Source organism: Aquincola sp. J276, assembly GCF_024700035.1.
Lineage (GTDB): Bacteria > Pseudomonadota > Gammaproteobacteria > Burkholderiales > Burkholderiaceae_C > Aquincola > Aquincola tertiaricarbonis.
The window spans coordinates 3,322,934-3,436,286 of sequence record NZ_JAJONC010000001.1 but is presented as its reverse complement, the minus strand read 5'-3'; the positions used below and the strand labels follow the sequence as shown (position 1 = coordinate 3,436,286).

101 protein-coding genes and 5 pseudogenes (2 of these 106 cut by a window edge) are annotated in these 113,353 nt (G+C 70.9%); 52 read left to right on the top strand and 54 right to left on the bottom strand.

The window, feature by feature from the left end; genetic code table 11:
• The 10 genes from LRS14_RS15955 to LRS14_RS15910 all read right to left on the bottom strand — a co-directional run.
• A protein-coding gene (locus LRS14_RS15955; RefSeq protein WP_257800138.1) for an HlyD family type I secretion periplasmic adaptor subunit crosses the window boundary here: on the bottom strand, positions 1-971 show its 5' portion. The gene continues 343 nt to the left of window position 1, outside the view; the window shows 971 of its 1,314 coding nt (coding positions 1-971); its start codon is at positions 969-971; the stop codon falls past the left edge of the window.
• Positions 968-3,145, bottom strand: a complete 2,178-nt coding sequence (locus tag LRS14_RS15950) for a type I secretion system permease/ATPase (RefSeq protein WP_257800137.1) — start codon at positions 3,143-3,145, stop codon at positions 968-970. The genes LRS14_RS15955 and LRS14_RS15950 overlap by 4 nt, the downstream gene beginning before the upstream one ends.
• A gap of 98 nt (positions 3,146-3,243) precedes the next feature.
• On the bottom strand, positions 3,244-8,946 hold the full coding sequence (locus tag LRS14_RS15945) for an SdrD B-like domain-containing protein (RefSeq protein ID WP_257800136.1): 5,703 nt from the start codon (positions 8,944-8,946) through the stop codon (positions 3,244-3,246).
• 252 nt (positions 8,947-9,198) lie between these two features.
• Entirely contained in the window at positions 9,199-10,038 is an 840-nt protein-coding gene (locus LRS14_RS15940; protein ID WP_046111003.1) for a M48 family metallopeptidase, read from the bottom strand.
• The gene (locus tag LRS14_RS15935; protein WP_157039403.1) at positions 10,035-10,787 is read right to left on the bottom strand and encodes a 1-acyl-sn-glycerol-3-phosphate acyltransferase; all 753 of its coding nucleotides are present in this window, start codon (positions 10,785-10,787) and stop codon (positions 10,035-10,037) included. The genes LRS14_RS15940 and LRS14_RS15935 overlap by 4 nt, the downstream gene beginning before the upstream one ends.
• Before the next feature lie 2 nt (positions 10,788-10,789).
• The gene (gene gmhB, locus LRS14_RS15930) at positions 10,790-11,395 is read right to left on the bottom strand and encodes a D-glycero-beta-D-manno-heptose 1,7-bisphosphate 7-phosphatase (protein ID WP_257800135.1); all 606 of its coding nucleotides are present in this window, start codon (positions 11,393-11,395) and stop codon (positions 10,790-10,792) included.
• A 46-nt stretch (positions 11,396-11,441) separates the two neighbouring features.
• Positions 11,442-13,586: a glycine--tRNA ligase subunit beta gene (gene glyS, locus LRS14_RS15925; protein ID WP_257800134.1), complete on the bottom strand. Its 2,145-nt coding sequence runs from the start codon at positions 13,584-13,586 to the stop codon at positions 11,442-11,444.
• Complete coding sequence (gene glyQ / locus LRS14_RS15920; RefSeq protein ID WP_046110999.1) at positions 13,586-14,521, bottom strand: glycine--tRNA ligase subunit alpha; 936 nt, start codon at positions 14,519-14,521, stop codon at positions 13,586-13,588. Before glyQ ends, glyS begins: the two co-directional genes overlap by 1 nt.
• A 32-nt stretch (positions 14,522-14,553) precedes the next feature.
• Positions 14,554-16,116, bottom strand: a complete 1,563-nt coding sequence (gene lnt / locus LRS14_RS15915; protein ID WP_257800133.1) for an apolipoprotein N-acyltransferase — start codon at positions 16,114-16,116, stop codon at positions 14,554-14,556.
• On the bottom strand, positions 16,113-16,964 hold the full coding sequence (locus LRS14_RS15910; protein WP_257800132.1) for a transporter associated domain-containing protein: 852 nt from the start codon (positions 16,962-16,964) through the stop codon (positions 16,113-16,115). Before LRS14_RS15910 ends, lnt begins: the two co-directional genes overlap by 4 nt.
• A gap of 151 nt (positions 16,965-17,115) precedes the next feature.
• On the opposite strand from LRS14_RS15910, the gene LRS14_RS15905 reads away from it, so the two are divergent.
• From LRS14_RS15905 to hslU, 5 genes are all read left to right on the top strand, one after another.
• Positions 17,116-18,159 (top strand): GTP-binding protein, encoded by a 1,044-nt coding sequence (locus tag LRS14_RS15905; protein ID WP_046110997.1) that lies wholly within the window; start codon positions 17,116-17,118, stop codon positions 18,157-18,159.
• A gap of 110 nt (positions 18,160-18,269) precedes the next feature.
• Complete coding sequence (dksA, locus tag LRS14_RS30320; protein WP_232315229.1) at positions 18,270-18,929, top strand: RNA polymerase-binding protein DksA; 660 nt, start codon at positions 18,270-18,272, stop codon at positions 18,927-18,929.
• A gap of 23 nt (positions 18,930-18,952) precedes the next feature.
• A complete protein-coding gene (locus LRS14_RS15895; protein ID WP_257800131.1) occupies positions 18,953-20,755 on the top strand; it encodes an STAS domain-containing protein in 1,803 nt (600 codons plus the stop codon).
• Between the two features lie 73 nt (positions 20,756-20,828).
• The gene (hslV, locus tag LRS14_RS15890; RefSeq protein WP_046110994.1) at positions 20,829-21,377 is read left to right on the top strand and encodes an ATP-dependent protease subunit HslV; all 549 of its coding nucleotides are present in this window, start codon (positions 20,829-20,831) and stop codon (positions 21,375-21,377) included.
• Positions 21,374-22,717 carry an ATP-dependent protease ATPase subunit HslU gene (gene hslU, locus LRS14_RS15885; protein ID WP_257800130.1) on the top strand — a complete coding sequence of 448 codons (1,344 nt, stop codon included), beginning with the start codon at positions 21,374-21,376 and terminating at the stop codon, positions 22,715-22,717. Before hslV ends, hslU begins: the two co-directional genes overlap by 4 nt.
• 15 nt (positions 22,718-22,732) lie before the next feature.
• On the opposite strand, the gene LRS14_RS15880 is transcribed toward hslU, so the two are convergent.
• Complete coding sequence (locus LRS14_RS15880) at positions 22,733-23,500, bottom strand: type III pantothenate kinase (RefSeq protein ID WP_046110992.1); 768 nt, start codon at positions 23,498-23,500, stop codon at positions 22,733-22,735.
• Between the two features lie 70 nt (positions 23,501-23,570).
• Positions 23,571-25,452: pseudogene (locus LRS14_RS15875) on the bottom strand (ABCB family ABC transporter ATP-binding protein/permease).
• 40 nt (positions 25,453-25,492) lie between these two features.
• On the opposite strand from LRS14_RS15875, the gene LRS14_RS15870 reads away from it, so the two are divergent.
• Positions 25,493-25,930, top strand: coding sequence for an acyl-CoA thioesterase (locus tag LRS14_RS15870; protein ID WP_046111219.1), 438 nt, complete (start codon positions 25,493-25,495; stop codon positions 25,928-25,930).
• 17 nt (positions 25,931-25,947) lie between these two features.
• The gene (locus LRS14_RS15865) at positions 25,948-27,024 is read left to right on the top strand and encodes a serine endopeptidase (RefSeq protein ID WP_257800129.1); all 1,077 of its coding nucleotides are present in this window, start codon (positions 25,948-25,950) and stop codon (positions 27,022-27,024) included.
• Here LRS14_RS15865 and otsA read toward each other — a convergent pair whose 3' ends face one another.
• Genes otsA through LRS14_RS15845 form a run of 4 tightly spaced genes read right to left on the bottom strand, consistent with a single transcriptional unit; the run spans position 27,025 to position 32,176 of the window.
• Positions 27,025-28,419: an alpha,alpha-trehalose-phosphate synthase (UDP-forming) gene (gene otsA / locus LRS14_RS15860; RefSeq protein ID WP_257800128.1), complete on the bottom strand. Its 1,395-nt coding sequence runs from the start codon at positions 28,417-28,419 to the stop codon at positions 27,025-27,027.
• A 21-nt stretch (positions 28,420-28,440) separates the two neighbouring features.
• Positions 28,441-30,237, bottom strand: a complete 1,797-nt coding sequence (locus tag LRS14_RS15855) for a glycoside hydrolase family 15 protein (RefSeq protein ID WP_257800127.1) — start codon at positions 30,235-30,237, stop codon at positions 28,441-28,443.
• On the bottom strand, positions 30,234-31,049 hold the full coding sequence (gene otsB / locus LRS14_RS15850; RefSeq protein ID WP_046110987.1) for a trehalose-phosphatase: 816 nt from the start codon (positions 31,047-31,049) through the stop codon (positions 30,234-30,236). Before otsB ends, LRS14_RS15855 begins: the two co-directional genes overlap by 4 nt.
• A complete protein-coding gene (locus LRS14_RS15845; protein WP_257800126.1) occupies positions 31,046-32,176 on the bottom strand; it encodes a mechanosensitive ion channel family protein in 1,131 nt (376 codons plus the stop codon). Before LRS14_RS15845 ends, otsB begins: the two co-directional genes overlap by 4 nt.
• A 143-nt stretch (positions 32,177-32,319) precedes the next feature.
• Between LRS14_RS15845 and LRS14_RS15840 the strand changes: the two genes are divergently transcribed.
• Both LRS14_RS15840 and LRS14_RS15835 read left to right on the top strand, forming a co-directional pair.
• A complete protein-coding gene (locus LRS14_RS15840) occupies positions 32,320-32,568 on the top strand; it encodes a DUF2281 domain-containing protein (RefSeq protein WP_257800125.1) in 249 nt (82 codons plus the stop codon).
• A gap of 45 nt (positions 32,569-32,613) precedes the next feature.
• Positions 32,614-33,003 carry a putative toxin-antitoxin system toxin component, PIN family gene (locus tag LRS14_RS15835; RefSeq protein ID WP_310740852.1) on the top strand — a complete coding sequence of 130 codons (390 nt, stop codon included), beginning with the start codon at positions 32,614-32,616 and terminating at the stop codon, positions 33,001-33,003.
• A gap of 27 nt (positions 33,004-33,030) precedes the next feature.
• Here the strand turns inward: LRS14_RS15835 and LRS14_RS15830 are convergent, their stop codons facing one another.
• The 8 genes and pseudogenes from LRS14_RS15830 to LRS14_RS15795 all read right to left on the bottom strand — a co-directional run bounded on the left by LRS14_RS15830 (position 33,031) and on the right by LRS14_RS15795 (position 42,898).
• Positions 33,031-33,792: an enoyl-CoA hydratase gene (locus tag LRS14_RS15830; RefSeq protein WP_046110985.1), complete on the bottom strand. Its 762-nt coding sequence runs from the start codon at positions 33,790-33,792 to the stop codon at positions 33,031-33,033.
• Positions 33,793-33,803: 11 nt separating this feature from the next.
• A pseudogene (locus LRS14_RS15825) lies at positions 33,804-35,002 on the bottom strand (acetyl-CoA C-acyltransferase).
• Positions 35,003-35,017: 15 nt separating this feature from the next.
• Positions 35,018-37,411: a 3-hydroxyacyl-CoA dehydrogenase NAD-binding domain-containing protein gene (locus tag LRS14_RS15820; protein ID WP_257800124.1), complete on the bottom strand. Its 2,394-nt coding sequence runs from the start codon at positions 37,409-37,411 to the stop codon at positions 35,018-35,020.
• Between the two features lie 15 nt (positions 37,412-37,426).
• Positions 37,427-37,864, bottom strand: coding sequence for a DUF2147 domain-containing protein (locus tag LRS14_RS15815; protein WP_046110982.1), 438 nt, complete (start codon positions 37,862-37,864; stop codon positions 37,427-37,429).
• An 11-nt stretch (positions 37,865-37,875) separates the two neighbouring features.
• Entirely contained in the window at positions 37,876-39,666 is a 1,791-nt protein-coding gene (locus tag LRS14_RS15810) for an acyl-CoA dehydrogenase C-terminal domain-containing protein (protein ID WP_257800123.1), read from the bottom strand.
• 82 nt (positions 39,667-39,748) lie between these two features.
• Positions 39,749-40,420 carry a TetR/AcrR family transcriptional regulator gene (locus tag LRS14_RS15805; RefSeq protein WP_257800491.1) on the bottom strand — a complete coding sequence of 224 codons (672 nt, stop codon included), beginning with the start codon at positions 40,418-40,420 and terminating at the stop codon, positions 39,749-39,751.
• Positions 40,421-40,544: 124 nt separating this feature from the next.
• Positions 40,545-41,561 (bottom strand): FHA domain-containing protein, encoded by a 1,017-nt coding sequence (locus tag LRS14_RS15800; RefSeq protein WP_257800122.1) that lies wholly within the window; start codon positions 41,559-41,561, stop codon positions 40,545-40,547.
• Positions 41,531-42,898 (bottom strand): serine protease, encoded by a 1,368-nt coding sequence (locus LRS14_RS15795; protein ID WP_257800121.1) that lies wholly within the window; start codon positions 42,896-42,898, stop codon positions 41,531-41,533. Before LRS14_RS15795 ends, LRS14_RS15800 begins: the two co-directional genes overlap by 31 nt.
• Before the next feature lie 128 nt (positions 42,899-43,026).
• Between LRS14_RS15795 and LRS14_RS15790 the strand changes: the two genes are divergently transcribed.
• The 4 genes from LRS14_RS15790 (at position 43,027) to LRS14_RS15775 (ending at position 46,385) form a co-directional block, all read left to right on the top strand.
• Positions 43,027-43,584 carry an HNH endonuclease gene (locus tag LRS14_RS15790; RefSeq protein WP_046110978.1) on the top strand — a complete coding sequence of 186 codons (558 nt, stop codon included), beginning with the start codon at positions 43,027-43,029 and terminating at the stop codon, positions 43,582-43,584.
• Positions 43,585-43,687: 103 nt separating this feature from the next.
• Positions 43,688-44,299 (top strand): hypothetical protein, encoded by a 612-nt coding sequence (locus LRS14_RS15785; RefSeq protein WP_232315228.1) that lies wholly within the window; start codon positions 43,688-43,690, stop codon positions 44,297-44,299.
• Between the two features lie 59 nt (positions 44,300-44,358).
• Positions 44,359-45,078: a c-type cytochrome gene (locus LRS14_RS15780; protein WP_257800120.1), complete on the top strand. Its 720-nt coding sequence runs from the start codon at positions 44,359-44,361 to the stop codon at positions 45,076-45,078.
• Entirely contained in the window at positions 45,075-46,385 is a 1,311-nt protein-coding gene (locus tag LRS14_RS15775) for a cytochrome c (RefSeq protein WP_257800119.1), read from the top strand. Before LRS14_RS15780 ends, LRS14_RS15775 begins: the two co-directional genes overlap by 4 nt.
• Positions 46,386-46,395: 10 nt before the next feature.
• Here LRS14_RS15775 and LRS14_RS15770 read toward each other — a convergent pair whose 3' ends face one another.
• Positions 46,396-46,635, bottom strand: coding sequence for a hypothetical protein (locus LRS14_RS15770; protein ID WP_257800118.1), 240 nt, complete (start codon positions 46,633-46,635; stop codon positions 46,396-46,398).
• 152 nt (positions 46,636-46,787) lie between these two features.
• Between LRS14_RS15770 and LRS14_RS15765 the strand changes: the two genes are divergently transcribed.
• From LRS14_RS15765 to LRS14_RS15755, 3 genes are all read left to right on the top strand, one after another.
• Positions 46,788-48,320: a methyl-accepting chemotaxis protein gene (locus LRS14_RS15765; protein ID WP_257800117.1), complete on the top strand. Its 1,533-nt coding sequence runs from the start codon at positions 46,788-46,790 to the stop codon at positions 48,318-48,320.
• Positions 48,321-48,412: 92 nt separating this feature from the next.
• A complete protein-coding gene (locus LRS14_RS15760; RefSeq protein ID WP_257800116.1) occupies positions 48,413-49,945 on the top strand; it encodes a methyl-accepting chemotaxis protein in 1,533 nt (510 codons plus the stop codon).
• Positions 49,946-50,124: 179 nt separating this feature from the next.
• On the top strand, positions 50,125-51,279 hold the full coding sequence (locus LRS14_RS15755) for a hypothetical protein (protein ID WP_257800115.1): 1,155 nt from the start codon (positions 50,125-50,127) through the stop codon (positions 51,277-51,279).
• On the opposite strand, the gene LRS14_RS15750 is transcribed toward LRS14_RS15755, so the two are convergent.
• A complete protein-coding gene (locus tag LRS14_RS15750; protein WP_404977558.1) occupies positions 51,280-51,954 on the bottom strand; it encodes a DUF4197 domain-containing protein in 675 nt (224 codons plus the stop codon).
• Between the two features lie 10 nt (positions 51,955-51,964).
• On the opposite strand from LRS14_RS15750, the gene LRS14_RS15745 reads away from it, so the two are divergent.
• The 10 genes and pseudogenes from LRS14_RS15745 to LRS14_RS15700 all read left to right on the top strand — a co-directional run bounded on the left by LRS14_RS15745 (position 51,965) and on the right by LRS14_RS15700 (position 64,375).
• Positions 51,965-52,477 (top strand): TlpA disulfide reductase family protein, encoded by a 513-nt coding sequence (locus LRS14_RS15745; RefSeq protein ID WP_046110970.1) that lies wholly within the window; start codon positions 51,965-51,967, stop codon positions 52,475-52,477.
• A 119-nt stretch (positions 52,478-52,596) separates the two neighbouring features.
• Positions 52,597-53,781, top strand: a pseudogene (locus LRS14_RS15740) (MdtA/MuxA family multidrug efflux RND transporter periplasmic adaptor subunit); the annotation flags it as partial.
• A gap of 138 nt (positions 53,782-53,919) precedes the next feature.
• A pseudogene (locus tag LRS14_RS15735) lies at positions 53,920-57,122 on the top strand (efflux RND transporter permease subunit).
• Complete coding sequence (locus LRS14_RS15730) at positions 57,119-60,355, top strand: efflux RND transporter permease subunit (RefSeq protein ID WP_257800113.1); 3,237 nt, start codon at positions 57,119-57,121, stop codon at positions 60,353-60,355. Before LRS14_RS15735 ends, LRS14_RS15730 begins: the two are co-directional and overlap by 4 nt.
• The gene (locus LRS14_RS15725; RefSeq protein ID WP_257800112.1) at positions 60,352-61,788 is read left to right on the top strand and encodes an efflux transporter outer membrane subunit; all 1,437 of its coding nucleotides are present in this window, start codon (positions 60,352-60,354) and stop codon (positions 61,786-61,788) included. Before LRS14_RS15730 ends, LRS14_RS15725 begins: the two co-directional genes overlap by 4 nt.
• A gap of 22 nt (positions 61,789-61,810) precedes the next feature.
• A complete protein-coding gene (gene asd / locus LRS14_RS15720; protein WP_257800111.1) occupies positions 61,811-62,659 on the top strand; it encodes an archaetidylserine decarboxylase in 849 nt (282 codons plus the stop codon).
• Complete coding sequence (locus tag LRS14_RS15715; protein WP_257800110.1) at positions 62,656-63,402, top strand: class II aldolase/adducin family protein; 747 nt, start codon at positions 62,656-62,658, stop codon at positions 63,400-63,402. The genes asd and LRS14_RS15715 overlap by 4 nt, the downstream gene beginning before the upstream one ends.
• Before the next feature lie 32 nt (positions 63,403-63,434).
• Positions 63,435-63,665 (top strand): 4-oxalocrotonate tautomerase, encoded by a 231-nt coding sequence (locus tag LRS14_RS15710; RefSeq protein WP_257800109.1) that lies wholly within the window; start codon positions 63,435-63,437, stop codon positions 63,663-63,665.
• A complete protein-coding gene (locus LRS14_RS15705; protein ID WP_257800108.1) occupies positions 63,666-63,947 on the top strand; it encodes a hypothetical protein in 282 nt (93 codons plus the stop codon).
• The gene (locus LRS14_RS15700; protein ID WP_257800107.1) at positions 63,944-64,375 is read left to right on the top strand and encodes a putative toxin-antitoxin system toxin component, PIN family; all 432 of its coding nucleotides are present in this window, start codon (positions 63,944-63,946) and stop codon (positions 64,373-64,375) included. Before LRS14_RS15705 ends, LRS14_RS15700 begins: the two co-directional genes overlap by 4 nt.
• Positions 64,376-64,409: 34 nt before the next feature.
• Here the strand turns inward: LRS14_RS15700 and lipA are convergent, their stop codons facing one another.
• Both lipA and lipB read right to left on the bottom strand, forming a co-directional pair.
• Positions 64,410-65,405 carry a lipoyl synthase gene (lipA, locus tag LRS14_RS15695; RefSeq protein WP_046110961.1) on the bottom strand — a complete coding sequence of 332 codons (996 nt, stop codon included), beginning with the start codon at positions 65,403-65,405 and terminating at the stop codon, positions 64,410-64,412.
• Positions 65,402-66,070, bottom strand: coding sequence for a lipoyl(octanoyl) transferase LipB (gene lipB, locus LRS14_RS15690; protein ID WP_257800106.1), 669 nt, complete (start codon positions 66,068-66,070; stop codon positions 65,402-65,404). The genes lipA and lipB overlap by 4 nt, the downstream gene beginning before the upstream one ends.
• A 38-nt stretch (positions 66,071-66,108) precedes the next feature.
• On the opposite strand from lipB, the gene LRS14_RS15685 reads away from it, so the two are divergent.
• Positions 66,109-66,825 (top strand): tetratricopeptide repeat protein, encoded by a 717-nt coding sequence (locus tag LRS14_RS15685; protein ID WP_257800105.1) that lies wholly within the window; start codon positions 66,109-66,111, stop codon positions 66,823-66,825.
• Here LRS14_RS15685 and LRS14_RS15680 read toward each other — a convergent pair.
• The 5 genes from LRS14_RS15680 to LRS14_RS15660 are packed head-to-tail and all read right to left on the bottom strand — an operon-like array spanning position 66,809 to position 70,159.
• The gene (locus LRS14_RS15680) at positions 66,809-67,084 is read right to left on the bottom strand and encodes a DUF493 family protein (RefSeq protein WP_046111213.1); all 276 of its coding nucleotides are present in this window, start codon (positions 67,082-67,084) and stop codon (positions 66,809-66,811) included. The genes LRS14_RS15685 and LRS14_RS15680 overlap by 17 nt on opposite strands.
• 17 nt (positions 67,085-67,101) lie before the next feature.
• Positions 67,102-67,977: a D-amino acid aminotransferase gene (locus LRS14_RS15675; protein WP_257800104.1), complete on the bottom strand. Its 876-nt coding sequence runs from the start codon at positions 67,975-67,977 to the stop codon at positions 67,102-67,104.
• A 32-nt stretch (positions 67,978-68,009) separates the two neighbouring features.
• On the bottom strand, positions 68,010-69,158 hold the full coding sequence (locus tag LRS14_RS15670) for a D-alanyl-D-alanine carboxypeptidase family protein (RefSeq protein WP_257800103.1): 1,149 nt from the start codon (positions 69,156-69,158) through the stop codon (positions 68,010-68,012).
• Positions 69,159-69,198: 40 nt separating this feature from the next.
• Entirely contained in the window at positions 69,199-69,816 is a 618-nt protein-coding gene (locus LRS14_RS15665; protein ID WP_257800102.1) for an alpha/beta fold hydrolase, read from the bottom strand.
• Positions 69,817-69,832: 16 nt separating this feature from the next.
• Complete coding sequence (locus LRS14_RS15660) at positions 69,833-70,159, bottom strand: ferredoxin (RefSeq protein WP_046110957.1); 327 nt, start codon at positions 70,157-70,159, stop codon at positions 69,833-69,835.
• Between the two features lie 71 nt (positions 70,160-70,230).
• Between LRS14_RS15660 and LRS14_RS15655 the strand changes: the two genes are divergently transcribed.
• The 8 genes from LRS14_RS15655 (at position 70,231) to LRS14_RS15620 (ending at position 76,751) form a co-directional block, all read left to right on the top strand.
• A complete protein-coding gene (locus tag LRS14_RS15655; protein WP_257800100.1) occupies positions 70,231-71,406 on the top strand; it encodes an imelysin family protein in 1,176 nt (391 codons plus the stop codon).
• Positions 71,403-72,842 carry a di-heme oxidoredictase family protein gene (locus LRS14_RS15650; protein WP_404977557.1) on the top strand — a complete coding sequence of 480 codons (1,440 nt, stop codon included), beginning with the start codon at positions 71,403-71,405 and terminating at the stop codon, positions 72,840-72,842. The genes LRS14_RS15655 and LRS14_RS15650 overlap by 4 nt, the downstream gene beginning before the upstream one ends.
• Positions 72,839-73,897, top strand: a complete 1,059-nt coding sequence (locus LRS14_RS15645) for an imelysin family protein (RefSeq protein WP_257800099.1) — start codon at positions 72,839-72,841, stop codon at positions 73,895-73,897. Before LRS14_RS15650 ends, LRS14_RS15645 begins: the two co-directional genes overlap by 4 nt.
• A complete protein-coding gene (locus LRS14_RS15640) occupies positions 73,881-75,014 on the top strand; it encodes a DUF1513 domain-containing protein (protein WP_257800098.1) in 1,134 nt (377 codons plus the stop codon). Before LRS14_RS15645 ends, LRS14_RS15640 begins: the two co-directional genes overlap by 17 nt.
• Positions 75,015-75,087: 73 nt before the next feature.
• Positions 75,088-75,294, top strand: coding sequence for a hemin uptake protein HemP (gene hemP / locus LRS14_RS15635; protein WP_046110953.1), 207 nt, complete (start codon positions 75,088-75,090; stop codon positions 75,292-75,294).
• Positions 75,295-75,369: 75 nt separating this feature from the next.
• Positions 75,370-75,675, top strand: coding sequence for a hypothetical protein (locus LRS14_RS15630; RefSeq protein WP_046110952.1), 306 nt, complete (start codon positions 75,370-75,372; stop codon positions 75,673-75,675).
• A 54-nt stretch (positions 75,676-75,729) separates the two neighbouring features.
• Complete coding sequence (locus LRS14_RS15625; RefSeq protein WP_257800097.1) at positions 75,730-75,897, top strand: hypothetical protein; 168 nt, start codon at positions 75,730-75,732, stop codon at positions 75,895-75,897.
• Positions 75,894-76,751, top strand: coding sequence for a ChaN family lipoprotein (locus tag LRS14_RS15620; protein ID WP_257800096.1), 858 nt, complete (start codon positions 75,894-75,896; stop codon positions 76,749-76,751). The genes LRS14_RS15625 and LRS14_RS15620 overlap by 4 nt, the downstream gene beginning before the upstream one ends.
• A gap of 9 nt (positions 76,752-76,760) precedes the next feature.
• Here the strand turns inward: LRS14_RS15620 and LRS14_RS15615 are convergent, their stop codons facing one another.
• From LRS14_RS15615 to LRS14_RS15595, 5 genes are all read right to left on the bottom strand, one after another.
• Positions 76,761-80,018, bottom strand: a complete 3,258-nt coding sequence (locus LRS14_RS15615) for a response regulator (protein ID WP_257800095.1) — start codon at positions 80,016-80,018, stop codon at positions 76,761-76,763.
• A 202-nt stretch (positions 80,019-80,220) separates the two neighbouring features.
• Positions 80,221-81,597, bottom strand: a complete 1,377-nt coding sequence (locus LRS14_RS15610) for an aspartate ammonia-lyase (protein WP_046110950.1) — start codon at positions 81,595-81,597, stop codon at positions 80,221-80,223.
• Between the two features lie 68 nt (positions 81,598-81,665).
• Positions 81,666-82,049 carry a hypothetical protein gene (locus LRS14_RS15605; RefSeq protein ID WP_257800094.1) on the bottom strand — a complete coding sequence of 128 codons (384 nt, stop codon included), beginning with the start codon at positions 82,047-82,049 and terminating at the stop codon, positions 81,666-81,668.
• Positions 81,976-82,788 (bottom strand): VanZ family protein, encoded by an 813-nt coding sequence (locus LRS14_RS15600; RefSeq protein WP_257800093.1) that lies wholly within the window; start codon positions 82,786-82,788, stop codon positions 81,976-81,978. Before LRS14_RS15600 ends, LRS14_RS15605 begins: the two co-directional genes overlap by 74 nt.
• A 4-nt stretch (positions 82,789-82,792) precedes the next feature.
• The gene (locus LRS14_RS15595) at positions 82,793-83,221 is read right to left on the bottom strand and encodes a CopD family protein (protein WP_046110948.1); all 429 of its coding nucleotides are present in this window, start codon (positions 83,219-83,221) and stop codon (positions 82,793-82,795) included.
• Between the two features lie 295 nt (positions 83,222-83,516).
• On the opposite strand from LRS14_RS15595, the gene hemB reads away from it, so the two are divergent.
• Positions 83,517-84,536 carry a porphobilinogen synthase gene (gene hemB, locus LRS14_RS15590; RefSeq protein WP_375136374.1) on the top strand — a complete coding sequence of 340 codons (1,020 nt, stop codon included), beginning with the start codon at positions 83,517-83,519 and terminating at the stop codon, positions 84,534-84,536.
• 27 nt (positions 84,537-84,563) lie between these two features.
• Here hemB and ybeY read toward each other — a convergent pair whose 3' ends face one another.
• The 4 genes from ybeY to LRS14_RS30310 form a co-directional block, all read right to left on the bottom strand.
• Positions 84,564-85,007, bottom strand: a complete 444-nt coding sequence (gene ybeY, locus LRS14_RS15585) for an rRNA maturation RNase YbeY (protein WP_046111209.1) — start codon at positions 85,005-85,007, stop codon at positions 84,564-84,566.
• A gap of 2 nt (positions 85,008-85,009) precedes the next feature.
• A complete protein-coding gene (locus LRS14_RS15580) occupies positions 85,010-86,029 on the bottom strand; it encodes a PhoH family protein (protein WP_257800092.1) in 1,020 nt (339 codons plus the stop codon).
• 265 nt (positions 86,030-86,294) lie between these two features.
• Positions 86,295-86,819 carry a hypothetical protein gene (locus tag LRS14_RS30315; RefSeq protein ID WP_310740839.1) on the bottom strand — a complete coding sequence of 175 codons (525 nt, stop codon included), beginning with the start codon at positions 86,817-86,819 and terminating at the stop codon, positions 86,295-86,297.
• 152 nt (positions 86,820-86,971) lie between these two features.
• The gene (locus tag LRS14_RS30310) at positions 86,972-87,250 is read right to left on the bottom strand and encodes a hypothetical protein (protein WP_310740838.1); all 279 of its coding nucleotides are present in this window, start codon (positions 87,248-87,250) and stop codon (positions 86,972-86,974) included.
• Between the two features lie 20 nt (positions 87,251-87,270).
• Between LRS14_RS30310 and LRS14_RS30305 the strand changes: the two genes are divergently transcribed.
• From LRS14_RS30305 to ruvA, 3 genes are read left to right on the top strand one after another with little or no spacing between them, the layout of a single operon-like run.
• Entirely contained in the window at positions 87,271-88,029 is a 759-nt protein-coding gene (locus LRS14_RS30305) for an ATP-binding protein (protein WP_310740837.1), read from the top strand.
• Between the two features lie 45 nt (positions 88,030-88,074).
• On the top strand, positions 88,075-88,725 hold the full coding sequence (gene embR / locus LRS14_RS15570; protein WP_046110945.1) for a response regulator transcription factor EmbR: 651 nt from the start codon (positions 88,075-88,077) through the stop codon (positions 88,723-88,725).
• Between the two features lie 24 nt (positions 88,726-88,749).
• The gene (gene ruvA / locus LRS14_RS15565) at positions 88,750-89,322 is read left to right on the top strand and encodes a Holliday junction branch migration protein RuvA (protein WP_257800091.1); all 573 of its coding nucleotides are present in this window, start codon (positions 88,750-88,752) and stop codon (positions 89,320-89,322) included.
• Here ruvA and LRS14_RS15560 read toward each other — a convergent pair.
• Positions 89,294-90,205, bottom strand: coding sequence for a LysR family transcriptional regulator (locus tag LRS14_RS15560; RefSeq protein ID WP_257800090.1), 912 nt, complete (start codon positions 90,203-90,205; stop codon positions 89,294-89,296). The two genes, ruvA and LRS14_RS15560, sit on opposite strands and share 29 nt — an antisense overlap.
• Positions 90,206-90,271: 66 nt before the next feature.
• Between LRS14_RS15560 and LRS14_RS15555 the strand changes: the two genes are divergently transcribed.
• Complete coding sequence (locus LRS14_RS15555; protein ID WP_257800089.1) at positions 90,272-90,718, top strand: PACE efflux transporter; 447 nt, start codon at positions 90,272-90,274, stop codon at positions 90,716-90,718.
• 15 nt (positions 90,719-90,733) lie between these two features.
• Here the strand turns inward: LRS14_RS15555 and LRS14_RS15550 are convergent, their stop codons facing one another.
• From LRS14_RS15550 to LRS14_RS15535, 4 genes are all read right to left on the bottom strand, one after another.
• The gene (locus LRS14_RS15550) at positions 90,734-91,210 is read right to left on the bottom strand and encodes a copper chaperone PCu(A)C (RefSeq protein WP_046110942.1); all 477 of its coding nucleotides are present in this window, start codon (positions 91,208-91,210) and stop codon (positions 90,734-90,736) included.
• 37 nt (positions 91,211-91,247) lie between these two features.
• Entirely contained in the window at positions 91,248-91,778 is a 531-nt protein-coding gene (locus tag LRS14_RS15545; RefSeq protein WP_257800088.1) for a YcnI family protein, read from the bottom strand.
• 10 nt (positions 91,779-91,788) lie between these two features.
• Entirely contained in the window at positions 91,789-94,044 is a 2,256-nt protein-coding gene (locus LRS14_RS15540) for a TonB-dependent receptor (protein WP_257800087.1), read from the bottom strand.
• 115 nt (positions 94,045-94,159) lie between these two features.
• Entirely contained in the window at positions 94,160-94,540 is a 381-nt protein-coding gene (locus LRS14_RS15535; protein ID WP_052736015.1) for a DUF2946 domain-containing protein, read from the bottom strand.
• Between the two features lie 42 nt (positions 94,541-94,582).
• Here LRS14_RS15535 and ruvB point away from each other — a divergent pair, with 42 nt between their 5' ends.
• The 7 genes from ruvB (at position 94,583) to LRS14_RS15495 (ending at position 102,169) form a co-directional block, all read left to right on the top strand.
• The gene (gene ruvB / locus LRS14_RS15530) at positions 94,583-95,653 is read left to right on the top strand and encodes a Holliday junction branch migration DNA helicase RuvB (RefSeq protein ID WP_046110941.1); all 1,071 of its coding nucleotides are present in this window, start codon (positions 94,583-94,585) and stop codon (positions 95,651-95,653) included.
• Between the two features lie 216 nt (positions 95,654-95,869).
• Positions 95,870-96,292, top strand: a complete 423-nt coding sequence (locus LRS14_RS15520; protein WP_046110940.1) for a prepilin-type N-terminal cleavage/methylation domain-containing protein — start codon at positions 95,870-95,872, stop codon at positions 96,290-96,292.
• On the top strand, positions 96,280-96,786 hold the full coding sequence (locus LRS14_RS15515) for a GspH/FimT family pseudopilin (RefSeq protein ID WP_257800086.1): 507 nt from the start codon (positions 96,280-96,282) through the stop codon (positions 96,784-96,786). Before LRS14_RS15520 ends, LRS14_RS15515 begins: the two co-directional genes overlap by 13 nt.
• Positions 96,756-97,241 (top strand): pilus assembly protein PilV, encoded by a 486-nt coding sequence (locus LRS14_RS15510; protein WP_157039395.1) that lies wholly within the window; start codon positions 96,756-96,758, stop codon positions 97,239-97,241. The genes LRS14_RS15515 and LRS14_RS15510 overlap by 31 nt, the downstream gene beginning before the upstream one ends.
• Positions 97,219-98,325, top strand: a complete 1,107-nt coding sequence (locus tag LRS14_RS15505) for a PilW family protein (protein WP_257800085.1) — start codon at positions 97,219-97,221, stop codon at positions 98,323-98,325. Before LRS14_RS15510 ends, LRS14_RS15505 begins: the two co-directional genes overlap by 23 nt.
• Positions 98,322-98,912 carry a PilX N-terminal domain-containing pilus assembly protein gene (locus LRS14_RS15500; RefSeq protein ID WP_257800084.1) on the top strand — a complete coding sequence of 197 codons (591 nt, stop codon included), beginning with the start codon at positions 98,322-98,324 and terminating at the stop codon, positions 98,910-98,912. Before LRS14_RS15505 ends, LRS14_RS15500 begins: the two co-directional genes overlap by 4 nt.
• A gap of 695 nt (positions 98,913-99,607) precedes the next feature.
• Positions 99,608-102,169, top strand: coding sequence for a pilus assembly protein (locus tag LRS14_RS15495; RefSeq protein WP_257800083.1), 2,562 nt, complete (start codon positions 99,608-99,610; stop codon positions 102,167-102,169).
• Here the strand turns inward: LRS14_RS15495 and LRS14_RS15490 are convergent.
• The 7 genes and pseudogenes from LRS14_RS15490 to LRS14_RS15460 all read right to left on the bottom strand — a co-directional run bounded on the left by LRS14_RS15490 (position 102,166) and on the right by LRS14_RS15460 (position 109,032).
• Positions 102,166-102,807, bottom strand: coding sequence for a histidine phosphatase family protein (locus tag LRS14_RS15490; RefSeq protein ID WP_257800082.1), 642 nt, complete (start codon positions 102,805-102,807; stop codon positions 102,166-102,168). The two genes, LRS14_RS15495 and LRS14_RS15490, sit on opposite strands and share 4 nt — an antisense overlap.
• Positions 102,804-103,436: a YbhB/YbcL family Raf kinase inhibitor-like protein gene (locus tag LRS14_RS15485; protein WP_257800081.1), complete on the bottom strand. Its 633-nt coding sequence runs from the start codon at positions 103,434-103,436 to the stop codon at positions 102,804-102,806. The genes LRS14_RS15490 and LRS14_RS15485 overlap by 4 nt, the downstream gene beginning before the upstream one ends.
• 28 nt (positions 103,437-103,464) lie before the next feature.
• Positions 103,465-103,794 (bottom strand): DUF1840 domain-containing protein, encoded by a 330-nt coding sequence (locus LRS14_RS15480; RefSeq protein ID WP_046110933.1) that lies wholly within the window; start codon positions 103,792-103,794, stop codon positions 103,465-103,467.
• On the bottom strand, positions 103,791-105,047 hold the full coding sequence (locus LRS14_RS15475) for a class I SAM-dependent methyltransferase (RefSeq protein WP_257800080.1): 1,257 nt from the start codon (positions 105,045-105,047) through the stop codon (positions 103,791-103,793). Before LRS14_RS15475 ends, LRS14_RS15480 begins: the two co-directional genes overlap by 4 nt.
• 88 nt (positions 105,048-105,135) lie before the next feature.
• A pseudogene (locus LRS14_RS15470) lies at positions 105,136-106,835 on the bottom strand (putative bifunctional diguanylate cyclase/phosphodiesterase).
• Positions 106,836-107,215: 380 nt separating this feature from the next.
• Positions 107,216-108,514 carry an HD-GYP domain-containing protein gene (locus tag LRS14_RS15465; protein ID WP_046110931.1) on the bottom strand — a complete coding sequence of 433 codons (1,299 nt, stop codon included), beginning with the start codon at positions 108,512-108,514 and terminating at the stop codon, positions 107,216-107,218.
• 74 nt (positions 108,515-108,588) lie between these two features.
• Entirely contained in the window at positions 108,589-109,032 is a 444-nt protein-coding gene (locus LRS14_RS15460) for an Lrp/AsnC family transcriptional regulator (protein ID WP_257800079.1), read from the bottom strand.
• 117 nt (positions 109,033-109,149) lie between these two features.
• On the opposite strand from LRS14_RS15460, the gene LRS14_RS15455 reads away from it, so the two are divergent.
• The 5 genes from LRS14_RS15455 to LRS14_RS15435 form a co-directional block, all read left to right on the top strand.
• Entirely contained in the window at positions 109,150-110,262 is a 1,113-nt protein-coding gene (locus LRS14_RS15455; protein WP_257800078.1) for a saccharopine dehydrogenase family protein, read from the top strand.
• A 151-nt stretch (positions 110,263-110,413) separates the two neighbouring features.
• Positions 110,414-111,115, top strand: coding sequence for a 3-oxoacid CoA-transferase subunit A (locus tag LRS14_RS15450; RefSeq protein ID WP_257800077.1), 702 nt, complete (start codon positions 110,414-110,416; stop codon positions 111,113-111,115).
• Positions 111,115-112,107, top strand: a complete 993-nt coding sequence (locus LRS14_RS15445) for a tripartite tricarboxylate transporter substrate binding protein (RefSeq protein ID WP_257800076.1) — start codon at positions 111,115-111,117, stop codon at positions 112,105-112,107. Before LRS14_RS15450 ends, LRS14_RS15445 begins: the two co-directional genes overlap by 1 nt.
• Positions 112,108-112,135: 28 nt before the next feature.
• Complete coding sequence (locus LRS14_RS15440; RefSeq protein WP_257800075.1) at positions 112,136-112,795, top strand: 3-oxoacid CoA-transferase subunit B; 660 nt, start codon at positions 112,136-112,138, stop codon at positions 112,793-112,795.
• A gap of 28 nt (positions 112,796-112,823) precedes the next feature.
• On the top strand, positions 112,824-113,353 hold the 5' portion of the coding sequence (locus LRS14_RS15435; protein WP_046110925.1) for a tripartite tricarboxylate transporter substrate binding protein. 472 nt of this gene lie beyond the right edge of the window; only the first 530 of its 1,002 coding nucleotides appear in the window; the start codon lies at positions 112,824-112,826; its stop codon lies beyond the right edge, outside the window.

Sequence of the window (113,353 nt, the reverse complement as noted above, 5' to 3'; positions counted from 1 at the left end):
AGCGTCTTGTCGCGCGGCACGATTTCCAGGATGGCCGCGCCCGGCGCCGCCACGCCGCCCACGGTGTTGACCAGCACCCGGTTGACCACGCCGTCCATCGGCGAGCTGAGCACCCGACGGGCGAGCTTGTCCTCCCGCCCGCGCACGGTGGCCACCATCGCCTGCAGCTTGCCTTCGATCTCGGTGCGCTGGGCGCCCCACTGCGCACGCAACCGGGCCGACTGCTCGGCCGCCTGCGCACGTGCCTCCGCCAGGCCGGCGGCCAGCCGCGGCAGCGACTGGCGCAGCGCGCTCAGCTCGGCCTGCTGCTGCAGGAAGCGCTGCTGCGCCACCAGCAGGTCGGCCCGGGCGCCGGCGCCCTCGCGGCCCAGCCGCTCCTCGATCTGCAAGGCTTCGCGGGCCGAGGCGACCAGCGGCTCCAGCACCGGAATGCGGCCTTCGGCCTCGGCCAGTTCGGCAGCGCGGCGGCGCACCGCCTCGGCCGCGGCACTGGCATTGGCGTCGAACTCGTGCCGCGCCGATTCCCACAGCCGGCGCTCCTCGCGCACCAGCGCCGGGGCATCGGCTTCCAGCGTGCCGAAGCTGGGCGCGCGGCCATCCAGCAGCGCCTGCACGCGGATGCGGGCGGCCTGCAACGCCCGCAGCGATTCGCGGCTCTCGCCCACCTCCACCTCGGCCTGCACCTCGTCCAGCTCCACCAGCGGCTGGCCCTTGTGCACGCTGTCACCGGCGCGCACGTTCAGCGCCCGCACGATGCCGCCTTCCAGGCTTTGCACCTCCTGCAGCCGGCTGGGCGCCAGCACGGTGCCGCGCGCATTCACCGCCACGTCCACCTGCGCCCAGGTGGCCCAGGCCAGCACCACCAGGCCGAACAGGGCGAGCATCGCCACCATCACCAGCACAAGCCGGCGCGGGCCGGCGTCCAGGTCGGCCGCGGCGGCGTCGGCGGCTCCGAACAGGCCGGCGCTCACGATGCGCCCCCCGTCTGGCTGGCCGGAGCCGGCGGCTGGGCCAGCGCTCGCAGCACCTCGTCGCGCGGGCCGTCGGCAACCACGCGGCCGCGGTCCAGCACCACCAGGCGGTCGACCAGCGGCAGCATCGCCATGCGGTGGGTGACCAGCAGCAGCGTGCAGCCCTGCAGCGCCCGCAGCTCGCGGATCAGCCGCTGCTCGGTGGCCGGGTCCATCATGCTGCTGGGCTCGTCCAGCAGCAGCAGCCGGGGCCCGCCCAGCAACGCACGGGCGATGGCCACCGCCTGGCGCTGCCCGCCGGACAGCAGCTCGCCGCGTTCACCCACGGGCGTGGCCAGGCCGGAAGGCAGCTGCGACAGCGTCTCCTCCAGGCAGGCGCTGCGCGCGGCGGCCAGCAGCGCGGCGTCGCCGCCTTCGGTGCGGCCCAGCTCGATGTTGTCGCGGATGCTGCCGTGGAACAGCGTCACGTCCTGCGGCACGTAGCCCACCTGCCTGCGCAGGCTTTGCGCATCCAGCTGGGTGGTGGCCAGGTCGTCCAGCAGCACGGTGCCGCTGGCCGGCGCATAGAGGTTCATCAGCAGCCGCAGCAGCGTGCTCTTGCCCGAGCCCAGCTTGCCGATGAAGCCGACCCGCTCGCCCGGGCGGATGCGCAGGTTCAAGCCATCCAGCAGCGGCGGCCGGTTGGGATAGGCGAAGGACACGTCGCGGAACTCGATGCGGCCCGACAGCGGCGGCGCCTGCAGCGTGGCCTGCTCGTCGTCGGTGGGCGCATTCATCACCTGCTCCAGCGCCGTCATCGACAGCCGGGTCTGCTGCCAGCGCAGCACCAGCGAGGCGATCTGCGAAGCCGGCGCCATCGCACGGCCGGCCAGCAGCGTGACGCCGATCAGCTGCCCGGTGGTCAGCGCCTGCTCGCCGATGAGCACGGCGCCGATGGCCACCAGCAGCACGTTGCTCAGCGTGAGCATCGACGCCGCGGCATAACCGCCGAAGGCCACCAGCTCACGCGTCTGCAGCCCGTGCTGGGCAATGGCCACGGTGAGCTGCTCCCAGCGGCGGCGGCTCCAGGCGGAGGCGCCCAGGGCCTTCAGGGTGTCGAGTGCATTCATGCTCTCGAACAGGTGCGCGGTGCGCTGCGCGCTCTGCTGCGACGAGGCCGACACGCTGCGCATCAGCGGACGCTGCAGCGCCCAGGCCACCAGCAGCATCAGCGGAATGACCAGTAGCGGCACCGCCACCAGCCAGCCGCCGATGAGCGCGATCATGCCCAGGAACAGCAGCATGAACGGCAGGTCGCCCAGCACGGTGAGCGTGCCGGAGGCGAAGAACTCGCGCACCGATTCGAAGTCGCGCACCACGTTGGCCAGCACGCCGCCCGAGGCCGGCCGCCGCGCCGCCCGCAGCTGCAGGCAGCGCGCGAAGATGGCCGAGGACAGCGCCACGTCCATCCGGCGGGCAGCGCTTTCCAGCAGCGCACCGCGCAGCACCTTCATCGCCAGCTCGAAGCCCACCAGCAGCACCGCCGCCACGGTGAGCACCCACAGGCTGCCCAGCGCATTGTTGGGTACCACGCGGTCGTACACCGCCATGGTGTAGAACGGGATCAGCGCCCCGATGAGGTTGAGGCCGAGCGTGCCCACCAGCGCCCAGCCGAAGATCCAGCGGTTGCGGCCGAACACATCCCAGAACCAGCGCCGGGCCTGCGGCAGCGTGTACAGCAGGCTGCGCTGGTCGAAGAACAGGGCGGCACGCACCGCCTGCCAGCGTGCGCCGGGGCATGCGGCCTCGATCTCGGCCAGTGACATCCAGCGGGTGCCGGCGACGCCGGGCGCATGCACCTCGAAGCGCGCGGCCTCGCCCTGCCCGGTTCCTTGCGCATGCAGCACCACCAGTGCGGCGCCGCCCTCGCCGCACAGCAGCGCCGGCAGCATGGTGGCGCGCACATCGGCGCCTGCCGGCAAGGGCGACAGCACCAGCCCGGCGCGTGCGCACCAGCCGGCCAGTGCCTCGGTGGCATCGGCCTGCAGGTGGCCATCGGCCAGCAGCGCTTCACGCTGCACCGGGGCGCCGAAGAAGCGCGCCAGAAACAGCACGGCGTCCAGCAGCCGGTGGTCTGCCAGCGGCGTACCGGTGGCCGCCGCATCGGGCACGGCGAGGGAAATGTCACTGCTCATGGTCCACGCTCGGTGGTGAGGGGGCAGCGCGGCGCGCTGCCACCCGGGGGCCCGGCCCGGCAACCCGGGCCGGCGGTACGTCGACAACAGCCGGCCGGTCAGCCCACGCTGGCCAGCAAGCCGCTCTCGGCCAGGCGCATCGAGGCGATGAGCTGGCGCGTGGCCTCGCCGGCTTCGGCCCAGGCCTCGCAACCCGCAGCCTCGGCGCCGGCCGCGGCGGCCGGCTCGCCGATGCCGCACAGGGCCGCGTCCAGCAGGGTGTCGTCCGCCGACAGCAGCGTGTCCAGCGCAGGTGCGCCGGCCGCGATGGCCAGGCCTTCGGCCGTGTCCGGTGCCACGTTGAAGTACACGTCCACCATCTCGATGGAAGAGCCATCGGTGCGGGTGGCGGTGCTGGCCTCGCCCAGCAGGTTGCCCCACTGCTCGACGGCCTGGTCCACGTAGGCGGTGTTCAGGCTGGCGATGCCGGCCTCGGCCAGCGTGCGCAGCTCGCGGGCGTCGGTGGCATGGTTGCCGTCCGCGTCCTGCCACAGCAGCAGCTGCGAGAAGGCCGTGTCCTGCGCATCCACCAGGCCGTCGGCATTGCTGTCGAAGCTGGCCAGCTTGGCGAAACCCTGCCCCTTGGTGCCGCCGAACAACTCGCTGATGTCGTCGATGCAGCCGTTGCCGTTGACGTCCACCGCCAGGAAGGCGTCACCCGACGAGATCCAGCCGGAATGCAGCGCACGGCCGGTGCCCAGCAGGTCGAAGGTGCCGGTGGACTCGGCCAGCAGCGTGGTCTGGATGCCGTTGCCGTCCATGTCCAAGACGATGGGGCTGTAGCGGTAATAGCTCGACGTGTCGGTGATGCACACCGACAGCGCCGGCTCGCAGACTTCCACCGCACCGGTGTTCACGCCGGTCAGGTTGAGCTGGAACCACTCGACGGCGGCCTCCTGGTAGTCGGTGCGGCCGACGTTGCACCAGTCGTCGAAGCCGTAGCCGCCGTACAGGAAGTCGCCATCGACGTACACCTTCTCGCGCCAGGCTTCGACGCTGAAGGCGGCCGACATGGTCTGGCCCGCCTTGACCGTCACGTAGAAGCCGCCCGCAACACCGGCGATGGCACCTGCCGGGTTGTACAGGGCGTAGTCCCAGCTCATGTCGGCCGGCCCGGTGGCGGTGCACAGGTTGCCGTATTCGTCGAAATACTGGTTGTGGTAGTACTGCTTGTAGTGGTGGTAGCCGCCCGCGTCGGTGCCACCGCCGGCGGCGATGCGCTGGTCGCCGGCCCAGCCCAGCGTGCGGCCGGCGGTGCCGCCGGCGGCACTGACGTAGTACACCGTGTCGTAGGCCATCGCGGTGTTCAGCTGCACGCGGTAGCTGCCGACCGAGCCTTCGTGGAGCTGGCTGTCGCCCACCAGGCTGGCGCACGGCGGGGGGATCAAGCCGGCGTCGATGTCGGTGCGGACCTGGCCCAGGCCCAGGGTGAACACGGCGGTGTTGCCTTGGGCGTCGATGTCGGAATCGAGCGTGTCGCTGGTGTTGCCGTTGGCATTGGCGACGGTCACCTCGTAGCCCGGGCGGCTGAAGTTCAGCGTGTACTGGCCTGCGGCCAGTTCGGTGAAGGCATAGCTGCCGTCCGCGCCGCTGACCGTGGTGGCCGAGACATCGTCGGCGGTGCCGAAGACGTTGTCGAAGCCCGCGCCACGCAGCACCACGGTCACGCCCTCCTGACCCGCCTCGCCGGCATCCTGCAGGCCGTTGCGGTTGCTGTCCGCCCACACGCGGTCGCCGACCGAGGCGGTCTTGATCTGCTGCAGGCCGATGTCCACGCTGTGGTCGGCCACGCCGGGGCGCAGGGTGAAGGTGGCCACACCGGCGCTGTTGGCGTCGGAGTCGAGGAGGTCGTCACCGGCATTGGCCAGCGTCGCCTTGAAGCCGGCGGCCTGCACCTGCACCCGGTAGCTGCCGGATTCCAGCGTGTCGAAGCGGTAGGCGCCGCTGGCGTCGGTGGTGGTGGTGCGGATCACGTCATCGGCCGTGCCCAGCACGCCGTCGGCGCCGCGGGCGGTCAGCCTGACCTGCAGGCCGGCCAGCCCGACCTCGCCCGCGTCCTGCAGGCCGTTGCCATTGGCATCCAGCCACACCCGGTCGCCGACGCTGCTGCCCGGCACCTCATTGAAGCCGGCGGACACATTGGCCGCCGTGGCCCCGGTGCCTACGGTGAACACGCCGGTGGTGCCGGTGGTGGTGTCCACGTCGGAGTCCCGGTCGTCCTGCGTGTTGCCCAGCGCGTCGCGCTGCGTGTAGACGAAGCTGTTGGGCGCCGCCACGGTGACGGTGTGGGCGCCAGCGGCCAGGCCGGTGAAGCTGTAGCTGCCGTCGGCCCGGGTGGTGGTGCTGCGCAGCACGTCGTCGGCGGTGCCGAACACACCATCCCAGCCGGCGCCCTTCAGCGTGACCTGCACGCCGGCCAATCCGCCTTCGCCGGCATCGCTCAGGCCGTTGCCGTTGCGGTCGCTCCAGGCCTGGCCGGAGACGACCGAGGTCTTGACCTGCTGCAGGCCTGCATCCACGCCGCCCGCCTGGCCCGGCGCCAGGGTGACCGTGGCCGCGCCGGTGGCATCCACGTCCGAGTCGATGGCGTCGTTGCCGGCGTTGACCCTCGTGAACTGCAGCCCGGTGGGCGCGGTGAAGGTGGTGGTGTAGGTGCCGCTCTTGAGCCCGCTGATCAGGTAGGCGCCATCGGCATTGGTGATGGTGGTGCGCACCACGTCGTCGGCCGTGCCGAGCATGCCGTCGGCACCGGCGCCGGTCAGGCGCACCTGCACGCCGGCCACGCCCACCTCGCCAGCATCCTGCAGGCCGTTGCCGTTGGCATCGAGCCAGACACGGTCGCCGACGCTGGCGGCGGCGCGCTCGCTCAGGCCTGCCGCGATGTCGGTGCGGGTGGTGGAGCTGCCCAGGGTGAACACATCGGTGCGGCCGGTCGCGGCATTGACGTCGCTGTCGTCGGTGTCGCGGGTGTTGGACAAGGCATCCTTGACCGTGAACTCGTAGGCCGCAGGCGCTTCCACCCCCAGCACGTAGTTGCCGCCCGCCAGGTTTTCGAAGCTGTAGTTGCCGTAACTGTTCGTGGTGGTGACCTGGCTCACGTCGTCGGCCGTGCCGAAGACGCCATCGAAGCCGGCGCCGCTCAGGCGCACCTGCACACCGGGCATGGAGGCTTCGCTGGCGTCGTACAGGCCGTCGCTGTTGAGGTCGTTCCAGACCCTGCCGAACAGCACCGAATCCTTCACCTGCTGGTAGCCCGCATCCACATCGGCGGCCTGGCCGGTGGCCAGGGTGACGTTGGCCACGCCGTAGCCGCTGATGTCGGAGTCGACGTTGTCCGGGGCGGCGTCGGCGCCGGTGATGCGCAGGCCGGCCGGTGTATCGAAGCGCAGCGTGTAGCTGCCGGCGGCCAATTGGTTGAAGCGGTAGGCGCCGTTCGCATCGCTGACGGTGGTGACGGCCACGTCGTCGGCGGTGCCGCTCATGCCGTCCGCACCGGCGCCGCTCAGCTGGATGCGCACACCGGCCACGCCGGCTTCACCCGCGTCCTGACGGCCATTGCCATTGGCGTCCAGCCACACGCGGTCGCCGATGGAGGCGGTGCGGATGGCGGCCAGGCCCGCGTCGACGCTGGTGAGCTTCTGGCCGGCGTTCAGTGAGAAGACATCGGTCTGGCCGGTCACCGCGTTGGCGTCGGAGTCCAGCGCGGCATTGGTGCCTGCACGCTGCGTGGTGTAGGTGAAGCCGGCGGTGGTGCCGAAGCTCAGCGTGTAACGACCGGCGGCCAGCGCCGAGAAGCTGTAGTTGCCGTAGACGTCGGTGGTGGTGCTGGCGGCCACGTCGTCGGCGGTGCCGAAGACGTTGTCCAGGCCGGCGCCGCGCAATTGCACCGACACGCCGGCCATGCCGGCCTCGGTGCTCTGCTGCACGCCGTCGTAGTTGCCGTCGCGCCAGACCTTGTCGCCGATGGAGGCGGTCATCACCTGCTTGTAGCCTGCATCGACCGACACGTTCGTCTGGTTCGCGGCCAGCGTGACAACCTGCGAGATGCCGGTGGTGACGTTGGCGTCGGAGTCGATGCTGTCGTTGGTGCCCACGTCACGCGTGGTGAACACCAGCCCGGCCTGCTTGCCGAACACCACCTGGTAACGGCCCGCCGCCAGCCCATTGAAGCCATAGGCCCCGCTGGCGCCGCTGGTGGTGGTGGCGGTGGTGTCGTCGGCGGTGCCGAACAGGTTGTCCAGGCCCGCGCCCTGCAGCGTGATGGCGATGCCGCCGATGCCCGCCTCGCCGGCATCCTGCAGGCCGTTGCCATTAACGTCGTGCCACACGCGGTCGCCGATATGGCCGGTGTTCAGCGGGCGCAGCCCGGCGTCCACCACGGCGCCCTGGCCGATGCCCAGCGTCACCACGGCGGACTGGCCGCTCGCGTTCACGTCGGAATCCACCGCGTCGTTGCCGCCCACGTCCTGCCCGGTGAAGCCGTAGCCGGCCGGGGCACCGAAGCCCACCTGGTACTGGCCACTGGCCAGGTTGCCCAGGCTGTAGCCGCCGCCCGGCCCGGTGACGGTGGTGGCCACGGTGTCGTCGGCGGTGTTGAACTGGCCGTCCAGGCCGGCGCCGCGCACCGTCACCGTCACGCCGGCCTGCCCGGTCTCGCCGGCGTCGCGCACGCCGTTGCCGTTGGCATCCACCCAGCTGCTGCCGCTGAGGGTGGAGGCCTTGACCGCGCGCACGCCGGCGTCCAGCGTCAGGTTGGTCTGGCCGGCGGTGAGGGTGAACACCTGCGTGCTGCCGTTGCCGTCCACATCGGAATCCAGCGCGTCGTTGCCGCCCAGGTCGCGCCCGGTGAAGACGTATGCGGCGGCCGAACCCACGCTCAGCTGGTAGCGCCCGGCCTGCAGGCCGGTGAACTGGTAGTTGCCGTTGGCATTGGTGACGGTGCTGGCGCTGGTGTCGTCCGCAGTGCCGAAGGTGCCGTCGGCGCCCGCGCCGCGCACGGTCACGGCCACACCGGCCAGGCCCGCCTCGCCCAGGTCCTGCACGCCGTTGCCGTTGGCGTCCAGCCAGACACGGTCACCCAGCACCGCGTTCGGGATGCAGAAGCTGATGTAGTTGGGCGTCGGGTCCAGGTCCACCGAACCATTGCCGGCGGTGCCGCCGTCATCACGCACCTGGAAGCCGAACACCGCGGTGCCCGAGACATTGGCCGGCGGCACATAGGTCAGCAGGCCGGCGCGCACGTCCTCGATGCGCACTTCGGTGCCGGCGGTCACGCGTACGCCGTTCAGGCGCAGCTCGCCTACGGCGGGCGGGTCGCTGATCAGCACGCTCCTGAAGGCATGGCCATCGGCCACGTCGCTGAAGCCGAAGTCGGCTTCCTTCAGCACATAGGGACTGCCGTCGGGCAGGTTGATGCCGCGGTCGGTGCCGGATGGGGCGTCGTTCACCGGGTCGATCACCACCTGCAACTGCATCAGCACGACGGTGGTGCCGTTGTCCACGGCCAGGGTAAACGAGTTGACGCTGCCGAACCAGTCCGCCCAGCCGGTGGCGGAGATGCGCAGCGTGTCGCCGTCCACCATCTGCATCAGCTCGGTGGGCACGGTGACCAGTTGGCCGCTGCGGTCCAGGTAGCTGACGCTGCTGACCACCACCGTGCCGGTCGGCGTGTAGCCGGCCTGCTGCAGCAACGCGGGGATCTCGAACTGCCGGACGGTGTCCTCGTCCAGGTGAACGGCGGTGGCGTACGTGGGGGTGGTCATGCGGGGCTCCTGAAGTTCTTCTGGGCGCCGCATCGGGTGCGCGCCTCAGGCCGTGGTCTGCGGGCGCGGATTCTCAGTGATCAAAACGATGGTTTTGATATATCCAGACAGATTGCTTGGGTGCAGCTGTCACAGCGTGAACATATAAACGTCACTTTTCACGGCCGTTCGTGAAAATTTGCACCCGAAGAAGGCTTGCCAAGGCGGCAGTACGCCACGCAGACACCCCCCGAACGGGGGTGGCACCACCCGTCAATCCCAGGCGGGCAGCACGGCCTGGCGCAGCGGTGCGCGGGCCTGCTCGAAACCGGGCAGCGTGTTGCGCACCACCTGCCAGAAGGCCGGCGAGTGGTTCATCTCGATGAGGTGCGCCAGCTCATGCACCACCACGTAGTCGATGGTGGCTTCGGAAAAGTGGATCAGCCGCCAGTTCAGGCGGATGGCGCCGCTGGCGCTGGCGCTGCCCCAGCGGGTGGCGGCGCTGCTGAGCGACAGCCGCTTGACGGCCACGCCCATGGCCGGCGCGAAGTGCTGGCAGCGCGCCTCGAACACCCGGCGCGCCTGGCGTTGCAGCCAGGACTGCACCGCATCACGCACCTGCGCCGCGCCGGCGGCCGGCGGCAGTCCCAGGCGCAGCTGCATCGGCTGGCCGGCCGCCGCGTCGGCCGCCACCAGCTGGGCGCCGGTGGTGGTCGCGTCCAGCCGCACCTGCACCGGTGCGCCCAGGAAGGGGAACTCGGCCCCGTCGCCCCATTCCACGCGGGCGGCCAGCTGGCGGTGCTGCCGTTCCCGCTGCTCCTGCAGCTTGCGCAGCACCCAGGCCCCCTTGCTGCGCAGCGCGTCCTCGATGTCGCCCATGCGCACCCAGCGCGGCGCGCTGACGGCCAGGCCATCGGTACCCACCACGAAGCCGATGCTGCGCCGGCGCGCGCGTCGCAAGGCATAGGCCACGCGGTGGCCATCCAGCAGCAGCTCGTGCGTGGCTTGCGGGTGGCGGAACTCGGGCGGCTGGGGCGTGGCCGGCGCCGCGCTGGCAGCGGCGCGGTCGAACAGCGCCAACTGCTGCGCCGCTGCCGTGCCGCCGTCGTTCATCGGCCGGCGCTCCGGTAGGCCTCGGGGTCCAGGCGCTGCATCTCGGACTCGATCCAGGCTTCCACCTGGCGCATCAGCTCTTCCGGCTTGCGGCCCTCGGAAGGGATCGGCGTGCCGATGGACACGTCGATCACGCCCGGCCGCAGCACGAAGCTCTTGCGCGGCCAGCAGCGAGCCGAGGTGACGGCGATGGGCACCACCGGCGCGCCGGTGGTCACGGCCAGCCGGGCGGCGCCGCTCTTGTATTCGCCGCGCTGGCCGCGCGGTATGCGCGTGCCCTCGGGAAACATGATGACCCACACCCCGCGCGACAGCAGCTCGCGGCCCTGCGAAGCGACCTTGGCCCAGGCCTGGGTGCGGCGGCCGCGGTCGATGTGGATCATGTCCAGCCGAGCCATCGACCAGCCGAAGAACGGGATGTAGAGCAGCTCCCGCTTGAACACATAGGCCAGCGGATGCGACATCAGCGTGGGGAACGCAAATGTCTCCCAGGTGGACTGGTGCTTGGGGCACAGGATCAGCGGGGCCAGCTTGTCCTCGCCGCTGGGCAGCCGTTCCATGCCCTGCACCCGGTAGTGCACGCCGCAGATGTGCTTGGCGCCCAGGATGCACAGCCGCAGGAAGAACATGCACACGCGGTACACCGGCTCGCCGCGCACGAAGATCGACAGGGTCATCGCGACGATGGCGATGGGGATGACGGTGACCACCATCCACAGGAAGAACAGCGCGGAACGCAGTACAGGCAGCATCAGGCAAGGCCCATCGGGCCGGAGTCGAGGTCGGCGGCGTCGGCGGTGCCGCGCAGCATGTGGTCCGCGAAGCCCGCCAGGTCGGCATGCACGCGGGTTTCGGGGGCCACCGCCAGCCACTCGGCCAGCGAGGCGTCGTCCAGCGCCGCCGCCCGGCCGGAGCGCACCAGGTGCGGCTGGCAGCCGGCGGCATGGGCGGCTTCCAGGTCGCGCGGGTTGTCGCACACCATCGGCACCTCGGCCAGCGGGGCGCCGTAGCGCTGGCCGATCTGCTTCATCAGCCCGGGCAGCGGCTTGCGGCAGTCGCAGTGGTCCTCGGGCACGTGCGGGCAGAAGAACACCGCGTCGATGCGGCCGCCATGCGCGCCCAGCAGCTTCATCATGTGGGCATGCACCGCGTTCAGCGAGGCCATGTCGATCATGCCGCGGCCGATGCCCGACTGGTTGGTGGCCACCACCGCATGCCAGCCGGCATGGTTGAGGCGGGCCACCGCGTCCAGCGCACCGGGAATGGGCGACCACTCCTCGGGCGCCTTCACATGGTCGTCGCGGAAGTGGTTGAGGATGCCGTCGCGGCCGAGGATGATGAGCTTGGGCGGTGTCATGGCCCGCAGTATCGGGACAGCCGCCCGCGCTTGCCAGCCGCCGGCGTCATTGCGCCAGCTTCGACAGGTCGGCCACGCGGTTCATCGCGGCATGCAGCGCCGCCAGCAGCGCCAGCCGGTTGGCGCGCAGCGCGGCATCGTCGGCGTTGACCATCACGCCGTCGAAGAAGGCGTCGACCGGGGCCTTCAGCGCCGCCAGCGCCTGCAGCGAGCCGGTGTAGTCCTGCTGCTCGAACAGGCGGTCGGACTGCGGCTGCACCGCGGCCAGCGCCGCCGCCAGCTGCTGCTCGGCCGGCTCCTTCAGCAGCTCGGCCCGGGTTTCCGTGGGCAGCGCGCCCTCCACCTTCTTGAGGATGTTGCCCACGCGCTTGTTGGCCGCGGCCAGCGAAGCGGCCTCGGGCAGCGCGGCGAAGGCGCGCACCGCCTCCAGCCGGCGCGGCACGTCGCCCAGGCGGGCGGGGGCCAGGGCCAGCACCGCGTCCACCTCCTGGGCGCTGTAGCCCTGGTCGCGCAGGTTCACTGCCAGGCGGTCGGCGAAGAAGCCCAGCAGCGCGGCGCTGGGATCGGTGATCAGCGCGCCGAAGGCCGGCACCGCCGCCTTCAGCAGCTCGGGCAGGTCCAGCGGCAGGTTCTTCTCGACCAGGATGCGGATCACGCCCAGCGCATGGCGGCGCAGCGCGAACGGGTCCTTGTCGCCGGTGGGCAGCTGGCCGATGCCGAACAGGCCCACCAGCGTCTCGAGCTTGTCGGCCAGCGCCACCACGGTGCCGGTGTGGTTGCGCGGCAGCGCGTCGCCGGCAAAGCGCGGCTTGTAGTGGTCCTCGATGGCGATGGCCACACCGTCGCGCAGGCCCTCGTGGCGGGCGTAGTAGCCGCCCATGATGCCCTGCAGCTCGGGGAACTCGCCCACCATGTCGGTCAGCAGGTCGGTCTTGGCCAGCAGCGCGGCCTGGTCGGCCTTGTGGCCCAGCATCTGCAGCTCGTCGTGCGACTGCACCGAAGCCGGCTGGTGATCGCCCAGCTGGTGGACGATGGCGCGGGCGATGAAGCGCACGCGCTCGGTCCGATCACCCTGGCTGCCCAGCTTGCCGTGGTACACCACCTTGCCCAGGCCTTCGACCCGGCTGGCCAGCGTCTTCTTGCGGTCCTGGTCGAAGAAGAACTTGGCGTCGGCCAGCCGCGGGCGCACCACGCGCTCGTTGCCCTGGATCACCGCGCTGGCGTCATCGGGGCGGATGTTGCTCACCACCAGGAACCGGTTGGTCAGCTTGCCCTGCGCGTCGAGCAGCGGGAAGTACTTCTGGTTGGCCTTCATCGTGAGGATGAGGCACTCCTGCGGCACGTCGAGGAACTCGGGCTCGAAGCGGCATACCAGCACGTTGGGCCGCTCCACCAGCGCGGTCACCTCGTCCAGCAGCGCCTCGTCGTCGATAGGCGTCAGGCCCTCGCGGCCGGCGGCGGCCTGCAGCTGGCGCAGCAGCTCGGCGCGGCGGGCGTCGAAGCTGGCGATGACCGCGCCGTCGCGCAGCAGCGCGTCGGCATAGGCGTCGGCATCCGGCAGCTCGATGACCGGCAGCGCCGCCTCGAAGCGGTGGCCCTGCGTGCTGCGGCCGGCCTGCAGGCCCAGCGTGGCGATCGGCACCACCTGGCTGCCGTGCAGCGCCACCAGGCCGTGCGCCGGGCGCACGAACTTCACGTTCTGCCAGCCGTCGGCCAGCTGGTAGGTCATCACCTTGGGGATGGGCAGGCGGGCCAGCGCCTCGTCGAAGGCCTTCTGCAGGCCTTCGGCCAGCGCGACGCCGGGCACCACGGTGTCCAGGAACAAGGCCTCGGCCTTGCCGTCGACCCGCCGCTGCAGCGAAGGCACGGCCGACGCATCGGCGCCTACCGCAGCCAGCTTCTTCAGCAGCGCCGGCGTGGGCTGGCCATCGGCCGTCAGCGCCACGGCCACCGGCATCAGCTTCTGCTGCACCGGCTTGTCGGCCGCTTGCGCGGCGACGCCGGTGACGTGCACCGCCAGCCGGCGCGGCGAGGCGTAGGGCGTCACCACCGCATCGGCGCCGGCCAGGCCCTGCACGCGCAGCGAATCGGCCAGCGTGCCGGCAAAGCTCTCGCCCAGCTTCTTCAGCGCCTTGGGCGGCAGTTCCTCGACGAACAGCTCCACCAGCAGGTTCTTCACGTCGGCGCCCATCACGCGGCCTTCTTCTGTGCTTGTTGTTCGATCTGCGCGATGACCTCGTCGGCCCACTCGCGCGGCGCCATCGGGAAGCCCATGCGCGCCCGGCTGGCCAGGTAGCTGGCCGCCACCGCCCGCGCCAGGTTGCGGATGCGGCCGATGTAGGCGGCGCGCTCGGTCACGCTGATGGCGCCGCGGGCGTCCAGCAGGTTGAAGGTGTGCGCGGCCTTGAGCACCTGTTCATAAGCCGGCAGCGCCAGCTGCTGCGTCATCAGGTGCTGAGCATTGCCCTCGTGCGCGCCGAAGGCCTGCAGCAGGAACTCGACGTTGCTGTGCTCGAAGTTGTAGGTGCTCTGCTCCACCTCGTTCTGGTGGAACACGTCGCCGTAGCTGATGCCGGGCGCGTACACCAGGTCGTACACGTTCTCCACGCCCTGCAGGTACATCGCCAGCCGTTCCAGGCCGTAGGTGATCTCGCCGGTGATGGGCCGGCAGTCGATGCCGCCCACCTGCTGGAAGTAGGTGAACTGAGTCACCTCCATGCCGTTGAGCCAGACCTCCCAGCCCAGGCCCCAGGCGCCCAGCGTGGGGTTCTCCCAGTCGTCCTCGACGAAGCGCACGTCGTTCTTCTTCAGGTCGAAGCCCAGCGCTTCCAGCGAGCCCAGGTACAGCTCCAGGATGTTGGCCGGTGCCGGCTTGAGCACCACCTGGTACTGGTAGTAGTGCTGCAGGCGGTTGGGGTTCTGGCCGTAGCGGCCGTCCTTGGGGCGGCGGCTGGGCTGCACGTAGGCGGCCTTCCAGGGCTCCGGGCCCAGTGCGCGCAGGAAGGTGGCGGTGTGGCTGGTGCCGGCACCCACCTCCATGTCATACGGTTGCAGCAGCGCGCAGCCCTGGGCGTCCCAGTAGCTTTGCAGGCGAAGGATGATCTGCTGGAACGTCAGCGTCGTCATGAGGGTGCTCGGTGCGCGGAAAGGCCGCGAGTTTACGGGGCGGTGGCGCGGCGCCGGCCCAGCGCCGCGGCGGCCAGCACGGCCAGCGCCAGCACCAGCGGCGGCCACAGGCCGAAGCGCGAGGCCCAGCGCACGAAGGGCGTCAGGCCTTCGCGGCCCTCCACCTCCGCCGCCAGCGTGCCGCGGGTGAAGGGCGCCATCTGCGCCAGCACCTGGCCGCGGTGGTCGATCACGGCGGTGGCGCCGGTGTTGGTGGCGCGCAGCATCGGCCGCTGCAGCTCCAGCGTGCGCATGCGCGAGATGTGCAGGTGCTGCTCGATGGCGATGGTGTTGCCGAACCAGCCGATGTTGCTGACGTTGGCGAAGATCGTCGGCGCATCGGCCTCGCTGGCGAAGCGCTGAGCCAGCTCCTCGCCGAACAGGTCCTCGTAGCAGATGTTGGGCGCCACCCGCTCGCCGCGCACGCTGAACGAGGGCGCCGCCAGCGGCCCGCGGTTGAAATCGCCCAGCGGGATGTTCATCAGCTCGGTGAACCAGCGGAAGCCGGTGGGAATGAACTCGCCGAAGGGCACCAGGTGGTGCTTGTCGTAGCGGTAGAAGCCGTCCGTGCTGCCCACCGTCGCGGCCGACACGCCGGCCACCGAATTGGTGTAGCCGGCCTCGTAGCTGCCCAGCGGCAGGCCGATGAGGCCCGCCCGCTGGCCACCGGCAAAGGGCGCGGCGAAGGCCTGCCAGTTCTCCGGCCCGAGCTGCGCCGGCAGCAGCGGAATGGCGGTCTCCGGCGCGATCACCAGGTCGCCGCTCGCGCCGCGCAGCGAGGCCAGCAGCCAGTCCAGCGCCTCGGGCATGCGGTCGGCGGCGAACTTCTCGTCCTGTGCCACGTTGGTCTGTATCAGCGTGACGGCCAGCCGCTGGGTGGGCCGGCTCCAGTCGCGCGCGGCCAGCGGCGCCAGGGCCAGCGCGGCGACCAGTGCCACCAGGCCGCCCAGCCGGCGCGGCGCCGGTCCGCTGCCTGCGGCCAGGCTGGCCAGCAGCGAGGCCGCCAGCGCCGCCACCGCGCCGATGCCATACACCCCCACCCACGGCGCCAGCCCGGCCAGCGGCCCGTCCACCTGCGCATAGCCGGTGGCGATCCAGGGGAAACCGGTGAACAGCACGCCGCGCGCCAGTTCCGCCAGCAGCCAGCAGGCGGCGAACAGCGCCGCATCGGGCAGCGCCCGGCCGCGGCGCAGGCGGGCGAACACCGCCAGCGCCAGGCCCAGGTACAGCGACAGGCCGGCCGACAGCGCCAGCACCGCGGCCACCGCCAGCGCCGCCGGCAGCCCGCCGTAGACATGCAGGCTGATGAACAACCACCAGGTACCGGCCGCCAGCCAGCCGGTGCCGAAGGCCCAGCCCGCCAGCGCCGCGGCGCCCGGCCTCAGCCGCTGTGCGGCGCCGGCCAGCAGCGCCAGCAGCAGCAGCGACGCCCACCAGGCCCCGGTATGCACGAACGGCAGGCTGAACAGCGCCCCGCCGGTGGCCGCCAGCAGCACGGCCGCCGCGCCGCGCAGCGCGGGCGACCGGGAGGCCGCGCCAGTCACCGCGGCCGTCACCGCGGGGCGGCGTCCGGCGCGCGGGTGACCTTGAACCAGCGCACCGCACCGCCACGCGTCAGCATCACCTCGAAGCGCAGGCCGCCCACCTCCACCGCTTCGCCGCGGCGCGGCACCCGGCCCAACTCGTGCGCCACCAGGCCGCCGATGGTGTCGAACTCATCCTCCGGCAGCGTCACCGCGAAGGTTTCGTTCACTTGGTCGATCTCGACATCGCCCGCCACGCGCTGGGCGCCGTCGGCCAGGGTGTAGATGCCGGATTCGGCGTCTTCCTCGTCGAATTCATCCTCGATCTCGCCGACGATCTCCTCCAGCACATCCTCGATCGTCAGCAGGCCGGCCACGTTGCCGAATTCGTCGATGACGATGGCCAGGTGGTTGCGGTTGCTGCGGAAGTCGCGCAGCAGCTCGTTCAGGCCCTTGCTCTCGGGCACGAACACCGGCGGCCGCAGTAGGGTGCGCAGGTTCAGCTCGGGCGCGCGCTGCAGCTTGAGCAGGTCCTTGGCCAGCAGGATGCCGATGATGTTGTCCCGCTCGCCCTCGTACACCGGGAAGCGCGAATGGCCGGTGTCGATCACCTGGGCCAGCAGCTCGTCGTAGTCGGCGTCGATGTCCAGGCGGTCGATGTGGAAGGCGGCCACCATCACGTCGCCCGCGCTCATGTCGGCCATGCGGATCACGCCCTCGAGCATGCCGCGGCTCTGCGGGTCGATGAGTTCACGCTCTTCGGCGTCCGCCAGCGATTCGATCAGTTCGGCCTTGGAGTCGGGGCCGGGCGAAATGAACTCGACGAGGCGATCGAACAGGCTGCGTCGCTCCTGGGCGTCGCGGTCTACCGGTTTGTGCACTGGATGGACATGCGGATCGGAAGCCACAGGATACCGCAAGGCAGAAAATCACATCGGCCCGACTCGTGCTTGACACACCCGCCCACTTGCAGGACAGTCGCCCGCCCCCATTTGAGGCGGTTGTCGTACATCCAGCCACCGAGCGCCTGCCATGTCCAAAGGTCTGATCCCCGCCACCATCCTCACCGGCTTCCTCGGCAGCGGGAAGACCACGCTGCTCAAGCGTGTGCTCACCGAAGCCCACGGCCAGAAGATCGCCGTGATCGAGAACGAGTTCGGTGAAGAGAACATCGACAACGACATCCTCGTGTCCAACGAGGGCGAGCAGATCATCCAGATGAACAACGGCTGCGTCTGCTGCACGATCCGCGAGGACCTGCGCTCCACGCTCGCCGACCTGGCCGAGAAGCGCCGCAAGGGCGAGCTGCAGTTCGACCGCGTGGTGATCGAGACCACCGGCCTGGCCGACCCCGGCCCGGTGGCGCAGACCTTCTTCATGGACGACGAGGTGGCCGAGAGCTACCTGCTCGACTCCGTGCTGACGCTGGTGGATGCCAAGCATGCCGACCAGCAGCTGAACGACCGCCAGGAGGCGCGCCGCCAGATCGGCTTCGCCGACCAGATCTTCATCAGCAAGACCGACCTGGTGGACGAGGCCTCGGCCGACGCGCTGGCCCATCGCATCAAGCACATGAACCCACGCGCGCCGCAGAGCCGGGTGCATTTCGGCGAGGTGTCGCTCGACAGGATCTTCGATCTGAAGGGCTTCAATCTGAATACGAAGCTGGAAATCGACCCTGATTTCCTGACGGCGGACGATGGCCATGCGCACCATCATCACGACCACGATCATGAGCACGGCGAGCACTGCGACCATCCGCACCACCATGCCCATGACGACGATGTGAAGTCGTTCGTGTTCCGCTCCGACCGTGCCTTCAGCCCGACCAAGCTCGAGGATTTCCTCGGCTCCATCGTGCAGGTGTACGGGCCGAAGCTGCTTCGCTACAAGGGAGTGCTGTTCATGAAGGGCAGCGACCGCAAGGTGATCTTCCAGGGCGTGCACCAGCTGATGGGCAGCGACCTGGGCCCGAAGTGGATGCCGGGCGAGAAGCGTCAGAACAAGATGGTCTTCATCGGCATCGACCTGCCGCGCGAGATCCTCGAGCAAGGGCTGTCGCAGTGCCTCGTGTGAAGGACGATTGACCCCCCAGGGGCGTGGCTACAATCCGCGCGCCCCGAGGAGGCGATCCCTCGCACCTCGGCCTGCGCAGCGGATACAAATACCGTGAAGAGGAGTGCGAAGTGAGCAAGACACCGGCCAAGAGCGAGCGCCGCGAGGCCTCCGCCAAGCCCGCGACCCGGGCCAGCAAGGCAGCTGCCGCTGCCCCCGTGGCCGCCCCGCTGCCCAATGACAGCGCCAGCCGCTTCGCAGACCGCTTCGCGCCAGCGAAGCCGCCCGCCCGAACGTATTCAGATCAGGACATGGACACCGTCAAAGCCCCCGTCAAGCACGACCCCAAACTGGCCAATGCCTGGAAGACCAAGAGCGGGCGTGAACTCACCGAGCCGGAGCTGCTGGCGATGCCGGACGATGAGTACATGAACGACAAGCAGCTGGAGTTCTTCCGCGCCCGCCTGGTGGGCCTGAAGGACGACCTGCTGAGCAATGCCGGTGAAACCACCGAGCACCTGCGCGAAGACACCTCCATCGTCCCCGACCCGGCCGACCGCGCCACCATCGAGGAAGAACATGCGCTGGAGCTGCGCACCCGCGACCGCGAGCGCAAGCTGCTGAAGAAGATCTCGCAGTCGCTCGCCCGCATCGATTCCGGCGAATACGGCTTCTGCGACGAGACGGGCGAGCCCATCGGCCTGGGCCGGCTGCTGGCGCGGCCCACCGCCACGCTGTCTCTCGAGGCGCAGCAGCGCCGAGAGATGAAGCAGAAGATGTTCGGCGACTGACCGACCGACCCGAAGGCAGGTTCATGGCGGACCCCAAGGACGAAAGCTTCTTCCGCAAGGTGGTTCGCTTCGTGGCCAATCCGGCCACCGACTGGTCCGACCTCAATTCACGCCAGCCCGAGGACGGCGCGCTCGAGATCGAGCGCTCCGAGCTGAAGGCGATGGTGGAGCGCAAGCGCCGCAACGACTTCGTGCGCAAGCGCGAGTTCGACATGCTGCGCAAGCTGCGCCGCGAGGGCCTGTCGCCCGAGCAGCTGGCCGCCCTGGGCGGCTCGTCGCGGCTCGACGATTCCGACGCGCGGGTGTCCGAGCACCATGCCTCGGCACGGCCGGAAGGCGGCGTCAAGGCGAAGATCGACGAGATCGAGCAGCAGATGGTGGGCAGCGGCCGCATGGGCGCCAGCACCCGCCCCGGCACCGTGGGCGACACCCGTGCCGGACCTCTGTCCGCCCGCACCACGATGCCGGCGGTGATGGACAACCTGCCGCACCCCGGCCGCACCCGCCCCGGCGCGCTGCCGCCGGCCGAGCCGCCGCTGCCCCGCCTGGAACCCGAGCGCCCGGCGGGCGTGCCCAGCCATGCGGTGATGGCCCCGGGCCTGCCGCCGCTGTCCGGCTCACAGCCGGTGCCTGCCGAGTGGCCGCCGCGCACGTCGGTGCCGGCCAGCCCGCCGGCGGCCCACGCTCCCGGCGGCCCGCAGACCGACTTCGGCGGCGCCTTTGCCGTGGAAGTGAGCGAGGCGGTGCACGACCCCGAACTGGACGAGGCCGTCATCGCCTTCGCCAATGCCGACTTCGCGCAGTGCGAGGACTCGCTCGCCCAGCTCACCGGCAGCCAGGGCAGCCGGCTGGAGCATGGCGAGACCTGGCTGGTGCTGTTCGACCTCTACCGTGCCACTGGCCAGCAGAACAAGTTCGAGCAGCTGGCGGTGGAATATGCCCAGCGCTTCGGCTGGTCGGCGCCGCAGTGGTTCTCGATGCCGCGCCTGGTGGCCGAGGCCGCCGCCGCCAACGATCGCCCTGCCACGCTGCGCAGCGCCACGCCCGCCGTCGGCTGGACTGCTCCGGCGCTGCTGGATGCCGAGGCCGTGGTGCGCCTGCGCGCGCAGACGCTGCAGATGCCGCTGCCCTGGGTGTTCGACTGGGCACCGCTGCAGCAGGTGGATGCCGAGGCCGCGGTGCTGCTGTCGGGCATGTTTCGCCAGTGGGCCGAGGAGCCGCTGGACATGCGCTGGCTGGGCGGCGACCGCCTGCTGCAGGTGCTGGCCGAAGCCGCACCCACCGGCGTGCGCGATGCCGACCCGGCCTACTGGGTGGCCCGGCTGGACGCGCTGCGCCTGGCCAACCGCGCCGACCAGTTCGACGAGGTCGCCATCGACTACTGCGTGACCTACGAGGTGTCCCCGCCGTCGTGGGAGCGCGTGCGCTGCAAGCTGCGGCTGCGCAGCAGCGGCCACAGCACCCAGGCGCCGTCGATGTCGCAGGTCAGCGAGGTGTCCACCAGCTTCCTCGAATCGGGCCTGCTGGACGATGCACATGGCGTGCAGATGGCCACGGTGGAGCTGTCGGGCCAGCTGGTGAGCGACATCGGCCCCACGCTGCGGGTGCTGGACCAGCAGCTGGGCAGCGCCGCGGTGGTGACGGTGAACTGCAACCGCCTGATCCGGGTCGACTTCATCGCGGCCGGCGACCTGCTGAACTGGGTGCTCGCCAAGCGCAGCGAGAACCGCGAAGTGGTGTTCGCCGATGCGCACCGCCTGGTGGCGCTGTTCTTCGGTGCCATGGGCATCAACGAGCACGCCCGGGTCAAGGTCCGCAACAACTAGACAGGCGCGTCCCCCCGGCGCGCTTTACCCGGCCGGCGCTTGAATGCCGGCCCCGCAACGCCAGATGCACTCCATGGACTCACAAACCCCGGTGTTTCACGGCACCACCATCGTCAGCGTGCGACGTGGCAACCTGGTCGCGCTCGGCGGCGACGGGCAGGTCACGCTCGGCAACATCGTCGTCAAATCCACCGCCCGCAAGGTGCGCAAGCTCTACCGCGACCAGGTGCTGGCCGGTTTTGCCGGCGCCACGGCAGATGCGTTCACGCTGTTCGAGCGTTTCGAAGCCAAGCTGGAGAAGCACCAGGGCCACCTGGTGCGCGCCGCCATCGAGCTGACCAAGGACTGGCGCACCGACCGCGTGCTGCGCCGCCTGGAAGCCATGCTGGCGGTGGCCGACCGCCAGGCCTCGCTCATCATCACCGGCAACGGCGACGTGCTGGAGCCCGAGAACGGCATCATTTCCATCGGCTCCGGCGGCCCGTATGCACAGGCCGCGGCCAAGGCGCTGCTGGAGCACACCGAACTGCCGCCGCAGGACGTGGTCAAGCAGGCGCTGGTGATCGCCGGCGACCTGTGCATCTACACCAACCAGAGCCACACCATCGAGGTGCTCGGATGAGCATGACCCCGCAAGAGATCGTTTCCGAGCTGGACCGCCACATCGTCGGCCAGGGCAATGCCAAGCGGGCCGTGGCCATCGCGCTGCGCAACCGCTGGCGCCGCCAGCAGGTGGACGAGAAGCTGCGCGCCGAGATCACGCCCAAGAACATCCTGATGATCGGCCCCACCGGCGTGGGCAAGACCGAGATCGCGCGCCGCCTGGCCAGGCTGGCCGACGCGCCCTTCATCAAGGTGGAAGCCACCAAGTTCACCGAGGTGGGCTACGTGGGCAAGGACGTGGACAGCATCATCCGCGACCTGGTGGACATGGCCGTCAAGCAGGAACGCGAACTGCAAGTACGGCGCAAGCGCAGCGCCGCCGAAGACGCGGCGGAGGACCGCATCCTCAACATCCTGGTGCCGCTGGCACGCACGCCGGCCGTGGGCTTCGACACCACCGCCGCCGCGCCGCCGGCCGACAACACCGCGCGGCAGGTGATGCGCAAGCGCCTGCGCGAGGGCACGCTGGACGACAAGGAGATCGAGATCGACCTGGCCGAGGCCAAGCCGCAGCTCGAGATCATGGGTCCGCAGGGCATGGAGGAGATGGCCGAGCAGCTCAAGGGCCTGTTCTCCCAGATGGGCGCGGGCAAGCGCAAGACGCGCAAGGTGAAGATCGGCGAGGCGCGCAAGCTGCTGGTCGACGAGGAAGCGGGCAAGCTGGTCAACGAGGACGACATCAAGACCGCCGCGCTGCACAACGCCGAGCAGAACGGCATCGTCTTCATCGACGAGATCGACAAGGTGGCTTCGCGCAGCGAGCACGGCGGCGGTGCCGAGGTCTCGCGCCAGGGCGTGCAGCGCGACCTGCTGCCGCTGGTCGAAGGCACCACCGTCAACACCAAGTACGGCATGGTGAAGACGGACCACATCCTGTTCATCGCCTCGGGCGCGTTCCACCTCACCAAACCCAGCGACCTGATTCCGGAGCTGCAGGGCCGTTTCCCCATCCGGGTGGAGCTGGGCTCGCTGTCCGTCGACGATTTCGAGGCCATCCTCACCAGCACGCATGCCAGCCTGGTCAAGCAGTACGAGGCCCTGCTGGCGACCGAGGGCGTGAAGCTCGACATCACCGCCGACGGCATCCGCCGCCTGGCGCAGATCGCCTTCGACGTGAACGAGCGCACCGAGAACATCGGCGCGCGGCGCCTGTCCACCGTGATGGAGCGGCTGCTGGACGAGGTGAGCTTCGACGCGCCCAACCGCAGCGGCCAGACCGTCACGCTCGATGGCGCGGCGGTGGACGGCAAGCTGTCGGAGCTGTCGCAGAACGAGGACCTGTCGCGCTACATCCTGTAGCGCGCAGATTGCACCCTACAACGCCAGGCGATGGGACTGCATCACCAGCAGTCCGTCGAAGATCAGGGACTCGACCAGCTCATGGTCGACGTCCAGGTCGGGCGCCACCTTCCAGCCGGCACCTCCGGTCACCAGCACGATGGGCGTCTTGCCCGTGCGGGTGCGCAGGTGCCTGTGCATGCGCTCGATGGCGCCGGTGATGGCGAAGGTGCCGCCGCTCGTGAGCGCGTCGGAGGTATTGGTCGGGAACTCGCGCACCTCGCCGGTGGGCACGCGCAGGCCGGCGGTGCCGCTCTCCAGCGCGCGCAGCATGATGCCGTGGCCCGGCAGGATGATGCCGCCGAGGAAGCGGCCGTCCGGCGTGAGCGCATCCACCGTCACCGCGGTGCCCATCATCACCACCAGCACCGGCCGGTGCGAGCCGCGCGAGCGCATGTGCCAGTGCGCGCCGATCAATGAAGTCCAGCGGTCGGCGCCGAGCCGGCTGGGATGGTCGTAGCCATTGACGATGCCGCCCTCGTGCGCGCCGGGCACCACCCAGCGCGGCGTGAAGTCCCACAGCTCCAGCTGCTCCTCCACGCGGCGGCGCACCGCGTCACCTGCCACGTTGCAGCCCAGCATGCTGGTGGGATGCGGCAGCCTGGCCCATGCGCCCTCGGCCAGCTCGTCGATGGTTTCAAGAAAGGCCGCGCCGTGTTCCAGCAAGGCGGCGCCCGGCGCGGGCGATGCGTACAGCGCCCACTTCAAGCGGGTATTGCCGATGTCGATGGCGAGGAAGCTCATGGCGCAAGGGGAAAGGGACGCGCGATTGTGCCGAATGGTCCGATGCCGCCCGCCTCCGGCAACCCCGGGCTTACGCGGGGGTGGTCTGGCCCGGTGCCTCGGTGGCCGCCTGGCTGTGCTGCAGCCGCCACATGCGGGCATACACGCCGTCCAGCGCCAGCAGCGCCGCATGCGGGCCACGTTCCACCACGCGTCCCTGCTCCATCACGACGATCTCGTGCGCATCCACCACGGTGGACAGCCGGTGCGCGATCACCAGCGCCGTCTTGCCACGCGCGGCGCTTTGCAGCTCGGCCTGGATGGCGCGCTCGTTGGCTGAATCCAGCGCCGAGGTGGCCTCGTCGAAGATCAGGATCGGCGGGTTCTTCAGCAGCGTGCGGGCGATGGCCACGCGCTGCTTCTCGCCGCCGGACAGTTTCAGGCCGCGTTCGCCGACGATGGTGTCGTAGCCCTTGGGCGTGCTGGCGATGAAGTCGTGGATGTGCGCCGCGCGGGCCGCGCCCTCGATCTCGGCCTGCGAGGCCTCCGGCCGGCCGTAGCCGATGTTGTAGGCCACGGTGTCGTTGAACAGCACGGTGTCCTGCGGCACGATGCCGATGGCCGCGCGCAGGCTGGCCTGCGTCACCTGGCGGATGTCCTGCCCGTCGATGGTGATGCGGCCGGCGCCGGCGTCCACGTCGTAGAAGCGGTACAGCAGCCGGGCCAGCGTGCTCTTGCCCGCGCCCGACGGGCCCACCACCGCCACCGTCTTGCCGGGCGGAATCTCGAAGCTCACGTCGTGCAGGATGGGCCGGTGCGCCGCCGCGCCCTGCGGGCCGGCCACGCCGTCGTAGGCGAAGTTCACCTGCTCGAAGCGCACGCGGCCCTCGGTGACCTGCAGCGGCGGCGCGCCGGGCACGTCGGCCACCTCGCGCTCGCGCTCCAGCAGCAGGAACATCTTGTCCAGGTCGGCCAGGCCCTGCTTGATTTCGCGGTAGATCACGCCCAGGAAGTTCAGCGGCACGTACAGCTGGATCATGAAGGCGTTGACCATCACCAGGTCGCCCAGCGTCATGCGGCCGGCCACCACGCCCTCGGTGGCGCGCCACAAGCATGGCGATCAGCGCGGCGGCGATGATGAGCTGCTGCCCGGTGTTGAGCAGCGACAGGGTGCGCTGGCTCTTCACCGCGGCCCGGCGCAGGTTGTTCAGGCTCTCGTCGTAGCGGCGGGCTTCGAACTGCTCGTTGTTGAAGTACTTGACCGTCTCGTAGTTCAGCAGCGAGTCGATGGCCCGGCTGTGCGCCTTGGAGTCCAGCTCGTTCATCTGCTTGCGGAACTGCGTGCGCCATTCGGTCACCGCCACGGTGAAGCCGATGTACAGCAGCAGCGCCACCAGCGTGATGCCGGCGAACCAGGCATCGAACTTGACGCCCAGCAGCGTCAGCACCATCACCATCTCGATCAGCGTGGGCAGGATGCTGTAGAGCGAGTACGAGAACAGCGACTGCACCGCCCGCGTGCCGCGCTCGATGTCGCGCGTCATGCCGCCGGTCTGGCGCTCCAGGTGGAAGCGCAGGCTCAGTGCATGCAGGTGCTGGAACACCTGCAGCGCGATGCTGCGGGTGGTGCCTTCGGTGGCCTTGGCGAACACCAGCTCGCGCAGCTCGGTGAACAGGGAGGTGGACAGCCGCAGCAGCCCGTAGGCCACCAGCAGCCCCACCGGCACCACCAGCATCGACTGCACCGAGCCGGGCTGGATGGACAGCCGGTCCACCAGCTCCTTCAGCAGCAGCGGCACGCCCACGTTGGCCACCTTGGCCAGGATCAGGAACGACAGCGCCAGCCCCACCCGCCAGCGGTACTGCCACAGGTAGGGCAGCAGGCGGGCCAGGGTGCCCCAATCGGAGCGGCGCTGCGTGGGATCGGCAGCGGCCGAAGGCGGCATGTGGGACGAGCTGGCGGCGGCGCGCATCGTGTGAGAATGATTTTTCGAAGAACAGAAGAGCCCGATGATGCCCAACTCCACCGATTCCAGTGCGCCGCCGGCCGCCACGCCCTTGCAGCTGCCCGACGACAAGGAGCTGGTGCTGCGTGTCATCCCGATGCCGGCCGACGTCAACGGCAACGGCGACATCTTCGGCGGCTGGGTGATGGCCCAGGTCGACCTGGCCGGTGCGGTCCTGCCTTCGCGCATTGCCCAGGGCCGGCTGGCCACTGTCGCGGTGAAGGAGTTCGTGTTCAAGCAGCCGGTGCGCGTGGGCGACCTGCTGAGCTTCTATGCCGAGATCGTGCGCATCGGCCACACCAGCATCACCGTGGACGTGGAGGTGTATGCCCAGCGCCTGCGGCCGCAGGAAGAGGTGGTGAAGGTCACCGAGGCCACGCTGACCTACGTGGCCACCGATGCCGAAGGCAAGCCGCGGCCGGTGCCGCGCCCGCCCGCGGCCTGATGGCGGCCTGAGCACCGATGTTCAAGGCCCTGCGAGTGCCGGAACGGCTGTTCCGGCTGGTGATGTGGCTGGTGTCGCTGGCCTTCGCCGGCTTCCTCGTGGGGCTGGGCGGCAACCTGGTGGCCGACTTGCCCAAGGTCGAGACGCAGATCACCGTCGAGGATTTCGTGGCCGACAAGGCCGCGCTGCAGCAAGCCCGCACTGGCCAGCAGCAGCTGGACCGCCGCAGCACCGAGCTGCGGGAGCAGCGCGAGCAGGCCCAGCTGGCGCTGCAGGCCGCCACCAATGCCTACCAGTCGGCCCGCTCGGCCTACGGCAACTGGCTGGCCACCCGCACCGCCACCACCGATCCGCAGCAGGACCCCCAGGTCATCCAGCGCACCCGCGAACTGGACACGCTGAAGACCCGGGAACGCCAGGCCCAGGCCGCGGTGGAGGCATTGGACAAGGCACTGCTGGACACCCGCCAGGCGCGCCTGGCCAGCGAGGCCACGGAAAGCGCGCTGCTGGCCGATGCGCAGGAAGCGTGGCGCAGCGCGATGCGGGCGCAGGAGCTGCGCGTATTCGGCCTGCGGCTCGCGCTCACCTTGCCGCTGCTGCTGATCGCCGGCTGGCTGGTCGCGCGCAAGCGCGGCAGCGACTACTGGCCGTTGATGCGCGGCTTCGTGCTGTTCGCGGCCTTCACCTTCTTCTTCGAGCTGGTGCCCTACCTGCCCAGCTACGGCAGTTACGTGCGCTACGGCGTGGGCGTGCTGCTGACCGGCGTGGCCGGCCATTACCTGGTCAAGGCGATGCGCCGCTACCTGGCGCGCCGGGCGGAGGTGGAGCAGCAGAGCGAGCAGCAGCGCCGCCAGGCCCTGGGCACCGAAGCCGCGCTCAAGCGCCTGGCTGGTGGCGTGTGCCCGGCCTGCGAACGCGCGGTGCTGACCACCGGCGACGTTCAACCCGACTTTTGCGTGCACTGCGGGCTGGGCCTGTTCGACCGCTGCGGCACCTGCAGCACGCGCAAGAACGCGTTCTTCCACTACTGCCCGAAGTGCGGCACGCGGGCCGAGGGCGGGTCGCTGCCGCCAGCGGGGGCGGCGGCAGCCTGATCACACCACCGGCGGCGGCGGTGCGGCCTCGGCCAGCACGCCGAGGAAGTCCTTCCGCCACGCATGCACGTCGTACTCGCGGATGCGCTTGAGCAGCGCGGCATGCCGCTCGCGCCGCTCCGCCAGCGGCATCTGCAGCGCGCGCTGGATGGTCTGGGCGGTGGCGGGGATGTCGTAGGGGTTGACCAGCAGCGCCTCGCGCATCTGCTCGGCGGCACCGGCGAAGCGGGACAGCACCAGCACGCCGGGGTCGTCCTCGTCCTGCATGGCCACGTACTCCTTGGCCACCAGGTTCATGCCGTCGCGCAGCGGCGTGACCAGCGCCACCTTGGCGGCGCGGTACAGGCCGGGCAGGCGCTTGCGGGCCCAGGTGCGGTGCATGTAGCGGATCGGCATCCAGGCCAGCTCGCCGTAGGTGCCGTTGATCTCGCCGGCCAGGCCTTCCAGCTCGTGGCGGATGTCGGCGTAGGCGTCCACGCTTTCACGCGTGGGGCTGGCGATCTGGATCAGCGTGGCGCTGTTGCGGTTCTCGGGGTAGTTGTCCAGCAGCTCGCGGAAGGCGCGCAGCCGGCGCGGCAGGCCCTTGGAATAGTCCAGCCGGTCGATGCCCACCAGCAGCCTTCGGTGCGCGTACTGCTGCTTGAGCGTGGCCTCGGTCTCGCGGGATTCGGCAGACTCGGCCAGGCCCTGGAACTCGTCCACGTCAATGCCGATGGGGAAATCCTGCGCCCGCATCGTGCGGCCGTAGGCGCTGAAGCGGCCGTCGGGCAGGCGCTCGGCATGGGCCTCGCCCACCAGGAAGCGTGCGAAGTGATCGGCGTCCTCATGCGTCTGCAGGCCCACCAGGTCGTAGGCGAAGAAGGAGCGCATCAGCCACTCGTGCCCCGGGATGGCGGCCAGGATGGGCGGTGGCGGCAGCGGGATGTGCAGGAAGAAGCCGATGCGCTGCCTGCAGCCCAGCGAGCGCAGCTCCGAGGCCAGCGGGATCAGGTGGTAGTCGTGCACCCAGATCACGTCGTCGTCGCGCAGCAGCGGCGCCAGCTTGCGCGCGAAGAGGCGGTTGACGCGTTGGTAGCCGGCGAAGAAGCCGCTGCCGAAGTCGGCCAGGTCCAGCCGGTAATGGAAGGCCGGCCACAGCGCCTGGTTGGAGTAGCCGGTGTAGTAGGTGTCGTGGTCCTCGCGGGAGAGGTCGATGGTCACCAGCTCCACATTGCCGGCACGCTGCTGGTGCAGCTCGCCTTCGCCGGAGGCGCCGCCTTCGACGATCTTGCCGCTCCAGCCAAACCACAGGCCGCCGCTGGTGGCCAGCGCATCGCCCAGGGCCACGGCCAGGCCGCCGGCGGCCACCTTGCGCGGGTCGCTCACGCGGTTGGATATCACTACGAGACGGGACACGGTACTTCCTCCTCCAAAGCTTCAGATCCGCGAATCCCACGGCGCCGACAGGCGCACCGCGGCATTCACGATGCCCACCATCGAGTAGGTCTGCGGGAAGTTGCCCCACAGCTCGCCCGTGGCGGGATGGGTGTCCTCGGACAGCAGGCCCAGCGGGTTGCGGCTGGCCAGCAGCGCCTCGAAGATCTCGCGCGCCTGCGCGGTGCGGCCGATGCGGGCCAGTGCATTGATGCGCCAGAAGGCGCAGATGTTGAACGCCGTCTCCGGGCGGCCGAAGTCGTCGGGCGCCTCGTAGCGACGCATGAAGGGGCCGTCGCACAGCGCGGCCTCCAGCGCATCCACCGTCGAGACGAAGCGCGGGTCGGTCGGATCGAGGATGCCCACCTCGGCCATCAGCAGCACGCTGGCGTCCAGCTCATGGCCGCCGAAGGTGGCGGCATACGCCTGGCGCTTGTCGCTCCAGGCATGGCGCAGGATCTTGTCGCGGATGATGTCGGCCCGCTCGTGCCACAGCGCGGCGCGGTCGTGCAGGCCGAACACCACGGCGATCTTGGCCAGCCGGTCGCAGGCGGCCCAGTTCATCAGCACGGAGGAGGTGTGCACCTCGCTGCGCGTGCGCAGCTCCCACATGCCGGCGTCGGGCTGGTCGTGGATGGCGAAGGCGCGCTCGCCCACCGCTTCCATCAGGTTGAATTCCTGCAGCGTGCCGCGGCGCAGCAGCCGCGTGTCGTGAAAGGCCTGGGCCGCGCCCAGCACGATGTTGCCGTACACGTCGAACTGGAAGTGCTCGTACGCCTGGTTGCCCACCCGCACCGGCCGGTGGCCGCGATAGCCCGAGAGATGTGGCAGCTCGCGCTCCACCAGCTCATGCTCCAGCCCGATGCCGTACAACGGCTGCACATGGCCGCCGGCCATGTCGCCGATGGCGTCGCGCAGCCAGCGCAGGTAGTCCTCCATCGTGTCCACTTCGGACAGGCTGTTGAGCGCCCGCACCACGAAGAAGGCGTCGCGGATCCAGCAGAAGCGGTAGTCCCAGTTGCGCTGGCTGCCCGGCGCCTCGGGGATGCTGGTGGTCATCGCGGCGACGATGGCGCCGGTGTCCTCATAGAGGCACATCTTCAGCGTGATGGCGGCGCGGATCACCGCCGATTGCCATTCCAGCGGCACCGCCAGCGCGCGCGCCCAGGCGCGCCAGTAGGCGATGGTGTGCTCCTCCAGCAGCCGGGCCGTTTCCTCGATGGCGGCATGCACCGCCTCGTCGGGGCCCAGGATCATGCTGATCGGCTGCGTGAGCGTGAACGGCGTCTCGTCGATCACGTAGGTGATCGGCGCATTGGTGGTCAGCCGCAGCGTCGATTCGCTGCCGACGTAGCGGATGTGGTCGCTGCCGCGGGTGACCTGCGGCGCCTCGGCGCCATAGTCGCTGCGTGGCCGCAGCACGATGCGCACCCGCGGTGCGCCCTGCAGCGCCCGCACCCGGCGTACCAGCGTCAACGGCCGGAAGGGCCGGCCGTGCAGCATGTAGCGGGGCGCGAAGTCGGTGATCTCCACCGCGCCGCCATCGGCGTCGAACAGCCGGGTGCGCAGCACGCCGGTGTTGTCCTCGTAGGCCTGCTCGCTGCGCGCCTGGCCCTCCAGGCACACCTGCCAGCTGCCGTCGGGCTGCAGGCCCTGGGCCGAATCCAGCAGCGCATGGAACACCGGGTCGCCGTCGTAGCGCGGGTAGCAGCACCAGACGATGCGCGCCTGGTCGTCGATCAGCGCGCTGATCGAGCAATTGCCGATGATGCCGAGGTTCAGCGTGGCCGGTGGTGTCATGCGAGGGGCTGGGGTGGCGGGCTGCCGCCACCCGGCGCGGGCAAACGGCGCACCGCCTCCCCCAGCCACCGCGAGACGGCATCGATGTCTTCCAGCCAATAGCGTGCCTGCGTAGCCCCCGGGCCCACCCGCACGCCGAAGCCGCCGGCCGCCTGCGCGGCGGCGATGCCGTCCTCGTCGGTCACGTCGTCGCCCACGTACACCGGCAGCCGGCCGGTGAAGCGTTCGTCGGCCTGCAGCGCCACCAGCGCCACGCCCTTGGACACCTTGCGCTGCTTGATCTCGTACACGCAGTGGCCGGCCATGATCTGCCAGGTGAGCGCCTGCGGCAGCGCACCCAGCGCCGCCTGCAAGGTGTCGTGGCACAGCTCGCCCAGCAGCGGTCGCGAGCGGTAGTGCAGCGCAAAGCCGCCGGTCTTGGGCTCGAACAGCAGGCCGGGGTGCTGCGCCACCAGCGCCTGCGCCGCGGCCACCAGCGGCGCGGGCGGCTCGGCCGCCTCCACCCGCAGCAGGCCGTCGCTGCCGCGCCGTTCCACCCCGTGCACACCGGCGGCCGGCAGCACCAGCGGTGCCAGGAAGCCGTCGATCTGCGCCACCGGTCGGCCGCTGACCACCGCGACCGCGCCGTCCAGCGCGCCGTGCAGGTGCTGCAGCGTGGGCAGCACCCAGCCGGGCACCTGCACGTCCTGCGGCCGCGGCGCCAGCGGGGCCAGCGTGCCGTCGAAGTCGATGAACAGCGCGGCATGCGGCGGCAGCGGTGGCGGCGCGATGCGCTCGGATTGGGCAGGCGGTGGGGTCTGGTCAGGGGTCATGGCGCGGGCGAAACGGTGGCAGGCACCGCTTCTCCGGGCGATTGACGTGCCCGGAAGGCTTCGTCGCCGTGCGGCACCACTTCCGGCTCCAGCCGCTGGCTGCGCCATTGCGGCAGATGCCGCGGATGGTGGCGCTGGATGAAGGTGAGCAGGCCTTCGCGCACCTCGCAGCGCAGGTCCCAGGCCTTGCCGGAATCGGTGGCGGTGACCAGCACGCGCAACTGCATGGTGCGCTCGCCGGCCTCCGTCACCTGCAGCAGGCACAGCCGGCCGTCCCAGTGCGGCGAGGCCTCGCACAGCCGCTGCGCCTCGGCCCGCAGCGGCGCCGGCGGCATCGCATAGTCCACATGCAGGAACACGGTGCCGATGATCTGCGAGGTGCTGCGCGTCCAGTTCTGGAACGGGTGCTCGATGAACCACTGCAGCGGGATGATGAGCCGCCGCTGGTCCCAGATGGCCAGCACCACGTAGGTGCCGGTGATCTCCTCCACCCGGCCCCATTCGCCTTCCACGATCAGCACGTCGTCGATGCGGATCGGCTGCGCCAGCGCGATCTGCAGCCCGGCGATCATGTTGCTGAACAGCGGCCGCGCCGCGATGCCGACCACCAGGCCCGCCACGCCGGCCGAGGCCAGCAGGCTGGCGCCCAGCTGCCGCGCGCCGGGAAAGGTCATCAGGATCATCGCCAGGCCGGCCAGCATCACCGCCACCATCACGGTGCGGGCGAGCACGCGGGCCTGGGTGTGGATGCGGCGGGCATGCAGGTTGTCCTGCACGTCGGCCGGATAGAGGTCGATGACGCCCAGCGCCACGCCCCGCACCGCGCGCGACAGCAGCCAGGTGATGGCCGCGATCAGCAGCACGCCATTGAGGTGCCGCAGCGAGCCCACCAGCGGCAGCGCATCCGGCGCGCCCTGCCACACCACCTGCAGTGCGGCCAGCGGCAGCACCCATTGCGCCGGCGCATCGATCTGCCGCACGACCGCGGAAGCCACCGGCAGGGAGCGGGTGATCCGCCGCAACACCATCCGGCCCAGCCGGTGCACCGCCAGCGCCGCAATGACCACCACGCTGGCCGCCAGCAGCGGCTGCAGCCAGGGCCGCCACAAGATCGGCAAAAATTCCATCCGACACCCTCCTTTGTTGCAATGCAGCAAGGTGCGACCGGATGGGGTGGCCGGGGTTCCCCGGGTGTTACGCATCGTCGCGCGCGTTCGGCGATGATGCAGTCGGGCGGCCTCGGCTGCAGCGGTCATTCAGGAGAACGGCGATGACGACGATCGAGGCGAACCTGCTGGAAAAGCTCAAGAAGCTGCCGCCCGAGCGGGTGGCCGAGGTCGTCGACTTCGTGGAATTCCTGGCCGCGCGCGAGGAGCGAGCCGCCGCGGCGGCCCGCCTGGCCGAGGGCCTGGCCAAGCTCGACGCCCTGGGTCTCGCGCCCATGTCGGACGACGAGATCGAGGCCGAGATCGCGGCCAGCCGTGAGAGCCGCAGAACCCAGCGCTCAACCGGTTCTTGAGCGGTGCGGATCGTTCTCGATACCAACCTGCTCGTCTGAGGGGTTATCTCGGCAGGACTGCCACGCCGCCTGCTCGATGCAGCACGTGCACGGGTGTTTGAACTCTGCACGAGCGACGTGCTGCTGGCGGAGTTGCTCGACGTGCTCCAACGCGAGAAATTCGCAGCCCGCCTCTGGCAAGCGGGGCTGACACCGCAGGCCATCGTGCGTGACCTGCGACGCTTGTCGGTGGTGGTATCGCCGGTGGCGGTCCCCCGGGTGGTGCCGACCGACGCCGACGACGATCACGTGATCGCCGCGGCAGTGGCGGGTGCGGCGGACCTCATCGCTTCGGGCGACAAGCGGGATCTGCTGCCGCTGGGCAGCCATGCAGGCATCCCCATCCTGACGGCAGCACAGGCGCTGGCCCGGATCGACGCGCAGACCGCGTACTGACGCGGCCGTCGAGTCGCACAGGCTCGATCAGAACTTCGAAAAGTCCGGCTTCCGCTTCTGGAAGAAGGCCTGGAAGGCCTCGGTGGCTTCGGGGCTGCGCAGGCGCTTGCTGAAGAGCTCGGCTTCCACGCTGATGGCTTCCATCACCGCGGCCTGGTTGGCCCGGCGCAGCAGCTGCTTGCTCTCCCGCACCGCGCCGGGCGGCAGGGTGTTGAAGCGCTCGGCGATGCGGCGGGCATGCTTGAGCACCTCGCCGGCCGGCAGCACCGCGTTGGCGATGCCGGCTTCCACCGCCTGCTCGCCGGTGAAGGGGTCGCCCAGCAGCAGCTTCTCGGCGGCGCCGCGCGGGCCCATCAGCTGCGGCACCAGCAGGCTGGAGGCGAACTCGGGCACCAGCCCCAGGCCCACGAAGGGCATGGCCAGGCGCGCGTCGTCGGCCACGTAGACGAAGTCGCAGTGCAGCAGCATCGTGGTGCCGATGCCGATGGCCCCGCCCGTCACCGCGGCGATCACCGGCTTGTCGCAGCCCACCAGCGCCTTCATGAAGCGGAACACCGCCGACTCCTCGCCCGCGGGCGGGCGCTGCATGAAGTCCTCCAGGTCGTTGCCCGAGGTGAAGATGCCCGGCTGGCCGGTGATCAGCACCGCGCGCACCGCGTTGTCGGCCTGTGCGTCGCGCAGCGCCTGCGCCATCGCGTCGTACATCGCCTGCGTCAGCGCGTTCTTCTTCTCGGGCCGTGCGATCTCGATGGTGGCCACGCCGTCGACGATGGCGGTCTTGATGGTCATGCGGTTCTCCTTCAGACGCGTTCGAAGATGCCTGCGGCGCCTGGCCGGTGCCCACGCACATCGTGACCATGCCGTACTTCAGGTTGTGGCGGCGCAGCGCATGCACCACCGTGGCGGCGCGGATGGCACCGGTGGCACCCAGCGGGTGGCCCAGCGCAATGGCGCCGCCCATCGGGTTGACCTTGCTCGCATCCAGCCCCACGCTGCCGATGACGGCCAACGCCTGCGCGGCAAAGGCCTCGTTCAGCTCGATCCAGTCCATCGCATCCAGCGACAGGCCGGCCGACTTCAGCGCCGCGGGAATGGCCTCGATCGGGCCGATGCCCATGATCTCCGGCGGCACGCCCTTGGATGCGAAGCTGACGAAGCGCGCCAGCGGCTGCAGGTTGAACTGCTTGACCGCCTTTTCCGACGCGATGATCAGGCAGCCCGCGCCGTCGCTGGTCTGCGAGCTGTTGCCGGCGGTCACGCTGCCCTTGGCGGCGAACACCGCGCGCAGCTTGGCCAGGCCCTCGATGGAGGTGTCGGGCCGCGGACCTTCGTCCAGCGAGACGGTGCGGGTGCTGGTGCGCACCTCGCCGGTGGCCAGGTCGGGCAGGCGGTCCAGCACCTCCACCGGCACGATCTCGTCGTTGAACTCACCCGCCTGCTGCGCCTTCAGCGCCTTCAGGTGCGACTGCAGCGCGAACTCGTCCTGCCGCTCGCGCGAGACCTTCCACTGCTGCGCCACCTTCTCGGCCGTCAGGCCCATGCCGTAGGCGATGCCGATGTTCTCGTCACGCTCGAAGATGGCCGGGTTGAACGAGGGCTTGTTGCCGCTCATCGGCACCATGCTCATGCTCTCGGCGCCGGCGGCGATCATCACGTCGGCCTCGCCCACGCGGATGCGGTCGGCCGCCATCTGCACCGCGGTCAGGCCCGAGGCGCAGAAGCGGTTGACGGTGACGCCGCCCACCGTGTTGGGCAGGCCGGCCAGCAGCGCGCCGATGCGCGCCACGTTCAGGCCCTGCTCGCCCTCGGGCATCGCGCAGCCGACGATGGCGTCCTCGATGGCCTTGGGGTCGAGGCCCGGCACCTGGGCCATGGCGCCGCGGATGGCGGCCACCAGCAGGTCGTCGGGGCGGGTGTGGCGGAACACGCCGCGGCCCGACTTGCCGATGGGCGTGCGGCTGGCCGCGACGATGTACGCGTCTTGAAGTTGTCGGCTCATGTCGTCGGTCCTCGTTCAGTTGCGGACGGGCTTGCCGGTCTGCAGCATGCCCATGATGCGTTCCTGCGTCTTCGGGTGGTCCAGCAGCGCGCAGAAGTGCTTGCGCTCCAGCGCCATCAGGTATTCCTCGCTGACCATCGCGCCCGCATCCACTTCGCCGCCGCACACCACCTCGGCGATCAGGCTGCCGATGTGGAAGTCGTGCTGGCTGATGAAGCCGCCGTCGCGCATGCCCACCAGCTGCGCCTTGATGGTGGCGATGGCCGAGCGGCCCGCCACCGGAAACAGCTTCTTCATCGGCGCGCGCCAGCCGCTGGCGGCCATCGCCTTGACCTGCTGGCTGGCGACAAACAGCAGCTCGTCCTTGTTCGGCACCACGATGTCGTCTTCCAGCAGCCAGCCCAGCTTGCGGGCCTCCAGCGCGCTGGTGGCCACGCGTGCCGTGGCGGCCGCGGTGAAGCCCTCCTTGGCGAAGGCCAAAATGTCCACGCCCGGTGCCTTCTCGGCCATCTCGGCCGCGCGGCGGGCGATGTAGGCCAGGCCGCCACCGCCCGGGATCAGGCCCACGCCCACTTCCACCAGGCCGACGTAGCTTTCCATCGCGGCCACGCGGCGGGCGCAATGCACCGCCAGCTCGCAGCCGCCGCCCAGCGCCAGGCCACGCACCGCGGCCACCACCGGCACTGCGGCATAGCGGATGCGCAGCATCGCGTCCTGCAGCTTCTTCTCCTCAGGCGCGATGCCCTTGCCGCCACTTTTCATGAAGACCGGCATCAGCGCTTCGAGGTTGGCACCGGCCGAGAACACGTCGTCGGGCGACCAGATCACCAGGCCCTGGTACTTTGCCTCGGCGATCTCCACCGCCTTCAGCAGGCCTTCGGTCACCAGCGGGCTGATCAGGTGCAGCTTGGCGGTGATGCTGGCGATCAGCACCTCGCCATCGAGCGACCAGACGCGGATCTCGTCGTTGCGGAATTCCTCGGTGCCGCTCTTCAGCGCCTCCACCGCGCCGGCGCCCAGCACGGCCTCCGGGAAGTGCTGGCGCTGGTACACCGGCAGCGTGCTGCGCGGCACGAAGCGCGCATGGCGGGCGCTCCAGGAGCCGTCGGGCTGGTGCACGCCGCCCAGGCGCGCCACCGGGCCGTCGGTCACCCACGGCGGCAGCGGCGCATTCGACAGCGTCTTGCCGGCGGCGATGTCCTCGTTGATCCACTCGGCCACCTGCAGCCAGCCGGCGGCCTGCCACAGCTCGAACGGGCCCTGGCTCATGCCGAAGCCCCAGCGCATCGCGAAGTCGATGTCGCGCGCCGAGTCGGCGATGTCGGCCAGGTGCACCGCCACGTAGTGGAAGCTGTCGCGCAGGATGGACCACAGGAACTGCGCCTGCGGGTTCTTCGATTCACGCAGCAGCTTCAGCCGCTCGGCCGCGGGCTTCTTGAGCATGCGGGCCACGATCTCGTCGGCCTTGCCGCCGGCCGGCACATACGTGCCCTGCGCCGCGTCCAGCCGCAGGATGTTCTTGCCTTCCTTCTTGAAGAAGCCGGCGCCGGTCTTCTGGCCCAGCGCGCCCTGCTCGATCAGCTTCGCCAGCACCGGCGGCGTGGCATAGCTGGGGAAGAACGGGTCGTCGGCCAGGTTGTCCTGCAGCGTCTTGATGACGTGGGCCATGGTGTCCAGGCCCACAACGTCGGCGGTGCGGAAGGTGCCCGAGCTGGCGCGGCCGAGCTTCTTGCCGGTCAGGTCGTCCACCACGTCGTAGCCCAGGCCGAACTTCTCGGCCTCGATCATCGTGGCCAGCATGCCGGCGATGCCCACGCGGTTGGCGATGAAGTTGGGCGTGTCGATGGCACGCACCACGCCCTTGCCCAGCGCGCTGGTGACGAAGGTTTCCAGCTGGTCCAGGATCTCGGGCTGCGTGGTGGGCGTGGGAATCAGCTCCACCAGGCTCATGTAGCGCGGCGGGTTGAAGAAGTGGATGCCGCAGAAGCGCGGCTTGATTTCTTCAGGCAACACCTCGCTGAGCTTGGTGATCGACAGGCCCGAGGTGTTCGAAGCGACGATCGCATGCGGCGCCAGGAAGGGCGCGATCTTCTGGTACAGGTCCAGCTTCCAGTCCATGCGCTCGGCGATCGCCTCGATCACCAGGTCGCAGTCGCGCAGCAGCTCGCTGTGTTCCTCGTAGTTGGCCTGCTGGATCATCACCGCGTCTTCCGGCACGCCCAGCGGCGCGGGCTTGAGCTTCTTGAGGTTGTCGACCGCCTTGGTGACGATGCCGTTCTTCGGCCCGGTCTTGGCCGGCAGGTCGAACAGCACCACCGGCACCTTGACGTTGACGAGATGGGCGGCGATCTGCGCGCCCATCACGCCGGCGCCGAGCACGGCCACCTTGCGAACGTTGAATCGGTTCATGAGTCGCTTCTCCGGTTATTCCACGCGCAGCCAGGTCTGCGAACGGCCGAACATCGGCGATCCGATGTAGCCGCGCACCTCCAGCTTCTTGCCGCCTTCGATGGGCTTGAGCAGCGCCTTGTAGGTCTTGCCCTTGTTGGGGTCCAGGATCTCGCCACCGTCCCACACCGTGCCGTCCTTGGCGTTGGCCTTGATGTTGCGCACGATGGCCAGGCCGAGGATCGGCTTGCCCTTGTCGTCACCCTCGCACTTGTCGCACACCGCGTCCTGCTTGGTGGGGTCGAGCAGCTTCTCCACCCGCGCGGTGAACACGCCGCCGTTGTCGGTGATGCGCACCAGCGACTTCTCCTGCTGCGTCTCGTCGTCGATCGTCTTCCACAAGCCGGCCGGCGTGGCCTGGGCCCAGGCCGCTCCGGCGGCGCACAGCAGCGCTGCGATGGCGAATCGTTTCATCGTCCGTCTCCTCAGAACAGGGCTTCGTCCATGGCCATCAACGGCTCCAGGCCGCTGCGGCAGCTGCGGATGAGGCCGGCCGTCTCGGGCAGCAGCTTGGTGAAGTAGAAGCGCGCGGTGTGCAGCTTGGCGGTGTAGAACGGGTCGCCCGAGTCCTTCTTGGCCAGCGCGGCCTTGGCCATGCGGGCCCAGAAGTAGGCGAACACCAGGTGGCCGGTCACGCGCAGGTAATCCACCGCGGCGGCGCCCACCTCGTCGGGGTTGCGCATGGCCTTCATGCCGATCTCGGTGGTGAGCTTGGTCACCTTGTCACCCAGGTCGGCCAGCGGGTTGATGAACTCCTGCATGTCCTCGTTGACGCCCTCTTCTTCCACGAAGGCGGCCACCTTCTTGCCGAAGGCCTTGAGCTTCTTGCCGCCGTCGGCCAGCACCTTGCGGCCCAGCAGGTCCAGCGACTGGATGGTGTTGGTGCCCTCGTAGATCATGTTGATGCGCGAATCACGCACCAGCTGCTCCATGCCCCACTCGGCGATGTAGCCGTGACCGCCGAACACCTGCATGCAGTGCGAAGTGGCGATCCAGGCGTTGTCGGTGATGAACGCCTTGATGATGGGCGTCAGCAGCGCCACCTCGTCGGCCGCGGCTTGCCGCTCGGCTTCATCCTCGCTGGCCAGCTCGATGTCGAGCTGCAGCGAGGTGTAGGCGCCCATGGCGCGGCCGCCTTCGGCATAGGCGCGGGCGGTCAGCAGCATCTTGCGCACGTCGGGGTGCACGATGATCGGGTCCGCCGCCAGCTCGGGCCGCTTGGGGCCCGACAGGGCGCGCATCTGCACCCGGTCCTTGGCATAGGCCACGGCGTTCTGGTAGGCCACCTCGGTCAGACCCAGGCTCTGGTTGCCCACGCCCAGGCGGGCGGCGTTCATCATCACGAACATCGCGGCCAGGCCCTTGTGCGGCTGGCCCACCATCCAGCCGCGCGCGCCTTCCAGCGTGATCTGCGCGGTGGCGTTGCCATGGATGCCCATCTTGTGTTCGAGGCCGGTGCAATACACCGGGTTGCGCTCGCCCAGCGAGCCGTCCTCGTTGGGGATGAACTTGGGCACCACGAACAGCGAGATGCCCTTGCTGCCGGCCGGTGCGTCCGGCAGGCGCGCCAGCACCAGGTGCACGATGTTGGCGGCCAGGTCGTGCTCGCCGGCGGAGATGAAGATCTTGCTGCCGCTGATCCTGTAGCTGCCGTCCTGCTGCGGCTCGGCCTTGCTGCGCAGCAGGCCCAGGTCGGTGCCGCAATGCGGCTCGGTCAGGCACATGGTGCCGGTCCATTCGCCGCTGGTGAGCTTGGGCAGGTAGCGCTGCTGCAGCTCGGGCGAGCCGTGGGCATGCAGCGCCTCATAGGCGCCGTGCGACAGGCCGGGGTACATCGTCCAGGCCTGGTTGGCCGAGTTCAGCATCTCGTACACGCACTGGTTGAGCGTGACCGGCAGGCCCTGGCCGCCGAAGGCCGGGTCGCAGCTCAGCGAAGGCCAGCCGCCTTCCACGTACTGCGCATAGGCTTCCTTGAAGCCGGTGGGCGCCTTCACCTCGTGGGTGGTCTTGTCGAGCACGCAGCCCTCGCGATCACCCGCCTGGTTCAGCGGAAACAGCACCTGCGACGCGAACTTGCCGGCTTCTTCCAGCACCGCGTTGATCGTGTCCGCATCCACCTCGGCATGCTTGGGCAGCGCCTTCAGCGTGCCGGTGGCGTCGAGCAGCTCATGCAGCACGAATTGCATGTCGCGCAGCGGGGGCGTGTATTGGGGCATGGTCGGGTCTCCTCGACAGGTGGCTACGGTTGGACTGGAACGAAACGGAATGCGGGCCCAGGCGGAGTCGCCGCCGCGTGCTTCAACGAGCCGCTGGAGCGTGGGCGCCCGGCTCGGCGTAGAACTGCACGATGCGTTCGAAGGCGTTGCGCGCGCGATCGACCGCACCGGGAATGCGCAGGAACCGGGCGTCGTGGTGCAGCGCCAGGATCAGCCCGTGTACTTCGAAAAGCATCTGCAGTGCATCGGTATCGGCACGCAGGTGGCCGCTGTCGATGGCCAGGCGGATGGCACGCCCCAGCGCTTCCTGCCAGGACCGCACCATGTCCGCCAGCGCATCACGCACCGGGCCCGGGCGGTCGTCGAACTCCACTGCGCCGCTGATGTAGATGCAGCCGGAATCCACCTCCACCGACACGCGGCGCACCCAGTTGGCGAACAGCGCACGCAGGCGCGGCAGGCCGCGCGGCTCGCGGATGGCGGGGTAGAACACCTCTTCCTCGAAGCGGGCGTGGTACTCGCGGATGACGGAGATCTGCAGTTCTTCGCGTGAGCCGAAGTGGGCGAAGACACCCGACTTGCTCATCTGCATGACCTCGGCCAGCACGCCGATGGACAGGCCCTCCAGGCCGGCGCTGGAAGCCAGGCCCAGCGCGGCGTCCAGGATGGCGGCGCGGGTCTGCTGGCCTTTTTGCAGAGGGGGCCGGCCCGCCTTGGCGGCAGCCGGCGGTGCAACGGTGGCGGTGGACTGCAAGGACGACACGGTGCCCAAAAAGAAACGAACGATCGTTCTATTTTGCAGGCATCCACCCCGTTTGGGGCAAGCCCCGCGAGAAATTTTTCTCAGGGGCACGCCGCCACTTCCCTCTTGCGGGGGTTTACTGGCCGTCGGCTTCCAGGCTGTCGGCGTCTTCGGTCTCGTCGGCGTCCGACTGGGCGCGGGCGTCCAGCGTGGTACGCAGCCCGTCGGCCTGCTGCACGAAGCGCTCGGGCGCCACCGGGCGGGCGATGCGCCAGCCCGGCTGCGGCAGCACGCTCATGTACAGCGGCCCGACCAGCGGCTGCTCGTTCTGGTGACGCAGCGTCATGCCCACGGCACCTGCAGCGGTCAGCATGCCCACTGCCATCGCGGTGAGCGTGCGGCGTCGCTGCGGCACCACCAGGGCCGCATGGCGCACCAGCCACCAGACGGTGCCGGCCGCCATCAGCGGCTCAATGACGCGAAACAACCCCGGCCAGGCCAGCGCGGCCGACAGCAGCGGCAGCACGCTGCCCAGCAGCGTGAGGCCGAAGGCGAAGCGCACGGCCACCGCCCAATGCGCCTCGAACTCGAAGCGGTGGCGGAACAGCTTGGACACCGCCGCCCACAGCGCGGCCCACAGCGCCAGCGCCAGCGGCGGCCCGAACACCACCGTCAGCCAGTCGGAGGGGCGGCTGCCCGGGTCCAGCTGCACCCAGTGCTCGGCCAGCAGCATGGCCCACAGCGCCAGCGCCAGGCCCCAGGTGGCCAGCGAGCGGCGGCGGCCGGCGGTGCCGCCCAGCGGCACTTCGGCGGCCAGCACCTCGCCGGGCAGGCGCAGGCGCAGGCGAGTGAGGCCGACCTGCCAGTCCTCGGCGGCCGCCTGCTCCAGCGGCAGGCGTTGCCCGGCCTGCAGCAGCCGACGGCCGACCCGCACGCCGTTGACCGAGGGGCCCGCCTGCAGCTGCAGCTCGCCCTGCTCGTCGGGCTGTATCAGCGCATGGCAGGCGGCGATGTGGGGGTCGTCCAGCACCAGGTCGCATTCCAGCCCGCGGCCGATGCGCACCGGCCAGGCCATCACGTCGAACTGCCGCGGCAGGCGCCCGTCGCGCTCGAAGACCTCGATCAGTGCGACGCGGGCTTGTTCGGCAGCCATGCAAATCCCTTCAGGTAATGGTCGGCCAGGCGCATCGCGTTGTCCCAGCTCACGCCGTGGGCGTCGAAGCGGCCCTGCGCGCCGACGGTGCGCGCGTCCAGCGTGGCGGCCAGCACGCTCATGTCGTACAGGCCCGGCAGCTTGCGGTAGGCCCGCAGGCAGATGACGGAGCGCAGCGGCAGCGCATCAGAGCCTTCCTTCACCTCGCCCTCGTGGCAGGCTGGCGCGGTGAGCTGGCGTGTCTTGCCGCCGAAGCCCTCGTTCTGGAAGCTGCCGCTGTAGCGCTCGGCAAAGCGCAGCGCGCCCAGCGCCCGGCCGTCATAAGCCTCGTGGCGCACGCTGAAGTGGCCGGTGAGCAGGCTGCCGTCGATGTAGATGCGGCTGTCCATCGCGCAGTCGGAGCGCTCGAACTCCAGCCCGCGGCTGCCCGGCGGCGTGCTGCCGCCCCAGCAGCGCATGAAGTCCTCCTGCGGCACCGGGATGGCATAGCGCGCATGGCCGGCCTGGCGCCACGGCTGCGCCATGAAGGCGTCGGTCAGCCGCTGCTGGTGTGCCAGCAGCTGGCGCGCGATCTCGCCTTCCATCGGCTGGGTGACCGGCGGCGCGCCACGGTGCGCCTCGAACAGCGCCTGGGCCGGCGCGGCCGGCACCAGGAAGCTCACCTGCTCGCCGTCGCGGCGGGAGGCCACGTTGACGCCGATGACCCGGCCGCGGTCGTCCAGCGCCGGGCCGCCGCTCATGCCCGAGCTGAGCGAGCCGCCGAAGAAGATGGTGGGCACGAAGCTGCGCTCCACCATGCCGTTGAAGGCGCCCTCCACCACCGCGAAGCCCACGTCCAGCGGATTGCCCAGCGAGAAGATGCGCTCGCCCCGGCCCAGCGGCTGCTGCGCCGGCCGGAACTGCAGCAGCCCGCGCGCGGCCAGCGGCGCGGGCTCCGCCGCCCTCAGCAGCGCCAGGTCGTTGACCACATCCACCGCCAGCAGCTGCAGCGCGCCGCGCTGGCCGTCGTCGGTGCTGTACACCAGCCGGTAGCGCTGTGGCTGCATGGCCATCATGCTGACCACGTGGTAGTTGGTGATGAAGTGGCCCTCGGTGCTCACCAGGAAGCCAGAGCCCACGGAGGCCTGGCTGTCCTGCGAGCGCAGCAGCGTGCGCACCTGCACCAGCCGCTGGCGGGCACTGTCGTACACCCGCTGGCCGCCGGCCGAGGGCGGCGACACGGCCGAAGCGGCCGGCGCGGCCGGCAAGGCACCGGCCGGCGGGCCGGGCTGGGCTGGCGCACCCAGGGAAAACGCCGTCAGCGCCGCGGCCAGGGCAGCGCGTTGTGATGCATGCATCCGTGCATTCTCGTCCCGTCGCCCCGGCAGGCTGCCGGTGTGGTAGGGATGTTTCACAGCGTGTTGAGTCCTGTCATGTTGACGCGCTATCCTGCGCCAGGGCCCGATCAGGTTCGAAAGTCGCACCCATGGACGTGTTGCAGCTCGATGTGTCAGGACGGCCGCAAGCCTGGATCACCGCGCGCGAAGCGGCGGTGATCTACGCCAGCGACGGCGTCGCCTGGACGCTCGGCGACCCGATGCAGGTGCTGCGTGGCGGCATACAGCGCACCACCGGCCGGCAATCCACCATCACCGTGCACTCCATCATCGCCGTGCGCGGGGCCGTGCCCAGTCGGGCGTGGCGCCAGGCGCCGGCGCTGTCCAACCACAAGCTCTTCGTGCGCGACCGGCAGGTCTGCGCCTATTGCGGCGGCCACTTCCACGTGGACGACCTGACGCGCGAGCACATCGTGCCCACGTCCCGCGGCGGGGCGGACACCTGGATGAACTGCATCACCGCCTGCAAGTCCTGCAACGGGCGCAAGGGCAACCGCCTGCCCGAGGAAGCCCGCATGACACTGATGTACCTGCCCTACGTGCCCAGCCTGCACGAGGACATGATCCTTCGCGGCCGCCGCATCCTCGCCGACCAGATGGAATTCCTGCTGGCCAGCGTGCCGCGCTCCAGCCGGCTGCATACCTAGCGTCGCCACAAAACGTTACCTGGCCGACACGAACGGCCCGCGCCGCCGCGGGTCAACTCCCGTGCCCGCTCGCCCGTTTGGATCGGCAGCTCCGGAGACCACGATGAACCGCTCACCCGCCCCGCGCCCCCTGGCCGGGCCGCTCGCCCTGCTGCTGGCCGCCAGCGTGGCCGCCTTCACCACGGCCTGCACCACCACCAGCCCCGACATGGTCCAGCGCGGCGATGCCCAGCGGCTGTCCAGCGTGCAGGACGCCACCGTGCTGTCGGTGCGCCCGGTCACCGTGGATGGCAGCCAGAGCGGCGGCGGCGGCGTCACCGGCGCGTTGGTGGGCGGCGCCCTGGGCGCCAGCCGCAGCCACGGTACCGAGTCGGCAATCATCGGCGTGATCGGCGCGGTGGCCGGCGCGGTCATCGGCAATGCGGTGGAACGCACCGCCACCAAGGAAGACGCCTACGAGATCCTGCTGCAGCTGCCCAGCGGCGAGCGCCGTGCCGTGGTGCAGGCCAAGGGCAACGAGAACTGGCAGCCGGGCGAGCCCGTAATCCTGGTCACCAGCGGCGGCAAGACCCGCGTGACCCGCGCGCCGGCCGGCAGCCAGCCGGTGCGCAGCGCGCCGGCGCCGGTGTATTCGCCGCAGGCACCCGGCTCCAGCGCACCGGCCACGTCACCCACCACCCCGGTGTATTCCCCGGCCGGCCCCACGCGCAGCTGACGGGCGGGGTCGCGGCCCTGCTGGCAGCTGGCCGGCCACCGGGCAGTTAACCTCGGCCCATGGCATCCCGTTTCCTTGCGCTCACGGCGCTCTGGCTGGCCGTCGCCGCGGCATCCGCGCCGGCCGCCGCCCAGGCCACCGCCCCGGTGGTCGATTCCATGGCCCAGCGCATGCAGGCCTGCACCGCCTGCCACGGCAAGGAGGGCCGCGCCGCGCGCGACGGCTACTACCCCCGCATCGCCGGCAAGCCGGCCGGCTACCTGTACAACCAGCTGCTCAACTTCCGCGACGGCCGCCGCCACTACGCGCTGATGGGCGAACTGCTGGTGCCGCTGACCGACACCTACCTGCAGGAAATCGCCGACCACTTCGCTACCCTGGACCTGCCCTATCCGCCACCGCAGGCGCCTACGGGCAGCGCGGAGGAGCGGGCTCGCGGCCAGCGGCTGGTGACGCAGGGCGACCCCGGCCGCCGCATCCCCGCCTGCGCCAGCTGCCACGGCGCGGCGCTCACCGGCATCGCCCCCGCCGTGCCCGGCCTGCTGGGCCTGCCGCGCGACTACCTGAATGCGCAGCTCGGCGCCTGGCGCACCGGGCAGCGCAAGGCCCATGAGCCGGACTGCATGGGCCAGATCGCCCGTGCGCTGGCACCAGAGGACATCGGCGCCGTCTCGCACTTCCTGGCCGCCCAGCCGCTGCCGGCCAACACGCATCCGGTGGCCGATGCGCCTGCCGCCTGGCCGATGCGCTGCGGCGGCCTGCCGGAGGCCGCGCGATGAGCCGCCTGCGCAAGACACTGCTCGGCCTGCTGGCGCTGCTGGCCGTGGCCGCCGTGCTCTTCGGCGCGCGGGTGCTGATGGAGCTGCACGACGGCCGCGACGCCGGCCGCCCTGCCGCACCCCGGGCAGCCGCCAACGCCCAGCTGGTGGCCCAGGGCGAATACCTGGCGCGCGCCGGAAACTGCATGGCCTGCCACACCGCACGCGGCGGCGCGCCGGGCGCCGGCGGCGCCAGCATCCCCACGCCCTTCGGCACCGTCTACACCTCCAACATCACGCCCGACGTCGCCACCGGCATCGGCGCCTGGTCGGCGGACGATTTCTGGCTGGCCATGCACGAGGGCCGCTCGCGCGACGGACGGCTGCTGTATCCCGCCTTCCCCTATCCCAACACCACCCATGTGGCACGTGCCGATGCGGATGCGCTGTTCGCCTACCTGCAAAGCCTGCCGCCGGTGGCCTACACGCCGCCGCCGCATGCGCTGCGCTTTCCGGTGAACACCCAGCTGGCGCTGGCCGCCTGGCGCACGCTGTACTTCCGCCCCGGCGAGCTGCGGCCCGATCCGCAGCAATCGGCCGAATGGAACCGCGGCGCCTACCTGGTGCAGGGCCTGGGCCACTGCAATGCCTGCCATGCCACGCGCAACGTGCTGGGCGCCACCCGCAACACGCTGGACCTGGGCGGCGGCCTGATCCCGATGCAGAACTGGTACGCGCCGGCGCTCAATTCGCCGCACGAGGCCGGCGTGGCCGAATGGCCGCAGGCCGACGTGGTGAGCCTGCTGAAGAACGGCATCGCGCCGCAGGGCTCGGTCATCGGCCCGATGGCCGAGGTGGTGCTGCAGAGCACCCAGCACCTCAACGACACCGACCTGCATGCCATGGCCACCTACCTGCGCGCGCTGCCGCAGCAAGGCAACGCGCCCAAGCCGCGACGCGAAGCCGCCGACTTCGGCGGCGACCGCCTGGTGCGCGGTCAGGCGCTGTACGGCACCCACTGCGCCAGCTGCCATGGCGAGGGCGGCCAGGGCGCCCCGGGCATCTATCCGCGGCTGGCCGGCAACCGCACGGTGACGATGGAGCCGCCCGCCAACCTGGTGCGGGTGGTGCTGGCCGGCGGCTTTCCGCCCGCCACCGCGGGCAACCCGCGGCCGTACGGCATGCCGCCCTTCGCCACCGTCCTCACGGACGACGAGGTGGCCGTGCTGCTGAGCTATGTGCGCAATGCCTGGGGCCACCAGGCCAGCCCGCTCACCACCTACGAGGTGAACCGCTACCGCACCGGCTCCACCGCCGGCAGCTACTGACGCGGCCGGCCTAGATGTCCAGCGTGTAGACCTCGGCCGCGGCGCGCTCCTCGCGGCTGTGGCCGCGCAGCGCCTCGTCCCATTCGCTGCCGGTCGCGCCGCGCACGGGCGTGAGCGAGGCCGTCATCACCACCACTTCCTCGGTGGAAGCGTCGATCTCGGTGACCAGGCTGCGCGCCTCGTCGAACAAGCGGGCCACCATGCCGCCGCCGGCGTCGATGATGACCAGGAAACGGGCCGGCTTTTGCATGGCGTGGGGCTGTCAGCTACTGCGATGGGCCGACGATACACCGGCCGCCCGATGCGCCCGGCGCAAGGCGCTGATGCATTTTTGTCATTTCGGCTGCGCAGTGTTGCCAGATCGGCCGATAGCCAAGGTGTGTCCATCGCCCGGCCTGCACCATGTTCCGATCCCTTCGCTGGTCCCTACTTTCCATCGGTCTGGCCGGCGTGCTGGCCGCGGTGTGCGTGTTGCTGCAGGCGCTGAGCAACTTCCAGCAGCTGGACCAGGCCGCCGAAGCCGCGATGAACGGCAAGGACCTGGTGGCCGACGTGCTGCCGCCGCCCATGTACCTGATCGAGCTGCGGCTGGTGCTGTCGCAGGCGATCGAAGGCACCTTGCCGGTGTCGCGGGCGCAGGCCCGCGCGGAAGCGCTTGCCACGGAATATGCGCAGCGCGCCCGCCACTGGCACGGCCGGCTGCCGGCCGACATCGACGGCGCCCTGCTCGGCCAGCAGGGCCCGGGCGCCGATGCCTTCCTGCAGGCCGCGCGGGCCGAGGTGCTGCAGCCGCTGGCCCGTGGCGACACCGCCGCCGCGCGCGCCGGCCTGGCCCGTGCCGACAGGCTCTACCAACAGCACCGCGAGCAGGTGGACGCCACCGTGCGCCTGGCGGCCGGCTATGCGGACAGTCGGCTCGCCGCATTCGATGCCACGCGCCGCAGCGGCAGCCGCACCATGATCGGCATGACGGTGTTGATGGCGCTGCTGGCCGCCGGCTGCTACCTGGGCGCGCGGCGCGGCATCCTGCGGCCGCTGGCGCAGTGCACCGAACAGGCCCACCGCGTGGCCGCCGGCGACCTCTCGCGCGAGGTGCGCGTCACGCGGCGCGACGAGTTCGGCCTCTTGCAGTCTTCCCTGGGTGGCATGACCGACCGCCTGGCCACGATGCTGGGCGACCTGCGCCACGGCATCCAGGCCATCCACGGTGCCTCGGTGGAGATTGCCCAGGGCAACCACGACCTGAGCGACCGCAATGAACGCCAGGCCGGCCGGCTGCAGCAGGCCGCCGCCTCCATGGAGGAAATGGCCGCCACGGTGCGCGCCAACGTCGGCCGGGCGCGCGACGCCAGCACGCTGGCGCAGGGTGCGGCCGAGGTGGCGGTGCAGGCGGGCGACGCGGTCGAACGGGTGGTGCACACCATGGGTGACATCCGCGAATCCAGCCGCCGCATCGCCGACATCACCGGCGTGATCGACGGCCTGGCCTTCCAGACAAACATCCTGGCCCTGAACGCAGCGGTGGAGGCCGCGCGCGCCGGCGAGCAGGGTCGCGGTTTCGCGGTGGTGGCCGGCGAGGTGCGCACACTGGCGCAGCGTTCGGCCGCGGCTTCGCGCGAGATCAAGGCCTTGATCGACGCCAGCGTGCACAGCGCCCAGGCGGGGCACGAGCGCGTGGGCGAAGCCGGCCAGACCATGCGCGAGGTGGTGAGCCGCGTCAACGGCATGGCCACGCTGGTGGCGGCCATCGCCGAGTCCAGCGCGCAGCAGGACGAGGGCGTGCAGCAGATGGCCGGCACCGTGGTGGACCTGGACGCCGCCACCCAGCACAACGCCGCCCTGGTCCAGCAGACGGCCGCCGCCGCCAGCAGCCTGCAGGCGCAAGCCGACCGGCTGGCGCAAGCCGTGACTGTGTTCCAGCTGCAGCCCGCGTGAGGCCGGTTTTAACGAATCTGCGGATTGGCCCCTACCGTTTTTGCCGGTGACGCCGATAGAGCCATCGTCTGAAGCGTCGTGATGGTGGTCCCATGTTCCGATCGTTGCGCTGGTCGTTGCTGTCCATCGGCCTGGCCGGCCTGCTCGCCGCGATGTGCGTGCTCCTGCAGGCCCTCAGCACCAACAGCCACCTGGCGCAGTCGGCGGCGGCCGCCAACGACGGCAAGGACCTGGTGGCCGACGTGCTGCCGCCGCCCATGTACCTGATCGAGCTGCGGCTGGTGCTGTCGCAGGCGGTGGAAGGCACCCTCACCGCCGAGCAGGCCCGCACCCGCGCCGACGCGCTGGCCGCCGACTACGCCACACGCGCCACCCACTGGCAAGGCCGCCTGCCCGCCAACCTGGACACCGCACTGCTGAAGGAACAGGAAGTCGGCGCCCGCGCCTTCATCGCCGCCGCGCGCGAGCAGGTGCTGCAGCCGCTGGCCGCCGGCCAGCCCATGCAGGCCCGCGCCGGGCTGGCGCAGGCCGATGCGCTGTACCGCCAGCACCGCCAGCAGGTGGACGCCACCGTGCGCCTGGCCGCCGCCTATGCCGAGCAGCGGCTGGCCGAGTTCGACCACAGCCGGCGCCAGGGTGCACGCACCATGGTGGCGGTGACGGTGCTGATGGCGCTGCTGACCGCCACCTGCTTCCTGCTGTCGCGGCGCGGCATCCTGCGGCCGCTCGGCCAGTGCACCGAACAAGCGCACCGCGTGGCCAGCGGCGACCTGTCGATGGCGTTGCGCGCCACGCGCAGCGACGAATTCGGCCTACTGCAGTCCTCGCTCGGCGGCATGACCGAGCGACTGGCCACGATGGTGGGGGGCCTGCGCGCCAGCGTGGACGTGATCCACGGCAGCTCCCGCGACATCGCCGCCGGCAACCAGGACCTCGCCCAGCGCAATGCGCAGCAGGCGGACCGCCTGCAGCAGGCCGCGACCGCCATGCAGCACATGGCGGCCACGGTGCGGACCAACGGAGAGCGCGCCCGCGATGCCAACCGGCTGGCGCAAGGCGCGGCCGATGTGGCGGCGCAGGCGGTGGCTGCGGTGGGCCGCGTGGTCGACACCATGGGCGAGATCGGCGAGTCCAGCCGCCGCATCGCCGACATCACCGGCGTGATCGACAGCCTGGCCTTCCAGACCAACATCCTGGCGCTGAACGCCGCGGTGGAAGCCGCCCGCGCTGGCGAGCAGGGCCGCGGCTTTGCCGTCGTGGCAGGCGAGGTGCGCTCGTTGGCGCAGCGCTCGGCGGCCGCCTCGCGCCAGATCAAGGCCCTGATCGACGCCAGCGTGCACAGCACCCGGCTTGGCCATGAGCGCGTCGGCGAGGCCGGCCACACCATGCGCGAGGTGGTCACCCGGGTGGACGGCATGGCCGCGCTGATGGCGGAGATCGTCACATCCAGCCGCCAGCAGGACGAAGGCGTGCAGCAGATGGCGGGGGCCGTGGTCGAGCTGGACGCCGCCACGCAGCAGAACGCCGCCCTGGTGCAGCAGACAGCCGCCGCCGCCAGCAGCCTGCAGCTGCAGGCCGACCGGCTGGCGGCGGCGGTCACGGTGTTCAGGTTGCAGGCCGCCTGAGCGGCGTCCCGCGACCGCGCGGTCGCAAACTTGAGACGGCCTCTGTGATGCATTTCACGAAGCACGGGCCAGCCGTGGCGCGCCAGCCCCAGGCTGCGGGGAGACGATGCAGCCCGTGAGCGGCGAGCATGCGCCCGCGCCTGGATGCAAATGGTTGCAACCAGGGTCAGAAGGACCCCATGGACCACCCCGAACCCGCCCGCCCCGCAGAGGCTCCGCCCACCGCCGCCGGGAGCACTGCCGATGCCGTGGCCTGGTCGCGTGTGCTCGGCGATGCCGGCGCCGAGATCGCCGGCCCCTTGACCCGCGTGGCCGCCCGGTTGGAGGCGTTGCTGCAGGCCGGCCGGCTGGAGGCCCACGACGCCGCCCCGCTGCGCGAAGCGGTGGAGGAGGCCCGCGCCGCCGCGATGGCCACCCAGCAGCTGGCCCGCCTGGCGGGCGGCAAGCTGCGCCAGAGCCACGAGCGCGTGGACCTCACCACCTTGCTGGGCGAGGTGCTGCAGCAACATGCCGGCGTGCTCGCCGCCCGCGGCCTGAATGCGCGGGCGCAACTCAAGCCGGCCGAGGTGCTGGTCGATCCTTCGCTGCTGTTCGGCCTGCTGCACACCCTGCTGGACTGGGCGGGCCGCGGCGCCTGCGCGCCGATCCAGCTGACGCTCGATCACCAGGCCTGGCCGCCGCATGCGGTGCTGAGCTGCCGCTTCGCCCACTGCCCGCCCGACCGCGTGCCCGACCCCGCCGCACCGCATCCCGCGCCCGCGCTGGACACCCTGCGCTGGCGCGTGCTGCAGCAGACGGCGCGCGCCATGGGCCTGCGCATGGACCGCGCCGACACCGCCAGCCAGACGCTGCTCACCATCGAGTTTCCGCGCACCGTCAATGCCCAGGGCCAGGGCGTCAGCGCGGTGGAGCCGGAGCCGTTGCCCCCCGTGGCGATGCATGCCAGCTCCACCCGGCCGCTGGCCGGCGCCAGCCTGCTGGTGATCGAGCCGCGGCGTGACCGCCGCATGCAGGTGCGCGAGGCGGTGCAGCACCTCGGGCTGATCCTGGACTTTGCAGGCTCGGTGGAAGAGGCGCGCGACTTCTGCCACGGCGGCCTGCCGCACACCATCGCCTATGCCGCGCTGGTGCGCGGCCTGCGGCTGGACATCCTGAAGTCGGAGATCCTGACCAGCGTGCCCGACTTCCCGTTCATCGAGATCGAGGAACAGGGCACGGTGCTGGAGATCTCCGACGGCGCCGGCCGGCCGATCGCCAAGGTGGGCCGGGATGCGCTGGCCCGCACGCTGCCCGCCGCGCTGGTGCACGAGCTGGGCAAGCGCCTTGGCGGCTGATCAGCCGCCGAACACCTTCTTCAGGATGGCGCTGCCGGTACCCACCGGGTCGCGGCGCATCTCGCGCTCCTGCTCGCCGATCACCAGGTACAGGCCGTCCAGCGCGCGGGCGGTGACGTAGCCGCGCAGGTCGGCGTCGCGCTCCTTCAGCAGGCCCAGCTTCGCGGCGCGGCCGGCCACCGCGTCGTACCTGGCGGCCAACGACACCTTCTCGGTGGCCTGGCCGACGATGGGCAGGAACTGCTGCGTCAGCGGCTGGCGGGTCTTGCCCTCGAAGAACTGGGTGACGGAGGTGTCGCCGCCGCGCACGATGCGCAAGGCGTCGTCCACCGACATCGACTTGGCCGCATTCACCAGCAGCGTGCGCGCCTGCGGCACCGCGGCTTCGGCGGCGCGGTTCATCGCCGTCACCAGTTCGTCCAAGCGTGCGCCCTGGCCGGTGCTGCGCAGCAAGGTGGCCGCCTGCCTCAGCGGGCCAGGCAGCTCGATGCGCACCTTCGGGTTGCCGAGGAAACCATCGGTGCGGCCCAGCAGTCCTACCGCCGTCACGGCGCCGCGCTCGATGGCGGCACGCACGCCCACCGCGGCATCGCTCTCCGTCAAAGCCCAGGCCGGGCCGCTCCACCCGGCCACTGCGGTGGGCAATGCCACCGCCATAAAATCACGCCGCCTCATCGGAACCCCCATGAAATCTGCCAAACACACTGCCGCTGCCGTCGCCGTCGCCCTGCTCGTGGGGGCCGCGGGCTACCTGGGCTGGCAGGCCTTCGGCGCGCGCGAGCCGGCGCCTGCAGTGTCGTACACGCTGCTGGACGGCACCAAGGGCAGCACCGAGGCCCTGCGCGGCAAGGTGGTGCTGGTCAACTTCTGGGCCACCAGCTGCGTCACCTGCGTGGCCGAGATGCCGCAGATCGTCGCCACGCACGACAAGTACAAGGCGCAGGGCTACGAGACCGTGGCCGTGGCCATGAAGTACGACCCGCCGGCCTACGTGGCGCGCTTTGCCGAGACCCGCAAGCTGCCCTTCGGCGTGGCCATCGACAACACCGGCGAGATCGCGCAGCGCTTCGGCGACGTGCAGCTCACGCCCACCACCTACCTCATCAACAAGCGCGGCGAGATCGTCAAGCGCTACGTGGGCGCACCCGACTTCGCGGCCCTGCACAAGTTGGTGGAGCAGCTGCTGGCCGAAGCCTGACCGGGCCGGCGGCGGCCCAGCAACACGCCCGCAAAGCGCGGCTGTTGTCATCGCGCCCGGCACCGGCCGGGCTTGAAGGCATCATCGTCCCCGCCCGCCCGGGCCAAGAGGGATGTTGAATGCAAGAAGAATCGCGCCCCAGCCGCCGCAGCCGCTGGATCGGACGGATCGTCGCGCTGCTGGCGTTGCTGGCCCTGGGCGGCCTGGCCTGGTACCTCACCCACCGACCGGCGGCCGGCGGCGCGCCTCCCGGCGCTTCCAGCGGCGGCCCGCCGGGTCCGGGCGGCCCCGGCGGCATGGGCGCCGGCCGCGGCGGGCCGGCCACCACCGTGGGCATTGCCCGCGCGGAGCGGGCCGACATCCCCATCGTGATCGAGGCGCTGGGCACCGTCACGCCGTCGGCCACCGTCACCGTGCGGCCGCAAGTCTCGGGCGTGCTCACCGAGGTGCGCTTCAAGGAAGGCCAGATGGTCAAGGCCGGCGAGGTGCTGGCCGTGATCGACCCGCGCCCCTTCGAGCTGGCACTGATGCAGGCCCAGGGTCAGCGCGAGCGCGACGAGGCGCAGCTGCAGCTGGCGCGGCTGACGCTGGAGCGCTACCAGACGCTGCTGCAACAGGACTCCATCGCCCGCCAGGACGTGGACACCCAGGCCGCCGCCGTCAAGCAGCTGGAAGGCACGGTGTTGTCCAACCGTGCTGCCGAGGGCACTGCGCGGCTGAACCTGGGCTACACCCGCATCACCGCGCCGGTGTCGGGCCGCGTCGGCCTGCGGGTGGTGGACGTGGGCAACGTGGTGTCGTCCGGCGACGCCAACGGCATCGTCGTCATCACGCAGCTGGCGCCGATCGACGTGCAGTTCGCGGTGCCGCAGGACCGGGTGCCCGACATCGAGCGCCGCACCGCCCAGGGCGCCACGCTGCCGGTGACCGCGCTGGACCGCAGCCGCGCCACCACGCTGGACGAGGGCCGCTTCTCCACGCTAAACAACGAGATCGACACCACCACCGGCACGGTGCAGGCGAAGGCCCGCTTCGCCAATGCGGGGCGCACGCTGTTCCCGAACCAGTTCGTCAACGTGCGGCTGCAGCTGGACACGCTGCGCGACGCGGTGGTGATCCCGGTGGCGGCGCTGCGCCACAGCAACGACGGCGACTTCGTCTACGTGCTGAACGACAACCGCACCGTCAGCCAGCGCATGGTGCAGCGCGGCCAGGCGACGAACGACCGGGTGCAGATCACCCGCGGCCTGGCGGTGGGCGAGCCGGTGGTGACCGAAGGCGCCGACCGGCTGAAGGACGGCGCGCGGGTGCAGGTGCCGGGCGACCGGCCGGCGCGCGGCGCCAGTGCGCCGGCGGGCGGGGCTTCCGCGCCCGGCCGGGGGCGTCGGCGCCGCGCCGGGCGGCCTCGGCCCCGGCCGCCCGCTGATGCGCAGGACCTGGCCGTGAACCCGTCGCGCCCCTTCATCCAGCGGCCGGTGGCCACCTCGCTGCTGATGCTGGCCATCCTGCTCGCCGGGCTGGTGGGCTTCCGCTTCCTGCCGCTGTCGGCGCTGCCGCAGGTGGACTATCCGACCATCCAGGTGCAGACGCTGTACCCCGGCGCCAGCCCGGAGGTGATGAGCCAGACCGTCACCGCGCCGCTGGAGCGCCAGCTGGGCCAGATGTCGGGCCTGGCCCGCATGAGCTCCACCAGCGCGGCGGGTGTGTCGGTCATCACGCTGCAGTTCGGGCTCGACCTGTCGCTGGACGCGGCCGAGCAGGAGGTGCAGGCCGCCATCAATGCCGGCAGCTCGCTGCTGCCGGCCGACCTGCCGGCGCCGCCGGTCTATGCCAAGGTCAACCCGGCCGATGCGCCGGTGCTGACGCTGGCCGTCACCTCCGACAGCCTGCCGCTGACCGAGGTGCAGAACCTGGTGAACACGCGGCTGGCGCAGAAGATCTCGCAGGTCAGCGGCGTGGGCCTGGTGACGCTGTCGGGCGGGCAACGGCCGGCGGTGCGCATCCAGGCCGACACGCAGTCGCTGGCCTCCTACGGCATCGCCATCGACACGCTGCGCAGCGCCATCAGCGCGGCCAATGCCAACGGCGCCAAGGGCAGCTTCGACGGCGCCACGCGCAGCTACTCGATCAACGCCAACGACCAGCTGCTGACGGCCGACGAGTACAAGAACCTGATCGTCGCCTGGCGCAACGGCGCGCCGGTGCGCATGAAGGACGTGGCCCGCGTGGTGGACAGCGCCGAGAACGTGCGACTGGGCGCCTGGGCCGGCCGCGGCGGCGGTGCGCTGCAGCCGGCCATCATCATCAACGTGCAGCGCCAGCCGGGCGCCAACGTGATCCAGACGGTGGACGCCATCCGCGCGCGGCTGCCGCAGCTCACGGCCGGCATGCCGGCGTCGGTGGAGGTGCAGGTGCTGGCCGACCGCACGCGCGGCATCCGCGCGTCGGTGGAGCATGTGCAGTTCGAGCTGGTGCTGGCGGTGGTGCTGGTGGTGCTGGTGATCTTCGCGTTCCTGCACAGCCTGCGCGCCACGGTGATCGCCAGCCTGGCGGTGCCCATCTCGCTGGTGGGCACCTTCGGCGTGATGTACCTGCTGGGCTACAGCCTGAACAACCTGAGCCTGATGGCGCTGACCATCGCGACCGGGTTCGTGGTGGACGACGCGATCGTGATGATCGAAAACATCTCTCGCCATCTTGAGATGGCGGGAGATGTTTCGGCGCAGGCTGACGCCGGCGAAGCCGGGGTCAAGGGCGCGACAGCGCCCGGCCGCAGCCAAACATGGCCTTGCAGGCGGCGATGAAGGGCGCGTCGGAGATCGGCTTCACCATCATCTCGCTGACCGTCTCGCTCATCGCGGTGCTGATCCCGCTGCTGTTCATGGGCGACGTGGTGGGCCGGCTGTTCCGCGAGTTCGCCATCACGCTGGCCATCACCATCCTGATCTCGGCGGTGGTCTCGCTGACGCTGGTGCCGATGATGTCGGCGCGCTGGCTGAAGCCGCACGATGCCGCGGCCAAGACGCATGGCGTGGGCGGCGCCATCCAGCGCTTCTTCGACCGCGTGGTGTCGCAGTACGACCGCGGCCTGCAGCGGGTGCTGGCCCACCAGGGGTTGACGCTCATCGTCGCGCTGGCCACGCTGGTGCTCACCGCGCTGCTGTACCTGCTGATCCCCAAGGGCCTGTTCCCGGTGCAGGACACGGGGCAGCTCCAGGCCCGCATCGAGGCCGCGCCGTCGGTCAGCTACCAGCGCATGGCCGCGCTGCAGCGCCAGGCCGCCGAAGCGCTGCTGCAGGACGCCGACGTCGAGAGCATCACCTCCTTCGTGGGCGTGGACGCGGCCAACAGCACCATGCTGCACACCGGCCGCCTCTACATCAACCTGAAGCCGGAGCGCAGCGGCGGCAGCCAGGCCGACACCATGGCCCGCCTGCGGCAGCGCGTGGCTGGCGTGGCTGGCGTGACGATCTCGCTGCAGCCCACGCAGGACCTGACCATCGACGCCGAGACCGGCCCCACGCCCTACCGCGTGTCCATCGAAGGCGCCGACACCGCCACCGTCAACCAGTGGACGCTGAAGCTGGCCGAGCGGCTGCGCGCCAACGCCAGCATCAGCCAGGTGAGCACCGATGCCGGTGCGCAAGGCCGCGCGGTGCAGGTGACGCTGGATCGGGACACCGCCTCGCGCCTGGGCATCACCGCCACCGCGCTGGACGAGGCGCTGTACAGCGCCTTCGGCCAGCGCATCGTGTCCACCATCTTCACCGAGACCAACCAGTACCGCGTGATCCTGGAGGCCGACCCGAACCTGCTCACCACGCCCGATGCGCTGAAGCTGCTGCACCTGCCCACCAGCTCGGGCACGGCCACGCCACTGTCGGCCTTCGCGCGCATCGAGGAAGTGGCCGCCCCGCTGCAGGTGACGCATGTGGCGCAGTACCCGTCGGCCACGCTGGGCTTCGACACGGCGCCGGGCGTGTCGCTGGGCAAGGCGGTGGACGAGATCCGCGCCGCGGCGCAGGACATCGGCCTGCCGGCCAGCCTGACGATGCACTTCCTGGGCGCGGCCGGCGCCTACGAGAACTCGCTGACCAACCAGCTCTGGCTGATCCTGGCCGCGGTGGTGTGCGTGTACATCGTGCTGGGCGTGCTCTACGAGAGCACGGTGCATCCGCTGACCATCCTGTCCACCCTGCCCTCGGCCGGCGTGGGCGCGCTGCTGGCGCTGATGGTGGCCGGCCACGACCTGGGCGTGATCGGGATCATCGGCATCATCCTGCTCATCGGCATCGTGAAGAAGAACGCGATCATGATGATCGACTTCGCCATCGACGCCGAGCGCCACCAGGGCAAGTCGCCGCGCGAGGCCATCCACCAGGCGGCGCTGCTGCGGCTGCGGCCCATCCTGATGACGACGATGGCCGCGCTGTTCGCGGCGCTGCCGCTGATGTTCAGCTTCGGTGATGGCGCCGAACTGCGGCGGCCGCTGGGCCTGGCGATCTTCGGCGGGCTGGTAGTGAGCCAGGTGCTCACGCTCTTCACCACGCCGGTGATCTACCTGGCCTTCGACCGGCTGGGCCGGCGGCTGCAGGGCCGCGGCCCGTCGGCCCCGTCGGCCGGCGCGGCGGCGGAAGCGCCATGAACCTGAGCGAGCCCTTCGTCCGCCGGCCCATCGCCACGATGCTGCTCACGCTGGGCATCGCGCTGGCGGGGCTGGCGGCGTTCTTCGTGCTGCCGGTGGCGCCTCTGCCGCAGGTGGACTTCCCGGCCATCTCGGTGAGCGCGAGCGTGCCCGGCGCCAGCCCCGACACCATGGCCAGCAGCGTGGCCACGCCGCTGGAACGCAGGCTGGGCAGCATCCCGGGCGTCAACGAGATGACCTCGCGCAGCGGCAGCGGCTCCACCCGCATCACGCTGCAGTTCGACCTCAACCGCAAGATCGACGCCGCGGCGCGCGAGGTGCAGGCCGCCATCAATGCCGCCCGCGCCGACCTGCCGGCCACGCTGCGCAGCAACCCGACCTACCGCAAGATGAACCCGTCGGATGCGCCGGTGATCATCCTCGCGCTCACCTCGCCCAGCCGCACGCCGCAGCAGATCTACGACGAGGTGAGCAACCTGGTGCAGCAGAAGGTAGCGCAGGTGCAGGGCGTGGGCGACGTGGAGGTGGGCGGCGGATCGCTGCCCGCGGTGCGCGTGGCGCTCAATCCGCTGGCGCTGTCGCGCTACGGCATCGCGCTGGACGACGTGCGCGCGGCCATCCAGTCGGCCAGCGCCAACCGGCCCAAGGGCGCGATCGAGAGCGACGGCCTGCGCATGCAGGTCTACACGGCGCAGCTGGGCCGCGTGGCCGAGGACTACCGCCGGCTGGTCATCGCCTGGCGCAACGACGCCGCGGTGCGGCTGGCCGACGTGGCCACGGTGAGCGACGGCCCCGAGGACCGCCGCACGCTCGGCCTGTTCAACGGCAGCCCGGCGGTCATCGTGCTGATCACGCGGCAGCCGGGCGCCAACGTGATCGAGACGGTGGACAGCGTGCGCGCGCTGGTGCCGCAGCTGCAGGCCCAGCTGCCGGCCGACGTCACGCTGCACGTGGCCTCGGACGCCACCAGCTCCATCCGCGCGTCGCTGCGCGAGATCGAGCTGACGCTGCTGATCTCCATCGCGCTGGTGGTGCTGGTGGTCAGCCTGTTCCTGCGCAGCGTGCGCGCCACCGTCATCCCAGCGGTGGCCACGGTGGTGTCGCTGCTGGGCACCTTCGGGGTGATGTACTTCCTGGGCTTCAGCTTGAACAACCTGAGCCTGATGGCGCTGACCGTGGCCACCGGCTTCGTGGTGGACGACGCCATCGTCGTGCTGGAGAACATCAGCCGCCACCTGGAGGCTGGCCGCAACCGCTTCCAGGCCGCGCTGCTGGGCGCGCGCGAGGTGGGCTTCACCGTGGTGTCGATCAGCCTGTCGCTGGTGGCGGTGTTCATCCCGCTGCTGTTCATGGACGGGCTGGTGGGCCGCATCTTCCGGGAGTTCGCGGTCACGCTCAGCGTGGCCGTGCTGATCTCGCTGGTCATCTCGCTGACCACCACGCCGATGATGTGCGCCTGGCTGCTCAAGCCCGGCGCGGTGCAGCGCCAGCCCGGTCGGCTCGCCAGGTGGGCCGAGGCGGGCTTCAACCGGCTGCAGCGCAGCTATGCCCATAGCCTGGACTGGGCGCTGCATGCGCCCGGGCTGGTGATGTTCATCCTGGCCGCGGTGATCGGCCTGAACGTGTGGCTGTTCGCGGCGGTGCCCAAGGGCTTCTTCCCGCAGCAGGACACGGGGCAGATCAACGGGGGCCTGCGCACCGACCAGAGCATCTCCTTCCAGGCGCTGCAGGCCAAGCTCAAGCAGCTGGTGGACATCATCGGCGCCGACCCGGCGGTGGCCTCGGTGGTGGGCTTCACCGGCGGCTCGCGGGCCGGCAGCGGCTTCCTGTTCGTCAACCTCAAGCCGCTGGAAGAACGCGGCGTGGGCGGGCAGGCGGTGATCGCGCGGCTGCGGCCGCAGCTGGCGCAGGTCAGCGGCGTGAGCCTGTTCCTCAACACCGTGCAGGACCTGCGCGCCGGCGGCCGGCAGAGCAACTCCACCTTCCAGTACACGCTCAAGAGCGACAACGCCGCCGACCTGCGCGAGTGGGCCCTGAAGCTGGCCGCGCAGATGCGGCTGCAGCCGCAGCTCACCGACATCGACACCGACCAGCAGGAAGACGGCGTGGAGACCTTCGTGCACATCGACAAGGACAGCGCCGCCCGCCTGAGCCTGAGCGCGCGCGACGTGGACACCGCGCTCTACAACGCCTTCGGCCAGCGCCAGGTGGCCACCATCTACGACGAGCTGAACCAGTACCGCGTGGTGATGGAGGTGGCGCCGCGTTATGCCCAGAGCCCGCTGGCGCTGAACGACGTGAACGTGGCCGCCGGCCGGGTGGCGGGCAGCACCACCACCCGCTCGGCCACCGGCACCGATGCGGCCGCCCTGGCCAGCAGCACCAGCGCCAATGCCTCGCTGCGCGATAGCTCCACCGGCGCGGCGCTGAGCACCAGTGCACGCAACATGGTGCCGCTGCCGGCCATCGCCCGCTTCAGCGAGGAAAGCACGCCCTCGTCCGTCAGCCACCAGGACGGCGAGCTGGCCACCACCATCAGCTACAACCTGGCCGAAGGCGCCACGCTGTCGGATGCGCAGGCCGCCATCGCGCAGGCCGAGGCCGAGATCGGCCTGCCGATCAACGTGCGCGGCAGCGTGCAGGGCACCGGGGCCATCTTCCAGCAATCGCAGGGGCAGCAGCCGCTGCTGGTGCTGGCGGCGCTGGTGGTCATCTACATCGTGCTGGGCGTGTTGTACGAAAGCCTGGTGCATCCGATCACCGTGCTGTCCACCCTGCCCTCGGCCGGCGTGGGCGCGGTGCTGGCGCTGCTGATGTTCCGCATGGAGTTCTCTCTGATCGCGCTGATCGGCGTGTTCCTGCTGATCGGCATCGTGAAGAAGAACGCCATCCTCATCATCGACTTCGCGCTCGATGCCGAGCGTGCCCGTGGCCTGAGCGCCTTCGAGGCGGTGCGCGAAGCCTGCCTGCTGCGCTTCCGCCCCATCCTGATGACCACGCTGGCCGCCGCGCTGGGCGCGCTGCCGCTGGCCATCGGCTTCGGCGAAGGCTCCGAGCTGCGCCGGCCGCTGGGCGTGGCCATCATCGGCGGGCTGGTGGCCAGCCAGCTGCTGACCCTGCTGACCACGCCGGTGGTGTACCTGCTGCTGGACAAGCTGCGCCGCCGCAAGCCCGACGAACACCACCTGAGCCGCCAGATCGACGCGGCGCCGGTGCCTGAATTGCCGCGATGAGCCTGAAATCGACCGCCCTGCTTTCCCCGCTCGCCCTGGCGCTGCTGCTGGCCGGCTGCGCCAGCACGCCGCTGCCCGAAGCCGGCCCGCTGCCGCCGCCGGCGCAGTTCAAGCAGGCGCCGCCCGCCGGCTGGCAGGCCGCCGTGCCCGCCGATGCGCTGGCGCGCGGCCCGTGGTGGCAGCTCTTCAACGACCCCGAGCTGGACCGCTGGGTGCAGCAGGTGGAGGTGTCCAACCAGAACGTGGCGGCGTCTGCGGCGGCCTTCCGACAGGCCCGCGCGCTGGTGCGCGAGGCGCGCGCGGCCCGCTGGCCGGCCATCGACCTTTCGGGCGGCGCCACCCGCAGCGGCGGCGATGCGTCCACCTCTGCGTCGCGCGAGCGCTACCAGCTGGCCCTGGGTGCCAGCTGGGAGGCCGACGTGTGGGGCCGGGTGTCCGGCAACGTGGCCGCCGCGGGCGCCCGGGCGCAGGCCACCGAGGCCGACCTGGCCGCGGCCACGCTGTCGGCCCAGGGCGAACTGGCGATCAACTACTTCAACCTGCGCGAGACCGATGCCGAGATGGCGCTGCTGCGCGACACGCTGGCCGCCTACCAGCGCGCCGCGCAGATCGCCCAGAACCGCTATGCGGCCGGCCTGGCGCTCAAGAGCGACGTGCTGCAGGCGCAGACGCAGCTGGCCAACACCGAGGCCGACCTGGTGGGCCTGGAGCGCACCCGCGCCCAGCTCGAACATGCCATCGCGGTGCTGGCCGGCCGCGCCCCGGCCGAGCTCGACCTGCCGGTGACCGACGGCGGCGACACGCTGCGGGCCGAGCCGCCGGCGGTGCCCACCGGCCTGCCTTCGGCGCTGCTGCAGCGGCGGCCCGACATCGCCGCTGCCGAACGGCGCGTGGCTGCCGCCAATGCCGACGTGGGCGTGCAGCAGACGGCGCTCTACCCCAGCTTCGTGCTCACCGGGCAGTACGGGCTGAACAGCACGCGGGTGTCCGACCTGTTCAGCGCCTCGGCGGCGGCCTGGTCGCTGGGCCTGTCGCTGGCGCAGACGGTGTTCGACGCCGGCGCCAACCGGGCGCGCATCGAGCAGTCGCGTGGCGCCTGGGAGCAGACGGTGGCCAGCTACCGGCAGACGGTGCTGCTGGCCTTCCAGGACGTGGAAGACCAGCTGGCCGCGCTGCGCACGCTGGAGCGTCAGCTGCAGCTGCGACGCATCGCGGCCGAGGCGGCCGACCAGACGGAGCAACAGGTGCTCAACCGCTACCGCGCCGGGCAGGTCGGCTTCACCGAGGTGGTGACGGCGCAGGTCTCGGCGCTGTCGGCGCGGCGCAGCGTGCTGCAGCTCATCGGCCAGCGGCAGACGGCCACGGTGGGGCTGATCCAGGCCCTGGGCGGCGGCTGGCAGGCCGGTGCGCTGTCGTCCGGCATGGCCCGCTGACACCCGCTTCTAGAATCGTCGCGTGTCTGAACGCCTCGATGTCCTCCCCCAGTACCTGCTGCCCAAGCAGGCCCTCACCCGCTTCGCCGGCCTGGTGGCGTCCGCCAAGGCGGGCGGCACCACCACCGCACTGATCCGCTGGTTCATCGGGAAGTACGGCGTGGACATGAGCGAGGCGGCCGACCCCGATCCGGCGCACTACGCCAGCTTCAACGAGTTCTTCACCCGCGCGCTGCGGCCGGGCGTGCGCCCGCTGGCACCGGCCGAGTGGGTGTGCCCGGTGGACGGCGCGATCAGCCAGTTCGGCGCCATCGAGCGCGACCAGATCTTCCAGGCCAAGGGCCATGCCTACAGCACCACCGCGCTGGTGGGCGGCGACGCGGCGCTGGCCGCGCAATTCCAGGACGGCCACTTCGCCACCATCTACCTGAGCCCGAAGGACTACCACCGCATCCACATGCCGTGTGCCGGCCGGCTGCGGCGGATGATCCATGTGCCGGGCGACCTTTTCTCGGTCAACCCGACCACTGCCCGCGGCGTGCCGGGGCTGTTCGCTCGCAACGAACGCGTGGTGTGCGTGTTCGATACCGCGCACGGCCCCTTCGTGCAGGTGCTGGTGGGCGCCACCATCGTCGGCAGCATGGCCACGGTGTGGCACGGCGTGGTCAACCCGCCGCGCCCGGGCAACTTGCGCGAGTGGACCTATGCCGACGGCCAGGTGACGCTGGAGCGCGGCGCCGAGATGGGCCGCTTCCTGCTGGGCAGCACGGTCGTGCTGCTGTGGCCGCGCGGCACGCTTCGCTTCAATCCGCACTGGGCGCCGGCCGGGCCGGTGCGCATGGGCGAAGCCATGGCCGAGAAGGCCACGTGACGCCCCGCGCGCCGCGCACCGAACAGCAGGTGCGCATCGACCTTGCGGCCGCCTTCCGGCTGGCTGCACTGAACGGCTGGGACGACACCGTCTACACCCACCTGTCGGCCACCGTGCCCGGCGAGCCCGGCCACTACCTGATCAACCCCTTCGGCCTGCTGTTCGAGGAGATCACCGCCAGCAGCCTGGTGAAGGTGAACCAGCACGGCCAGGTGGTCGATGGCAGCGGTCGGCCGGTCAACCCCACCGGCTTCACCATCCACGGCGCGGTGCATGCCGCCCGGCCCGAGGTGGAATGCGTGATCCACCTGCACACGCCCTGGGGCGTGGCGCTGAGCATGCTGCCGGAGGGACTGCTGCCCACCAGCCAGTACGCCATGCGGCTGCACGGCCGGCTCGGCCGCCATGCGTACGAAGGCCTGGCGCTGGGCACCGACGAGCAGCGCCGCCTGGTGGCCAACCTGGGCAGCCTGGACGGCCTGATCCTGGACAACCACGGCATCATGGTCGTCGGCCGCACCGTGGCTGAAGCCTGGATGCTGATGCACTTGCTGGAACGCGCCGCGCAGGCGCAGCTGCGCGCCCAGGCCGGCGCGCGCGCCGGCATCCAGGTGGTGACGGAGGAACTGGCCGCCCGCACCCACCGGCAATGGATGGGCGACGGCAGCGAATGGGACGGCGACGTCGAATGGCCCGCGCTGCTGCGCCGGCTGGACCGGCTGAGCCCCGGCTACGCCGACTGAACCGACCGAACGATCAACCGAAGGAGCACCCCATGCCCACCATCCGAGTCGAACTCTTCGAAGGCCGCACGCTGGACCAGAAGCGCGCCCTGGCGCAGGCCCTGACCGAAGCCACCGTGCGCAGCATCGGCGCCAGCCCCGAATCGGTGGACGTGGTGTTCACCGAAGTGGCCCGCCACAACTGGGCCACCGGCGGGCAGCTGTGGAGCGACATGGCCGCCGGCGCCCCGCCCGCGCCGGAGGCGGCGCCGCTGGCGGATTGAGTGGCGTCGCCGTACGCTAGCGCGATGAGCACACGCGAACTCAAGCTCGACCTGCCCGAGCGCCTGGCCAAGGACGCCGAAGCCGCCGGCCTGTTGACGCCGAAGGCGATGACGCGGCTGCTGAAGCAGGAAATGCGTCGGCAGGCTGCCCAACAGTTGCTGGCGGGCGCGGCACGCGCCACCGCGGGCGGCAGCCGCCCGCGATCGCTTCGGCAGGTGCAGGCAGAGGTCGATGCCGTACGCGACGCCAGCCGGCAAGACACGCCCGGCGCGGGGCGGTGATCCGGGCCAGCGCAGTACTGGACACCAACGTCGTCGTATCCGCCCTGCTGTGGCGGGGCCTGCCCGGCCGCCTCATCGAACTGGCCGGTGAGGGCGAGCTCAAGCTCTTTACCAGTGCCGTATTGCTGAAGGAACTGGCAGCCACGCTGTCGAAGCCGAAACTGGCGAAGGCGGTCGCCGCCACCCGCCTGGATGCGCGCACGATGCTGCGCTTGTATGGCCGCATCGCCCACCGCGTACATCCCCTTGCGCTGCCCCGGCCGGTATCACGCGACTGGGACGATGACGCCGTGCTGGCCTGCGCAGCAGCCAGCCGCGCGGACATGATCGTGACCGGTGACGACGACCTGCTGGTGCTCAAGCACTACGGCGACTGCCGGATCTTCAAGCCGCAGGAGGCGCTGCGCGCGCTGTTGTCGCCCGAGTAACCGCGGGGCCCGGAAGCGGGCCCCTGCCTCCGCCTCACGCCACCGCGTCCGCCACCCCGGCCGCGTGCGCCTGCTGGTCGGCGTGGTAGCTGCTGCGCACCATCGCACCCACGGCGGCGTGGGTGAAGCCCATCTTGTAGGCCTCGTCCTCGAACATCTTGAAGGTGTCGGGGTGCACATAGCGGCGCACCGGCAGGTGGTGGCCGCTGGGGGCCAGGTACTGGCCGATGGTCAGCATGTCGATGTCGTGCGCGCGCATGTCGCGCATCACCTGCAGGATCTCTTCGTCCGTCTCGCCCAGGCCGACCATGATGCCGCTCTTGGTCGGCACGTCGGGCGCGAATTCCTTGAAGCGCTTGAGCAGGTTCAGGCTGTACTGGTAGTCCGAGCCCGGGCGCGCTTCCTTGTACAGGCGGGGCGCGGTCTCCAGGTTGTGGTTCATCACGTCGGGCGGCGTGGCCTTAAGGATGTCCAGCGCGCGGTCCATGCGGCCGCGGAAGTCGGGCGTCAGGATCTCGATGCGGGTCTCGGGCGAGAGCTCGCGGGTGCGGGTGATGCACTCCACGAAGTGCGCCGCGCCGCCGTCGCGCAGGTCGTCGCGGTCCACGCTGGTGATGACCACGTACTTCAGCCGCAGCGCGGCGATGGTCTTGGCCAGGTTCAGCGGCTCGTCCGCGTCCAGCGGGTCGGGCCGGCCGTGGCCCACGTCGCAGAACGGGCAGCGGCGGGTGCACTTGTCGCCCATGATCATGAAGGTGGCCGTGCCCTTGCCGAAGCATTCGCCGATGTTGGGGCAGCTGGCTTCCTCGCACACCGTGTGCAGCTTGTGCTCGCGCAGGATCTGCTTGATCTCGTAGAAGCGCGTGGTGGGCGATCCGGCCTTGACGCGGATCCAGTCGGGCTTCTTCAGCACCTCGGCCGGCACGATCTTGATGGGGATGCGCGCCGTCTTGGCCTGGGCCTTTTGCTTGGCAGTGGGGTCGTAGGCGACGGGGGAGGCAGGTGCAGCGGCGGGCGTGGGCTGGGTCATGGGGTCAGTTGGGCCGCAAGGCGCGCTCCAAAGCGCGCGGCGGCCTCGCTCCAGTCGGTAGAGATGCCGAGTCTAGCGAGATCGATCGTCTGCAGCCCTGCGTAACCGCAAGGGTCGATGCCGAGGAAGGGTTGCAGGTCCATCGCCACGTTCAGCGCCACGCCGTGGTACGTGCGGTGCTGGCTCACCTTGATGCCCAGCGCGGCGATCTTGCCCAGCCCGCGGAACGGGTCGCCGCCGCGCGCCGGACCGGTGAGCGCGGCATGGCCGAAGGGATCGGCCAGCTTCACGTAGATGCCCGGGGCGCCGGCCACGCGGTGGCCGGTGACGCCGTAGCCCTCCAGCGTCTTGAGCACCGCGTTTTCCAGCCGGTAGACGTATTCCTTGACGTAGATGCCGAGCCGGCGCAGGTCCACCAGCGGATAGGCCACCACCTGGCCGGGCCCGTGGTACGTGACTTGCCCGCCGCGGTTGGTGCGCACCACGGGAATGCCCTCGGGGCTGAGCACATGCTCGGCGCGGCCGGCAATGCCCTGGGTGTACACGGGGTCGTGCTCGCACAGCCACAGTTCATCGGGCGTGTCGGGCGTGCGCTGTTCGGTGAAAGCACGCATCGCCGCCTCGGTGGCGGCATAGTCGACACGGCCGAGGGTCTTGACGATCATCGTGCGCACCATTCCTTGGCAGTCATCGTGAGGTCAGCATGCAGGCTCGCTCCACTCTTCGCTTCGCCCTTGCCGCGGCCGCCTGGGCGCTGCTGGCGGCCGGCGCCCAGGCCGCCGAGCCCACGCCGGCGCAGAAGGAGGCGCTGCAGGCGCGGCTGGAAGACGCGGTGCGAGACCATGACCAGGGCCGGCTGGAGCAGGCCCGCGAGGCCTTCGAGGGCCTGGCCCGTGCCGGCGTGCCGGCCGCCGGCTACAACCTGGCGGTGATGCACCTCAAGCGCGAGCTGCCCGGCGCCAGCAACACCGAGGCGCTGCGGCTGATGACCCGCGCTGCCGAGCAGGGCTTCGTCACCGCCACCTACGGCGTGGCGCGCCTGTACGAGACCGGCGATGCCGGCCGGCGCGACCTGGACGAGGCCGGCCGCTGGTACCTGCGGGCGGCGCAGCAGGGCAGCGTGGACGGGCAGGTGGAGATCGCCACCGCCTATTACCTGGGCCGCGGCGCGGCCAAGGACCTGCCGGCGGCCGCCCACTGGTACCGCGAGGCGGCCAAGGGCGGCGACGTGGGGGCGCAGTACATCATCGCGTCGATGTACGAATCGGGCGTGGGCGTGGCGCACGATCTGCGGCTGGCGCGCTACTGGTATGCGGCGGCGGCCCGTGGCGGCGACGAGGTGGCCCCGGCCAAGCTGCGCGAGATCGACGCGCGGCTGGGCACCGGGAGCGCCCCGGCGCCGCTCACAACACGACCTTGACCATCGGGTGCGTGGTCAGGGTGCGGTAGAGCTCGTCCAGCTGTTCGCGGCTGGTGGCCGTGACGGTGATGGTCACGCCCATGTACTTGCCGCCCTTGCTGGGGCGCAGCTCCACGGTGGCGGCATCGAAGGTGGGGTCGAAGTGCAGGGCCACCTGGGTGACCGCATGCACGAAGCCGTCCACGTTCTCGCCCATCACCTTGATGGGAAAGGCGCTGGGGTACTCGATCAGCGACTGTTCGGGCGGGATGTTCTGCATGGTGGCGGGTGCGGTCATCAGATCGACTGCAGCTTCTTGGCGTTCTGGTAGGCCTCGTAGAGGCGGGCGTAGACCGGCCCGGGCTTGCCGCGCAGCGCGCCATGGCCAACCTCGGCGCCGTCGATGCGGGTGACGGGCAGCACCTCCTTGGTGGCGGAGCTGAGCAGCACCTCGTCGGCGGCCAGCACGTCGGCCTCGGCGATGGGGCGCAGGTTGTAGGCGATGCCCATGTCCTCGCACAGCTCGCGCAGCAGCTCATAGCGGATGCCTTCGAGCAGGTGCTCGCTCTTGGGCGGGCCCAGCAGTGCGCCTTCCTGCACCACCCAGACGTTGCTGCTGCTGGCCTCGGTCAGCCAGCCGTCGCGGAACAGGATGGTCTCGGTGGCGCCCTGGTCGGCCGACACCATGCGCGCCAGCACGCTGCCCAGCAGCGAGGTGCTCTTGATGTCGCCACGCTCCCAGCGGAAATCGCGCGCGGTGATGCAGGCCACGCCCTGGTGGCGCTGCTCGGCGCTGGCCTGCTTCAGCTCGTTGGTCATCACGAACACGGTGGGCACCGGATCGGCCGGCGGCACGTGGTCGCGCATCGCCACGCCGCGCGTGACCTGGATGTAGACCAGCTGCGTCCCGGCCGGGTGGTCGGCCACCAGCCGGCGCACTACCGACAGCCAGCGTGCCTCGTCCATCGGGTTGGGAATGCGCAGCTTGGCCAGGCTGCGGCCCAGGCGGGCGATGTGCTCGTCGAAGCGGAACAGCCGGCGGTCGTAGACCGGGATGGCCTCGTACACGCCGTCGCCGAAGATGAAGCCGCGGTCGAGCACCGACACCTTGGCGTCGCACAGGCGGGTGTACTCGCCGTTCAGGTAGCACGGGGTTTCGGGCAGCGCGATCATGCAATCCTCCGCGGCAACTTCAGGGCCTGACCTTACTTGATCCACAGGCGCAGCGCGTCCCATGCGCGGCCCAGCAGGCCGGCCTGGTCCACCGGCTCCAGCACCACCAGCGGCACCTCGGCCAGCGGCGCGCCGGCGGCGGTGCTCACCTTCAGCGTGCCCACGCGCTGGTTCCTGGTCAGCGGGGCCACCAGCGGGTCGGTGCGTTCCACCTTGGTCTGCAGCTTGTCGCCCTCGCCCTTGGGCAGGGTGACGTAGACGGCGCCGGCCGCGCCGAGCTTGGCCTCGCGCGTCGTGCCCTTCCATACCTCCGGCGTGGCGATGGGCTTGCCTTCCTCGAACAGGCGCACCGCGTCCCAGGCGCTGTAGCCCCAGTTCAGCAGCTTCTGGCTCTCGGTGGCGCGCGCGTCGCGCGAATTGGTGCCCATCACCACGCTGAGCAGGCGGCGCTTGCCGTTGGGCATGTCGCGCGCGGCGCTGGCCACCAGGCAGTAGCCGGCGGCATCGGTGTAGCCGGTCTTCATGCCGTCCACGCTGGGGTCCCGGCCCAGCAGCAGGTTGCGGTTGTCCTGCTTGATCTTGTTGTAGGTGTAGCTGCGCACCGAGTAGTACGGGTAGTACTCGGGGAAGTCGCGGATGACGTGCGAGGCCACCACCGCGATGTCGCGGGCGCTGGTGCGGTGGCCGGGCTCGGTCATGCCGGTCACGTTCTTGAAGCTGGTGTTCTTCAGGCCCCAGGCCTGGGCCTGGCGGTTCATCATGCCGACGAAGCTCTCCACCGAGCCGGCCACGCCCTCGGCCAACGCCACCGAGGCGTCGTTGCCGGACTGGATGATCATGCCGCGCAGCAGCTCGTCGACCTTGGGCGTCATCGTGGTGTCGATGAACATCAGCGACGGGTCGCCCTTGCGCTCCTCCCAGGCGCGCTTGCTGACGTTGAGCGTCTGCTCCAGCGTCAGCTTCTTCTCGCGCAGCGCGGTGAACACCACGTAGGCGGTCATCAGCTTGGTGAGCGAGGCCGGGTCGGTGGCCACGTCGGCCTCGCGCTCGGCCAGCACCTGGTTGCTGGTCAGGTCCATGAGGATGTAGTGGCGCGCCGCGATCTCGGGCGCCTGCGGGGCCTGGGCCCAGGCGGAAACGGTGCCGGCAGCCACCAGCACGTAGGCAAACAGTTTTTTCATTCGGGAATCAAGACAGAGGAAGCGTCGACCGGTGGGGGCGTCAGGCGGCGGCGAGGTGCCGCGCCACCAGCGACTTGAGCAAGGGCAGTTGCCCGTGGAAAAAATGGCCGACTCCGGGCACCACCACCACCGGCAGCGCCTGCGGGCGCGCCCAGTCGAGCGTGGCCTGGAGCGGCACGACGTCGTCGGCCTCGCCATGGATGACGAGGGTGTCTTCAGGCACCTGTGCCACCGGGAAGTTCCGTGTGGCCGGGCCCACCAGCACCAGGCCGGCGGCCGGCGCCTCGGCGGCCAGGCGGGCCGCCGCCTGCGAGGCCACGTAGCCGCCGAAGGAGAAGCCGGCCAGCCACAGCGGCAGCGCGGCGTCGCGGAAGGCGGCGATCACCGCCATCGCGTCGTCCACCTCGCCGCGGCCTTCGTCCCAGGCACCGGCCGATTCGCCGATGCCGCGGAAATTGAAGCGCACGGTGCGCAGGCCACGCTGCAGGCCGGCGCGCGCCACCGTCTGCACCACCTTGTTGTCCATGGTGCCGCCATGCAGCGGATGCGGATGGCACACCACCATCACGCCGCGGGCGGCCTCGGCGGGTTCGTCGATCGCGCACTGCAGCGCACCGGCCGGGCCGGGAATGGGCTGTCGCAGGGTCTGGGAGTTCACGGTGCGGCGTGCCCGGTCAGCGGCCGACGCTGGGCGGCAGCACCAGGCGCTCGACCACCTGGCCGCCCTTGAGGTGCTGCTCGACGATCTCGTCGATGTCTTCCTCGTCGACGAAGGTGTACCAGGTGCCTTCGGGGTACACCACGGCCACCGGACCACCGGCGCAGCGGTCCAGGCAGCCGGCCTTGTTCACCCGCACACCGCCCGGGCCGGCCAGGCCGGCGGCCTTGACCTTGGACTTGCAGCGGTCGAAGCCGGCTTGCGCCGCATGCTGCGCACAACTGTCTTCGCCGTTTTCCCGCTTGTTCAGGCAGAAGAAGATGTGGTGCTGGTAATAGTTCATGGTTTCGATTGTAGGCAGGGGCTTGTATCGGGCTCGAATGCAAATGCGAACCGTTCGCATAAGATTCGCCGATGAACAAGCGTCGCTTCCTTGCGCTGGCCGCCACGGCCGCAGTCCTTCCCTCGTGGCCCCTCACCCTGCTGGCGCAGGCCGCAACGCCCGCCAGCTTCGCCAGCGTGAGCAAGCACTATGCGGTGCTGGTGAGCGCCGCCTACGACGACACCCTGGCCGCGGCCCAGGCACTGCAGGCGGCGGTGGGTGTCTTCACCCGCCAGCCCACGGCCGAGAGCCTGGCCGCCGCGCGGCAGGCCTGGCTGGACGCCCGCGAGTGGTACGGGCAGACGGAGGCCTTCCGCTTCTACGGCGGCCCCATCGACGACGACAAGGGCCCGGAAGGCCGCATCAATGCCTGGCCGATGGACGAGAGCTTCGTCGACGGCACCCGCGACCGGCCCACTGCCGGCCTGATCAACGACCGCAAGGCGCCGATCACCAAGGCGCACCTGTCGAAGATGAACGAGCGCGGCGGCGAGGAGAACATCGCCACCGGCTGGCATGCCATCGAGTTCCTGCTGTGGGGCCAGGACTCCAGCGACAACGGCCCGGGCGACCGCAGCTTCGACGACTTCGTCGACGGCAAGCGGCCGCAGGCCGACCGCCGCCGCCGCTACCTGACAGTGGTGACGGAGCTGCTGATCGACGACCTGCGCTTCCTGGCCACCGCCTGGAAGCCGGGCGTGCGGGGCAACTACCGGGCACGCTTCGAGGCCGGCGGCCAGGAATCGGTGCGCAAGATCATCGTGGGCCTCGGCTCGCTGTCGCGCGGCGAGCTGGCCGGCGAGCGGCTGGAGGTGGCGCTGAACACGCAGGACCAGGAGGACGAGCACTCCTGCTTCTCCGACAACACGCATCGGGACGCGGTCAACAACGCGCTGGGCATCGAGAACGTGTGGCTGGGCCAGTACCGCCGGCGCGACGGCAGCACGGTGCAGGGCGCCTCGCTGCGCGAACTGGTGCAGGCGCGCGACCCCGCGGTGGCCGAGCGCACCACGCGGCAGATCTCGCAATCGGTGGCCGCCGCGCGGGAGATCCGCGCGCCCTTCGACCAGGAGATCCTGGGCGACGACAACGCACCCGGCCGCCGGCGCATCAAGACGGTGATCGACAGCCTGGTGCAGCAGTCCAAGGACCTGGTGGACGCGGCCTCGGCCATCGGCATCACGCAGCTCACGCTGGTGAACCCGTGACCCCACGCCGCCTGACCGCGGCGGCCGCGGCGCTGGCCGCCGCGCTGCTGCTGCTGGGCGCGGCCGGCATGGCGGTGTCGGCCGACGAATCCGCCCTCACCGCCGGCGCCGCCACGGTGCATGCCACCGGGCGCAATGCCTTCAGCTTTCCGGCCGCCAACCTGGGCGACGAGGAGCGCACGCGCTTCGTCATCGGCAACTCGTTCTTCCGCCGCAACTGGGTCGAGGCGCCTGCGTCCACCCAGGCGCGCGACGGCCTGGGGCCGCACTTCATCGCACGCTCCTGCGGCGGCTGCCATGTGCAGGACGGCCGCGGTGCGCCGCCGGACTTCCGCCAGGGGCTGAGCACCGAGCAGCCGGTGTCGCTGCTGATGCGGCTGTCGGTACCCGGCGTCGGCGAGCATGGCGCGCCCCATCCGCACCCGGTGTACGGCGACCAGCTCAACAACGCCGCCATCCGCGGCGTGAAGCCGGAAGGCCAGGTCCGTATCCGCCAGACGGTGGTGCGCGGCCGCTTTGCCGACGGCACGCCGTACGAGCTGCTGAAGCCGCACTACCGCATCGACCAACTGGCCTACGGGCCGCTGGGCGACGACGTGATGCTGAGCCCGCGGATCGCGCCGCAGGTCATCGGCATGGGGCTGCTGGAGGCCATTCCGGAAGCCGAGATCCGCGCCAATGCGCAGCAGCAGGCCGCCACGCCAGGCCCGATCAAGGGCCGGCCCAACGAGGTGTGGGACGCCTTCGCGCAGCGCACGATGCTCGGCCGCTTCGGCTGGAAGGCCAACGTGGCCACCGTGGCCCACCAGACGGCCGGCGCCTTCATCGGCGACATGGGCATCACCTCCACCGTGTTCCCCACCGAGGCCTGCAGCACCACGCAGTCCGACTGCAGCGCGGCCCCGCACGGCGGCAACGGCGACGGCATCGAGATCGACGACGACACGCTGGCGCAGGTGGTGTTCTACACCGCCACCCTGGCACCGCCGGCGCGCCGGCAGGCCGCCGATGCGCAGGTGCTGCGCGGCGGCCGGCTGTTCGAGTCGCTGCAGTGCGCCGCCTGCCACCGGCCCGGCTACACCACCGGCGACGCGGCGCTGGCCGAGCGCTTTCCGCGTCTGTCCAGCCCGGCGCTCAAGGGCCTGGTGATCAAGCCCTACACCGACCTGCTGCTGCACGACATGGGCCCCGAGCTGGCCGACGGCCGGCCCGACTACCTGGCCAGCGGCAGCCAGTGGCGCACGCCGCCGCTGTGGGGCATCGGCCTCATCCAGGACGTCAACGGCCACATGCGGCTGCTGCACGACGGCCGCGCCCGCGGCGTGCTGGAAGCGGTGCTGTGGCACGGCGGCGAGGCCCAGGCGAGCCGCGACGGCGTGCTGAAGTTGAACAAGCAGGACCGGGAAGCGCTGGTCAAGTTCGTGGAGTCGTTGTGAAGCCCCTGTTCCTGTCCGCCGCCCTGGCCGCGGCGTTGTGCCTGGCGACCGCGGGGCCCGCCGCGGCGCAGCCCGCCATGCAGCCCGATGTCGCGGTGCCCTTCTACACGCCGGTGCAGGCGCTGGAGGCGCTGTACCGGCTGCACTACCAGCCGCGGTCGCAGGCCTTTGCGCAGGCCTCGGCGGCGCTGGGCCCGGCGCTGGCAGCCGGCTGCACCGCGGGCGGCACGCTGGACGAGGCCCGCGTCCGCTGGCGGGAGGCGCTGCTGGCCTGGGAACGCCTGGCCGCGGTGCAGGTGGGGCCGCTGGTGGAACGCCGCTCGCTGCGGCGACTGGACTTCCAGCCGGCGCGGCCGGAGCTGATCGCCCGCGCGGTGAAGGCGGCCCCGGCCGACGCCGCCGGCATGGCCCGCGTGGGCACGCCGGCCAAGGGCCTGCCTGCGCTGGAATACCTGCTGTGGACGAAGCCCGCCGCGCCCGGCAGCGCCGAATGCCGCTTCGCCCAGGCGGTGGCCGCCGACCTGCAGGCCGAGGCCGCCGCGATCGCGGCCGACTTCCAGGCGCTGGCCGCACGCGAGTTCGACGACGAAGGCGAGGCCGCGTCGAACGCCTTCGGCGAATTCATCAACCAGTGGCTGGGCGGCATCGAGCGGCTGCGCTGGGCGGACATCGACAAGCCGATCCAGTCCGCCGACGGCCGCCCGCCGGCCTACCCGCGCCTGGCCTCTGACAGCACCGCCGCCGCCTGGCAGGCGCGCTGGCAATCGCTGCGTCAGCTCACCGCCGGCCCGGCCCGGCCGCTGGGCGAAGGCCTGGTGCCGGTGGAGGCCTACCTGCGCGGCCGCGGCCAGAACCCGCTGGCCGATGCGCTGGCCGCCCAGGTGGCTGCCACCACGCAGGCCTTCGAGCGCCTGGGCAGTGCCGGCGCGCCTGCCAGGCCGGAGGCCGCCCAGGCGGCAGCGCGGGCCCTGGGCACGCTCAAGTCCTTGATCGAGAAGCAGGTGGCGCCGGCGCTGGAAGTGGCGCTGGGCTTCACCGATGCCGATGGCGACTGAGCGCAGCGCCGGCCTGCCGCGGCGCCGCCTGCTGCAAGCCGGCCTGGCCGCTGCCACGGCGGCCGGCCTGCCCCGGCTGGCCGTGGCGGCCCACGGCCCGTCCGGCCGCGTGTTCGCCGCCTGGGACCTGTCCGACGGCCGCCACCAGATCGGCTGCCTGCGCCTGCCGGCCAGCGACGGCGCCGCCTGCCAGGTGATCGGCCTGCTGGACGTGCCCACCCGCGCCCATGGCCTGCTGCCGCTGCCCGATGGCGGCGTGCTGGTGGCCGCGCGGCGGCCGGGTGAATGGCTGCTGCGCTGGCATCCGGCGCAGCCGCAGGCCGCGCAATGGCACTGGATCGACGGCGACCGCGCCTTCAGCGGCCATGTGCAGCCCTGGGGCGGCCATCTGTACACCACCGAGGCCGACTTGGAGACCGGCGACGGCCTGCTGGTGCGCCGGGACGCGCGCACGCTGGAGCGGCTGGCCGAGTGGCCCACCGGCGGCGTGGACAACCATGCGCTGCTGCCCGACGGCCGCGGCGGCCTGTTCGTGGCCAACGGCGGCGTGGCCACCCGGCCCGAAACCGGCAGGCTGAAGCTCGACCTGGCCGGCATGGACTCGTCCATCGTGCGCATCGACGCAGCCAGCGGCGCCATCACCCACCAATGGCGGCTGGCCGACCGCCGCCTGAGCCTGCGCCACCTGGCCTGGCGCGGCGACGACCTGGGCATCGCGCTGCAGGCCCAGCACGACGACGCCGACAGCCAGCAGCAGGCACCGGTGCTGGCGCTGCTGCGCGGCGCCCGCGGCGCACCGGCCGCCGCCATGCTGGTGGCGCTGTCCACGCCGCAGCCGCTGGGCGGATATGGCGGCGACATCTGCGCCACGCCGGCCGGCTGGTTCGTCAGCTGCCCGCGGGTGGATGCGGTGGCCGGCTGGTCGGCCGGGGGCCGCTGGCAGGGCGTGCAGTCGCACACGCAGGCCTATGCGCTGGTGGCCGCGGGCAACACGCCCTGGGTGGCCGGGCCCGGCGGCTGGCGCGCGCTGGACGGTGGAGCGCCGGCCCTGCACCCGTGGCAGGCCGCGCGGGAGCCGGACAACCATGCCGCGTGGTCAGGCACCGTGGCCAGCTGAAGCCGGACGGTAAAAAACCGCAACCCCCGCATAGCCTCTTCAAATGCGAACGATTCGCGTTTATAGTGGGCTCATGCAACACCACCTGACCCCGGTTCCTACGCCCTTCCGTGCCGACACCGGGTCGGCCGCCCACCACCTGGCGCCCCAGTCGCCGCCGCCGCGCACGCTCACCAGCCGCACGCTGCTGGATGGCGCGAACGAGGTGCAGATCGAGCACTACGGCGCCGTCTACCGCCTGCGCCTGACGGCGCTGGGCAAGCTCATCCTCACCAAGTAAGCCGGCGGCGGGCAGCCCCGCCCGCCATTCCATTGCAAGGGCTGGCCGCCGCGCGCCCGAACGACGCCGCTGTCCATGTCCGCCCATCCTTCCCATGCCGACGACGACCTGGCCGTCCTGGCTTCGTCTCCCCTGTGCCAGGTCAGCGCCTGTCCCGGCTGCGGCGTGGTGCACCTGCACCTGCCGTCCATGACCCTGCGCTTCGAGCCCGCCGCCTTCCACGAAGTGGCGCGGCTGGTGGCGCAGGCGTCCCTTGCGCTGGAAGGCAGCCGCACCGATACCGCCGTGCCGGCCCCGATGGGCGCCGTGCATCCACCGGCGGCGCCCGAAAGCCTGGAGTCTGCGCCGGCCGCCGCCCCGCCCCGCCGCCGCTGGCACTGAGCGCCGCGCACCGAGCGACTGCGCCGCGGCCCTCCAGGCCGGAGGCCCGGAGCCGTGCTGCTGGACAAGCCCACCGCCCCGCTGAAGCTGCAGCACCCGCATGCGATGCTTGCGCAGGTGCGCCGTTGCGCGATGGAGTCCGGCATGGGAGTGATCACCGTTCTGCACGACTTGACCCTGGCGCTGCGTCATGCCGGCGCCGTGCCGGTGCTGCCGGCATGACCGCCGGCCGCCGACGCATGCTGCAGGCGCTGGCCGGCCTGCCCGCGGCACTGCTGGCCGGCTGCACCACCGGCCCCGACCGCACGGACACCGGCAGCGACCTCGACCGCCTGCAAGCCGCGCTGCGGGCGCAGCCGCTGGTGCTGCTGGGCGAGGTGCACGACCACCCGGCGCAGCATGCGCTGCGCGCCCGTGCGCTGCAGCGGCTGCTGGCCGAAGGCGCCCGCCCGGCGCTGTTGATGGAGCAGTTCGACCGCGAGCAGCAGCCCGCCATCGACCGCCTGCTGGCCACCCCCGGCGCCGATGCCGACGCGCTGATCGCCGCCGCCTGGCCGCAGGGCAACGCCGGCTGGCAGTGGCCGCTGTACCGGCCCTTCATCACGCTGGCGCTGCAACACCGGCTGCGGCTGGTGGCGGCCAACGTGTCGCGCGCCGACACCCGCCGCGTGATCTCGGGTGGCCTGGCGGCGGCCGGCTTCGATGCCGCGGTGCCGGCCGACATCGCCGACGCGCAGGCCGCCGCCATCGTGGCCAGCCACTGCGGCCAGGTGGACGAGCCGCTGGCCCGCAAGATGATGCTGGCCCAGGTGGCACGCGACCAGTTCATGGCGCGCCAGCTGGTGGCCCATGCGGACGGTGGTGCGCTGCTGCTGGCCGGCAATGGCCATGTGCGGCGCGACATCGGCGTGCCGCGATGGCTGCCCGCGGCCTGGCAGCCGCGCAGCCTCGTCATCGGCCTGCTGGAGCCCGGCGCGGCACCGGCGCAGGCCTTCGACCTGGTGCTGCGCACCGCGGCCGTCGAGCGCCCCGACCCCTGCGCCGGCATGCCGGCCATGCGCCCGGCCGGCCGCTGAGCGGCGGCGCTACGGCACGGCGGCCACCCGCTCCAGCTCGTCCATCACCGGCGACAGCTGCTGCATCACCGCGGCCAGCGCGGCATGCGGATCGGCATCACCGCCGATGGCGTCCTCCAGCCGGCGTGCCGCCTGCGACAGCGCCCGCATGCCCAGCGAGCCGGACACGCTGTGCAGGTCGTGCGCCAGCCGCCGCGCATGCGCGCGGTCGGCGTCCAGCGCCTGCACCAGCTGCTGCGCGAAGCCGCGCTGCGATTCGCGGAAGCGCACCAGCAGCCGGCGGTACAGCTGCTCGTTGCCACCCGCGGCGCTGCGGCCGGCCGCCACGTCGATGCCGGCCAGCGCACCCAGCGGATCGGGCGCACCGCCCACCACCGGCACCGTCTGCACCGGCAGCGGCGCAGCGCCGGGCAGCATCCAGCGCTTGAGCACCTCGAACATGCGGCCCACCTCCACCGGCTTGGCGATGTGGTCGTTCATGCCGGCGGCGAAGGCGCGGTCGCGGTCGCTGGTCATGGCGTTGGCCGTCATCGCGATCACCGGCAGCGCTTCCCAGCAGGGCTGCGCACGGATGGCGCGTGTGGCCTCGTAGCCGTCCATCACCGGCATCTGGCAGTCCATCAGCACCGCGTCGAAGCGCTGGCGGCCCAGGCGTTCCAGCGCCTCCTGCCCGTTGTCGGCCACCGTCACGCGGATGCCGGCCGCCGTGAGCAGCTCCACCGCCAGCTCCTGGTTGATGAGGTTGTCCTCCACCAGCAGCACGCTGCGGCCGGCGAGCACGCGGGCGTCCGCAGGCACGCCGTGCTCGGCCTGGCGGTCGGCCGGCCGCGCCTGGGTGGCATGGCCCAGCACCGCCAGGCAGGCGCGCCGCAGCGCGGCCGGCGTCACCGGCTTGACCAGCACCTCGCGCCGCGCCTGGCCCTCGGCTTCCAGCCGCTGCCGCAGCTCATCGGCATTCAGCGCCGTGGCCAGCAGCACCACCGGCATCGCCGGGCCGATCTGGCGTGCGCACTGCAGGCCGTCCAGGCCGGGCATCTTCCAGTCCAGCACCGCCAGCTCGAAGGGCGTGCCCGCCTGCGCGGCCAGGGTCATGCGGCGCAGCACGTCCCAGCCGTCGCGCGGGGTCTCGGGCTCCAGGCCCAGGCCGGCGGCCATCTCGGCCAGCAGGCCCTGCACGCCAGGGTGGTCGTCCAGCACCAGCGTGCGGCGGCCGGCCAGCTCGGGCGGCGCCGGGGCGGGCTGTCCGTCCTGCAGGCCGAAGCGCGCGGTGAAGCGGAATTCGCTGCCCCGCCCCGGCTGCGAGGTGACGGTGAGATGGCCGCCCATCTGCCGCACCAGGTGGCTGGAGATGGCCAGGCCCAGGCCGGTGCCGCCATGCCGGCGCGAGGTGGAGCTGTCCACCTGCTCGAAGGGGCGGAACAGCCGCTCGCACTGCGAGGCTTCCATGCCCACGCCGGTGTCGCGCACCGCGAAGCCCAGCTCCAGGTCGCTGCCGAAGGACACCACCGACACGCTCACCACGATCTCGCCACGCTCGGTGAACTTCACCGCATTGCTGCCCAGGTTCACCAGCACCTGACCCAGCCGCAGCGCGTCGCCCACCAGCGCGGTGGGCACCTCGGGCGGCATGCGGAACATCAGCTCCAGGCCTTTTTCCTCGGCCTGCAGGCCCACCACGGCCGCCAGGCTGTCCAGCACCTCCTCCAGGTCGAAGGGCGCGCTTTCCATGCCCAGCTTGCCGGCCTCGATCTTCGAGAAGTCCAGGATGTCGTTGATGATGCCCAGCAGCGACTTGGCCGCCCGCTCCACCTTCTGCACGTAGTTGCGCTGCCGGGCGTCCAGCCCGCTGGCCAGCGCCAGCCGCGCCATGCCCAGGATGGCATTCATCGGCGTGCGGATCTCGTGGCTCATGTTGGCCAGGAAGGTGCTCTTGGCATGGGCCGCGTCGCGGGCCACCTGCTGGGCCTCGGCCAGCTCGGTGATGTCGCGCCAGGCGCCGGTGAACACGGTGGAGCCGTCGGCCTGGCGGCTGGCGGTGGTCAGCGACTCCACCCAGCGCACCCGGCCGCCGGTGCGCACCCGGAACTGGAAGCTGCCGCCGAGACCATCGCGCATCACCTCGTCCACCCGCGCGCGCGACCAGGCCAGGTCGTCCTCGTGCACGCAGCGCCAGCGCAGCTCGGGATCGCGCATCAGCTCCTCGGCGGTGCAGCCCAGCAGCTCGCGCACGCCGCGGCCGACGAAGGTGTAGTAGTTGCGCTGCGGGCCCGACACCCGCTGGAAGACCACCACCGGCAGCGCATTGGCCATGTCGTCCAGCTGCTGCCGCGCGGCCTGCGCAGCGTGCTCGGCCTCCCGGCGCTGCCGCACCTCGCGGCGCAGGCGCTGGTTCCAGATGAATAGCAGCACGCCGGCGCCGGCCAGGCTCAGCAAGTAGGGCCAGATGGTGCGCAGCAGGTCGCGCGCATTCACCTCAGGCGGCGAGGCCACCCAGCGCGCGCGGATGGCCTGGTGCTCGTCGGCGCTGACATCCGCCAGCGCCCGGTTCACCAGGCCCAGCAGCTCGGGCTGGCCGGGCGAGACGGCGAAGGTCAGCGCCTCCGGCGGCATGTCGATCTCGCCGCGGATGGCCAGGTGCGACACGTCCAGCTGCGACAGCAGGTAGCGGATGACCACGCCGCTGCCGATGCAGGCGTCGGCCTGGCCGGCAAACACGGCGCGCACCGCGGCCTCGGGGCTCTCCACGTCGAGGAAGCGCACCCCGGGCACGCGCTGCTCCAGCATCTCGCGGTGGGCATAGCCGCGCGGCGCGGCCACCAGCCGGCCGGGCAGGTCCTCGGCGCCGCGGATGTCGTGGTCGCGCTCGCGCACCACCAGGTAGTGGCGGCCGCGCAGGTAGCTGTCGGACAGGTGCATGCCCAGCTGGCGCGCGGGCGTGGCCACCACGCTCGGCACGAGGTCGATCTCGTCGCGCGCCAGCGCGGCCAGCACCTCCGGCCAGCTGGTGAAGCCCACCAGCTCCACCTGCAGACCCAGCCGGCTGGCCACGCGCTGCAGGTATTCGGCGCTGATGCCGCGGTAGCCGGCGGGGCCGCCGAACAGCTCGATCGGCGGGTAGTCGACCATGTCGGTACCCACCCGCAGCACCTGCTTGCGCTGCAGGAGCGCCTGCTCCTGCGGGCTGAGCATCAGGTTGCCGTCTGGCGGGGAAGCCGCGCCATTGGCATGGGCCTGCGCCCCTGCGGGCGCGAGCAGCAGTCCGCCCATCGCCAGGCAGGCAGCCAGCGCAGCGATGACGGCGAGCGCGGGGAGCGCCGCAAGAGGCCAAATGGTGGACGGCAGCAGCGGGCGGCGGAACCAGGGCACGGGCATGCGATCTCTTCCGCCCGCCTGCGCGGCGGGCCGGGGCGATTGTGCCCAATTGCAAGCGGGCGGCCGTCCGGAAGAGCCCGCTGCCGCGGGCCCGGCGCTACACCCCGCCTTCGGTCAGCCGGGTGGGGTCCAGCAGCTCGGCCAGGCGCTCGCGCGGCAGGTCGGTGCGCTCCAGCGCCACGTCCAGGATGGGCCGGCCGTCGCGGTAGGCCTCCTTGGCGATCTCGGCGGCCCGGGCGTAGCCGATCACCGGGTTCAGCGCCGTCACCAGGATGGGATTGCGGTCCAGCGCCTCCTTCAGCCGCGCCTCGTTCACCCGGAAGCCGGCGATGGCACGGTCGGCCAGCAGCCGGCTGGCGCTGGCCAGCAGGCCGATGCTTTCCAGCAGGTTGCGCGCCACCAGCGGCAGCATCACGTTCAGCTCGAAGTTGCCCGACTGGCCGGCCAGCATGATGGCGGTGTCGTTGCCGATGACCTGCGCAGCCACCATCGCCACCGATTCCGGGATCACCGGGTTCACCTTGCCCGGCATGATCGAAGAGCCCGGCTGCAGGGCTTCGAGCTCGATCTCGCCCAGGCCGGCCAGCGGGCCGGAGTTCATCCAGCGCAGGTCGTTGGCGATCTTGGTCAGCGCCACCGCCAGCGTCTTCAGCGCGCCGGACATCGCCACCGCCGCGTCCTGCGAGCCCATGGCCGCGAAGAAGCTGGGCGCGCGGGTGAAGCGCAGGCCGGTCAGCTCGGCCAGCTCCGCATGGAAGGCCGCCACGAATTGCGGATGGGCATTGACGCCGGTGCCCACCGCGGTGCCACCCTGCGCCAGCTTCAGCAGCGACTGCTGCGCATGCGCCACCTGCTGCGCCGCATGGCTCACCTGCTCGGCCCAGCCGTCCAGCACCTGGCTCATGCGCACCGGCATCGCGTCCATCAGGTGGGTGCGGCCGGTCTTCACGCTGCCGTGCAGCGATTCGCCCTTGCGGCGGGTGACGCTGGCCAGGTGCTGCAGCGCCGGCAGCAGCTCGCGCTCCACCGACAGCGCCGCCGCCACATGCAGCGCGGTGGGGATGGTGTCGTTGCTGCTCTGGCCGGCGTTCACGTGGTCGTTCGGGTTCACCGGCTGGCCCAGCGCGCGCGTGGCCAGCGTGGCCACCACCTCGTTGGCGTTCATGTTGCTGCTGGTGCCCGAGCCGGTCTGGAAGACGTCGATCGGGAACTGCTGCATGAAGTCGCCCTCGGCGGCACGGGTGCAGGCGGCGTCGATGGCCTGGCCCAGGTCGGCCGGCAGCTGGCCGATCTTCACGTTGGCGCGCGCCGCGGCGGCCTTGACGGTGAGCAGCGCCCGCACGAAGCCCGGCGGCATGCGCAGCCCGCTCACCGGGAAGTTCTGCACCGCGCGCTGGGTCTGCGCGCCGTAAAGGGCCTCGGCCGGAACGGCCACCTCGCCCATGCTGTCGCGTTCGATGCGGGTGTCGGTCATGTGTTGTCCTCCTGCGTTCTGGGCCGGCCAGTGTCGGCCAGTGCCCAACGCCTGCACCGTCGGTGGGGCTATGCCGGGTCGGCCTCGCGGGCGGTCAGCCGCGACAGCAGCCACAGCATCGCCAGGTAGGGCCACAGCCAGCCGATCCAGCGCGCCAGCCCATGGAAGCGGATGAAGCGCCCCTGCTCCCAGGCCTGCAGGCTGGCCGCGAAGTAGGGATCGGACGGTGCCTGAGCCACCAGCGCCACCAGCGCGGTAAGCGCCATCAGCCCGAGCGCCGCGGCCAGCCGGCGGCCGGCCAGGGAGCACAGCAACGCCAGGCCCAGGCCCCAGCCCAGCGCCGCCAGGCTGGTGGGCGTGAGCCAGGTGAGTGCATGGTCAGGCCCGAAGTTCAGCGTGGTGGACAGCGTGGTGGCGCTGAAGGCCAGCGCAGTGGCGCCCAGCGCCAGCACCACCCGCCGCCACCCGCGCGCGGTGATGGCATAGGCCACCAGGCATGGCCCCAGCAAGCCCAGCGCGATGGCACTGCCTTCGTGCAGCGGCGACAGCGGCGCCTGTGCCGCGGACGTGGTCTCCAGCCAGTCGGCGGCCTCCGGCTCCCAGGGCGTGTCGGCCAGCGCGGCCAGCGCGAACTGGCGCAGCTCGTCCCCCCACCTGGCCCACGCCCAGCGGCAGCGGCTGCGGAAACAGCAGGCCCACCGGCCACAGCAGCAGCAGCGCGATGGCACCGGCGCTTTGCTGCACGAACCAGCGCTGGCGGGTGCGCTGCCAGCGCCGGTCCAGCCCCAGCCGCTGGCCCAGTGCGCCCAGCGCCACGCCGATGGCGCCGCCGCCGGCATTCAGCACCCAGTCGCGCAGCGAGGGCACGCGGCTGGCCAGGAAGTTCTGCGTCAGCTCCATGCCGAAGGACAGGCCCGCCGGCAGCATCAGGCCCAGCAGCGCGGCCAGCCAGGCGCGGGCGCCGCTGCGCACCGCGGCGCCGTACACCAGCAGGCCCAGCGGCAGGTAGCCCAGCAGGTTGGCCACCTCGTCGAAGCGGTCCCGCCAGCGCGGCCAGGGCAGCTGCATCAGGTCGGTCAGTTCCACGCCGGGCGGCCAGCGCCAGGGACCGAACGGGTACAGGCTGGCGTAGCCGATCAGCAGTGCATAGGCCCATGCCAGCGGCACGGCCGAACTGCGCTGGCCGGGCATGGCGTCAGAACGGCTTGACGATGACCAGCACCACGATGGCGATGAACAGGATCACCGCGCTTTCGTTGAATACGCGGAACCAGCGCTCGGAGTGCTTGTTGGCGAAAGCCTCGAACTTGCCCAGCAGCAGGCCGCACGCGTGGTGGTAGCCCAGCACCAGCAGCACCAGCGCCAGCTTGGCATGCAGCCAGCCGCCCTGGATGCCGTACCCCAGCCACAACCACAGGCCCAGCACCAGCGCCGGCACGGCCAGCACCGTCATGAAGCGGTAGAGCCGGCGCGCCATCACCAGCAGGCGCTCGCGCTCGGCATGGCTGTCGGCGCTCACCTGGGCCAGGTTGACAAAGATGCGCGGCAGGTAGAACAGGCCGGCGAACCAGCTGGCCACGAACACGAGATGGAAGGCCTTGATCCAGAGGTATGCGGAACTCATCGGGCCATTATGGACAGCACCGCCCGCAGGGCCGCCCCAAGGGCGGGGAGGCCCCCGGGGGCCGCGAGCGCAGCGAGCTGGGGGCTCTACAAAAAGAAGCGCCCCGGACCGGCCGGGGCTGCAAAACCCTGCTGAACTGGTCAACAAGGCACCTGCTCAGGGAGGAAAAGCAGGGAATGACAACCTTGCGGCTACCATTCATCCGTGATTTTAGCCTCTTAAACAGCTTTTGTTACAGCCTGAGTACAAGGGCAAACCAGCAGCCCCGGCCGCCGCGGCTGCAGAAAGAACTGCCGTGAGCGCCTTCCATCTGCCGCCCCTGCCGCCCTACCCCGCCAGCCGCCCGCGCCGGCTGCGCCGCGATGCCTTCACCCGCGCGATGGTGCGCGAGCACCAGCTGACGACGTCGGACCTGATCCTGCCGGTGTTCGTGCTGGACGGGCAGAACCAGGTGCAGGACGTGGCCAGCATGCCCGGCGTGCAGCGGCTGTCGCTCGACAAGCTGTATCCGCTGGCCGAGGAATGCGTGAAGCTGGGCGTGCCGGTGATGGCGCTGTTCCCGGTGATCGACGTCGGCCTGAAGACGCCCGACGGCCGCGAGGCCACCAACCCCGACGGCCTGGTGCCGCGGGTGGTGCGGGCGCTGAAGGACCGCTTCCCCGAGCTGGGCCTGCTGACCGACGTGGCGCTGGACCCCTTCACCACGCACGGCCAGGACGGTCTGCTCGACGACACCGGCTACATCCTGAACGACGAGACGCTGGCGGTGCTGACGCAGCAGGCGCTGGTGCAGGCGCAGGCGGGCGTGGACATCGTGGCGCCCAGCGACATGATGGACGGCCGTATCGGCGCCATCCGCAGCACGCTGGAGGAACAGCGGCTGATCCACACGCGGATCATGGCCTACAGCGCCAAGTACGCCAGCGCCTTCTACGGCCCCTTCCGCGACGCGGTGGGCAGCAAGGCCAACCTGGGCAAGAGCAACAAGCAGGTCTACCAGATGGACCCCGGCAACAGCGACGAGGCCCTGCGCGAGGTGGCGCTGGACATCGCCGAGGGCGCCGACATGGTGATGGTGAAGCCCGGCATGCCGTACCTGGACATCGTGCGCCGGGTGAAGGACCAGTTCCGCGTGCCCACCTTCGCCTACCAGGTCAGCGGCGAGTACGCGATGCTCAAGGCCGCCGCGCAGAACGGCTGGCTGGACGGCGAAGCCGCGATGATGGAAGCCCTGCTCGCCTTCAAGCGCGCCGGCGCCGATGGCGTGCTGACCTACTTCGCGCTGGAAGCGGCGCGGCTGCTGAAGCAGCGCTGAAGCCGCATCGGTCCGGCCTGGGCCGCATCACCCCACGGGGTAGGGGTCGTGCAGCCCCAGGCCCTTGAGGATCTCGCGCTCGCGCGATTCCATGGCCTCGGCCTCGTCGTCTTGCTCGTGGTCGTGGCCCTGCGCATGCAGGGCGCCGTGCACCAGCAGGTGGGCATAGTGGTCGGCCACCGGCAGGCCCATCTCCTGCGCCTCGCGTTCCACCACCGGCGCGCACAGCACCAGGTCGGCCACCACCACCGGCTCATGCTGGTAGTCGAACGTGAGCACGTTGGTGGCGTAGTCGCGCTGGCGGTACTCGCGGTTCAGCGCCTGGCCTTCCTCGGCATCGACGATGCGCACGGTGATCTCGGCCGGCCCGTCGAGCGCGGCCTTCAGCCAGCGCATCACGCGGCGGCGCGGCAGGTGGGCGCGGTGGCGCGCGTCGGGCTGCTGCAGCGACAGGCTCAGTTCGTCCGCCACGCTCACACCCCGCCGCGCACGCCTTCGGCCTCGTAGGCCTCCACGATGCGCGCCACCAGCGGATGACGCACCACGTCGGCCGCGGTGAAGCGCGTGATGGCGATGCCCTTGACCCGGCGCAGCACCCGCTCGGCCTCGATCAGGCCGCTGAGGGTGCCCTTGGGCAGGTCGATCTGGCTCACGTCCCCCGTCACCACCGCCTTGGCGCCGAAGCCGATGCGGGTGAGGAACATCTTCATCTGCTCGCTGGTGGTGTTCTGCGCCTCGTCCAGGATGACGAAGGCATGGTTGAGCGTGCGGCCGCGCATGAAGGCCAGCGGCGCGATCTCGATCGTGCCCTTCTCGAAGGCCTTGGTCACGCGGTCGAAGCCCATCAGGTCATAGAGCGCGTCGTACAGCGGGCGCAGGTAGGGGTCCACCTTCTGCGTCAGGTCGCCGGGCAGGAAGCCCAGGCGCTCGCCCGCCTCCACCGCCGGGCGGGTGAGCACGATGCGCTGCACCTGGCTGCGCTCCAGGGCATCCACCGCGCAGGCCACCGCCAGGAAGGTCTTGCCCGTGCCGGCCGGGCCGATGCCGAAGGTGATGTCGTGGTCGAGGATGTTGCGCAGGTACACCTGCTGGTTGGGCGTGCGGCCCTGCAGGTCGGCACGGCGCGTCTGCAGCACCACCTCGCCCGCGCCGGGGGCGGGCTCGCCGGCCTCGCCATCGGCGCCGCTGCCGTTGGCCGCGGCACGCGAGCTGCGCTTCTTCGCCGCGGGCGCGGCTTCCTGCGCCGCCTGGGCCAGCGCCAGCTGGAAGTTCTCCGGCGGAATGGGCCGGCGCGCCCGGTCGTACAGGTTCTGCAGCAGCAGCACCGCCCGCTCGGCCGGCGCCCTGGCGCCCTCCACCCGGAACGACTCGTTGCGGCGGGCGATGCGCACGTCGAACGCGGCCTCGATGGCGCGCAGGTACTCGTCCAGGTTGCCGCACAGGTTGGCCAGCCGTTGGTTGTCGGGCGGAATGAAGGCGTGGCGAAGGATCAAGAGGGGGGACCTGCTGTTTCGAGAATGTCTTCACATTGTCGCGCCGCTTGCGGTACCCGGGACCGGGGGATGGCTCCTGCACAATCCGCGCTCCATGCCCCAAGCCCCTTCCTTCGCGCTGAAGTACCTGGCGGGCCTGCGGCTCGTGCTGCTGGCCTGGCTGGCCGGCGGCCTGCTCGCCGCCGCCGCGGCGCCCACCGCACCGGCGGCGGCCGGCGGGCTGGACACGGTCATCCTCAAGCAGGCGCTGACGGCCGAATCCGATTCACTGGTGTTTCCGGTCAGCGTGCCCAGCTGGCCGGTGACCTTGCCCGACGACTGGGCCGAGACCCGCCCCGGCCACCTGGGGCCGGTGTGGTACCGCACCGCCTTCGATGCGCCCGGCCTGCGCGACAGCGGCGCGCTGCTGGGCCTGATGATCGAGCGGGTGTGCTCCAACGCGGAGGTGTACCTCAACGGCCAGCTGCTGCACGTGGCCGGCCGCATGCGCGAGCCCATCACCCACAACTGCCAGCATCCGCAGCTGGTGGCGCTGCCGGCCACGCTGCTGCGCGACCGCGACAACCTGCTGGACATCAAGGTGGCCGGCCATCCGCTGGAGCGGGTGGCTTCCTGGCAGCGCGCGGGCGGGCTCTCGGCGCTGCAGGTCGGCCCCTACGACCGCATTGCGCAGTTGCATGCCACCGAATACGCCATCGACGTCTCGCTGCCGCAGGCGGTGAGCGCCACCCTGGCCCTGCTGGGCGGCATGCTCCTGCTGCTGGGCGTGGTGAATGCGCGGGAGCGCCACCTGGCGTATTTCGGCGCGCTGTCGCTGGGCTGGGCGGCGGTGACGGCCCGGCTCTGGTGGCGCAACGTGCCGCTGCCCAACTACGACGCCGAGCTGCTGGTGGTGAGCTGCATGCCGCTGGTGACGCTGGCTGCCGTGCAGTTCGTGCTGCGCTACTCCGGCACGCGCTCGCGCAGCGTCACCGCCGCGCTGTATGCGCAGTGCGCGGTGGTGCCGGCCACGCTGCTGATCGGCGGTGCCAACCGGCTGCACACGCTGGCGACGCTCTGGTATGCGCTGCTGCTGCTGGAAGTGGCGGCCGCGGTGGGCTGGCTGCTGTGGAACGCCTGGCACACGCGCCGCCAGCGCATGCTGGCCGCCGGCATCGCGCTGGTGGGCGCGGCGGTGCTGGCCGCGCTGGAGATAGCGCAGCAGCGCGGCCCGCTGCCCACCGTGGCAGCTCATCTCGCACATGGCGATTCCCATCGTGTTCGTGGCCACCGGCCTGCGGCTCACATCCCAGCACGGCCGCGCGCTGCAGGTGGCCGAGGAAGGCCGCGAGACGCTGGCGCAGAAGGTGAAGGAGGCCACCGCCGAGATCGAACGCAACTTCGCCCAGCTGGCCGAGCTGCGGGTGGAGCAGGTGACCGAGCGCGAGCGCAAGCGCATCGCCGCCGACCTGCACGACGACCTGGGCGCCAAGCTGCTGACCATCGTGCACACCAGCGACAACGAGCGCATCTCCACCCTGGCGCGCGAGGCGCTGGAGGAAATGCGGCTGTCGGTGCGCGGCCTCACCGGCAAGGCGGTACGGCTGATCGACGCACTGGGCGACTGGCGGGCCGAGGTGGTCTCACGCCTGGGCCAGGCCGGCATGGAGGGCGAATGGAGCTCGCCCACCGACGACATTCCGCAGATGCTGTCGGCCCGCGCCTATGTGCAGACGACCCGCATCCTGCGCGAGGCGGTGAGCAACATCATCAAGCACAGCGGCGCCAGCCAGTGCAAGGTGCGCTGCACCATCGCCGAGGGCGACTTCCAGTTCGTCATCCAGGACAACGGCAAGGGCATACCGTTGGAGCTGGATGGCCGGCTGGACCGAGGACACGGCATGTCGAGCATGAAACACCGCGCGAAACAACTGCAGGGCCAATGCCTGGTGGAATCCGGGCCGGGCTATGGCACGGTGATCCGCCTGACGCTGCCGCTGGAGCCGCACAGCTCAAGTTAGCCGGCTGCGCGTTCGATAACTTTTCATTTCATTCAAGGCCCCGCCATGAAGACGATCCTGCTGCTCGAAGATTTGCCGGAGATCCGCGCCTGGCTCAAGGCCCTGGTGATGCAGGTTTTTCCCACCGCGCAGATCTCCGAGAGCGCGCGGGTGCACGACGCCATCGCGCTGGTGCAGGCGGTGCAGTTCGACCTGGCGCTGATCGACCTCGGCCTGCCCGACGGCTCCGGCCGCGACGTGGTGGAGAAGCTGCGCGAGCTGCAGCCCGAGGCGCAGTCGGTGGTGGTGACCATCCACGACGACGACGAGCACCTGTTCCCCGCGCTGCAGGCCGGCGCCTACGGCTACATCCTGAAGGAGCAGCCGCGCGAGCTGATCACCGAGCAGCTGCAGCGCATCAGCCAGGGCGAGCCGCCGCTGTCGCCGTCGATCGCGCGGCGCGTCATCTCGCACTTCGCGCAGCAGGCCAAGCCGCAGGCCGACCTGATGCCGCATGTGTCGCTCACAGAGCGCGAGACCGAGGTGCTGCTGCGCGTGGCCAAGGGCTTCACGCTGCCGGAGATCGGCGTGCAGCTGAACCTGTCGCGCCACACGATCGCCGACTACGTGAAGCAGATCTACCGCAAGCTGAACGTGAGCTCGCGCGCCGAAGCCGCACTCGAGGCCCAGCGCCTGGGCCTCTTCCGCAGATCATGACCACATGGCCGGGATAATCCGGCCATGATCGGAAGACTCACCGGCGTCATCGCCGAAAAAACGCCGCCGCAGGTGCTGATCGATGTGCACGGCGTCGGCTATGAGGTGGACGTGCCGATGAGCACGTTCTTCAACCTGCCCGGGCTGGGCGAGAAGGTGAGCCTGCTCACCCACTTCATCGTGCGCGAGGACGCGCAGATCCTCTTCGGCTTCCTCACCGCCGAGGAGCGCACCACCTTCCGCCAACTGGTGAAGATCACCGGCGTGGGGCCGCGCATGGCGTTGTCCGTGCTGTCGGGCCTGTCGGTCAATGAACTGGCGCAGGCCGTGAGCCAGCAGCAGGCGGGCCGGCTGGTGAAGGTGCCGGGCATCGGCAAGAAGACGGCCGAGCGGCTGCTGCTGGAGCTCAAGGGCAAGCTGGGCCCCGACCTCTCGCTGCCCGCGGCCGCGCCGCAGAACGATGCGCAGGTCGACATCCAGCAGGCGCTGGTGGCCCTGGGCTACAACGAGCGCGAGGCCGCCGCCGCGCTGAAGAAGCTGCCAAACGACGTGGGCGTGAGCGAAGGCATCAAGCTGGCGCTGAAGTCGCTGTCCTAGGCGCGCGCATCCGCTCCACGAAGCGGCGCGCGGCCGGGCCCATCGGCCGCTCCTTCGACCACACCAGGTCCACCCACAGCGTGTTGCCGTTCGACAGGTTCTCGAACGACATCTCCACCAGCCGCCCCGCCGTCACGTGCGGCTGCACCAGGCTGCGCGGCAGCCAGCCGAAGCCCACGCCCGACAGGATGAGGCTGAGCGCGGCCAATGCGTTGTCGGTGCGCCAGCGATGACGGGCGAACTCGAAGCGGCTGTCGCCCTGGCCCGGGTCGCGGCCGCTGACCACGATCTGCCGGGTGTCGATCAGGTGGTGCTCGCACAGCTTGTCGCCGGGCGGCATGGCCTGCAGCACCGGGTGGCCGGGCGCCATCACCAGCACCATGGTTTCGGCGTCGATTTCCTCGAAACCCTCGCGGCCGTCCAGGCTGGGCCGCTCGAACACCAGCGCCAGCTGCGCGCGGCCGCTGTGCAGCATGGCCAGCGCGTCGGCCTGCGGCGCGGCCAGCACCTCCACTTCCAGCAGCGGATAGTCCTGCGCCAGGCCCTGCAGCGCGCGACTCCACGGCGCGGTGAGCAGCTCCGGCGCGATGGCCAGCGTGAGCCGGGTCTCCAAGCCCTGCGAGAGCGCCAGCGCATGCGCCTGCAACTGCCGCGTCTGCGCCGCCAGCGCACGGGCCTGCGGAGCGAGCGAGCGGGCGGCCTCGGTCGGCCGCGGCTCGCGTCCGCTGCGGTCGAACAGCACCAGGCCCAGCTCCGCCTCCAGGTTGGCCATGGCCATGCTCACCGCCGACGGCACGCGGCCGAGCGAGCGGGCGGCCGCGGAAAAGGAGCCGTGGTCCAGCACCGCCAGGAAGACGGGCACGTTGTCGGCGTTGAAAGCCATGATCTATCAGCCAAGCTGAAGGAAGTTGACTTTAAGTGTCAGCGGTTCACACGTAAAGTGCCGCGCATGCAAGGAATCAAACGCCGGATCGTGTTCATCACGCTGTATGAACTCATCGCCATCGCCATCGTCACCGGCGCGGTGGCGCTCATCTTCGGGCAAGGCCTGGGCCACTCCGGCGCACTGGCGGTCATCAGCTCCGCCATCGCGGTGGTGTGGAACCTCACCTTCACCCACCTGTTCGAGATGTGGGAGGCCCGGCAGGCCGTGAAAGGCCGCAGCCTGAAGCGCCGGGTGGCCCATGCCATCGGCTTCGAAGGCGGCCTGGTGGCGCTGCTGGTGCCCGCCTTCGCCTGGTGGCTGGACATCAGCCTGTGGGAGGCCCTGGTGGCCGACCTGGGCTTCGTGCTGTTCTTCCTGGTCTACACCTTCGTTTTCAACTGGGGCTTCGACCGGGTGTTCGGCCTGCCGGCTTCGGCGGCACCGGCGCCGCAGGCCGCCACGCAGGGCTGACGGGCCTGGCGGCCGTCAGTGCTTGTGCACGCCACCCGCCGGGGTGGCGGCACCGCCCGGCGCCTGGGTGCGCACCTGCACCTCCACCTGCAGCTCACCCGCCTTCTCGAACTTCAACGTCAGCGGGAAGCGGTCGCCGTTCTTCAGCGGCGACTTCAGCTCCATCAGCATCAGGTGCAGGCCGCCGGGCTGCAGCGCCACCGGCTGGCCCGCGGGCAGCTCGATGGCCTCCACCTCGCGCATGCGCATCACGTCGCCTTCCATCTTCATGCTGTGCAGCTCCACCCGGCCGGCCACCGGCGTGCTGCCGCCCAGCAGGCGGTCGGCGGCGGGGCTGTCGATGCGCAGGAAGCCGCCGCCGGCCTTCTGGCCCTGCACGGTGGGCCGGGCCCAGGCGTCCTGCACCTTCGGCACCTTCGGCACCTGGGCCCAGGCGGTGGCGGTGGTGGCCACGAGCAGGGCGGCAGCGGCGAGTCGGGTCTTGAGGTTCATGAGGTGTTCTCCTGTGGATTGGCGGGGTGTGATCGGTTCAGTGCTGGTGGCCGCTGCCGTCGCCGGGCAGCACCTCCAGCACCGGGGCGGGTGAGCGCGGCGGCTTGTCGCCGGGCACGGCGATGTCGAACCATTCGTGCCGGCCCTCGCTGCCGCACTGCTGCAGCACCTTGATCGGCAGCGGGCCGGGCTGGCTGGGCAGCTGGGCGACGAACGAGAACTCGTCGGCCCAGGCGTCGGGCAGCGGGCCGCCCTCCCAGGTGATCTCGCGCACGCCTTCGGTGATGCGCTTGCCGTGGCTGTCGTAGGGCTGGGCCAGCGGCACCTTGGGTGCCTGCAAGGTCCAGCCGGCCTTGGGCATCGGCCGCACGCCGCGCATCGCCTCGGGCACGAACACCCGCACCAGCGTGGTGGCGCGGCCATCGCAGCCGTGGCCGATGCGCAGGGTGGCCTTGTAGGTGCTGCCGGCCAGCGCGGCCGGCTGGTCCAGCACCACATGGGCGTGGGCGGCGGTGGTGCTCAGCAGGGCGGCGGTGGCGGCCAGCAGCAGGGTGGTCTTCATCGTCATGGGGCGGCTTTCAAAGGTCGAACTTCAGCTCGGCGCTGTAGGTGCGTTGCGGATAGGGATGGAAGTTCCAGTACTCGGCGTTGTTCAGGTTGTCGATGCCGATGGCCGCCGACCACTGCTTGCTGATCGCATAGCGCAGCCGCAGGTCGGTGGTGAAGTAGCGCGAGAAGCCCTGGTAGGCCATGCCGTGGCCGTCGCTGTTGTCCAGCGTGCCGTACTGGGTGCTGCCGTAGCGCGCGCCCAGGCTGGTGGACCAGCGCTCGCCCGGCCGCCAGGTGGCCAGCAGGCTGCCGCGCCAGCGTGGCACCCGCGGCTGCAGCTTGCCCACGCTGGCGGCGAAGCCGTCGTTGCGCAGGATGCGAGAGTCGGCGAAGGTCAGGCTGGCCAGCAGGTCGAAACCCTTGGCCAGAACGTCGGTGCCCTCGAACACGGCTTCGACGCCGCGGGTGCGGATGCGGCCGACGTTCTGCGTGCTGCTGACCAACGGCTGCGTGCCGGCGATGGCCTGCGAATACAGCGCATCGCGCGTGCTTTCATGGAAGACCGAGGCGCGCACGCGGTGCAGGCCCAGGCTCCAGGTGGAAGCCAGCTCGGTGGTCCATGAGCGCTCGGGCTTCAGGTCCGGGTTGTTGACGGCCGGTGTGTCGGCTGGCGTGCCCTGGAACAGCTCGCCCACGGTCGGAAAGCGCACCGCGCGGCCGGTGGCCAGCCTGAGCGACCAGTCGGCCGAAGGCTGCCAGCCCAGCGCCAGCTTGGGCGAGGTGGCGTGCTCGCTGCGCTCGTCGAAGTGCACCGGCGCGCCGCTGCCCACGGTCTTCTCGCCGCCCCAGGCCCGCCAGTGCTCGAAGCGGGCGCCGACCAAGGCCTTCCACTGCGGCGCGATCGTCCATGCGTCCTGCAGGTAGGCACTGCGCAGCCGGGTGTTGCCGGCAAAGCCGCTGGACGGAGTGGTGGCGCCGCCGTCGATCCAGTCCTCGGTGTTGTCGATCGCCTGGCGCCAGCGGTGCTGCGCCTGCTGCAGCCCGAATTCCCACTGGTGCGCGCCGCCCGGCCGCCAGATGGCATCGAGCGACAGCGTGTCCCAGCCGGTGCCTTCCAGGTCGGTGAGGCGGCCGGCACCACCCGCATCGGCCGCGGGCTTGGCGACGGTGGGCGCGCGCTGCCGGTCCTGCTGGTAGGCATACCCGCTGGCGGCCAGCCGCCAGTCGAAGGCGCCGCCGGTGCGCTGCTGCAGCGTCAGGCCCTGCATCAGGTGCTGCAGGCGGTCGCGGCTCTGGTTGAAGTCGCTGGCGGCCAGCGTGTAGCTGCGGCCATCGATGGCCACGGTGCCGGCATACATCGGGTTGCCCGCGGCGTCGCGCAGGTCACTCTGCGACTGGCCCACCGCCTGATTTCGCCACAGCCCGGCCACGTAGGTGGCCCGCAGGCCGGGCGCGACGTCGTAGGCCAGCTTGAGCTTGGCCTGGTCCTGCTGGGTGCGGTATTGCGTGGCGCTGCCCAGCAGCCACCAGGGCTGGCCGCTCTTGTCGCGGCCGGCCACCGCGCCGGTCACCGGCATGGCGGTGGCGGTGCTGCCGCCCTGCGAGAGCAGCCGGGTCGGGAAGGTGAGCGGCTGGCCTTCGCTGTCCATCCGGCTGGCCGACAGCCACCACGACCAGGCACCGCTGCGGCTGCCAAGCGAGGCACTGGTCTGCCAGCCGGTGTAGGTCTCGTGCGTGCCGTACAGGTCGAAGGGCTGGCTGAACACGCCCACCTTGGCATGCGCCTCGAACCGCGTCGGCATGCGGGTGACGTAGTCGACCACCGCGCCCACCGAGTTGCCCGGATAGGCAGCCGAGAACGGGCCGTAGAGCACGTCCACCCGCTCGATCTCCTCCGGCTGCACCAGGCCCCAGCGCGGCGTGAACTGCGCGCCGTTGCCCAGGTAGTTGGACAGCAGGATGCCGTCGGCGAACACCATCGAGCGCGCGCTGTTGCCGGTGCCCGAGGCGCGGCTGGACAACACCGCATGGTTGTAGTCGCCGATGTAGCGCTTGCGCACCAGCAGGCTGGGCAGGTACTTCAGCGCATCCTCGCTGTCGGTGGCGTTGATCTTCTCGGCGATCTCGGCCGCGGTGATGCCCTCGATGGTGGTGGGCAGGTGGGTGGGCAGCGAGCTGGGACGGCCGCCCACCACTTCCACGATGGCGGCCTCCGCCGCCTGGCCCCAGGCGGGGCACGACAAGGCCAGCGCACCCAGCGCGGCCCTTTGCATCTTCTTCTTCACGAAAGCGGACTCCTGAACGCATGCCAGGCGCCGCGGCAAGGCGCACGCGGGCTGGCGCAAACGCGGGCCGGCAGCGCGCACTCAGGCGCGGCGGCGGCGCACGGGCGGTGCGGGTTCAGGCGAAGGAAGGTGGGCCGCGCGACAGCGCATGCCGCCACGCATGCAGCGTGTGCGGCGCCTGCAGGAACAGGCGCGGCAGCTCGTGCGCGCGCTCGTCCGGCAGGAAGACGGCCACCGGCGGCGCCGGCGGCAGGGCATGGCCGAGCTGCGACAGCGCGCAGAACGGGCAATGCGCCATCAGGTGGTCGGCCGCCTCGGAAGGGCTGCCCGGCGCGGCCTTGAAGCCGCTGGCCGAGCAGATCTGCGTCCACGGCTGCGGGCCCTGCACTGCGGCCACCGCCTGCGACACCGTGGGCACCAGCGACAGCCACAGCATCGCGGCAAGCGCGAGCCAGGCCGAGCGGCGCAGCAGGTGAAGGCGGAAGGCGGTGATCACGGGGCAGCGATGTTAGATCAAGGCCGCTGGGGATAATGGGCCATGAGCATCCAGACCGACGACTTCGGCGCCGCCGCCCTGCCCTCGCGCCGCGTGGTGAGCGCCGCGCCGTCGTCGCCGAACGAGGAGGCGATCGAGCGGGCGCTGCGGCCCAAGGGCCTGGCCGAATACGTGGGCCAGGCCAAGGCCCGCGAGCAGCTGGAGATCTTCATTGGCGCGGCCAAGAAGCGCTCGGAGGCGCTGGACCATGTGCTGCTGTTCGGCCCGCCCGGCCTGGGCAAGACCACGCTCAGCCACATCATCGCGGCCGAGCTCGGCGTGAACCTGCGCCAGACCTCGGGCCCGGTGCTGGAAAAGCCCAAGGACTTGGCGGCCATCCTCACCAACCTCGAGAAGAACGACGTCCTGTTCATCGACGAGATCCACCGCCTGTCGCCGGTGGTGGAGGAAATCCTGTATCCCGCGCTGGAGGACTACCAGATCGACATCATGATCGGCGAGGGCCCGGCCGCCCGCTCGATCAAGCTCGACCTGCAGCCCTTCACGCTGGTGGGCGCCACCACCCGCGCCGGCATGCTCACCAACCCGCTGCGCGACCGCTTCGGCATCGTGGCGCGGCTGGAGTTCTACACGCCGGAGGAGCTCGCGCGCATCGTGCACCGCTCGGCCGGGCTGCTGAATGCGCCGATCGACGCGGCCGGCGCCGCCGAGATCGCCCGCCGCTCGCGCGGCACGCCGCGCATCGCCAACCGGCTGCTGCGCCGGGTGCGCGACTATGCCGACGTGAAGGGCAGCGGCCGCATCGACAAGCCCATCGCCGACCTGGCGCTGGCCATGCTGGACGTCGACCCGCACGGCCTGGACGTGATGGACCGCAAGCTGCTGGAAGCCGTGGTGCACCGCTTCGACGGCGGCCCGGTGGGCCTGGACAACGTGGCCGCGGCCATCGGCGAGGAAAGCGGCACGATCGAGGACGTGATCGAGCCCTACCTCATCCAGCAGGGCTACCTGCAGCGCACGCCGCGCGGGCGCATCGCCACGCTGGCCGCCTACCGCCACCTGGGCGTGGCCCCGCCGGCCAACGGCGGCGCCGACCTGTTCAGCGGCACCTGAGCGCCGGCCGAGAACAGCGGGCGCCCGGCCCGCCTGTTCCATCGACTGCAGACCGCCGCCTCGCGCGAGGATGGCGGCGTGCCGCTCGTCGGCCGTCCGCTGCCGTTGATCCGCGCTGCCCGACCGCCCGCTCAAGTTGCGGCAGGGCGCACCGAAACCTGGATCGAACGCGGCGAGAGCCGCACCGGCGTCCACGCCCACTCCAGGAACTTCCGCATGCCTTCGCACCGCCAGCACGGCTTCACCCTGATCGAACTGATGGTGGCCGTGGCCATCGTGGCCATCCTGTCGGCCGTGGCCTTGCCCGCCTACAACAGCTACGTGATGCGCTCGCGCGTGCCGCCGGCGCTGGATGCGCTGTCCGCCCTGCAGGTGCGGCTGGAGCAGCGCTTCCAGGACACCGGCAGCTACGCCGGTGCGCCGGGCGTCTGCGGGGCGACGAATCCGACGATCGCCAACTTCACCGTCACCTGCGCACTGAACGGCACCAACGGCTTCACCGCCACCGCCACCGGCACCGGCCCGATGGCTGGCTACACCTACACCGTCAACCAGGCCGGCACGCGCGCCACCACCGCCCACCCCAAGGGCGCCAACACCACCTGCTGGACCACCAAGGGCACCACATGCGACAGCTGACTCACTGCAGCGCAGCCCAGCGCGGGTTGACGCTGGTCGAGCTGATGGTCACCGTAGCCATCAGCGGCATCCTGATGATGGCCGGCCTGCCCTTCCTGGGCGACTACCTGAACAACTCGCGCCTGCGCGAAGCGGGCAACACCGCTCTCAGCAGCGCGCTGTATGCGCAGAGCGAAGCCATCAAGCGCAACGGCCGCGTGCGGCTGGTGATCGACGGCAGCACCGTGCAGGTGATCGACCGCGTGGGCCTGGCCGCCGCGGCCGAAGGCACCGTGCTGCGCACGACGATCCTGCCCGACGGCATACGGTTGGCCAGCGTCACCATGGTGGACTTCGGCAGCGAAGGCCGCACCTGGCCCACCGGCACCAGGCAGACCTTCAACTTCGGCAAGAGCGGCCTCACCTGCTCGGCGGACGTCCGCTGCCCGGGCCTGGTGGTCGAGGCCGGCGGCTCGGTGCGGTTATGCGCAGACCAGACCAACTGCGGCAACTGAGCCCGCGGCGCCGGCAGGCGCGCGGCTTCGGCATGCTGGAGGCGCTCATCGCCATGGTGGTGCTGGTGTTCGGCCTGCTCGGCATGTCGCGCTTCCAGGCCAAGGTGGTGAAGGCCGGCACCGACGGGCAGGTGCGGCTGCAGGCCCTGGCCATGGCCGACCAGCTGGCCAACCTGGCGCAGATCGACACCGCCGCCAATGCCCCCTGCTACACGCTGCCCGCCGTGGGCGCCTGCGGCAGCCCGACCGGCCGGCAGTCCGCCACCAACTGGCGCACCCGCGCGCTGGCCACGTTGCCGGGCGCGCCCACGGCCACGTCGGTCTACGACGCGAACACCGGCCGGCTGACCATCCGCCTGACCTGGACCGGCAAGCTGCAGCAGGAGCTGGGTGAGGCCGATTCCGTTTCCCCTGCCGTGGAGGTGGTGACCGATGTTCGCCCGACGCCGCTCTGATCGCCGCGCCGCCCAGCGCGGCCTGTCCATCGTCGAGCTGATGATCGGCATCGTCATCTCGCTGCTGGTCGGCCTGGCCGCCAGCAGCAGCGCGATGGTGTTCGGCGCCATGCAGCGCCAGGGCCTGAATGCCGGCAGCGCCGTGGTCAGCAGTGCCACCACGCTGGCCTCGCTGAAGGAGGACGCGGCCCAGGCCGGCCTCGGCTTCTTCGGCAACGGCATCTACATGTGCAACGGCCTGAACCTGCGCGTGGGCACCACGGTGCTGGACCAGGCGGTGTTCTCGCCGGTGTCCATCACCCGCGCCAACGGCAACGACCAGTTCGACTTCCTGTACGCCACTGCCGTGGCCGGCGGCGCCAACGTGGCGCTGCAGACGGCCTCCAACCTCGGCGCGGCCGAGCTGCAGAGCTACCTGCCGGCGGCCGTGAACGATGCGGTGCTGCTGGCCCCGAAGGAGCCCGGCGCGCCCTGCACCGTGCGCACCGTCACCGCCGTGGCCAATTCCACGGCCACCACGCCGCAGCGGCTGACCTTCGGTGCCGACGCCACCCACAACCAGGGTCCCGCCATCACCAATCCCGCGCTGTATCCGATCGGCTCGCGGGCATCGTTGCTGGGCGGCGTGCAATGGCACCGGTACCGCGTGGTCAACGGCAACCTGCAGCTCGAGCTGCCGATGCGGACCGGCGACGACGCCACCGCCGTACTGGTGCGCAACGTGGTGGCCCTGCGGGTGCGCATCGGCATCGTGGGCACCACACTCACCGACAAGGCGATCACCGACTGGGTGGCGCCCACCGCCGCCGCCCCCGGCGGGGGCACCTGGGGCCAGCCGCGAGCGACGGACCTGGCGCGCGTGCGTGCGCTGCGCGTGACGCTGGTCACCCGCAGCCCGCAACCGGAGATGCCCAAGGGCAGCGGTGGCTGCGAGGCCACCACGACCAACTCGCTTCGGCTGTTCGAAGACGACGCGGACACGTTCACGCCGGCCAACGTCGGCACCACCTCCTGGCAGTGCTATCGCTACCGCAGCAGCGACCTGGTGATCCCGCTGCGCAACTACATCGTGGGGCTGCCATGAGGCGCGCACCTTCCGCCGGCCACCGGCCGCGGCGCCAGCAGGGCGTCACGCTGATCGTGGTGCTGGTGCTGCTGCTGGTGATGCTGCTGGGCGGCCTGTCGATGGCGCGGATGAGCGAGGTGGGCACGCTGGTGGCGGGCAACGTCTCCTTCAAGGAACGCGCGGTGCAGGCTTCCGAGGTGGGCATCAACACCGCCTTCCAGCGGGTGGCGGCCCTGGCCAACACCGATGCCGACATCGGCACCTGGTATGCGGCGCAGCTGCGTGCCACCGACGCCGACGGCGTGCCGCTGGACATCGACTGGGCCGCCGCGCCCGAGGTGCGCGTGGGGGCCAACAACGAGTTCAGCGTGCGCTACTTCGTGGACCGCCAGTGCAGCACCACCGCCATCACCGAACCACAGCGCCAATGCCTGCTGCGGCAGGCCGACGCACCGCAAAGCGCTGCTGCCTCCAAACAGGAGGACACCGGCTACGACCCGCCGGCCGGCCGCCAATTCCGCATCACCACCCGCGTGACCTTCCTGGGCCGCGATGGCCGGGACGACGTGGCCACCTTCGTGCAAGCGCTGGTCACCAAGAAGTGAGACTTCCATGAAGCCCCTTGCCCGTTTTGCCGTCGCCTGCACCGCGCTGGCCGGCCTGCTCCTTGGCGTGGCCTCGCATGCCACCGACGTGGCCAAGCGCCCGCTCAAGGCGGACCTGAACGTCAAGCCCAACGTCATGTTCGGCATGGACGATTCCGGCTCGATGGACTGGGAGATCCTGATCAGTGCCTACAACGGCATCCTGAACTGGAACCTGGGCAACAAGACCTACTGGAGCAGCGGCGCCTTCCTGGCCAAGGGCGACTACTACATGAGCTACCTGTTCCCGAACGGAACGGGCATCGGTGCCAAGCAGTTCTACGACGACGAATCCCTGGGCCGCGCCGTGCCGCCTTCGCCGCAGTTCGCGGTGATGCGCTCCAGCGCCTTCAACCCGCTGTACTACAACCCGGCCATCACCTACGAGCCGTGGAAGCCGGCCTACCACGACGGCGCGCTACAGACCTACGCAAACGCCTCGCCCACGGCCGCCAAGTCGCATCCTGCGCTGCCCGCCTCGGTGACGATGGACCTCACCGCCGACCAGACGGCCACGATCTACTACCGCACCGGCATGCTGCGGCCGAACGGCACGGTGGGCAACAACTCGGCCAACGTCGCCACCACCTACTACCCCGCCACCTACTGGGTGGTGGACCCCAGCTGCCCCGGAACCACCCCCCGCCTGGAATGCGGTGACGGACTGGAACGCCAGCTGCGTGAAGGCACCCGACGACCGCATGCTGCGCAAGGTGGAGATCAAGCGCGCCAACTACGCGGACGACGCCAGCCATGCCGCCGCGCTGCAGAACTTCGCCAACTGGTGGAGCTACTACCGCAAGCGCAAGCTGATGCTGGCCGGCGCCATGGGCAGCGTGCTGGACAACCTGACCGGCATGCGCGTGGGCGTGATGGCCTTCAACCGGCGCAGCGGCAACGTGTCCATGTACGACAGCGACGCCACCGACGACGCGGCCAACCGCCGCCGCGTGGCGGGCAGCTTCTACACCAACCCGGCGGACAGCGGCACGCCCACGGCCACGGCGCTGAAATACATCGGCGAGCAGTACAAGACCAGCCCCAACGCCATCCAGTACTCCTGCCAGCGCAACAACGCCTTCGTGGTGACCGACGGCTTTGCCAACGACACCGCCGCGCCCCCGGCCTACGACAAGGCCACCTACGGCACCGGCTTCCCGTTCGCGCCCACCAAGGCCAACTCCATCGCCGACGTGGCGCTGGCCTACTACACGCTGGACCTGCGCAACAACCGCCCCACCTCCGGCGCCGGCTACCCGTTGTCCAGCGGCCGCGTGCCGCTGGCCAACCAGGCGGTGGCCAACCCCGACCGCAATCCCAACCTGCACATGAACACCTACGTCATCACGCTGGGTGTGAAGGGCACGGTCTGGCCCAGCATCACCGATCCGTTCACCACCACCTTCACCTGGCCCGATCCGCAGCCGGACACGCCCAGCGCCATCGACGACCTGTGGCACGCCACCATCAACGGCCGCGGCCAGATGTACAAGGCCGACGACCCGACGCAGGCGGCGCGCGCCATCCAGCAGGGCCTGAACGACATGCTGAACCAGCTGGGCGCGCAGTCCGACGTGTCGGTGAACACGGTGAACCTGGCGCGCGGCGACGGCAAGGCCTACCTGGGCAAGTACACCTCGTCCATCTGGACCGGCGACATCACCGCCAATGCCATCAACACCAACACCGGCTCCATCACCGCCACGCCGACCTGGTCCGCCGCGCAGCGCCTGGCCGTGCGGCCGGCCGACCGGCCACGCGTGATCGCGACCAGCGTGGGCGGCGTGCGCAAGGCATTCACGGCAGACAACGTGGGCGCCACGCTGTCGGCCACCGATGGCGCCGGCCTGACCGCCTACCTGCGCGGCGACCGCACCGGCGAAGGCACCAAGTACCGCACGCGGGGAGCGCTGATCGGCCCGGTGCTGTCGGCCAAGCCGGTGGTCTCCACCGCGCCGAAGGTGGTGTTCGCCGCCTCGGGCGAAGGGATGATGCATGCCTTCGACAGCGAGACCGGCGACGAGCTGTGGGCCTACGTGCCCGGCAGCGTGCTGCCCAACATGGCCAGGACGGCCCGGCTCAACTACTACTTCGAGACGCTGCTGGACGGCACGCCCACCATTCGCACCGTGGCCGGCAAGCGCTACCTGGTGGCCGGCCTGGGCTCAGGCGGCGCGGGCTACTACGCCATCGACGTGAGCGAGCCGCGCGACCTGACGGAGACGGGCCTGGCCAGCAAGGTGCTGTGGGACATCGGCCATGGTGGCGACTTCGTGCTGGGCCAGTCGCTGGGCCGGCCGCTGCTGGTGGAAACCAGGTCGTACGGCACCGTGGTGCTCTTCACGCAGGGCTACAACGGCAGCACCGACGGCAAGGGCCGCATGTACATGGTCAATGCCGACAACGGCGCCCTGCTGCACACCTTCGTCGCCGATGGCGGCGGCACAGGCGACCTGGGCCTGGCCCAGATCAATGCCGCAGTGGAAGGCGACGGCAAGTCCGTCCATGTGTATGGCGGCGACCTGCAGGGCAACGTCTGGCACTTCGACCTGGAAGCCAAGACCGCCGTGCGGCTGGCCAAGCTGCTGAAGAACAGCATCGCCCAGCCGGTGACCACCGCGCCGGAGATCATGTTCAACGGCAGCGACCGCATCGTGCTGGTGGGCACCGGCCGCATGCTCGGCTCCAGCGACTTCGGCCGCGCGTCGGCCGAGACCTTCTACGCCATCAAGGAAGGCGCCGAACTGGCCGACGCGCGCGCCGGCCTCACCCAGCGCACGCTGCAGACGCAGTCCGACGGCACGGTGGACGCGGTGGGCAGCAGCTTCACCTGGACATCGTCACGCGGCTGGTACGTGGACATCCCCGGCAACCTCCAGGTGACCACCGATCCCACCATCGCCTTCGGCGCGGTGAGCTTCGTGGCCAACAAGACGCTGGTGTCGGAGTGCTCGGGCAACTCCACCCTGTTCGTGCTGGACGTGCTGACCGGCCTGAACGTCAAGGGCATGAACTTCGCGGCGATGAGCCTGGGCCAGACCTCGTCTTCCGGCGTGACGCTGCTGCGCACCAGCGGCGACCTGGGCGACCGCATCGTGGCGCAGTTCCAGCGCGGCGACGGCACCTCGCCCGAGCCGCCTCAGGAAGTGCCGCTGAACTTCGGCGTGGACAACCGCAAGAACGCCTGGCGGCAGATCCGCCGCGGCGACAACAACTAGGCCAGCGGCTGGGCCACCCCGTCGAGGTGGCCGGTGTCGCTCCAGCCCACCAGGGTGAGGCCGCCTTCGGTGTGCAGCAGGCGGTTGATGCTGGCATTGCCCACCTGCCAGGTGCGGGGCGCATCCAGCGCCAGCCGCGTGGCAGCGCGGTACAGGCAATCCAGCACGCCGCCGTGCGACACCAGCGCGATGCTCTGGCCGGCATGGCGCAGCGCCAGCCGCTGCACCGTCTGCACGATGCGGCCATAGAACTGTTCCAGCGTCTCGCCGCCCTCGGGCCCGAACCCGGGCTCGCGCTTGCGCCAGCGGCGCGCCTCGTCGGGCCAGCGCTGCTCGATCTCGTCGAAGCTGAGGCCTTCGAAGCAGCCGAACTGCCGCTCGCGCAGGCCGCTGTCGGCCACCACCGGCAGGCCCTTGGGCTCGGCAAAGGCCAGCGCGGTGTCGAAGGCGCGGCCCAGGTCGCTGGCATACACCGCATCCAGCGGTTCGTCGGCCAGCGCCTGCGCCAGCTGCGCCGCCTGCCAGCGGCCCTTGTCGTTCAGCGCGATGTCCGTGTGGCCCTGGATGCGGGCACCGACGTTCCAGTCGGTCTCGCCATGCCGGATGGCGATCAGCCGCGTGGCCCGCTGCTCGGTCACTGTCCGACCAGCCGCTTGTTGAGCGTGTAGGTGCCCGAATGCATCACCTCGCCCAGCACGTGCGGCGCCATGGCTTCGCGCACCTGCTGGCCGGTGAAGGCGCCTTCCACCGGCAGCCGCTCCACGTCCAGCGCATACAGCGTGAACACGTAGTGGTGCACCAGCGAATCATTGAACGGCGGGAACGGGCCGTCGTAGCCGAAGTACTGGCCGGCCATCTCGGCGTTATCGGCAAACCAGCCGGTGTAGTCGTTCAGGCCGTGGCGCGCGCCGTGGAGCGTGGCCGGGCCCGGCTTGCCGCGGGCGGTGAAGCCGTTGCTGAACTCGCCCTCGGCGATCTGCGTGAGCGAAGGCGGCAGGTCCACCAGCACCCAGTGGAAGAAGTCCACGCGCGGCAGGTCGGCGGGCACCTCGCGGTCGGCCTGGTTCACGTCCTCGCCGCTGCTGGGCACGTCGAAGTCGTGGCACACCAGCGCCAGCGACAGCGTGCCGTCCGGCAGGTCGCTCCAGGCCAGGTGCGGATTGACGTTGTCGGAAAAACCGACGCCACCGGTGGCCTCGAGCCGGCCCGCGGCATGGCGCGGCGGAATCGGTTCACCGTTGGACCAGCTGTCGCTCCAGATCTTCATGTGCTCGCTCCCTTTGCTGTGGCTGTGTTCATTGGCCCCACACCACCGGCACGTCGGCCCGCTGGCTGCGCTCGATCATCTCGATCAGCGGCCACGCGCGCTGGCGCAGCGTGACCACGCCCTCGCGGCTGCCACGCGGCGTGTCATCGGCCTCGGCGTCGGGCTCGGCGGCGGCCTGCCGGCGGGCGTCCTCCTCCTCCACCGCGGCGCGCAGCGCGGCCACGGCGGCGGGCATGTCCGCCACTTCCAGGATGCCCTTGGCCGACGGCTCGCGGCCGATGAGGCGAAGCACCTGGTCCCCGTTCGGGCCCATCATGATCACGTCGCTGGCCGCCTTGGACTTGAACTTGTAGATCATCGGTAGATGTACTCACGATTGAACGGGAACGCCGATTGTGCCCCGCGCATCGTGCCCGTCTCCATCTGCCCGTCGGGGCGCGCGGCCAGCATCTGGTGCAGCGACAGCCAGCCGCGCTCGAAGGCCATCGCGCTGCCCGCCAGGTACAGCCGGTAGGCGCGCACGATGCGCTCGTCGGTCAGGCGGCGGGCCTCGGGCAGGTGCTGCTCCAGCGCGTCCGACCAAGCCCACAGCGTGCGCGCGTAGTGCGGCCGCAGGTTTTCCACATCCACCATCTCCAGCCCGCTGTCGGCCATCACCTTCAGCACATGCGAGACGTGCTGCAGTTCGCCACCGGGGAAGATGTAGCGCTCCACAAACTCGCCGATGCCCGCGCCCAGCTGGTGGTTGCGGGTGCCGCCGGCGGTGATGCCGTGGTTCATCAGCAGGCCGCCCGGGCGCAGCAGCCGCCACAGCTTGTCGAAGTACGCCGGCAGCTGCGCATGGCCCACATGCTCGAACATGCCCACCGAGGAGATCTTGTCGAAGGGCTGTGCCTCCGGCAGCTCGCGGTAGTCCATCAGCTGCATGTGCACCTGGCCCTGCAGGCCGCGCTGCTCGATCAGCCGGTTGACGTGCGCATGCTGGTCGCGCGACAGCGTGATGCCGGTGGCCTGCACGCCATAGTGCTCGGCCGCCCACAGCAGCAGGCCGCCCCAGCCGGCGCCGATGTCGAGGAAGCGCTCGCCGGGCTGCAGCATCAGCTTGCGGCAGATGTGGTCCAGCTTGGCTTCCTGCGCCTGCGCCAGCGTCATGCCGGCTTCGCGGTAATAGGCGCAGGAGTACACGCGCCGCTCGTCCAGCCACAGCGCATAGAAGTCGTCGCAGACGTCGTAGTGGAACTCGATCTGGCGGGCATCGGCCTGCGGCGTGTGGCGCGCCAGCGAGCGGCTGCGTCGCAGCAAGCCATGCCACCAGCCCAGCGGGCCGGGCGGCGGGGCACCGGCGCGCCGGGGGTCGGTGTCCAGCAGCTCGGCGGCGGCGGCCATCACGTCGCGCGGGCGGCCTTCGATCTCCAGCCGCCCTCTCACGTGGTCCTCGGCCACGCGGCCGATCTCGCCGCTGGCCAGGTGCTTCAGCGGCCCCAGCTCCTTCAGACGCAGGATGAGGGCGGCCTGCCCGGGCCCCAGGCGGCGCCCGCCCGGCAGGTGGACCGCCAGCGGCACCGGCAGGCGGGCCAGCTTGGCTTCGACGACGTTCTCCAGAGGATTCATCGCGGTGCTTCAGAAAAACTGCACGTGCGCAGACTTTATGAAGAAATGCCGCGGCCTGCAGCAGCGGCCCGCGACTGCCGCGACCGGTTCAGGGCGTTGGCGGCAGCCGCTCCAGCAGGGCCTGCGGTTCCAGCGCCGGCGCGAACAGGAAGCCCTGGTACATGTTGCAGCCGATGCCGGCCAGGAAGTCCCGCTGGGCGGGCAGCTCCACACCCTCGGCCACCACGCGCAGGCCCAGGGCATGGGCCATCTGCACGATGGCGCGCACGATGGCGGCATCACTCTCGTCGTCGGGCAGGCCGCGCACGAAGCGGCGGTCGATCTTCAGCGCATCGATCGGGAAGCGCTTGAGGTAGGCCAGGCTGGAGTAGCCGGTGCCGAAGTCGTCGATGGCCAGCCGCACGCCGAGGGCGGCCAGGGCCTGCAGCCGCTCCAGCGCCTCGGCGGCGTCGCGCACCAGGATGCTCTCCGTCAGCTCCAGCTCCAGCAGTGCCGGCGGCAGCTGGGCCTGCGCCAGCGCGCGCGACACGCGGGTGACGAAGCCCGACTGCTGGAACTGCAGCGCCGACACGTTGATGGACACCGGCAGCACCCGCCCGGCACGGTGCCACTGCGCGGCCTGAGCCACCGCCTCGCCCAGCACCCAGTCGCCGATCTGCACGATGAAGCCGCTGGCCTCGGCCACCGGGATGAACTCGCCGGGGAGATGTCGCCGTAGTGCGCGTCCTTCCAGCGGATCAGTGCCTCGGTGCCCACCACGCGGCCGCTGGCCAGGTCCAGCTGCGGCTGGTAGTGCAGCCGGAAGCGCTGCTGCGCCAGCGCCTGGCGCATGGCGTGGTCCAGCCGCACGCGCTTGCGCACTTCGTCGTCATGCGTGTTGGCGTGATGAAAGCGGAAGCCGGCGCGCCCGCCGGCCTTGGCCGCCTGCATCGCGGTCTCGGCGCGGCGCAGCAGGTCGTGCGCGCTGTCGGCGGCGTCGGGGAACAGCGCCACGCCGATGCTGCAGGTGAGCGTGAACTGCGCGCCTTCGATTTCGTAGGGCGCCTCGGTGGCGCGCAGCACGCGGCGGGCCGCATGCTCGGCCGCCTCGGCGCCGGCATGGTGCACCAGCACCGCGAACTGGTCGCCGCCGACGCGGCCCACCAGGTCGCCGCCGCGCAGCGCATGACGGATGCGCTGCGACACCTCCACCAGCACCCGGTCGCCGATACCCTGGCCCAGGCTGTCGTTGATCTGCTTGAACGCATCCACGTCCAGCAGCAGCAGCGCCAACCGGCCGTGGCGGCGCTGCGCCTCGGCGATGGCGGCGGCCAGCTTCTGCGTCAGCTGGCGCCGGTTGGGCACGCCGGTCAGGGTGTCGATGGTGGACAGCGTCTCGATGCGCTGGTCGGCGGCCAGGCGCTCGCTGAGGTCGCGGAACGACCAGACGCGGCCGATGGGCCGGCCGCGGCTCCATTGCGTGTGCATCACCCGCTCCAGCACCTGGCCGCTGCGCAGCACGATGCGGTCGGTGGCGGGCACCAGCGCGCCGCGCTCGATGGCCTGCAGCTGCCGCTGGTAGGGCTCGGGCTCCTGCACGTTGTCCAGCATCCAGGCGTACACCGCCTCGTCCTGGCCGCCCGCCAGGTGGTCGGGCAGCCGCCACAGCTGGGTGAAGCGGCGGTTGAAGGCGCGGATGCGGCCGTCCAGGTCGGTGACCAGCAAGCCGTCGGCGGTGGATTCCAGCGTGGCGCGCAGCTCGGCGATCAGCGTGTCGCGCTCGTCCAGCGCGCGGCGCTCGGGCGTCATGTCGCGCAGCGAGACCACCAGCAGCCCCGGCTCGCCGGGCAGGTCCACCCGGTGGATGCGGCGCTCCACGTGCAGCGGCTGGCCGTCGGCCTGCAGCAGCAGGGTGCGCGAGAGCAGCTCGGTGTCGCCGCCGGGGCCCTGCAGGCCGGCCCAGAAGGCCAGGTCCTCCGGCGTGTCCAGCAGGGCTTCCGCCAGCTGGCCCACCACGTCGGCCCGCGTGCGGCCCAGCAACGCCAGCGCCGGCGCATTGATGGCCAACACGCGCAGCGTGTGCGCGTCCACCAGCCAGGCAGGCTCCCACAGCGCGTCCACCAGCGCGAGCGTCTGGCGCGACAGCGGGCCTTCGCCGGGAGCCGCTTGCATGGCCAGCGCCCGCATGCTCACTCGGCCGACCCTTGGTCGGCGAGTTCGTCTTCCCGCTCGGGAAACTCCATCTCCGACTGGGGCACGGGCTCGAAGTAGTAGGTGATGCGCTGGCGCGGCGCCAGGTATTCCATCGCCGCGGCCGGCAGCTGGCCGGCCTTCAGGCTGCGGCGGATGCCCAGCGCGGGCTCCGCCTCCAGGTTGATGTGCAGCGCCTCGTCGCGCGGGGTGCCGCTGTCGTGCACCAGCACCCGCGGCTTGAGCGGCCGCGCCGAGTTCACCGCCACCACGATGGCGTAACGCTCGTCGGTCAGCTGCACTACCGAGCCCGGCGGGTACACGCCCATCATGCGGATGAAGGCATTGAGCATCGTCGCGTCGAACTTGTGCTTGCCCTGCGCGAACATCAGCGACAGCGCCTCGTGCGGCGTCAGCGCCCGCGCCGGGGAGACCGGGTTGCACAGGTTGTCGTAGCGGTTGACCAGCGACACGATGCGCGCCGCGGTGGTCATGCGGTCCATGTTCAGCCGCTGCGGAAAGCCGCTGCCGTCGGCCTGCTCATGGTGCTGGGCGATGGCCAGCAGCGCGCCGGGCGTCAGGCCCATCTTGCGGCCGATGGTCACGCCGTGCGACACATGCTCCCGGTACACCTGCGTCTCGGCGCTGGTGAAGTGGTCCTCCAGGTGGCGCACGCGCGAGGGCAGCTCCACCTTGCCGATGTCGTGCAGCAGCGCGCCCATGCCCAGGTCGTGCATGTCCACCTCCGACAGGCCGAACAGCTTGCCCATCAGCAGCGCGATCACGCTGACATTGAGCGAATGGGCGGCGGCGCGGTCGCCGGCCGTCTCCGTCAGCAGGCGGATCGACAGCTCGCGGTTGGCCAGCATCTTCTGCACCAGCGCCTGGGTGAAGGCCTCGGCCCGCTCGCGCGCGCCCGTGGGGTCGCTGAGCACCATGCCGGTGGCGGTGCGCCAGGACTTCAGGGCCTCGGCGTACTGGCGCTCGCACTGCAGCATGGCTTCACGCTGCAGGGCCAGCGCCAGCCGGCGGCGCCGACGCTCGGCCTGCTCGGGGCTCTCGGCCTGGGTGACGTCGGCCTCGCCGGCCTGGGAGTCCAGCGGCGCAGATTGCGCGGGGTCGCTTCGCTCGGGGCTCCAGCGCACGCGCGTGAGGCCCAGGCTGCGGATGGTGGCGATCTGCTCGTTGTCCCCGATGCGGAAGCTACTCAGGGGAAAGGGGTGCGACATCCAGCCGAGGTCGAGGTGCACGAACATCCCGATGCGCAGTTCACTGACGTCGATGGTGGCGGCGGACATGGGCTACGGCACTGACAGAGTTGTTACCGTTGTCGGCGCTTGCGGCGCGGAACTTGATGGTCGCGCACCCCGGCTCAGCGCTGTATGCGGGTTGACAGCACGATCGCCGAGGTGGTGCGCTCCACGCCCTCCAGCGCGCCGATGCGGTCGATCAGCGCATCCAGCGCGCCGATGGAGGCGGCCGCCACCACCGCGATCAGGTCGTACGGGCCGCTGACCGACAGCAGCGTGCGCACTTCCGGAATGCGCCGCAGCGCCGCGGTGATGCCGGCGCCCTGCTTCGGTCCCGCGATCACCATCACATGGGCGCGTACCAGCGCGGCTTCCGCCTCGTCGGGCACCACCACGGTGTAGCCCGCAATGGCGCCGCCGCGCTCCAGCCGCTGCAGCCGGCTCTGCACGGTGGTGCGGGCAATGCCCAGGCGCCGGGCCAGGTCGGCCGCGCGCAGGCGGGCGTTCTCGCGCAGCAGCGCCAGCAGCGCGCGGTCGGTGTCGTCGAGCAGGGGCGGGGCAGGCATTACGCCAATATATGCCGGCGATGTGACCGGATGGCAGGTGCAAGTCGTCGGTCTGGTGGCTGCATCCGGGCGCAGGCTGGTCGAACATGCCGCCATCATCGAACCCGGGAGAAACCCATGAAGGACGTGCTCGTGATCGGCGCCGGCAAGATCGGCCAGGTGATTGCCGGCCTGCTGGCGGACAGCGGCGACTACCGCGTGACGCTGGCCGACCGCTCCCCCGCCGCACTGGCGGACGCCGTACCCAGCGGCCCCCGCCTGCAGGCGCTGGCGCTGGACGTGGCCGACACCGCCGCCCTCCAGCAGGCGCTGCAGGGCCGCTTCGCGGTGCTGAGCGCCGCGCCCTGGCAGATGACGGTGCGCATCGCCGAGGCCGCGCGCGCCGTGGGCGTGCACTACTTCGACCTCACCGAGGACGTGGCCAGCACGCGCCGCATCCAGGCGCTGGCCCAGGGCGCCGGGCATGCCTTCGTGCCGCAATGCGGCCTGGCGCCGGGCTTCATCTCCATCGCCGCGGCCGACCTGATGCGCCGCTTCGAGCGGCTCGACACCGTGCGCCTGCGGGTGGGCGCCCTGCCCGTCTACCCCAGCAATGCGCTGAACTACAACCTCACCTGGAGCACCGACGGCGTCATCAACGAATACATCCAGCCCTGCGACGCCATCGTCGACGGCCGCCGCACCGAAGTGCCGGCACTGGAGGAGCGGGAGGAGTTCTCGCTGGACGGCGTGCTCTACGAGGCCTTCAACACCAGTGGCGGCCTGGGCACGCTGTGCGAGACGCTGGAAGGCCGGGTGCGCACGCTCAACTACCGCAGCATCCGCTACCCCGGGCATGCCGCGCTGATGAAGGCGCTGCTGCACGACCTGCGCCTGAAGGACCGTCGCGAGGTGCTGAAGGACATCCTGGAGAACGCGCTGCCCGCCACGCTGCAGGACGTGGTGATCGTCTTCGTCACCGTCACCGGCTGGCGCGAAGGTCGCCTGCAGCAGGACACCTACGCCCACAAGATCTACGGCGCCGAGGTGGCCGGGCAAATGCGCAGCGCCATCCAGCTCACCACCGCCAGCAGCCTGTGCGCGATGCTGGACCTGCTGGCCGAAGGCCGGCTGCCGCAGCAGGGCTTCGTACGGCAGGAAGACGTGGCCCTGGCCGACTTCCTGTCCAACCGCTTCGGCGCCGCCTACGCCCCGTCGGCAGCCGTACCGGCAATGGCGCGCGCGGCCTGACGTTCCGGCGGTCGAGCCGCCTCCCGATCAACCCTGATGCCGCCGCGCCTTGCTGGCGCGGCGGCTTTTACGTGTCTAAAATGTTCTTTAAAAGAACGTTGGTTCTTATAACGAACTTTCAACGCGCATCCTGAGTGCTGGAGACCACGCCTTGATCAACAAGATCTCGCCTTCCGTCGAAGCCGCCTTGGCCGACGTGCCCGACGGCGCCACCGTGATGATTGGCGGCTTCGGCACTGCCGGCCTGCCCAACGAGCTGATCGATGCCCTGATCGCCCAGGGCGCGAAGGAGCTCACCATCGTCAACAACAACGCAGGCAACGGCGACACCGGCCTGGCCGCGTTGCTGGCGGCCCGGCGGGTGCGCAAGATCATCTGCAGCTTTCCGCGCCAGGCCGACAGCCACCACTTCGATGCGCTGTACCGCGCCGGCCAGATCGAGCTGGAACTGGTGCCGCAGGGCAACCTGGCCGAGCGCATCCGCGCCGCGGGCGCCGGCATCGGCGGCTTCTTTACGCCCACCGGCTACGGCACCCAGCTGGCCGAGGGCAAGGAAACCCGCGAGATCGACGGCCGCAGGTACGTGTTCGAGTCGCCCATCCATGCCGACTTCGCGCTGATCCGCGCCGAACGCGGCGACCGCTGGGGCAACCTGACCTACCGCATGACCGCGCGCAACTTCGGCCCGGTGATGGCGATGGCCGCCAAGGTCACCGTGGCCACGGTGCATGAGATCGTCGAGCTGGGCAGCCTGGACCCGGAGGCGGTGGTCACGCCCGGCATCTTCGTGCAGCGCGTGGTGAAGGTGGACCGCGTGGCCACCAGCGGCGGCGGCTTCAAGCAGGCGGCCTGATGCGGTCGCCCGCCGTCTCCCGGCGCGCGGCCGTGCTGGTCGCCGCCTCCGCCGCGCTGGCCGCGGCCCTGCCGCTGCCCGCCACCGCACAGGCCTGGCCGGCCAAGCCGGTTCGCATCATCGTGCCCTTCGCCCCCGGTGGCGGCAACGACGTCTTCGCCCGCCAGCTCGCCACGCAACTGGGCACGCTGCTCGGCGTGCAGGTGCTGGTGGACAACCGCCCCGGCGCCGGCGGCACCGTGGGCACCGACGCCGCGGCCAAGTCGCCGGCCGATGGCTACACCTTGCTGCTGGGCCACACCGGCACGCTGGCCATCAATCCGGTGCTGTACCCCAAGCTGCCCTACGACGCGCGCAGCAGCTTCGTGCCGGTGGCGCCGCTGGCCAGTGCGCCGCTGGTGCTGGTGGTGCCGTCGTCCAGCCCGATCCGCTCCTTTGCCGACCTGCTGGCCCGGGCCAAGGCCGCGCCCGGCAAGCTGGCCTTCGCCTCCAGCGGCAACGGCACCGGCGGCCACCTGGCCGGCGAACTGCTGGAGGAAGTGGCCGGCGTGAAGATGCTGCACGTGCCGTACAAGGGCACCGCGCCCGCGCTCACCGACGTGCTGGGGGGCCAGGTGGACCTGATGTTCAGCGTCATCCCCCCGGCGCTGCCGCATGTCGACGCCGGCAAGCTGCGCGCGATCGGCATCACCGGCGCGCGCCGCAGCCCGCGGCTGCCCGACGTGGCCACGGTGGCCGAGGCGGGCCTGAAGGGCTACGAAAGCTCGCTGGCCTATGGCCTGGTGGCGCCGCGCGGCACGCCCGATGCCGTGCTGAAGACGCTGGGCGACGCCGTTGCCAAGGCCGTGGAAACGCCGGCACTGCGCGATGCCTTCAAGGCCGAGGGCGCCGAGCCGCTGCCCGGCACGGCGGCCGACTTCCAGGCGCTGATGCAGAGCGAATCCGACAAGTGGGGCCGCGTGATCCGGCAGGCCGGCATCAAGCCCGAGTGAACCCGACAGACAGCAGGAGACACACGACATGCCAGGAAAGTGGACCCGCGACCAGATGGCGCGGCGCGTGGCGCAGGACATCCCCGACGGCGCCGTCGTCAACCTCGGCATCGGCCTGCCGACCGCCGTGGCCAACCACCTGCCCGAAGGGCGCGAGGTGGTGCTGCACAGCGAGAACGGCGTGATCGGCATGGGCCCGGCGCCCGCGGCCGGCCAGGAGGACTACGACCTCATCAACGCCGGCAAGCAGCCGGTGACGCTGCTGCCGGGCGGCTGCTTCTTCCACCATGCGGACAGCTTCGCGATGATGCGCGGCGGCCACCTCGACGTGTGCGTGCTCGGTGCCTTCCAGGTGTCCGCCGGCGGCGACCTGGCCAACTGGCACACCGGCGCCAAGGACGCGATTCCCGCCGTGGGCGGCGCGATGGACCTGGCCATCGGCGCGAAGAAGACCTTCGTGATGATGGAGCACACCACCAAGTCCGGCGACAGCAAGATCGTCCCGGCCTGCACCTATCCGCTGACCGGCATTGGCTGCGTCAGCCGCATCTACACCGACCTAGCCGTGCTCGACATCACGCCCGACGGCGTGGCCGTGCTGGAGATGGCCGAGGGACTGAGCTTCGACGAGCTGCAGAAGGTCACCGCCGTGCCGCTGCGGCCCGCCACATCCACCGCCACCGCCTGATCCGACCGCCCCCCCCAGGAACCGCCCCATGACCGCCGTTTTCTCGCGCCGTACCTTTGCCGCCCTGGCCGGCCTGGCCACGCTGGCCGCCGCCACCCTGCCTGCCGCACCCGCCTGGGCGGCCGACGACTTTCCCAACAGGCCCGTGCGCATCCTCACGCCGTTCCCGGCCGGCTCCGGCCCGGAAACCGTCACCCGCATGGTGGCCGAGAAGCTGCAGAAGATGTGGGGCAAGCCGGTGATCGTGGAGAACAAGCCGGGCGCCAACGGCTTCATCGCGATCGACACCTTCAAGCGTGGCGACAAGCAGGGCTATGACCTGATCCAGCTGGACAACGTGCATCTCTCGGCCTACCCGCACCTGTTCAAGAAGCTGCCGTACGACCCGCAGAAGGACTTCGACACCCTGCTGCCGCTGTTCAAGACCAACTTCTTCTTCGCGGTGGCGGCCGACAGCAAGTACAAGACCGTCGCCGACATCGTCAAGGACGCCAAGGCCAACCCCGGCAAGCTGAACTACGGCTCCTGGTCGGTGGGCAACCCGGTGCACCTGGGCTC

Excerpts from the sequence above, each read along its gene's own strand:
- LRS14_RS15855 (WP_257800127.1), bottom strand. The coding sequence starts at position 30,237 with ATGACACCACCGGCCACGCTGAACCTCGGCATCATCGGCAATTGCTCG.
- hslV (WP_046110994.1), top strand. The coding sequence starts at position 20,829 with ATGGACTCACAAACCCCGGTGTTTCACGGCACCACCATCGTCAGCGTG.
- LRS14_RS15455 (WP_257800078.1), top strand. The coding sequence starts at position 109,150 with ATGAAGGACGTGCTCGTGATCGGCGCCGGCAAGATCGGCCAGGTGATT.
- LRS14_RS15950 (WP_257800137.1), bottom strand. The coding sequence starts at position 3,145 with ATGAGCAGTGACATTTCCCTCGCCGTGCCCGATGCGGCGGCCACCGGT.
- LRS14_RS15595 (WP_046110948.1), bottom strand. The coding sequence starts at position 83,221 with ATGAGTTCCGCATACCTCTGGATCAAGGCCTTCCATCTCGTGTTCGTG.
- LRS14_RS15780 (WP_257800120.1), top strand. The coding sequence starts at position 44,359 with ATGGCATCCCGTTTCCTTGCGCTCACGGCGCTCTGGCTGGCCGTCGCC.
- LRS14_RS15760 (WP_257800116.1), top strand. The coding sequence starts at position 48,413 with ATGTTCCGATCGTTGCGCTGGTCGTTGCTGTCCATCGGCCTGGCCGGC.
- LRS14_RS15830 (WP_046110985.1), bottom strand. The coding sequence starts at position 33,792 with ATGACCATCAAGACCGCCATCGTCGACGGCGTGGCCACCATCGAGATC.
- LRS14_RS15845 (WP_257800126.1), bottom strand. The coding sequence starts at position 32,176 with ATGGAATTTTTGCCGATCTTGTGGCGGCCCTGGCTGCAGCCGCTGCTG.
- LRS14_RS15640 (WP_257800098.1), top strand. The coding sequence starts at position 73,881 with ATGCCGATGGCGACTGAGCGCAGCGCCGGCCTGCCGCGGCGCCGCCTG.
- LRS14_RS15880 (WP_046110992.1), bottom strand. The coding sequence starts at position 23,500 with ATGAGCTTCCTCGCCATCGACATCGGCAATACCCGCTTGAAGTGGGCG.
- LRS14_RS15870 (WP_046111219.1), top strand. The coding sequence starts at position 25,493 with ATGCCCAACTCCACCGATTCCAGTGCGCCGCCGGCCGCCACGCCCTTG.
- otsB (WP_046110987.1), bottom strand. The coding sequence starts at position 31,049 with ATGACCCCTGACCAGACCCCACCGCCTGCCCAATCCGAGCGCATCGCG.
- embR (WP_046110945.1), top strand. The coding sequence starts at position 88,075 with ATGAAGACGATCCTGCTGCTCGAAGATTTGCCGGAGATCCGCGCCTGG.
- LRS14_RS15790 (WP_046110978.1), top strand. The coding sequence starts at position 43,027 with ATGGACGTGTTGCAGCTCGATGTGTCAGGACGGCCGCAAGCCTGGATC.
- LRS14_RS15730 (WP_257800113.1), top strand. The coding sequence starts at position 57,119 with ATGAACCTGAGCGAGCCCTTCGTCCGCCGGCCCATCGCCACGATGCTG.
- lipA (WP_046110961.1), bottom strand. The coding sequence starts at position 65,405 with ATGACCCAGCCCACGCCCGCCGCTGCACCTGCCTCCCCCGTCGCCTAC.
- LRS14_RS15800 (WP_257800122.1), bottom strand. The coding sequence starts at position 41,561 with ATGGCTGCCGAACAAGCCCGCGTCGCACTGATCGAGGTCTTCGAGCGC.
- LRS14_RS15610 (WP_046110950.1), bottom strand. The coding sequence starts at position 81,597 with ATGACCGACACCCGCATCGAACGCGACAGCATGGGCGAGGTGGCCGTT.
- hslU (WP_257800130.1), top strand. The coding sequence starts at position 21,374 with ATGAGCATGACCCCGCAAGAGATCGTTTCCGAGCTGGACCGCCACATC.
- LRS14_RS15520 (WP_046110940.1), top strand. The coding sequence starts at position 95,870 with ATGCCTTCGCACCGCCAGCACGGCTTCACCCTGATCGAACTGATGGTG.
- LRS14_RS15465 (WP_046110931.1), bottom strand. The coding sequence starts at position 108,514 with ATGTCCGCCGCCACCATCGACGTCAGTGAACTGCGCATCGGGATGTTC.
- hemP (WP_046110953.1), top strand. The coding sequence starts at position 75,088 with ATGCAACACCACCTGACCCCGGTTCCTACGCCCTTCCGTGCCGACACC.
- LRS14_RS15785 (WP_232315228.1), top strand. The coding sequence starts at position 43,688 with ATGAACCGCTCACCCGCCCCGCGCCCCCTGGCCGGGCCGCTCGCCCTG.
- LRS14_RS15505 (WP_257800085.1), top strand. The coding sequence starts at position 97,219 with ATGTTCGCCCGACGCCGCTCTGATCGCCGCGCCGCCCAGCGCGGCCTG.
- LRS14_RS15460 (WP_257800079.1), bottom strand. The coding sequence starts at position 109,032 with ATGCCTGCCCCGCCCCTGCTCGACGACACCGACCGCGCGCTGCTGGCG.
- LRS14_RS15620 (WP_257800096.1), top strand. The coding sequence starts at position 75,894 with ATGACCGCCGGCCGCCGACGCATGCTGCAGGCGCTGGCCGGCCTGCCC.
- LRS14_RS15680 (WP_046111213.1), bottom strand. The coding sequence starts at position 67,084 with ATGCAGAACATCCCGCCCGAACAGTCGCTGATCGAGTACCCCAGCGCC.
- LRS14_RS15820 (WP_257800124.1), bottom strand. The coding sequence starts at position 37,411 with ATGAACCGATTCAACGTTCGCAAGGTGGCCGTGCTCGGCGCCGGCGTG.
- LRS14_RS15940 (WP_046111003.1), bottom strand. The coding sequence starts at position 10,038 with ATGAACGACGGCGGCACGGCAGCGGCGCAGCAGTTGGCGCTGTTCGAC.
- LRS14_RS15810 (WP_257800123.1), bottom strand. The coding sequence starts at position 39,666 with ATGCCCCAATACACGCCCCCGCTGCGCGACATGCAATTCGTGCTGCAT.
- LRS14_RS15480 (WP_046110933.1), bottom strand. The coding sequence starts at position 103,794 with ATGATCTACAAGTTCAAGTCCAAGGCGGCCAGCGACGTGATCATGATG.
- LRS14_RS15485 (WP_257800081.1), bottom strand. The coding sequence starts at position 103,436 with ATGAAGATCTGGAGCGACAGCTGGTCCAACGGTGAACCGATTCCGCCG.
- ruvA (WP_257800091.1), top strand. The coding sequence starts at position 88,750 with ATGATCGGAAGACTCACCGGCGTCATCGCCGAAAAAACGCCGCCGCAG.
- LRS14_RS15515 (WP_257800086.1), top strand. The coding sequence starts at position 96,280 with ATGCGACAGCTGACTCACTGCAGCGCAGCCCAGCGCGGGTTGACGCTG.
- LRS14_RS15675 (WP_257800104.1), bottom strand. The coding sequence starts at position 67,977 with ATGATCGCGCTGCCCGAAACCCCGTGCTACCTGAACGGCGAGTACACC.
- LRS14_RS15905 (WP_046110997.1), top strand. The coding sequence starts at position 17,116 with ATGTCCAAAGGTCTGATCCCCGCCACCATCCTCACCGGCTTCCTCGGC.
- LRS14_RS15770 (WP_257800118.1), bottom strand. The coding sequence starts at position 46,635 with ATGCAAAAGCCGGCCCGTTTCCTGGTCATCATCGACGCCGGCGGCGGC.
- LRS14_RS15795 (WP_257800121.1), bottom strand. The coding sequence starts at position 42,898 with ATGCATGCATCACAACGCGCTGCCCTGGCCGCGGCGCTGACGGCGTTT.
- LRS14_RS15550 (WP_046110942.1), bottom strand. The coding sequence starts at position 91,210 with ATGAACCTCAAGACCCGACTCGCCGCTGCCGCCCTGCTCGTGGCCACC.
- LRS14_RS15630 (WP_046110952.1), top strand. The coding sequence starts at position 75,370 with ATGTCCGCCCATCCTTCCCATGCCGACGACGACCTGGCCGTCCTGGCT.
- LRS14_RS15755 (WP_257800115.1), top strand. The coding sequence starts at position 50,125 with ATGGACCACCCCGAACCCGCCCGCCCCGCAGAGGCTCCGCCCACCGCC.
- lipB (WP_257800106.1), bottom strand. The coding sequence starts at position 66,070 with ATGATCGTCAAGACCCTCGGCCGTGTCGACTATGCCGCCACCGAGGCG.
- LRS14_RS15775 (WP_257800119.1), top strand. The coding sequence starts at position 45,075 with ATGAGCCGCCTGCGCAAGACACTGCTCGGCCTGCTGGCGCTGCTGGCC.
- LRS14_RS15445 (WP_257800076.1), top strand. The coding sequence starts at position 111,115 with ATGCGGTCGCCCGCCGTCTCCCGGCGCGCGGCCGTGCTGGTCGCCGCC.
- LRS14_RS15865 (WP_257800129.1), top strand. The coding sequence starts at position 25,948 with ATGTTCAAGGCCCTGCGAGTGCCGGAACGGCTGTTCCGGCTGGTGATG.
- LRS14_RS15475 (WP_257800080.1), bottom strand. The coding sequence starts at position 105,047 with ATGAATCCTCTGGAGAACGTCGTCGAAGCCAAGCTGGCCCGCCTGCCG.
- LRS14_RS15560 (WP_257800090.1), bottom strand. The coding sequence starts at position 90,205 with ATGGCTTTCAACGCCGACAACGTGCCCGTCTTCCTGGCGGTGCTGGAC.
- LRS14_RS15840 (WP_257800125.1), top strand. The coding sequence starts at position 32,320 with ATGACGACGATCGAGGCGAACCTGCTGGAAAAGCTCAAGAAGCTGCCG.
- LRS14_RS15555 (WP_257800089.1), top strand. The coding sequence starts at position 90,272 with ATGCAAGGAATCAAACGCCGGATCGTGTTCATCACGCTGTATGAACTC.
- LRS14_RS15500 (WP_257800084.1), top strand. The coding sequence starts at position 98,322 with ATGAGGCGCGCACCTTCCGCCGGCCACCGGCCGCGGCGCCAGCAGGGC.
- LRS14_RS15895 (WP_257800131.1), top strand. The coding sequence starts at position 18,953 with ATGGCGGACCCCAAGGACGAAAGCTTCTTCCGCAAGGTGGTTCGCTTC.
- LRS14_RS15510 (WP_157039395.1), top strand. The coding sequence starts at position 96,756 with ATGCGCAGACCAGACCAACTGCGGCAACTGAGCCCGCGGCGCCGGCAG.
- LRS14_RS15745 (WP_046110970.1), top strand. The coding sequence starts at position 51,965 with ATGAAATCTGCCAAACACACTGCCGCTGCCGTCGCCGTCGCCCTGCTC.
- LRS14_RS15945 (WP_257800136.1), bottom strand. The coding sequence starts at position 8,946 with ATGACCACCCCCACGTACGCCACCGCCGTTCACCTGGACGAGGACACC.
- LRS14_RS15685 (WP_257800105.1), top strand. The coding sequence starts at position 66,109 with ATGCAGGCTCGCTCCACTCTTCGCTTCGCCCTTGCCGCGGCCGCCTGG.
- LRS14_RS15815 (WP_046110982.1), bottom strand. The coding sequence starts at position 37,864 with ATGAAACGATTCGCCATCGCAGCGCTGCTGTGCGCCGCCGGAGCGGCC.
- LRS14_RS30305 (WP_310740837.1), top strand. The coding sequence starts at position 87,271 with ATGGCGATTCCCATCGTGTTCGTGGCCACCGGCCTGCGGCTCACATCC.
- LRS14_RS15660 (WP_046110957.1), bottom strand. The coding sequence starts at position 70,159 with ATGAACTATTACCAGCACCACATCTTCTTCTGCCTGAACAAGCGGGAA.
- LRS14_RS15765 (WP_257800117.1), top strand. The coding sequence starts at position 46,788 with ATGTTCCGATCCCTTCGCTGGTCCCTACTTTCCATCGGTCTGGCCGGC.
- glyS (WP_257800134.1), bottom strand. The coding sequence starts at position 13,586 with ATGGGCGCCGACGTGAAGAACCTGCTGGTGGAGCTGTTCGTCGAGGAA.
- LRS14_RS15655 (WP_257800100.1), top strand. The coding sequence starts at position 70,231 with ATGAACAAGCGTCGCTTCCTTGCGCTGGCCGCCACGGCCGCAGTCCTT.
- LRS14_RS15750 (WP_404977558.1), bottom strand. The coding sequence starts at position 51,954 with ATGAGGCGGCGTGATTTTATGGCGGTGGCATTGCCCACCGCAGTGGCC.
- glyQ (WP_046110999.1), bottom strand. The coding sequence starts at position 14,521 with ATGACGACGCTGACGTTCCAGCAGATCATCCTTCGCCTGCAAAGCTAC.
- LRS14_RS15600 (WP_257800093.1), bottom strand. The coding sequence starts at position 82,788 with ATGCCCGGCCAGCGCAGTTCGGCCGTGCCGCTGGCATGGGCCTATGCA.
- gmhB (WP_257800135.1), bottom strand. The coding sequence starts at position 11,395 with ATGACACCGCCCAAGCTCATCATCCTCGGCCGCGACGGCATCCTCAAC.
- LRS14_RS15725 (WP_257800112.1), top strand. The coding sequence starts at position 60,352 with ATGAGCCTGAAATCGACCGCCCTGCTTTCCCCGCTCGCCCTGGCGCTG.
- ruvB (WP_046110941.1), top strand. The coding sequence starts at position 94,583 with ATGAGCATCCAGACCGACGACTTCGGCGCCGCCGCCCTGCCCTCGCGC.
- LRS14_RS15440 (WP_257800075.1), top strand. The coding sequence starts at position 112,136 with ATGCCAGGAAAGTGGACCCGCGACCAGATGGCGCGGCGCGTGGCGCAG.
- LRS14_RS15670 (WP_257800103.1), bottom strand. The coding sequence starts at position 69,158 with ATGAAAAAACTGTTTGCCTACGTGCTGGTGGCTGCCGGCACCGTTTCC.
- LRS14_RS15545 (WP_257800088.1), bottom strand. The coding sequence starts at position 91,778 with ATGACGATGAAGACCACCCTGCTGCTGGCCGCCACCGCCGCCCTGCTG.
- LRS14_RS15615 (WP_257800095.1), bottom strand. The coding sequence starts at position 80,018 with ATGGGCGGACTGCTGCTCGCGCCCGCAGGGGCGCAGGCCCATGCCAAT.
- LRS14_RS15710 (WP_257800109.1), top strand. The coding sequence starts at position 63,435 with ATGCCCACCATCCGAGTCGAACTCTTCGAAGGCCGCACGCTGGACCAG.